General features: G+C 61.7%; 104 protein-coding genes, 1 tRNA gene and 1 pseudogene (2 of these 106 cut by a window edge). 47 read left to right on the top strand and 59 right to left on the bottom strand.

Annotated features, from left to right (window positions below):
- Both ACILSE_RS05890 and ACILSE_RS05885 read left to right on the top strand, forming a co-directional pair.
- Positions 1-1,519, top strand: the 3' portion of a protein-coding gene (locus ACILSE_RS05890; RefSeq protein ID WP_395716437.1) for an excinuclease ABC subunit UvrB. It extends 695 nt beyond the left edge of the window; 1,519 of the gene's 2,214 nt are visible here — the last part of the coding sequence; its start codon lies off the left edge, out of view; its stop codon occupies positions 1,517-1,519.
- Between the two features lie 17 nt (positions 1,520-1,536).
- Positions 1,537-2,541, top strand: a complete 1,005-nt coding sequence (locus tag ACILSE_RS05885) for a Gfo/Idh/MocA family protein (protein WP_395716436.1) — start codon at positions 1,537-1,539, stop codon at positions 2,539-2,541.
- Positions 2,542-2,566: 25 nt separating this feature from the next.
- Here ACILSE_RS05885 and ACILSE_RS05880 read toward each other — a convergent pair whose 3' ends face one another.
- The 12 genes from ACILSE_RS05880 to ACILSE_RS05825 all read right to left on the bottom strand — a co-directional run bounded on the left by ACILSE_RS05880 (position 2,567) and on the right by ACILSE_RS05825 (position 12,422).
- Positions 2,567-3,364 carry an ABC transporter permease gene (locus tag ACILSE_RS05880; protein WP_395716435.1) on the bottom strand — a complete coding sequence of 266 codons (798 nt, stop codon included), beginning with the start codon at positions 3,362-3,364 and terminating at the stop codon, positions 2,567-2,569.
- Positions 3,361-4,140 (bottom strand): ABC transporter ATP-binding protein, encoded by a 780-nt coding sequence (locus ACILSE_RS05875; protein WP_395716434.1) that lies wholly within the window; start codon positions 4,138-4,140, stop codon positions 3,361-3,363. Before ACILSE_RS05875 ends, ACILSE_RS05880 begins: the two co-directional genes overlap by 4 nt.
- A 4-nt stretch (positions 4,141-4,144) precedes the next feature.
- The gene (locus ACILSE_RS05870; protein WP_395716433.1) at positions 4,145-4,903 is read right to left on the bottom strand and encodes an inositol monophosphatase family protein; all 759 of its coding nucleotides are present in this window, start codon (positions 4,901-4,903) and stop codon (positions 4,145-4,147) included.
- Entirely contained in the window at positions 4,900-5,550 is a 651-nt protein-coding gene (locus ACILSE_RS05865) for a phosphopantothenoylcysteine decarboxylase (protein WP_395716432.1), read from the bottom strand. The genes ACILSE_RS05870 and ACILSE_RS05865 overlap by 4 nt, the downstream gene beginning before the upstream one ends.
- Positions 5,551-5,591: 41 nt before the next feature.
- The gene (locus ACILSE_RS05860; RefSeq protein ID WP_395716431.1) at positions 5,592-6,275 is read right to left on the bottom strand and encodes an SDR family oxidoreductase; all 684 of its coding nucleotides are present in this window, start codon (positions 6,273-6,275) and stop codon (positions 5,592-5,594) included.
- Positions 6,272-7,885: a peptide chain release factor 3 gene (locus tag ACILSE_RS05855; protein ID WP_395716430.1), complete on the bottom strand. Its 1,614-nt coding sequence runs from the start codon at positions 7,883-7,885 to the stop codon at positions 6,272-6,274. Before ACILSE_RS05855 ends, ACILSE_RS05860 begins: the two co-directional genes overlap by 4 nt.
- Before the next feature lie 69 nt (positions 7,886-7,954).
- On the bottom strand, positions 7,955-9,070 hold the full coding sequence (locus ACILSE_RS05850; RefSeq protein ID WP_395716429.1) for a glutathionylspermidine synthase family protein: 1,116 nt from the start codon (positions 9,068-9,070) through the stop codon (positions 7,955-7,957).
- A 6-nt stretch (positions 9,071-9,076) separates the two neighbouring features.
- Entirely contained in the window at positions 9,077-9,664 is a 588-nt protein-coding gene (locus tag ACILSE_RS05845; protein WP_395716428.1) for a hypothetical protein, read from the bottom strand.
- An 11-nt stretch (positions 9,665-9,675) separates the two neighbouring features.
- The gene (locus ACILSE_RS05840) at positions 9,676-9,918 is read right to left on the bottom strand and encodes a DUF350 domain-containing protein (RefSeq protein WP_395716427.1); all 243 of its coding nucleotides are present in this window, start codon (positions 9,916-9,918) and stop codon (positions 9,676-9,678) included.
- A gap of 100 nt (positions 9,919-10,018) precedes the next feature.
- Positions 10,019-10,852, bottom strand: a complete 834-nt coding sequence (gene truA, locus ACILSE_RS05835) for a tRNA pseudouridine(38-40) synthase TruA (RefSeq protein ID WP_395716426.1) — start codon at positions 10,850-10,852, stop codon at positions 10,019-10,021.
- Positions 10,827-11,318 carry a Holliday junction resolvase RuvX gene (ruvX, locus tag ACILSE_RS05830; protein WP_395716425.1) on the bottom strand — a complete coding sequence of 164 codons (492 nt, stop codon included), beginning with the start codon at positions 11,316-11,318 and terminating at the stop codon, positions 10,827-10,829. The genes truA and ruvX overlap by 26 nt, the downstream gene beginning before the upstream one ends.
- An 18-nt stretch (positions 11,319-11,336) precedes the next feature.
- Positions 11,337-12,422, bottom strand: a complete 1,086-nt coding sequence (locus ACILSE_RS05825; RefSeq protein ID WP_395716424.1) for a mannose-1-phosphate guanylyltransferase — start codon at positions 12,420-12,422, stop codon at positions 11,337-11,339.
- Positions 12,423-12,502: 80 nt separating this feature from the next.
- On the opposite strand from ACILSE_RS05825, the gene ACILSE_RS05820 reads away from it, so the two are divergent.
- Positions 12,503-12,832, top strand: a complete 330-nt coding sequence (locus tag ACILSE_RS05820; protein WP_395716423.1) for a hypothetical protein — start codon at positions 12,503-12,505, stop codon at positions 12,830-12,832.
- On the opposite strand, the gene ACILSE_RS05815 is transcribed toward ACILSE_RS05820, so the two are convergent.
- Together ACILSE_RS05815 and ACILSE_RS05810 are read right to left on the bottom strand one after the other, a co-directional pair.
- Entirely contained in the window at positions 12,787-13,074 is a 288-nt protein-coding gene (locus ACILSE_RS05815; RefSeq protein ID WP_395716422.1) for a GIY-YIG nuclease family protein, read from the bottom strand. The genes ACILSE_RS05820 and ACILSE_RS05815 overlap by 46 nt on opposite strands.
- A 157-nt stretch (positions 13,075-13,231) precedes the next feature.
- Positions 13,232-13,321: transfer RNA gene (locus ACILSE_RS05810), tRNA-Ser, on the bottom strand.
- Positions 13,322-13,439: 118 nt separating this feature from the next.
- On the opposite strand from ACILSE_RS05810, the gene ACILSE_RS05805 reads away from it, so the two are divergent.
- Positions 13,440-13,670 (top strand): hypothetical protein, encoded by a 231-nt coding sequence (locus ACILSE_RS05805; protein ID WP_395716421.1) that lies wholly within the window; start codon positions 13,440-13,442, stop codon positions 13,668-13,670.
- Here ACILSE_RS05805 and ACILSE_RS05800 read toward each other — a convergent pair.
- Both ACILSE_RS05800 and ACILSE_RS05795 read right to left on the bottom strand, forming a co-directional pair.
- Positions 13,645-14,268: a DNA-3-methyladenine glycosylase gene (locus tag ACILSE_RS05800; RefSeq protein ID WP_395716420.1), complete on the bottom strand. Its 624-nt coding sequence runs from the start codon at positions 14,266-14,268 to the stop codon at positions 13,645-13,647. The two genes, ACILSE_RS05805 and ACILSE_RS05800, sit on opposite strands and share 26 nt — an antisense overlap.
- Before the next feature lie 3 nt (positions 14,269-14,271).
- Positions 14,272-15,027: a Nif3-like dinuclear metal center hexameric protein gene (locus tag ACILSE_RS05795; protein WP_395716419.1), complete on the bottom strand. Its 756-nt coding sequence runs from the start codon at positions 15,025-15,027 to the stop codon at positions 14,272-14,274.
- A gap of 39 nt (positions 15,028-15,066) precedes the next feature.
- On the opposite strand from ACILSE_RS05795, the gene ACILSE_RS05790 reads away from it, so the two are divergent.
- Both ACILSE_RS05790 and gluQRS read left to right on the top strand, forming a co-directional pair.
- The gene (locus ACILSE_RS05790) at positions 15,067-15,825 is read left to right on the top strand and encodes a hypothetical protein (RefSeq protein WP_395716418.1); all 759 of its coding nucleotides are present in this window, start codon (positions 15,067-15,069) and stop codon (positions 15,823-15,825) included.
- 11 nt (positions 15,826-15,836) lie between these two features.
- Positions 15,837-16,667 carry a tRNA glutamyl-Q(34) synthetase GluQRS gene (gene gluQRS / locus ACILSE_RS05785; RefSeq protein ID WP_395716417.1) on the top strand — a complete coding sequence of 277 codons (831 nt, stop codon included), beginning with the start codon at positions 15,837-15,839 and terminating at the stop codon, positions 16,665-16,667.
- On the opposite strand, the gene ACILSE_RS05780 is transcribed toward gluQRS, so the two are convergent.
- Positions 16,668-17,390, bottom strand: a complete 723-nt coding sequence (locus ACILSE_RS05780; RefSeq protein ID WP_395716416.1) for a hypothetical protein — start codon at positions 17,388-17,390, stop codon at positions 16,668-16,670.
- Positions 17,391-17,532: 142 nt separating this feature from the next.
- Here ACILSE_RS05780 and hemL point away from each other — a divergent pair, with 142 nt between their 5' ends.
- Positions 17,533-18,819, top strand: a complete 1,287-nt coding sequence (gene hemL, locus ACILSE_RS05775) for a glutamate-1-semialdehyde 2,1-aminomutase (protein ID WP_395716415.1) — start codon at positions 17,533-17,535, stop codon at positions 18,817-18,819.
- 11 nt (positions 18,820-18,830) lie between these two features.
- Positions 18,831-19,178, top strand: a complete 348-nt coding sequence (locus tag ACILSE_RS05770) for a cupin domain-containing protein (RefSeq protein ID WP_395716414.1) — start codon at positions 18,831-18,833, stop codon at positions 19,176-19,178.
- Between the two features lie 12 nt (positions 19,179-19,190).
- On the opposite strand, the gene ychF is transcribed toward ACILSE_RS05770, so the two are convergent.
- Complete coding sequence (gene ychF, locus ACILSE_RS05765; protein ID WP_395716413.1) at positions 19,191-20,306, bottom strand: redox-regulated ATPase YchF; 1,116 nt, start codon at positions 20,304-20,306, stop codon at positions 19,191-19,193.
- A gap of 97 nt (positions 20,307-20,403) precedes the next feature.
- Between ychF and tgt the strand changes: the two genes are divergently transcribed.
- From tgt to secD, 3 genes are all read left to right on the top strand, one after another.
- Positions 20,404-21,543 carry a tRNA guanosine(34) transglycosylase Tgt gene (gene tgt / locus ACILSE_RS05760; protein WP_395716412.1) on the top strand — a complete coding sequence of 380 codons (1,140 nt, stop codon included), beginning with the start codon at positions 20,404-20,406 and terminating at the stop codon, positions 21,541-21,543.
- On the top strand, positions 21,540-21,887 hold the full coding sequence (gene yajC, locus ACILSE_RS05755) for a preprotein translocase subunit YajC (RefSeq protein WP_395716411.1): 348 nt from the start codon (positions 21,540-21,542) through the stop codon (positions 21,885-21,887). Before tgt ends, yajC begins: the two co-directional genes overlap by 4 nt.
- A gap of 129 nt (positions 21,888-22,016) precedes the next feature.
- Positions 22,017-24,440: a protein translocase subunit SecD gene (gene secD / locus ACILSE_RS05750; RefSeq protein WP_395716410.1), complete on the top strand. Its 2,424-nt coding sequence runs from the start codon at positions 22,017-22,019 to the stop codon at positions 24,438-24,440.
- A 186-nt stretch (positions 24,441-24,626) separates the two neighbouring features.
- Here secD and ACILSE_RS05745 read toward each other — a convergent pair whose 3' ends face one another.
- Positions 24,627-25,559: a L,D-transpeptidase family protein gene (locus ACILSE_RS05745; RefSeq protein WP_395716409.1), complete on the bottom strand. Its 933-nt coding sequence runs from the start codon at positions 25,557-25,559 to the stop codon at positions 24,627-24,629.
- A gap of 59 nt (positions 25,560-25,618) precedes the next feature.
- Positions 25,619-26,272: an HAD family hydrolase gene (locus ACILSE_RS05740; protein ID WP_395716408.1), complete on the bottom strand. Its 654-nt coding sequence runs from the start codon at positions 26,270-26,272 to the stop codon at positions 25,619-25,621.
- A gap of 68 nt (positions 26,273-26,340) precedes the next feature.
- Between ACILSE_RS05740 and ACILSE_RS05735 the strand changes: the two genes are divergently transcribed.
- A complete protein-coding gene (locus ACILSE_RS05735) occupies positions 26,341-27,138 on the top strand; it encodes a histidinol-phosphatase HisJ family protein (RefSeq protein WP_395716407.1) in 798 nt (265 codons plus the stop codon).
- A 6-nt stretch (positions 27,139-27,144) separates the two neighbouring features.
- Here ACILSE_RS05735 and ACILSE_RS05730 read toward each other — a convergent pair whose 3' ends face one another.
- Positions 27,145-27,816, bottom strand: a complete 672-nt coding sequence (locus tag ACILSE_RS05730; RefSeq protein WP_395716406.1) for a response regulator transcription factor — start codon at positions 27,814-27,816, stop codon at positions 27,145-27,147.
- A gap of 64 nt (positions 27,817-27,880) precedes the next feature.
- On the opposite strand from ACILSE_RS05730, the gene ACILSE_RS05725 reads away from it, so the two are divergent.
- The 3 genes from ACILSE_RS05725 to ACILSE_RS05715 all read left to right on the top strand — a co-directional run bounded on the left by ACILSE_RS05725 (position 27,881) and on the right by ACILSE_RS05715 (position 32,256).
- Positions 27,881-28,876 (top strand): serine hydrolase, encoded by a 996-nt coding sequence (locus ACILSE_RS05725; RefSeq protein ID WP_395716405.1) that lies wholly within the window; start codon positions 27,881-27,883, stop codon positions 28,874-28,876.
- Positions 28,877-28,967: 91 nt separating this feature from the next.
- The gene (locus tag ACILSE_RS05720; RefSeq protein WP_395716404.1) at positions 28,968-30,575 is read left to right on the top strand and encodes a serine/threonine-protein kinase; all 1,608 of its coding nucleotides are present in this window, start codon (positions 28,968-28,970) and stop codon (positions 30,573-30,575) included.
- A 25-nt stretch (positions 30,576-30,600) separates the two neighbouring features.
- Positions 30,601-32,256 carry a glycosyltransferase gene (locus tag ACILSE_RS05715; RefSeq protein WP_395716403.1) on the top strand — a complete coding sequence of 552 codons (1,656 nt, stop codon included), beginning with the start codon at positions 30,601-30,603 and terminating at the stop codon, positions 32,254-32,256.
- Positions 32,257-32,313: 57 nt separating this feature from the next.
- Here the strand turns inward: ACILSE_RS05715 and ACILSE_RS05710 are convergent, their stop codons facing one another.
- Positions 32,314-33,912 (bottom strand): sodium:solute symporter, encoded by a 1,599-nt coding sequence (locus tag ACILSE_RS05710; RefSeq protein WP_395716402.1) that lies wholly within the window; start codon positions 33,910-33,912, stop codon positions 32,314-32,316.
- Positions 33,913-34,011: 99 nt separating this feature from the next.
- Positions 34,012-34,536 (bottom strand): hypothetical protein, encoded by a 525-nt coding sequence (locus ACILSE_RS05705; RefSeq protein ID WP_395716401.1) that lies wholly within the window; start codon positions 34,534-34,536, stop codon positions 34,012-34,014.
- A gap of 90 nt (positions 34,537-34,626) precedes the next feature.
- Here ACILSE_RS05705 and ACILSE_RS05700 point away from each other — a divergent pair, with 90 nt between their 5' ends.
- Together ACILSE_RS05700 and ACILSE_RS05695 are read left to right on the top strand one after the other, a co-directional pair.
- Entirely contained in the window at positions 34,627-35,442 is an 816-nt protein-coding gene (locus ACILSE_RS05700) for a tetratricopeptide repeat protein (protein ID WP_395716400.1), read from the top strand.
- A gap of 88 nt (positions 35,443-35,530) precedes the next feature.
- Complete coding sequence (locus ACILSE_RS05695) at positions 35,531-36,109, top strand: class I SAM-dependent methyltransferase (protein WP_395716399.1); 579 nt, start codon at positions 35,531-35,533, stop codon at positions 36,107-36,109.
- Positions 36,110-36,115: 6 nt separating this feature from the next.
- On the opposite strand, the gene ACILSE_RS05690 is transcribed toward ACILSE_RS05695, so the two are convergent.
- Positions 36,116-37,546: a sulfatase gene (locus ACILSE_RS05690; protein ID WP_395716398.1), complete on the bottom strand. Its 1,431-nt coding sequence runs from the start codon at positions 37,544-37,546 to the stop codon at positions 36,116-36,118.
- 82 nt (positions 37,547-37,628) lie between these two features.
- On the opposite strand from ACILSE_RS05690, the gene ACILSE_RS05685 reads away from it, so the two are divergent.
- Entirely contained in the window at positions 37,629-38,447 is an 819-nt protein-coding gene (locus ACILSE_RS05685; protein ID WP_395716397.1) for a hypothetical protein, read from the top strand.
- Between the two features lies 1 nt (position 38,448).
- Here the strand turns inward: ACILSE_RS05685 and ACILSE_RS05680 are convergent, their stop codons facing one another.
- The 4 genes and pseudogenes from ACILSE_RS05680 to lysS all read right to left on the bottom strand — a co-directional run bounded on the left by ACILSE_RS05680 (position 38,449) and on the right by lysS (position 41,678).
- Positions 38,449-39,705, bottom strand: coding sequence for a serpin family protein (locus tag ACILSE_RS05680; protein WP_395716396.1), 1,257 nt, complete (start codon positions 39,703-39,705; stop codon positions 38,449-38,451).
- A 6-nt stretch (positions 39,706-39,711) separates the two neighbouring features.
- Positions 39,712-39,927 (bottom strand): annotated as a pseudogene (locus tag ACILSE_RS05675) (type II toxin-antitoxin system RelE/ParE family toxin); the annotation flags it as partial.
- Positions 39,928-39,974: 47 nt separating this feature from the next.
- Complete coding sequence (locus ACILSE_RS05670; RefSeq protein ID WP_395716395.1) at positions 39,975-40,169, bottom strand: hypothetical protein; 195 nt, start codon at positions 40,167-40,169, stop codon at positions 39,975-39,977.
- Between the two features lie 39 nt (positions 40,170-40,208).
- The gene (lysS, locus tag ACILSE_RS05665) at positions 40,209-41,678 is read right to left on the bottom strand and encodes a lysine--tRNA ligase (RefSeq protein ID WP_395716394.1); all 1,470 of its coding nucleotides are present in this window, start codon (positions 41,676-41,678) and stop codon (positions 40,209-40,211) included.
- A gap of 106 nt (positions 41,679-41,784) precedes the next feature.
- On the opposite strand from lysS, the gene ACILSE_RS05660 reads away from it, so the two are divergent.
- Together ACILSE_RS05660 and ACILSE_RS05655 are read left to right on the top strand one after the other, a co-directional pair.
- Positions 41,785-42,630: a hypothetical protein gene (locus ACILSE_RS05660; RefSeq protein WP_395716393.1), complete on the top strand. Its 846-nt coding sequence runs from the start codon at positions 41,785-41,787 to the stop codon at positions 42,628-42,630.
- The gene (locus ACILSE_RS05655) at positions 42,627-43,301 is read left to right on the top strand and encodes a metallophosphoesterase (protein WP_395716392.1); all 675 of its coding nucleotides are present in this window, start codon (positions 42,627-42,629) and stop codon (positions 43,299-43,301) included. The genes ACILSE_RS05660 and ACILSE_RS05655 overlap by 4 nt, the downstream gene beginning before the upstream one ends.
- A gap of 3 nt (positions 43,302-43,304) precedes the next feature.
- Here the strand turns inward: ACILSE_RS05655 and ACILSE_RS05650 are convergent, their stop codons facing one another.
- Both ACILSE_RS05650 and ACILSE_RS05645 read right to left on the bottom strand, forming a co-directional pair.
- A complete protein-coding gene (locus ACILSE_RS05650) occupies positions 43,305-44,207 on the bottom strand; it encodes a PIG-L deacetylase family protein (RefSeq protein WP_395716391.1) in 903 nt (300 codons plus the stop codon).
- A gap of 40 nt (positions 44,208-44,247) precedes the next feature.
- Positions 44,248-45,738, bottom strand: coding sequence for an MFS transporter (locus ACILSE_RS05645; protein WP_395716390.1), 1,491 nt, complete (start codon positions 45,736-45,738; stop codon positions 44,248-44,250).
- A gap of 110 nt (positions 45,739-45,848) precedes the next feature.
- Between ACILSE_RS05645 and ACILSE_RS05640 the strand changes: the two genes are divergently transcribed.
- Positions 45,849-46,874 (top strand): methyltransferase, encoded by a 1,026-nt coding sequence (locus ACILSE_RS05640; RefSeq protein WP_395716389.1) that lies wholly within the window; start codon positions 45,849-45,851, stop codon positions 46,872-46,874.
- A gap of 52 nt (positions 46,875-46,926) precedes the next feature.
- A complete protein-coding gene (locus ACILSE_RS05635) occupies positions 46,927-47,436 on the top strand; it encodes a hypothetical protein (RefSeq protein WP_395716388.1) in 510 nt (169 codons plus the stop codon).
- Between the two features lie 71 nt (positions 47,437-47,507).
- On the opposite strand, the gene ACILSE_RS05630 is transcribed toward ACILSE_RS05635, so the two are convergent.
- Genes ACILSE_RS05630 through ACILSE_RS05615 form a run of 4 tightly spaced genes read right to left on the bottom strand, consistent with a single transcriptional unit; the run spans position 47,508 to position 51,385 of the window.
- On the bottom strand, positions 47,508-48,341 hold the full coding sequence (locus tag ACILSE_RS05630; protein ID WP_395716387.1) for a class I fructose-bisphosphate aldolase: 834 nt from the start codon (positions 48,339-48,341) through the stop codon (positions 47,508-47,510).
- Positions 48,342-48,381: 40 nt separating this feature from the next.
- Positions 48,382-49,476 carry an iron-containing alcohol dehydrogenase gene (locus ACILSE_RS05625; RefSeq protein WP_395716386.1) on the bottom strand — a complete coding sequence of 365 codons (1,095 nt, stop codon included), beginning with the start codon at positions 49,474-49,476 and terminating at the stop codon, positions 48,382-48,384.
- Positions 49,473-50,696: a class I SAM-dependent RNA methyltransferase gene (locus ACILSE_RS05620; protein WP_395716385.1), complete on the bottom strand. Its 1,224-nt coding sequence runs from the start codon at positions 50,694-50,696 to the stop codon at positions 49,473-49,475. Before ACILSE_RS05620 ends, ACILSE_RS05625 begins: the two co-directional genes overlap by 4 nt.
- Positions 50,693-51,385 (bottom strand): outer membrane lipoprotein-sorting protein, encoded by a 693-nt coding sequence (locus ACILSE_RS05615; RefSeq protein ID WP_395716384.1) that lies wholly within the window; start codon positions 51,383-51,385, stop codon positions 50,693-50,695. Before ACILSE_RS05615 ends, ACILSE_RS05620 begins: the two co-directional genes overlap by 4 nt.
- A gap of 194 nt (positions 51,386-51,579) precedes the next feature.
- Here ACILSE_RS05615 and ACILSE_RS05610 point away from each other — a divergent pair, with 194 nt between their 5' ends.
- From ACILSE_RS05610 to ACILSE_RS05600, 3 genes are read left to right on the top strand one after another with little or no spacing between them, the layout of a single operon-like run.
- Positions 51,580-52,881, top strand: coding sequence for a glycosyltransferase family 39 protein (locus tag ACILSE_RS05610; protein ID WP_395716383.1), 1,302 nt, complete (start codon positions 51,580-51,582; stop codon positions 52,879-52,881).
- A 36-nt stretch (positions 52,882-52,917) separates the two neighbouring features.
- Positions 52,918-53,628 (top strand): glycosyltransferase family 2 protein, encoded by a 711-nt coding sequence (locus ACILSE_RS05605; RefSeq protein WP_395716382.1) that lies wholly within the window; start codon positions 52,918-52,920, stop codon positions 53,626-53,628.
- 60 nt (positions 53,629-53,688) lie between these two features.
- Positions 53,689-54,657 (top strand): hypothetical protein, encoded by a 969-nt coding sequence (locus tag ACILSE_RS05600; protein WP_395716381.1) that lies wholly within the window; start codon positions 53,689-53,691, stop codon positions 54,655-54,657.
- 136 nt (positions 54,658-54,793) lie between these two features.
- Here ACILSE_RS05600 and ACILSE_RS05595 read toward each other — a convergent pair whose 3' ends face one another.
- Both ACILSE_RS05595 and ACILSE_RS05590 read right to left on the bottom strand, forming a co-directional pair.
- Entirely contained in the window at positions 54,794-57,304 is a 2,511-nt protein-coding gene (locus ACILSE_RS05595) for a DUF1592 domain-containing protein (protein WP_395716380.1), read from the bottom strand.
- Positions 57,305-57,400: 96 nt separating this feature from the next.
- Positions 57,401-58,666, bottom strand: a complete 1,266-nt coding sequence (locus ACILSE_RS05590; protein WP_395716379.1) for a DUF1552 domain-containing protein — start codon at positions 58,664-58,666, stop codon at positions 57,401-57,403.
- A gap of 166 nt (positions 58,667-58,832) precedes the next feature.
- Between ACILSE_RS05590 and ACILSE_RS05585 the strand changes: the two genes are divergently transcribed.
- From ACILSE_RS05585 to ACILSE_RS05555, 7 genes are all read left to right on the top strand, one after another.
- Complete coding sequence (locus tag ACILSE_RS05585) at positions 58,833-60,449, top strand: formate--tetrahydrofolate ligase (protein WP_395716378.1); 1,617 nt, start codon at positions 58,833-58,835, stop codon at positions 60,447-60,449.
- A gap of 45 nt (positions 60,450-60,494) precedes the next feature.
- Positions 60,495-62,543 carry an ABC transporter substrate-binding protein gene (locus ACILSE_RS05580; protein ID WP_395716377.1) on the top strand — a complete coding sequence of 683 codons (2,049 nt, stop codon included), beginning with the start codon at positions 60,495-60,497 and terminating at the stop codon, positions 62,541-62,543.
- The gene (locus tag ACILSE_RS05575; protein WP_395716376.1) at positions 62,543-63,862 is read left to right on the top strand and encodes a hypothetical protein; all 1,320 of its coding nucleotides are present in this window, start codon (positions 62,543-62,545) and stop codon (positions 63,860-63,862) included. Before ACILSE_RS05580 ends, ACILSE_RS05575 begins: the two co-directional genes overlap by 1 nt.
- Positions 63,863-63,867: 5 nt before the next feature.
- Positions 63,868-64,737 carry an ABC transporter ATP-binding protein gene (locus tag ACILSE_RS05570; protein ID WP_395716375.1) on the top strand — a complete coding sequence of 290 codons (870 nt, stop codon included), beginning with the start codon at positions 63,868-63,870 and terminating at the stop codon, positions 64,735-64,737.
- 49 nt (positions 64,738-64,786) lie between these two features.
- A complete protein-coding gene (locus ACILSE_RS05565; RefSeq protein ID WP_395716374.1) occupies positions 64,787-65,257 on the top strand; it encodes a hypothetical protein in 471 nt (156 codons plus the stop codon).
- A gap of 227 nt (positions 65,258-65,484) precedes the next feature.
- Positions 65,485-66,567, top strand: a complete 1,083-nt coding sequence (locus ACILSE_RS05560; RefSeq protein WP_395716373.1) for a sugar phosphate isomerase/epimerase family protein — start codon at positions 65,485-65,487, stop codon at positions 66,565-66,567.
- 44 nt (positions 66,568-66,611) lie between these two features.
- Positions 66,612-68,765, top strand: a complete 2,154-nt coding sequence (locus ACILSE_RS05555) for a RecQ family ATP-dependent DNA helicase (protein ID WP_395716372.1) — start codon at positions 66,612-66,614, stop codon at positions 68,763-68,765.
- 98 nt (positions 68,766-68,863) lie between these two features.
- Here the strand turns inward: ACILSE_RS05555 and ACILSE_RS05550 are convergent, their stop codons facing one another.
- From ACILSE_RS05550 to ACILSE_RS05540, 3 genes are all read right to left on the bottom strand, one after another.
- Positions 68,864-69,301, bottom strand: a complete 438-nt coding sequence (locus ACILSE_RS05550) for a hypothetical protein (RefSeq protein ID WP_395716371.1) — start codon at positions 69,299-69,301, stop codon at positions 68,864-68,866.
- Positions 69,302-69,383: 82 nt separating this feature from the next.
- Positions 69,384-71,066, bottom strand: coding sequence for a tetratricopeptide repeat protein (locus ACILSE_RS05545; RefSeq protein ID WP_395716370.1), 1,683 nt, complete (start codon positions 71,064-71,066; stop codon positions 69,384-69,386).
- 41 nt (positions 71,067-71,107) lie between these two features.
- Positions 71,108-73,783 (bottom strand): hypothetical protein, encoded by a 2,676-nt coding sequence (locus ACILSE_RS05540; RefSeq protein WP_395716369.1) that lies wholly within the window; start codon positions 73,781-73,783, stop codon positions 71,108-71,110.
- A gap of 158 nt (positions 73,784-73,941) precedes the next feature.
- Here ACILSE_RS05540 and ACILSE_RS05535 point away from each other — a divergent pair, with 158 nt between their 5' ends.
- Positions 73,942-74,301 carry a cupin domain-containing protein gene (locus tag ACILSE_RS05535; protein ID WP_395716368.1) on the top strand — a complete coding sequence of 120 codons (360 nt, stop codon included), beginning with the start codon at positions 73,942-73,944 and terminating at the stop codon, positions 74,299-74,301.
- A gap of 100 nt (positions 74,302-74,401) precedes the next feature.
- On the opposite strand, the gene ACILSE_RS05530 is transcribed toward ACILSE_RS05535, so the two are convergent.
- The 4 genes from ACILSE_RS05530 to ACILSE_RS05515 are packed head-to-tail and all read right to left on the bottom strand — an operon-like array spanning position 74,402 to position 79,066.
- Positions 74,402-77,482, bottom strand: coding sequence for a PSD1 and planctomycete cytochrome C domain-containing protein (locus ACILSE_RS05530; RefSeq protein ID WP_395716367.1), 3,081 nt, complete (start codon positions 77,480-77,482; stop codon positions 74,402-74,404).
- Between the two features lie 44 nt (positions 77,483-77,526).
- Positions 77,527-78,480, bottom strand: a complete 954-nt coding sequence (locus tag ACILSE_RS05525) for a phosphatidate cytidylyltransferase (protein WP_395716366.1) — start codon at positions 78,478-78,480, stop codon at positions 77,527-77,529.
- Between the two features lie 16 nt (positions 78,481-78,496).
- Entirely contained in the window at positions 78,497-78,826 is a 330-nt protein-coding gene (locus ACILSE_RS05520) for a DUF5615 family PIN-like protein (RefSeq protein WP_395716365.1), read from the bottom strand.
- 12 nt (positions 78,827-78,838) lie between these two features.
- Positions 78,839-79,066, bottom strand: coding sequence for a DUF433 domain-containing protein (locus ACILSE_RS05515; RefSeq protein ID WP_395716364.1), 228 nt, complete (start codon positions 79,064-79,066; stop codon positions 78,839-78,841).
- A 213-nt stretch (positions 79,067-79,279) separates the two neighbouring features.
- On the opposite strand from ACILSE_RS05515, the gene pgsA reads away from it, so the two are divergent.
- Together pgsA and ACILSE_RS05505 are read left to right on the top strand one after the other, a co-directional pair.
- A complete protein-coding gene (gene pgsA / locus ACILSE_RS05510) occupies positions 79,280-79,852 on the top strand; it encodes a CDP-diacylglycerol--glycerol-3-phosphate 3-phosphatidyltransferase (RefSeq protein WP_395716363.1) in 573 nt (190 codons plus the stop codon).
- Between the two features lie 17 nt (positions 79,853-79,869).
- The gene (locus ACILSE_RS05505) at positions 79,870-80,331 is read left to right on the top strand and encodes a RidA family protein (protein ID WP_395716362.1); all 462 of its coding nucleotides are present in this window, start codon (positions 79,870-79,872) and stop codon (positions 80,329-80,331) included.
- 59 nt (positions 80,332-80,390) lie between these two features.
- On the opposite strand, the gene ACILSE_RS05500 is transcribed toward ACILSE_RS05505, so the two are convergent.
- Positions 80,391-80,879 carry a YMGG-like glycine zipper-containing protein gene (locus tag ACILSE_RS05500; RefSeq protein ID WP_395716361.1) on the bottom strand — a complete coding sequence of 163 codons (489 nt, stop codon included), beginning with the start codon at positions 80,877-80,879 and terminating at the stop codon, positions 80,391-80,393.
- A gap of 144 nt (positions 80,880-81,023) precedes the next feature.
- On the bottom strand, positions 81,024-81,752 hold the full coding sequence (locus ACILSE_RS05495; RefSeq protein WP_395716360.1) for a DUF3313 family protein: 729 nt from the start codon (positions 81,750-81,752) through the stop codon (positions 81,024-81,026).
- Positions 81,753-81,972: 220 nt separating this feature from the next.
- Between ACILSE_RS05495 and rseP the strand changes: the two genes are divergently transcribed.
- On the top strand, positions 81,973-83,505 hold the full coding sequence (gene rseP / locus ACILSE_RS05490) for an RIP metalloprotease RseP (RefSeq protein ID WP_395716359.1): 1,533 nt from the start codon (positions 81,973-81,975) through the stop codon (positions 83,503-83,505).
- Between the two features lie 9 nt (positions 83,506-83,514).
- Complete coding sequence (locus ACILSE_RS05485) at positions 83,515-84,690, top strand: glycosyltransferase family 4 protein (RefSeq protein WP_395716358.1); 1,176 nt, start codon at positions 83,515-83,517, stop codon at positions 84,688-84,690.
- A 23-nt stretch (positions 84,691-84,713) separates the two neighbouring features.
- Here the strand turns inward: ACILSE_RS05485 and ACILSE_RS05480 are convergent, their stop codons facing one another.
- On the bottom strand, positions 84,714-85,829 hold the full coding sequence (locus tag ACILSE_RS05480) for a hypothetical protein (protein WP_395716357.1): 1,116 nt from the start codon (positions 85,827-85,829) through the stop codon (positions 84,714-84,716).
- Positions 85,826-87,139 (bottom strand): APC family permease, encoded by a 1,314-nt coding sequence (locus ACILSE_RS05475; RefSeq protein ID WP_395716356.1) that lies wholly within the window; start codon positions 87,137-87,139, stop codon positions 85,826-85,828. Before ACILSE_RS05475 ends, ACILSE_RS05480 begins: the two co-directional genes overlap by 4 nt.
- Positions 87,140-87,275: 136 nt before the next feature.
- Here ACILSE_RS05475 and ACILSE_RS05470 point away from each other — a divergent pair, with 136 nt between their 5' ends.
- The 6 genes from ACILSE_RS05470 (at position 87,276) to ACILSE_RS05445 (ending at position 95,603) form a co-directional block, all read left to right on the top strand.
- Entirely contained in the window at positions 87,276-87,617 is a 342-nt protein-coding gene (locus tag ACILSE_RS05470; RefSeq protein WP_395716355.1) for a PqqD family protein, read from the top strand.
- A gap of 26 nt (positions 87,618-87,643) precedes the next feature.
- On the top strand, positions 87,644-88,768 hold the full coding sequence (locus ACILSE_RS05465) for a biotin carboxylase (protein WP_395716354.1): 1,125 nt from the start codon (positions 87,644-87,646) through the stop codon (positions 88,766-88,768).
- Between the two features lie 36 nt (positions 88,769-88,804).
- A complete protein-coding gene (locus ACILSE_RS05460; protein ID WP_395716353.1) occupies positions 88,805-90,244 on the top strand; it encodes an alanine racemase in 1,440 nt (479 codons plus the stop codon).
- Positions 90,245-90,334: 90 nt separating this feature from the next.
- Entirely contained in the window at positions 90,335-92,608 is a 2,274-nt protein-coding gene (locus ACILSE_RS05455) for an urea transporter (protein ID WP_395716352.1), read from the top strand.
- Positions 92,608-94,020: a phenylacetate--CoA ligase family protein gene (locus tag ACILSE_RS05450; protein WP_395716351.1), complete on the top strand. Its 1,413-nt coding sequence runs from the start codon at positions 92,608-92,610 to the stop codon at positions 94,018-94,020. The genes ACILSE_RS05455 and ACILSE_RS05450 overlap by 1 nt, the downstream gene beginning before the upstream one ends.
- On the top strand, positions 94,017-95,603 hold the full coding sequence (locus ACILSE_RS05445) for an urea transporter (RefSeq protein WP_395716350.1): 1,587 nt from the start codon (positions 94,017-94,019) through the stop codon (positions 95,601-95,603). Before ACILSE_RS05450 ends, ACILSE_RS05445 begins: the two co-directional genes overlap by 4 nt.
- On the opposite strand, the gene ACILSE_RS05440 is transcribed toward ACILSE_RS05445, so the two are convergent.
- Positions 95,556-96,422 carry a hypothetical protein gene (locus ACILSE_RS05440; RefSeq protein WP_395716349.1) on the bottom strand — a complete coding sequence of 289 codons (867 nt, stop codon included), beginning with the start codon at positions 96,420-96,422 and terminating at the stop codon, positions 95,556-95,558. The genes ACILSE_RS05445 and ACILSE_RS05440 overlap by 48 nt on opposite strands.
- A gap of 52 nt (positions 96,423-96,474) precedes the next feature.
- Between ACILSE_RS05440 and ACILSE_RS05435 the strand changes: the two genes are divergently transcribed.
- Positions 96,475-97,773 carry a PQQ-binding-like beta-propeller repeat protein gene (locus tag ACILSE_RS05435; RefSeq protein WP_395716348.1) on the top strand — a complete coding sequence of 433 codons (1,299 nt, stop codon included), beginning with the start codon at positions 96,475-96,477 and terminating at the stop codon, positions 97,771-97,773.
- Here ACILSE_RS05435 and ACILSE_RS05430 read toward each other — a convergent pair whose 3' ends face one another.
- The 3 genes from ACILSE_RS05430 to ACILSE_RS05420 all read right to left on the bottom strand — a co-directional run bounded on the left by ACILSE_RS05430 (position 97,774) and on the right by ACILSE_RS05420 (position 100,196).
- Positions 97,774-98,892, bottom strand: coding sequence for an SGNH/GDSL hydrolase family protein (locus ACILSE_RS05430; RefSeq protein ID WP_395716347.1), 1,119 nt, complete (start codon positions 98,890-98,892; stop codon positions 97,774-97,776).
- A 141-nt stretch (positions 98,893-99,033) separates the two neighbouring features.
- Positions 99,034-99,279: a hypothetical protein gene (locus ACILSE_RS05425; protein WP_395716346.1), complete on the bottom strand. Its 246-nt coding sequence runs from the start codon at positions 99,277-99,279 to the stop codon at positions 99,034-99,036.
- Between the two features lie 374 nt (positions 99,280-99,653).
- Entirely contained in the window at positions 99,654-100,196 is a 543-nt protein-coding gene (locus ACILSE_RS05420; RefSeq protein WP_395716345.1) for a single-stranded DNA-binding protein, read from the bottom strand.
- A 68-nt stretch (positions 100,197-100,264) separates the two neighbouring features.
- On the opposite strand from ACILSE_RS05420, the gene ACILSE_RS05415 reads away from it, so the two are divergent.
- Complete coding sequence (locus ACILSE_RS05415) at positions 100,265-101,200, top strand: site-specific tyrosine recombinase XerD (protein WP_395716344.1); 936 nt, start codon at positions 100,265-100,267, stop codon at positions 101,198-101,200.
- Here ACILSE_RS05415 and asd read toward each other — a convergent pair.
- Positions 101,185-102,087 (bottom strand): archaetidylserine decarboxylase, encoded by a 903-nt coding sequence (asd, locus tag ACILSE_RS05410; RefSeq protein ID WP_395716343.1) that lies wholly within the window; start codon positions 102,085-102,087, stop codon positions 101,185-101,187. The genes ACILSE_RS05415 and asd overlap by 16 nt on opposite strands.
- Positions 102,088-102,185: 98 nt before the next feature.
- Here asd and ACILSE_RS05405 point away from each other — a divergent pair, with 98 nt between their 5' ends.
- Positions 102,186-103,889 (top strand): hypothetical protein, encoded by a 1,704-nt coding sequence (locus ACILSE_RS05405; RefSeq protein ID WP_395716342.1) that lies wholly within the window; start codon positions 102,186-102,188, stop codon positions 103,887-103,889.
- Here ACILSE_RS05405 and folP read toward each other — a convergent pair.
- The 7 genes from folP to ACILSE_RS05370 form a co-directional block, all read right to left on the bottom strand.
- Positions 103,843-104,676, bottom strand: coding sequence for a dihydropteroate synthase (folP, locus tag ACILSE_RS05400; RefSeq protein ID WP_395716341.1), 834 nt, complete (start codon positions 104,674-104,676; stop codon positions 103,843-103,845). The genes ACILSE_RS05405 and folP overlap by 47 nt on opposite strands.
- Before the next feature lie 74 nt (positions 104,677-104,750).
- Positions 104,751-104,993, bottom strand: a complete 243-nt coding sequence (locus tag ACILSE_RS05395) for a DNA-binding protein (RefSeq protein ID WP_395716340.1) — start codon at positions 104,991-104,993, stop codon at positions 104,751-104,753.
- Between the two features lie 84 nt (positions 104,994-105,077).
- A complete protein-coding gene (locus tag ACILSE_RS05390; protein WP_395716339.1) occupies positions 105,078-106,919 on the bottom strand; it encodes a prenyltransferase/squalene oxidase repeat-containing protein in 1,842 nt (613 codons plus the stop codon).
- An 11-nt stretch (positions 106,920-106,930) separates the two neighbouring features.
- A complete protein-coding gene (locus tag ACILSE_RS05385) occupies positions 106,931-107,431 on the bottom strand; it encodes a hypothetical protein (protein WP_395716338.1) in 501 nt (166 codons plus the stop codon).
- Positions 107,432-107,495: 64 nt separating this feature from the next.
- On the bottom strand, positions 107,496-107,855 hold the full coding sequence (locus ACILSE_RS05380; protein WP_395716337.1) for a DUF4870 domain-containing protein: 360 nt from the start codon (positions 107,853-107,855) through the stop codon (positions 107,496-107,498).
- Positions 107,856-107,962: 107 nt separating this feature from the next.
- Positions 107,963-109,516, bottom strand: a complete 1,554-nt coding sequence (locus ACILSE_RS05375) for a Gfo/Idh/MocA family protein (RefSeq protein WP_395716336.1) — start codon at positions 109,514-109,516, stop codon at positions 107,963-107,965.
- Between the two features lie 141 nt (positions 109,517-109,657).
- On the bottom strand, positions 109,658-110,518 hold the full coding sequence (locus ACILSE_RS05370; protein WP_395716335.1) for a hypothetical protein: 861 nt from the start codon (positions 110,516-110,518) through the stop codon (positions 109,658-109,660).
- Between the two features lie 152 nt (positions 110,519-110,670).
- On the opposite strand from ACILSE_RS05370, the gene ACILSE_RS05365 reads away from it, so the two are divergent.
- A protein-coding gene (locus ACILSE_RS05365) for an MFS transporter (RefSeq protein WP_395716334.1) crosses the window boundary here: on the top strand, positions 110,671-111,629 show its 5' portion. 340 nt of this gene lie beyond the right edge of the window; the window shows 959 of its 1,299 coding nt (coding positions 1-959); it begins with the start codon at positions 110,671-110,673; its stop codon lies beyond the right edge, outside the window.

Genomic DNA, 111,629 nt, shown 5'->3' with positions numbered 1-111,629 from the left:
CGGCACGGTGACGCTGAAACTGCCCAGCTACACGATTTTTCCCGCGAAGCAGTTCGTCACGCCCGGCGACAAGCTGCGCAAGGCCATCGTCAAAATTCGCGAGGAGATGGAGGAGCGTGTGGCGTGGTTTGAGAAGGAAGGAAAGTTGCTCGAAGCCCAGCGCATCAAAATGCGCACGCAGTATGACATCGAGATGATGCAAGAGATGGGCTTCTGCCAGGGCATCGAGAACTACAGCCGTCATCTCACGGGTCGCGAACCGGGCGCCACGCCAGGCACGCTGCTCGATTTCTTCCCGGAGCCGCCGATTGTCTTCGTCGATGAAAGCCACGCCACCATCCCGCAGATCGGCGGCATGTATGAAGGCGACAAATCACGCAAAACCGTGCTTGTGGAGCATGGATTCCGTCTTCCCAGCGCCCTCGACAACCGACCGCTGCGCTTTGAGGAGTTCATGGGCAAGGTGGGGCAGCTTGTGTATGTCAGCGCCACGCCCGCCCGCTTTGAGATGGAAAACAGCGTCGTGGGCAACACGAACTACATTCCCCATCAGCGCGACCGCATCGGCTTGGAGGAGACGGTTCCCGCCGCGCTTCCTGGCAAAGCCGTGCGCGTCAGCGGCAACACACAATCTGTCGAAAGCTTCGATGTAACGACCAAAGGACGGCCGCTCGTCGTCGAGCAGATCATCCGCCCGACAGGTCTGCTCGACCCGATCATCACGATCAAGCCGCTGAAGGGCCAAATCGACGAAACGATCGAACTTTGCCGCCAGCGCATCGAGAAAGGCGAGCGCGTCTTGGTCACGACACTCACCAAACGCACGGCGGAGGATCTCACCGACTACCTGCGCAATCTCGAACTCAAGGTGCGCTACCTGCACAGCGACATCGACGCCATCGAACGCGTCGAAATCCTCCGCAGCCTCCGCGCGGGTGACTGTGACGTGCTGGTGGGCATCAACCTGCTCCGCGAAGGCCTAGATCTACCGGAGGTGAGCCTCGTCTGCATCCTGGATGCCGACAAGGAAGGCTTCCTGCGCAGCGAGACCTCGCTTATCCAGACCGCAGGCCGTGCCGCACGTCACGTTGCAGGTGAAGTCGTGCTCTTTGCGGATATTCAGACGCAAAGCATCCAGGCGCTGACGAACATCAGCAGCTACCGCCGTCGTGTGCAGATGGAGCACAACGAGAAGCACGGCATCACGCCGCAAACCGTGCGCCGCGCCGTGCAGGAGAGCCTGCACATCCTCGGCAAGGCGAAGGAACTCGAAGAGAACGTGGTGAAGGAAGGTGGAGGCGACTACGTCATCACCGAAACGATCCGCGAACTCGAGCAAGAAATGGCCGAGGCCGCCATGAAGCTCGAATACGAACGCGCCGCCCTGCTGCGCGACCAGATTCGCGAATTGAAAAAGCGGGCCGGCCTCAACACCGACGACAGCGGCACCATCCCGCCACGTCAGGAGGTGAAATACGGCAAACCGAAGCGAACAGGTGGCAAGAAGCGGAGGTCTTGAGACGCTAACATAGTCTCATGAAACGACGCTCCTTCCTCCTTGCCTGTGGTTCGACGGTATTTGGCGCCAGCGCCTCGTCTCGTTTGCGGATCGGCCAGATCGGCACGGAGCATGCCCATGCGGGAGGGAAGATGGCGGCGATGCGGTCTTTGACTGAACTTTGGGAGGTGGTGGGAGTCACCGGGCCGAAGGGCTATGATGGTGTGAAGTTGATGAGTGTGGACGAATTGCTCGCGGTGCCGAATTTGAAGGCGGTGGCGGTGGAAACGACGATCGAGGCTTCGTGCGAGATGGCGCGGCGTTGCATCGAAGCAGGCAAGCATGTGCATCTCGACAAACCGGGCGCGCTGAACCACGCGGAGTTCAAATCCATGCGCCTGGAGGCCGAGAAACGCGGTCTCACGGCGCAGATGGGCTACATGCTGCGTTACAACCCGGCGTTTGAACTGCTCTTCAAGGCCGTGCGTGAGGGATGGCTGGGCGAGATCACAGAAATCGACGCCGCAATGGGCAAACTGGCCGACCCGGGCACGCGGAAGAAGATTGGCGAACTCGAAGGAGGAGGTTTGTTCGAACTCGGCTGCCACATCATCGACGCGACGATGACCATCCTCGGCAAACCGGTCGCAGTGACGCCCTTTTCGACGCCTGTGGGTTCAGACGGCGTGAAGGACAATCAGATGGCCGTGTTGCAGTATCCGCAGGCCACCGCCGTGATCCGCTGCAACCACGCCGATCCGTTCGGCGGCCAGCGTCGTCGTTTCAATGTGACGGGAACCGAAGGAACCTTCGAAATCGTGCCGCTTGAGAGCGGAAAGGTGAATTTGTCGATCACGAAGGCACGCGGTGCTTACAAGAAGGGAGCGCAGTCATTCCAGCTCGAGGTGCCGAAGGATCGCTATGCCGCCGAGTTTGTCGATCTGGCGGAGATCGTCAATGGCGGGAAGAAACTGGCCTGGGATGCCGCGCATGACATCGCCGTGCATGAGACGGTGCTGCGTGCGTCCGGCGTTTGGAAGTGAGCGGGCACTCCTGCACGCATCACTCTCACTGCGTCGCGAATTTCGTCAGCAGGCCGCGTTTGCGGGTGAGGTTGAGCACGCGGCCGAACAACAGGCCCGCAAGCGTGAGATAAACGAGGTTGAGGCCGAAGGAGAGACCGAGGAGGCTCCAGCTTGTCGTTCCTGTGGCCATGACCTGCCGCATTCCTTCAAAGATCGGTGTGGCGGGGAAGAACCAGGCGAAGGGCTGCGACCATGCGGGCATGTTCTGGACGGGATAAAAGACCGCCACGAACGGCTGAATGAAGAAAGGCACCGCCCAAGCCAGCGATTCCGCCGCCTGGCCCCAGCGCAGAATGAGCGCGGTGGAGATCATGCCGAGCGACCAACCGAAAATCATCAAGTTCACGAAGAAAGGCAGCAGCCACCACTGAAGCTGGAAGACATTGAAATTGTAGCCCAGCCACGAAACGAGGCTCATCACGAGACAGGTGACCAGGATGCGCAAGAAACCGACCGCGTAGGTGGCGGAGAGGTATTCCACCGTGCGCACGGGAGCGACGAACACGTTCAACAGGTTGCGTGTCCACACATCTTCAAGAAACGAGATCGCGACGCCTTGCTGAGCACGGAAAAGCACGTCCCAGAGGATCATGGCACCGAGGAAGAAGAGAACGAACGACGCAAACTTCTCGTCACTGTTCTTCTGGATGAAGACGGTGACGTTGCCCCAGATCACAAGATCGACGAGCGGCCAGAATACGAGTTCCACTAGGCGCATGGGAGTGCGCTGGTAGAGGAAGAGGTAGCGCATCACAAGTGCGCTGATGACGTTGAAGTTCATGATGCTTTCTCTTTCTCCGGTTCGTCCACGATCTCACCATCACGAGCGATCTTGATGAACACATCCTCCAGCGTGCTGCCGCTTGATCGGGCGACGATGTCAGAAGGCGTGCCTTCGCAGACGATCTTGCCTTTGTGGAGGAAGATGACGCGGTTGCAGACCTCCTCAATGTCCCGCATGTTGTGGGAGGTGTAGAGGATGCCGATGTTGCGGTCACGCTGCACTTTGCGCACGACCTTGCGTACTTTGTCGGCGATGTCGGGATCGAGCGAAGCGGTGGGCTCGTCGAGCATCAGCAGCTCAGGGTCATTGAGAAAAGCCTTCACGAGGTTCACTCGTGTTGATTCACCTGCGGAGAGCTGGCCGGTGACACGCTTTTGCAGATGAGAAATCTCCAGCAGGTCCATCAGCTCGGCGATTTTCTTCTTCGGATCAGGCACACCGTAGATCTTGGCGAAGACGAGCAGGTTTTGGCCCACCAGAAGGTTGCCTGGCAATGCGGTGTAGGCGGAGGAAAAGTTCGAGCGGCGCAGGATCTCGATGCGGTGCTCATGCAAGGACATGCCGAAGGCCGTCAGCTCACCGGAGGTCGGCAACGTGAGGCCAAGGAGGCAGTTCATCGCCGTGGTTTTGCCCGCTCCGTTTGCACCGAGCAGGCCCAGCACCTCACCGCGATGCAGCTTGAAGCTGAAACGGTCGAGCGCCTTCACGCCATCGAACTCGCGGGTGAGTTCACGAGCTTCCAAGATGACTTCGCGAGTATCGGCGGCGGACATGGGATCAGAGATAGTCTTGGATCGGCAGCTTGCCGTTCCAGGCGCAGATGAACATCGTGCCGGGCTTCGTAGTGCTCGGACGCAGCATGGTCTGGCCGCCGCCTTCCTCGATCATGAGCTGTCCTGCGGCAATGTCCCACAGGCTGATTTGCTCCTCCACGTAAGCGTCGAGACGTCCGCAGGCGATGTAGGCCATGGCGAGCGCAGCGCTGCCGAGCATGCGCGTCTTGCGCACCTCGTAGGCGATGCGCTTGTAGCGCTCAAAGCCAAGATCGAGTGCTTCTTTGCTCTTCGAGAAGCCGACCGTGACGACAGCCTCAGGCATCGTGGCACGATCACTCACGGTAACCGTCTTGCCATTCAGCTTCGGCTTCTCGCCGCGCATGACGGTCCAGGTTTCGTTCTGGTTGGGATCAAAGATGACGCCGATGAGCAGGTCCTTCGAATCGCGCTTACGGGCGGCTATGGAGACGCAGTAATGTGGGATGCCGAAGAAGAAATTCACCGTGCCATCGATGGGATCCACGATCCACTCGATGTCGCCGTTGCCGCCTGTTTCGCCGCCTTCCTCGCCCAGGATGGCATGATCGGGAAAACGGGCCAGAATCATGTCGGTGATGAGCTTCTGACTGCGCACATCAAGCTCCAGCTTGATGTCGTGGCGCTGCATTTCGTTCACCGTGAGCTCGGAGCCGAAGTTTTCTTTGATCATCTTGCCCGCGGCGTGCGCGGCTTCGGTGGCGGTGGCGAGGAGTTCGTTCACGGGGAGACTTGGGGGGCTGATAGCTGGGTGATTTGCGCGATCAATACGCGTGCGAGAGCGGCCTTGGACTGCTTGGGGAGAGCGATCGTCCGGCCGCCGGGGAGGCAGAGGGTGACTTCGTTTTCCGCGCTGTCAAACCCGATGCCCGCCTGCGACACATCGTTCGCCACGATCATGTCACAGCCTTTGCGCTGTAGCTTGTCCTGCGCATGCGTGATGAGGTTCTCCGTCTCGGCCGCAAAGCCGACGAGGAAGCCCGAAAAGCCGAGTTTTGCACGAGCTGAGCCGAGGATGTCCTCGGTGCGTTCGAGCTCGAGCGTGAGCCGTTCGGCAGACTTCTTCATTTTCTGTCCTGCGATGTCCAAGGGGCGGTAATCTGCCACCGCAGCGCTGAAAATGGCCACTTCGCAGCTGTTAAGGTGAGTTTGCACCGCCTCGAACATATCCCGCGCCGTTTCCACCTGCACGAGGCGAACGCCCGCAGGTGGAGAAATCGCCACGGGACCTGAAATAAGGATGACCTCATGTCCCGCCTCGTGCGCGGCGGCCGCCAGCGCATAGCCCATGCGTCCCGAGGAGCGGTTTGAGATAAACCGCACCGGATCGATCGGCTCACGCGTGGGGCCAGCGGTGATGAGAAGGCGCATCGCGAAGAGTCCAGAGCCAGAAACGAATGGTCAAGCGACAGTCAGCCGCCAGGAACGGTCAGCGGCTTGCCGTTGTCCTTGCGCCCCAGCTTCATGAAGAACGGCACGGCGCGTCGGGCCCAATCGTCCGCATCCGGAAAACCGCCTGCGCCACCGCCGAAGGTGCTGCGCAGCATGTCGGTGTCGATGATGCCGGGATTCATCGGAATGACGGCCACCTTGCCGCCCGTGTCCTGTGCCGTGGCCATGCTGAGTCCTTCGATGGCGTATTTCGTCGCGCAATACGGCGCCACATCGGCCGCCGTGCAACGTCCCCAGCCGGAGGAGAAGTTCACGATCACACCACCGCCGCGTTTCAGCATCGCAGGCAGCAGATGGCGCATCATCGCGGCCGGGCCCTTGATATTGATGTCCACGATGCGGCTGAACTCCTCCGCGCTCGTCTCCCACAGCGGCGCGTTCGGATTGATGATCGCCGCATTGTTCAAAACGAGGTCCGGCGGGCCGAAATGATCGAGAATCGCCGCACAGAAGGCCGCGACTTCGTTTTCGCGCGAGACATCGCACGCGCTGAAAAAGTGGGGTTTCGCGAATTCACGGCCCAATTCGGCGATTTGGTCCTCATTTCGCCCACAACCCGCGATTTGCCATCCCGCTTCGACAAACAACGGAATCATGGCGCGTCCCAGCCCGCGCGTGCAGCCGGTGATGACAACGTTTTTCATGGTTTTGGCTCTTCAACGACCTCATCCCATGGAATCTCCGACAGCTCGGCGTTCGGGTTGCGGCGCTCAAAGTAGTTGATGGCCCATTGATCGCTGAAGAAGACGACCCAGCGATTTTCGGTGTCTTGTGCTGTCGTGACACCGCCGGGGATGTCGAAATCCTCAATGCTGCCGCCGTCCTTCGTGCGCACCCAGCGCAACACGGTGTAAGGGGCGTTCTCGAGGCGGCTTTGCGCGTTGTATTCGCTTTCGAGGCGGTATTGCACGACTTCGAACTGCAAGGGGCCGACCGCACCGAGCAATGGAACGCGTTGCCCGGCATGCGGCTGGATGAATTGCTGCACAACACCTTCACTGAGCAACTGCTCAAGGCCTTCGCGGAAGCGTTTGTAGTGCGCGGTGCTCGGGTTGTGCAGGTAGGCGAAGACTTCGGGCGCGAAGCGCGGGATTTCGTCGAATTTGAGCTTTGGATCGGTCGAGAGCGTGTCGCCGATGCCGAAGCCGTAGTTGCCGACGATGCCGACGACGTCGCCAGCGTAGGACTCGTTCACCGTCTCGCGATCCTGCGCGAAAAGCTTCTGCGAATTGGCGAGGCGCACCGTTTTGCCAGTGCGCGTGTGCACGGCCTGCATGTCGCGCTCGAACTTGCCGCTGACGATGCGGATGAAGCTCATGCGGTCGCGATGACGCGGGTCCATGTTGGCCTGGATCTTGAAAACAAAGCCCGAGAAGGCCTCCTGAGTCGGTTCGATGATGCGGCCGTCATCGGCCTTGCGCGCCTTCGGCGGTGGCGCGAGCTCCAGGAAGCCGTCGAGCAGCAACTGCACGCCGAAGTTGTTGCTGGCGCTGCCGAAAAAGACGGGCGTGAGCTCACCGCGATCAATCGCACCGCGATCATAGGCATGACCGGCACCGTCGAGCATCTCGATCTCCATTTTCGCCTGCTCGAGCGCATCGGAGGCCACGTGCTGGCCGATGAAGTCATCATCGAGGCCGCCCACCTTCTCCGGCGCGCGATACGCGCCGTGCGCGGTGCGCTCGAAGAGATGCACGTCCTTTTTGATGCGGTCATAAACGCCGCGGAATTGCTGGCCGAGGCCGAGCGGCCAGTTGATGGCGCACGCGCCGATGCCGAGCACGGTTTCGAGCTCGTCGAGCAGCGTGAGAGGCTCGCGCGCGGGGCGGTCGAGCTTGTTCATGAAGGTGAAGATGGGCACGCCGCGGCGGCGGCAGACTTCGAAGAGCTTGCGCGTCTGCGCCTCGATGCCTTTACCGGCGTCGATCACCATGATCGCGGCATCGACGGCGGTGAGGACGCGGTAGGTGTCCTCGGAGAAGTCCTTGTGACCTGGCGTGTCGAGCAGGTTCACGATGCAGTCCTTGTACTCAAACTGCAGCACGGTGGAGCTCACGGAAATGCCACGCTGCTTTTCGAGCTCCATCCAGTCGGACGTTGTCGCGCGCTGGTTTTTGCGTGCCGTGACACTGCCCGCGAGCGCGACTGCTCCGCCGTAGAGCAGGAGCTTTTCGGTGAGCGTCGTTTTACCGGCGTCCGGGTGCGAGATGATCGCGAAAGAGCGACGGCGGGCGATTTGGGCTTCGTTGGGCATGAGGGGCGATGTTCATGCCTCATGGGGATGAGGGTTTCAAATGACGAAACCAGAATTCCGAATGTTGAATCAGAAGCGATGCGGCACGAAGCGGCTGCCGTTGGAGGTGATGCGTGAGGTGTCCTCGCGGATGCCGATGCCGGCAGGCACGCCGCCGATGATCCAGGAGCCGATGACGGGGTGATGGCCGCTGAAGCTGATCTCGGGATGGAGGGCTTGATAGACTTTGGGTTGTGATGCCCAAGGGCCGTCGCTTTGCTCCAGCAGGCTGTTGTTACGCACGAGGCGCACATTGGTGCCTTCGCGGCCAAAGTAGGGCTTTTCGACGTGGCTGGGCATGCCGTCTGGCTTGAAAGAGGCGCGCAGCAGGTTGGGATGGCCGTCGAACATTTCCCACAGCAGGACGAGGAAGGCTTTGTTGCTCCACAGCATCTTCCAAACGGGCTCGATGAAACGCTGGCAGCGGTTTGGCAGATGGCAGGCGAAATCCTCCATCCACATCCATTCCCAAGGGTAGAGCTTGAAGAGCCAGTCGATGGCTTTGTCCTCGTGATCGACAAAACGATGCCAGCCGGGATGCCAGCCGAGATCCTCGACTGCGAAATCGACGGTGGTTTTGCCCGCCTGCCTGCAAGTGTCGATCAGGTAGAGCAGCGTGCGCCAGTCCTCTTCCGAATCACGTTGGGCGCAGAAGTGGATCTGATCGCCTTTCCATGCCGGCCAGGAGGCGAGGAGCTGCTCATGAATGGAGTTGAACTGGTCGTCGTGAGGACGTGTCTGCTGCAGCCATTGCCATTGGATGACCGAGGCTTCGAGCAGGCCGGTGGGCGTGTCGGCGTTGTATTCGAGCAGCTTCGGGTCGCCGTTGCCATCCCACATGAGATCAAAGCGCCCGTAAAGGGAGAGGTCATCGCGTTCCCAGGAGGCGATGATCTCACGCCACGCTGGTTCGGAGATGGCGAGGCGCTCGCGCCAGTTGTCACGGATCGCACGTTCCGCTGCCTCGATGCAGAGCCGCTGGAGTTCACGCGTGGCCTTTTCCAGTCGCTCAATCTCCACGGCGGTGAAGCGGTAGTAGGCGGACTCGTCCCAGTAGAGCTGCCCGTCGATGGTGTGATAGGTGAGGCCGAGCGCCTCGACCTGCGTCTGCCAGTCGGCGCGAGGTTTTTCGGTGATGCGTTGCACGGGGGATTAAGAACCGGAGAAAAAACCGGATGACCGGCCGGTGCTGCCAAAGCCGCCACGGCTGGTGATGGAGGAGATCGTTTTCGTCGCCTGGCTGTGCTGCACGCCGTTGTGGACGGGTGCGCCAGACGGTTGCAGACCGTAGTCGCCAGCGGGCGGCTTGAAATCGGCGGGCTGGGTTGTGGTGCCGGCTGTGGCACCGCCGATGGGGGTGGCAAGGCCGAAACCATGCACTCCGCCGCGATAGTAAGGCGAGGACGAGTGGTAAGCCTGCGTGCTGTGATAGCGGGACCATCTTCCGCAGCGGTAGTAGCCCCAGCGCGAGTCGAAGTGGTCGTAAGGGTAGGGGAACCATCCGGCACAGGGCGCGTGGTAGTAGCCGAGATGCGCATCATAGGCGTTGTGCGGCGGGATTTCACGCGAGACATCCGAGCCGGGGCGGAAGGCCGGCAACGAGGCGCGCATGGCCGGGCTGAGCGCCTCGGGAGGCAGGATGGTGGTGCTGTGGACTCCTGGTGGCGGTTCTCTGCGGCATCCCGTGAAGCCCAGGCTCGCCCCGGCCAGGGTCAGCATGACGACTCTGCTGCGTTTCATGAGCCGGTGGGTTAATTGCTCATGGCGGCCGCCAGGATGAGTGACACGCCGATGATGACGCTGCCCGCCAGGATGGCCGCTGCGACATTCTTGTTTTCAAAAATCTCCGCGTGGAGATTCCCTGGCGTCATTTTGTCGAACAACTTGTAGCCGATGATGGCCATGACAATGCCAGCCAGCCCGAAGACGGCAAACATGAAGAGACCATGGGAAACGGAGTATTCGGCAAGGATGGGATGAGGCAGGAGTGACATGTTTAATGAGTTGGTTGAGCAATGACTGGAAGCGGGAGGCTAGGAGAATGCCCAGGCCGGTGAAAAGACAAATTACACGTCCGCGCTGATTTTATCGGTATCACGCGGCCATGTAGTTCACGCGCACGAGATACAAACCGCACGCTGGCGCGGTTTGATTGTTCTGTTTGCCGCTGGGATCGGTGAGAAGGCTCTCGAACCACTCCTTCGGCTCACGTTTGCGGGCGACGTGGATCAGGCTGCCGACGATGAGGCGCACCATTTTGTAGAGGAAGCCGTCGCCTTCGAATTCGAGCTCCAAAACATCGCCGACCTCACGCAAATCGGCGCGATGGATGGTGCGCGTGGTTTTCTCCGGCAGCGTGCGGCGTTCGGTTTCGGGCATGTCGCCACGATTGGCGCTGAGGCGGATGAAATTGTGCGTTCCAGTGAGTTTTTCGCAGCACCAGCGGAGCGCGTCCATGTCTAGCGGGCCATAGACATGCCAGGCGCGATCCGCCTCGAAGGGCGAGAGCATGCGCGGCCGCCAGATGCGGTAGCGATAGACTTTGCATGCGGCATCGAAGCGTGCATGGAACCGTGGATCGGCTTCTTCGGCGTGCAAAACGCGAATGGTGAGCGGCAGGCAGGCGTTGAGCGCGTTCACCCACGCATCGCCGTTCATGCGCACGGTTTCGGGCACGTCGCAATGCGCGACTTGGGCGAGCGCATGCACTCCAGCGTCGGTGCGGCCGCTGCCTTGCACCTGCGTGACTATAGCAGTGGCTTTTCTGATGGCGGCATTGATTTCATCCTGCACACCGCCACCACCCTCCTGGCTCTGCCAGCCCTTCCACGGCGTGCCGCAGTAGGCGATGGTGAGGCGAAGCCGCTTGAAGCCGGGCGCGGGCGCGTGGCGCAGGCCAGCCTTACTTTCGACGTCGCTTCGGCTCATCGGTCCAGTTGAGTTCGTAGGCTTCATCAGGCAGCAGGAAGCCCTCCGGGCCGCGCTGCTGGTTCAAATACTGCTGCAGAATGACAACGGCGGCGATTTGATCGACGACTTCGTTGCGCTCGCGTTTGCCGGTGATGCCCGCACGTGAGAGAGCGGCCTCGGCCTCGACGGAGGAGAGTCTCTCATCGACGAATTCGACGGGGACGGCATGCCGCAGTTCCTTTCCGAGGCTGGCGGCAAATTTTTCGACACGTTCCGCAGCCCCGCCTTTCTCACCGCTCATGTGGTAAGGCATGCCGATGACGATTTTGCCGATATGCTTTTCCTTCACGATGCGGGAGATCGCACGTTCCGGCTCATGATTCGCGTCGATCGTTTTCAGAGGACTGGCGACGATCTCCATCTCGTCGCTGATGGCGAGCCCGATGCGCACGGTGCCGTGGTCGATGGCGAGGATGCGTGGCATCTTTGTGGAGGGAAATACTCAGCGCAGCTCCTGAGGAAGGCCATCGACAAGCTTCTTGATCGTTTCCGCGCGGGCGCGGTCGGTCACGAGCAGTCCGTCCTTGGCGGCGACGACGATGAGGTCCTGCACGCCGATGAGCGCGATGTGCTGGCCGGTTTGCGAGAAGATGATGTTGTTCGCGGCGTCCTGCTGTGAGAAGGCGCAGTTGAACTGGTTGCCGTCGCTGTCGTGGTTCAAGTAGCGGCCCACGCTGGTCCAGTTGCCCACGTCGTCCCAATCGAAGGTGGATTCGATGTTGAGAACACGTGACGCCTTTTCCATGAGCGCGTAGTCGATCGAAAGCTTCGGCAGCTTGCCGAACTGGCGCGTGACGGTAGCGTTGAAATCCTTCGAACTGCGCAGCTCGGAGACAAAGTCGGCCAGCGCAGGACAATGGCGGCTGAGCTCGCTGAAGATGGCCGGGATCGTCCAGATGAACATGCCTGCATTCCAAAGGAAATTGCCCTGGCTGATGAAATGCTCGGCGAGGTCGGGATTCGGCTTCTCACGGAAGCGGGCGACCTCCCACGCGGAAAGATCGTCCATGCCGCTGATGCCGGCCTTCCTGCCACGCTCGACATAGCCGTAGCTGGGGCAGGCCCAGGTGGGTTTGATACCCACGGTGACGAGGTTGCCGCTGATTTCGGCCGCGATGGCGGCGTTTTTCAGCACGCGCTGAAACTCAGCCTTGTTCTGAATCAAATGATCGGCAGGCAGCACGATCATCGTCGCCATCGGATCACGGGCGACGACCCAGCCGACGGCGAGGGCGATGGCGGGTGCGGTGTCGCGTTTTTCGGGCTCGGCGACGATGTTTTCGGCGGGCAGATCCTTCGCGATCGCGCGGACGCTGGCCTCCTGCTGCTTGTTGGTGAGAATGAGGATGTTTTCCCTTGGTACAAAACCATCCAGACGTTCGATGGTGAGCTCCAGCAGCGTCTTGTCACCAAAGAGCTTGAGTAGCTGCTTCGGCTGCGCGTCACGGCTGATGGGCCAGAAGCGCTGGCCGCTGCCGCCAGCGAGAATGAGAGCGTAGCGTTTGGGGTTTGCGGCGTTTTGGGTCATGACTGCTCCTTTTTAGCTGGAAAGCGGGAAACGGGCAAATTCCTCTTTGGTGAATCACGCTCCGCGGCTATGGTCCTCTCATGCAACAAAACCATTCCGCTCCTGGTTATGACGCTTACGCCTCGCTCATCGCCCCCGCTGCCGCCGGCTGCGCGCTGGGCATTCTCTTCGGCCGCGGCATGCGCCGTGGCTCGTCGAATGTGATCGCTCTCGCGATGCTGGCCGCCAGCGCCGTCGTGGCCGCGCCGGTCATCACCGATCTGGTGCAGCGCACCGCTTACCGTCCGGGCAGCGAGCGCGGCAGCCGCCGCCGTCTGGAAGGCATCCGCAGCCACGGCATGCCCGATGCGGAGTCGAGTGAATTTTACTCGATGGACACGCCGGAGACATTTCCGGCGGTGACTCGTTGAGGACGCAGCCGTTTTCGTGCAAAAGCGATGCCCGAAGCTGTTTTGAGGTATCTTTCGAAGGCAAGAGCCTGCTCGCGATCAGAGAAAGCCAGATAGGTTTCAAGAATCCATGGCACAAACTTCTTGGTATGAGCGGACTTTCCCGCGTTGTGTTCTGCAAGACGCTGCCGAAGGTCTTCCGTAAAGCCTGTATAGATCTCCTTTGGTGCGAATTGGCTGCGAAGAAGGTAAACGTAGAACATGGTTTCCAATTCTGGATGGGGCACGATCCCAAGAGCAAGTTTTCATTCGAAGATTGCTGAGTCGGCGTGCCGTTCGTAGCCGGGGAGAAAACGGTAGCCCGTCCTTCGCTCTTCGAGCTACGGAGGGCATTCTTCACCTCCTAAAGTCGGCGAAGAATGGCGGAGAGGGAGGGATTCGAACCCTCGGTGGAGTTACCCCCACGTCTGATTTCGAGTCAGGTGCCTTCAACCACTCAGCCACCTCTCCTTGGAATCGCGAGCGCGGCGAGACTAACGCCCGGCGCGTGGAATGCAAGGCGCGGCTTACAATGAGTTTGCGGATTTCCAGTTGAGTTCAGGTCGGGCTGGCGATCTTTGCCGCCGTCATGAAAACCATCTGCCAAATCCTCTCCGTGCTCATCGGGCTCTTTGCCGCGCTCTGCATGGTTCCCAGCCTCATTCCTCTTCTGGGGGCGCTGAACTGGCTCGTCCTTGTGTTCTGTGTGGCAGGCATCGTCTTCGGCGTCTTCCCGGAGAAAAAAATCGGCCTCACGATCAATGTCGCCGTGGGCGTCGTGGCCCTGGTGCGCCTCATTTTGGGAGGCGGCGTGGCGTAACGGCCGGCGGCTTCACCTTGCCGTGCCTCACGCTGAGATGCGGGCTGTGACGTGAAAGGAAACGCCAGGGGAAATCCACCGCCTGGCTGATGCCGACACGGATGTCGGTGACAACGTCGTGCTTCTCATCCTGCGACCACTTCAAGCCGCAGCCTGCTGGTTTGCCGCTTCCACACAGAATCGTACCGTGGTCATTTCCGGTAAATCCGAGCGCCATGGCCAGCTTCCCTGGTCCTGAGCACAGTTCGTGAAGCTTTCCGCGCTGGCGTCGACGCTGCATGGCCTCAATGCCGCGCCTCGGCTCCAAGGCACGAATGAGGATCAGTCCATCACGTGAGCCGCCTTTGACGAGCAGGTTGAAGAGCCAGTACATGCCGTAATTGAAATAGACGTAGGCAGTTCCGGGCGGCTTGGAGCGCACAAACTCCCGTGCGCTTGGACGTGAGGCGGTGTGGCAGGCGGGATCGTCCTCGACCGCGTAGGCCTCGGTTTCGATGATGATGCCAGAACAGCCGTTCCAAACCAGTTCGACGCCGACGAGGTCGCGTGCCACGTCGAGAACGTCACGCTCGAAGAAATCACGCTTCAACCAGCTCATGGCTCATAATCCGGTCGGATGATCGACAAACTCCCACGGAATGCCAAACTTCGCCTCGATGTGAGCCGAGAGCGCTTTCACGCCGAAGGTCTCGGTGGCGTAGTGGCCGCCGTAGATGAGATTGATGCCGAGCTCCTCGGCCAGCGTATAGCTCCAGTGCGGACCTTCGCCCGTGATGAAGGTGTCGATGCCGTTTTTCGCCGCCGTGGCCACCTCGCTGCCCGCGCCGCCGGTCATTATGCCGATTTTGCGGCAGATGGACGGTCCTGCGGCGCAGACATGCACGCGAGAACCGGTGGCAGCCTGGAGTCGCTTTACCAGCTCGTCACGATCGATTTCAGTCTCGATGCGGGCACCATTGTCGGTGCCTTTGGTCTTCATGAAGGTGCCGCAGGGCTCCAACCCGAGCGCACGAGCTACACCGGCGTCGTTTCCGAGCGTGGGATGAAAATCGAGCGGCAGATGACAACTGTAAACGGCCAGTCCAGCCTCGATGGCGAGCTTCATCTTTTGAAATACCGGGCCGGTCCACGGCTGCGCGGTGTTCCAGAACATGCCGTGATGCACGATGAGCAAATCGGCACGTGCTGCGACCGCCTTGTGCATCACTGGCAACGTGGCATCCACGGCGGCGACGATGCGCGTGACCGTCCCGGCTGCGTTTTCGAGCTGCAGACCGTTGTAGGCGTTCGCGTAATCGGGGATTTCCGCGATGCGCAGTTCGGTGTCGAGGTGGCTGACGAGGTCGGCGAGATTCATGCTGGACGTTGAAGGAGTCGGTTTGATAGCATGCGCACCATGTGCTGCTTCACAGGAAAAGTCGAGGAGGTCAAAAACACACGCATCTTTGCGCGGCTGGGCGAGCATGGGAACCAGGTGATCATCTATCAGATGTCGCTCAAAGCGGACGCTGATCTCGCGATGGTTCTGCCCATTCCGGTCAAAGAAGGCACCGGCGAGGATGCGGTGAAGTTTTTCGACTTCTCGAAGTATGAGAACGTGTTCTCAGATCTGTGGGATTTGTTCCCGATTCCGCCGAGCCGTGGCGGTGATCCGTTCGGTGCCGCGCCTGCGGCAGAGGGTTATTCGCTGAAAGTCGTCTCCGTCGGTGCCTACGACGCGAGCTTTGTGCCGACCATCGCCGACTTCAAACGGCTGGATGCGCGATTCCGCCTGCCAGAGGGTGTTTGGGCAAAGCTGCCGGGCTACGCGGACTTTGGTTTTGCAGTCTTCAAATTGAAGCCAGGCAACGCACAGGTGCATCCCATGGCCTTTTCGTTCCCGAGCGCCTTGAGCGGCACCGTGTTCTTTCCCACGCTGCATATACACGATGGCGAGGTGCATCCGAAGGAGCATTTCGACCACACACTCTACCTGCAAGCACCTGCGGCCAATCTTTCTCGCGGCGGCTGGCAGGAATCGCCAGGCCTGGCCGTGACGAAGGTCAAATGCGGGCTCACCCACGGCATGATCCGTCCTGATTTGCATGTCTATCAGCAGGTCATGCGCGGGAAATTCGACAACGGCGATGTCGTGGCGAAGGTGCGCGCCGCCTGAACCCGCCGCCCATGCCTGAAGTCACCCGTTTCGCCCCCAGTCCCACCGGATGGCTGCATCTGGGGCATGCTTACGCGGCGCTGTTTGCCCACGAAAAAGCTGCTGGAGGCCGGTTTTTGATCCGACTCGAGGACATCGACGGCACCCGGGCACGACCGGAATATGAAGAAGCGATCTTCGAGGACCTAGCTTGGCTGGGTTTGAGCTGGGAAACTCCCGTGCGTCGTCAAAGCGATCACTTCGATGACTATCGCGCTGCTTTGGCGAAGCTGGAGGCACAGGACGTGTTGTATCCGTGCTTCTGCACACGGCGCGAGATTCAGGACGAGATCGTCCGCGCTGGCAATGCGCCGCAAGGGCCGGACGGGCCGCTTTATCCGGGAACCTGCCGGAATCGCAGTGCAGACGAGCGTGCGGAACGCATCGGCAAAGGCGAGGCGTATGCGCTACGCTTGGATGTGGCCAAGGCGTCGTCTTTGATCAGCGGCGAACTCGTATGGCAGGATCGCGGTCGCGGCCGTTTCAAGGCGCGGCCCGATGTGTTTGGCGATGTCGTGCTGGCGCGCAAGGATACGCCGGCGAGCTATCATCTCGCCGTAGTGGTCGATGACGCGCTCCAGGGCATCACGCTGGTCACGCGGGGCGAGGATTTGCTGGAGGCGACGCATCTGCACCGCCTGTTGCAGGCGCTTCTGGGCCTTCCGGTGCCCGAATGGCATCATCACCGCCTGATCACGGACGAAACCGGCAAGCGCCTCGCGAAACGCGATGATGCGCGCTCACTGCGCAGCTTGCGTGCGGGAGGATGGACGCCGGAACGCGTGAAAGCGGCTCTGCTTTGATCAAAACACAAACGGCGGCGGGATGATCTGCACGCCACCACCGCCGAGTGGGTTTCCCTTGGTCTCCTCGATCTCGGACACAACACCGTCCTTGAAACTGACACTGAGCGTGCCGACCTCGACCTTCACATAGACCACGGTTTGCACGAGATTGCCAAATGCATCGCGTCCGGTGGTGGTCTGCGGAACGCTGTCATAGATGCTGAACTCGAGTTTCTCCTCCTTGCCCTGCGCATTGACCTTCGCGCTGCTGCGGGAGGGCTTGCCAAGGGATGCCTTCACCTCCTGGCTGGTCATGCCGAGCGCGACCTGATGGTTCTGAATGAGTTCCTCCACCTTCTTGGTGCGCTCGTGGAGCTTTTTGAGGTTGGTGGCCAGGTTCGGGTCGGGCGAAATGACATCGGTCTGTCGAACCCAGCCTGCGACATCCCCGTGGCGGGCACGCCCACGAACACGGTAGGCCGTGTCCGACATGGCGATCAGCGTGACCAATGTTCCGGGGGCGAAGGAACCCAGGGCGCCCTGGAGCTTGCTGCTGGGATAAACTGGCGCCTCCAACTGCACTTTGACGACGACAGGCTTCGGCGTCATGCCTTCCACAGAAAAGGTGCCCGGATCCAGAGTCTGGAGGGAGGATTTGTTCCGAGGTGAAGGTGTGACCACCTGCGCTTGGGCCGCTTGAGTCACAAACAGGGTGAGGAAGATCAAACGGATCGCTTTCATGGGGTGCGCTTGGAGTTCGGAGTTGAGAATACCCGACTCCGACGCCTTCGGGCAACCTTTTGTTCGACGGCCAGGGCCTTTCGCGTATCCCTGCGCTTCTGACATTCGTCATAAGCTCATTCTGATTTCGTCATTCTGACCCATGCCTAACGGACCTCTCTCCACCAAGCTCTTCGATCTCGCCAAGCAATACATCCCCGGCGGCGTGAACTCGCCCGTGCGTGCCTTCCGCAACGTGGGCGGCGATCCGTTTTTCGTGAAGCGGGCCAAAGGCTGCCGCATCTACGATGTCGATGACCGCTGCATGATCGACTACGTCGGCACCTGGGGCCCGGCGATCCTTGGCCATGCGCCGATTCCCGTCATCGAGGCGATCCATCGCGCGGCGAAGGAAGGTGTCAGCTTTGGCATCCCGAACCTCTACGAGGTGGAGATGGCCAAAACGATCTGCGAGTGGGTGCCGAGCATTCAAAAAGTGCGCATGGTGAGCAGCGGCACCGAGGCGACGATGAGCGCGATCCGTCTCGCCCGCGGCTTCACGAAGCGTGACCGCCTCGTGAAGTTTGACGGCTGCTACCACGGCCACAGCGACAGCTTGCTCGTGGCCGCAGGCAGCGGAGCGCTCACCCATGGCAATCCGGATAGCGCGGGCGTGCCGAAGGATTTCGCGGCTTTGACGAGCGTTTTGCCCTTCAATGACGAAGCGGCGCTGGAGGAGCTTTTTGCACAAAAAGGCCACGAAATCGCCTGCGTGATCGTGGAGCCCTATCCGGCGAATGCGGGCCTGATTTTGCCCAAACCGGGCTTTTTGGCCAAACTGCGCGAAATCACCGCCAAACACGGCGCGCTGCTTATTTTCGACGAGGTGATGACAGGTTTCCGACTCGCCAAAGGCGGCGTGCAGGAGCTGGAGAAGATCACGCCGGACCTGACCTGCCTTGGCAAGGTCATCGGCGGTGGTTTGCCCGTGGGAGCCTTCGGCGGACGTGCGGATGTGATGGATTACCTCGCGCCGATTGGCCCGGTGTATCAAGCGGGCACGCTCAGCGGCAATCCGGTGGCGCTTGCCGCGGGTTTGGCGCAGCTTCGCGAGATCGAAAGGCTCGGCGGCTACTCGCTGCTCGAAAATCTCGGCCAGACAATGGAGGACGCCGTGCTCGACGTGCTCAAGAAGAAGGGCCTCGGCTACCAGTGGTATCGCAAAGGCAGCATGTTCTGCCTCTTCTTCACCGAGAAGCCCGTCCACAGCCTGCAAGACGCCAAAACGAGCGACCTCGCGGCCTTCCGCAAATTCTTCCACCACTGCCTCGACAACGGCGTGTACTTCGCGCCGAGCCAGTTCGAGACCGGCTTCATCAGCATGGCCCACAGCAAAGTGGACCTCGACCAGACCGCCGAAGTCGCCGCCGCGGCGCTGGCGGCGCTTTGATGCTTATGACCATGAACGAGCCTAAATTCGCTGTCGCCCAACTGGATGAGATCACGCCGACGCCTTGTCCGTGCGGGCAGGCTCGCCGGGCCTTCAAGGAGCCCTGGAACACGCTGGCGACGGTGCATCTGACGGACATTCACGCGGACTCAAAGGCGCACTGGCATGAGAAGATGACGGAGATCTACATCGTTCTGGAGGGCGAGGGCCATCTGGAGGCGGACGGGCAGATCATTCCGCTGAAACCGATGACGACGGTGATGATCCGGCCGGGCTGCGTGCATCGCGCGGTCGGCAAACTGAAGATCATCAACGTGCCGATGCCGCCGTTTGATCCGGCGGATGAGTTTGAGGTGTGAGGCTTCCTGGCCTCACACATTAAACCGCCATTCGACGACGTCGCCGTCGCGCATGACGTATTCCTTGCCTTCGATGCGCAGCTTGCCTTTTTCGCGGCACTTCGCGTGGGACCCGAGTTCGACGAGGTCGTTGAAGTGCACGATTTCACCCGCGATGAAGCCGCGCTCGAAATCGCCGTGGATCACGCCGGCGGCCTGCGGGGCCTTCATGCCCTTCGTGATGGTCCAGGCGCGCGTTTCCTTCTCACCGGTGGTCAAATAGGTCTGCAGGCCGAGCAAATCATACGCGCCTTTGATGAGGCGCGACACGCCGCTGTCCGTCACGCCGATGTCGGCGAGGTACGCTTTCGCGTCTTCATCGCTGAGGTCGATCAATTCGCTCTCGATGGCGGCGCTGACGACAACGGCGGTGGCTTCGTGCGCGTGTTTGACGTATTCGCGCACTTTGCCGACGAAGGGATGATTGTCCGGATCTTTGGACGCGGAGGCGAGATCACTTTCGGCCACGTTGCAGGCGAAGATGCAGGGCTTCGAGGTCAGCAGGAAGAAGGTCTTGAGCAGTTTGCGCTCGTCATCGCTGAGTTCGAGCGTGACGGCGGGTTTTCCGGCGTCGAAGTGCGGGATGAGCTTCTCACAGAGAGAAAGCTCGGCTTTGGCCTCTTTTTCGCCCCGTTTGGCATTTTTTTCGGCCTTGTCCTTGCGACGCTGCACGGCGTCCATGTCGGCGAGAATGAGTTCGGTGTTGATGACTTCAATGTCGGCCACGGGATCAATGCTGCCGCTCACGTGCGTGATGTCGCCATTTTCAAAGCAGCGCACGACGTGGACGATGGCGTCCACCTCGCGGATGTGACTCAAAAACTTGTTTCCGAGGCCCTCGCCCTGGCTGGCACCCTTCACGAGACCGGCAATATCGACGAACTCGATCGCAGCCGGGACGAGCTTCTGCGAGCCGGAGAGCTTCGAAAGCACCGCGAGGCGTTCGTCAGGCACGGTGACGACGCCGGTGTTTGGCTCGATGGTGCAGAAAGGATAGTTCGCCGCCTCCGCCTTGCGGGTGCGGGTGACGGCATTAAAAAGGGTGGATTTGCCAACGTTCGGAAGGCCAACGATACCGGCTCTGAGCATAAGGGCGGCGAGAGTAGGGCGGATTGAGAAATGAGCAAGGCGGCGTTGCGTCCTGAGGGCACATCGGCGAGACTCCCTGCCCTTTTTCCGGCCCCGCATGCCTTTTGAACTTCTCGCCACTGATTCCTCGTCTCTCGCCCGTCGCGGGCGGCTGACGACGCCGCATGGCGTGGTGGAGACGCCGGTTTTCATGCCGGTGGGCACGCAGGGCACGGTGAAGGCCGTGCATCCGCAGGAGCTGAAGGCGCTGGGCGCGCAGATCATCCTCGGGAACACCTACCACCTCTTTGTGAGGCCCGGGATGGAGATCATGAAGGAAGCAGACGGCCTGCATGCCTTCTCGAACTGGGACCGGCCCATTTTGACGGACAGCGGCGGCTTCCAGGTCTTCTCGCTGGCGAAACTGCGCAAAATCAAAGAGGAAGGCGTTCACTTTCAGAACCACCTCGACGGCACGCCGATGTTCATCGGGCCGGAAACAAGCATGGAGATCCAGGCGACGCTCGGATCGGACATCGCGATGCTTTTCGACGAATGCACGCCGTATCCCTGTGAGGCCAAAGAAGCCTCCAAAAGCCTCGATTTGACCCTCCGGTGGGCAAAACGCTGCCGCGAGTGGATCGACCAAAACCGTCCGCAGACCGGCGGCGGGTCGCAGCAGCACTTCGGCATCGTGCAGGGCAGTGTGTATGAGGATTTGCGGAAAAAATCCGCCCGCGAACTCGTCGCGATGGGTTTTGACGGTTACGCCATCGGTGGTCTGAGCGTCGGCGAGCCCGAGGAGGACATGATGCGCATCGCCGAGTGGGTGACGCCGCTGCTTCCCGCCAATCAAGCTCGCTACGCCATGGGCCTCGGCACGCCGCCGCAGGTCATCGAGCTCATCGCCCGCGGGATCGACATGTTCGACTGCGTTTTGCCCACGCGACTGGCCCGCAACGGCACTGCCTTCACCCACGACGGGATGATGAACCTGCGGAATGCCTGCTACGCCCGCGATTTCCGCCCCATCGCCGAGGACACGCATCCGCTCGTCCAGGGCTTCTCACGGGCCTACATCCGGCATTTGGTGATGGCTCAGGAGATCATGGGTTTGCGGTTGATTTCTCTTCATAACCTGCATTTCTACGCGTCCCTCACGTCCAGGGCACGTCAAGCGATCGAACAGGGTTGTTTCGCCGAGTTCAGGGCGGAGGTAGTCGCCCGCTACAAAAACACTCCCTCCCCCGAATCATGAACACTTCTTCCTTTGAAAATACCCTCATCCTGGCCCAGGCCGCCGGACAGCAGGGTGGCATCCTCGGCAGCCCGATGATGCTCCCGATCCTCATGATCGTGGTGATGTACTTCATCATCTTCCGCCCGCAGCAGAAGCGCATGAAGGAGCATCAGGCCCTCATCGCCGCCGTGAAGGTGGGCGACCATGTCATCATGGAGAGCGGCGTGCACGGCATCATCACCAGCGTGAAGGACCGCACCGTCATGGTGAAGATCGCCGACAATGTGAAGGTCGAGTTCGAGCGCTCCAAGATCGCCGCCGTGACGAAGAAGTCGGACGTGGTCGAGGCGACACCCGCCTGACGGCGGAATGCCGAAACCCGAATGCCGAACATTCTTTCCTGATTCACACCACGCCCTCCGGTTCCGGCCACTCGTCATTCTGAATTCATCATTCTTCATTTTTAGTCCCAACCTCCAGCCAACCCGTTCATGAACCCCCTCGCCACCTTCCTCGTCGGTGCCACCATCCTGCTGATGCTGCTCGTCTATGTCGGCACCGCCGTCCACAAGACCAAGCGGATCACCGGCACGCTGCTCATCGCGCTGACTGCCTTCGCCTCCCTTTACACCGTGAACGCGCTGGGGATCAAATTTGGCATCGACCTCAAGGGCGGCAGCGAGTTCATCGTGAAGCTGGAGCCTGGCAAGAATGACGACGGCACGCCGCGTGCTGTGACAAGCTCTGACGTGCAGCAGGCCATCGGCATCCTGGAAAAGCGCCTCAGCCCGGACGGCTCGAAAGACCTCACGCTCCAGCCCGAGGGCACTGACCGCATCGTCATTCAGATGCCCGGCATCTCCCAGGAGGAGATCAAGGACGTGCGCGACAAGATCCAGCAGGTGGCGCACCTCGAATTCCGCCGCGTGCATCCCGATGGCAGAACGAAACTCGAGCAGATCAAGGCCCGCGGCGGCATCAAGGAGCCGGGTTGGGCAGAAATGCAGTACCGCGTGCCTGAGACCGCGAAGGACGGCACCGTGCTGGCCACCTCCGAGCTCGTGCGTGACATGCCGGACCTCGAGGGCGATGTCGTCGCAAAGGCCTACCGCATCGTTGATGCCGAGGGCAACAAGGTCGTGCTCGAACTCAACAGCGAGGGCGCGAAGCGCTTCGACGAGCTGGCCGCAGTGCACTACCAGAACCAGATGGCGATCATCGTGGACGGCTTCATCCATTCCGCGCCGGCGCTGCGCGCCAAAAACTACGGCGGCCGCGCGGAGATCTCCGGCGGCAGCAAGGGCTTCAGCCCGCAGGAGGCCGACACGCTGGCCACGCTGCTGAACAATCCGCTGCGCAACCCGATGATCATCCTCTCGGAAAGCTCCGTGTCCTCCGCCTACGGCCAGTCCTCGATCGACCAGGGGAAGTGGGTCGGCATCGCCGCGCTGGTCATCACCACGCTGTTCATGTTCTTCATCTACCGCCTCGCCGGTTTCGTGGCGATCATCGGTCTCGTCATCAACATGGCGATCCTGTTCGGCGCGATGTCGCTCTTCGGCTTCACACTGACCATGCCCGGCATCGCCGGCCTTGTGCTGACCATCGGCATGGCCGTGGACGCGAACGTGCTCATCTACGAGCGTCTGCGTGAGGAAATGGAGGCGGGCAAGTCCCTCGCGGCCGCGCTGGAGGCCGCGTATGAGAAGGCGTTCTCCGCCATCGCCGACTCGAACATCACCACGCTCATCTCGGCGGTCATCCTCTTCGCGATCTCCGGCGGCCTGGTCAAAGGATTCGCCGTCACGCTCATGATCGGCCTTCTGTCCTCCATGATCGGCGCGCTTATCGTCACCCGCGTGATCTTCATCTGGATCGTGGACAAGAACATCCTCACCCGAATCCACACCACCCGCATCATTCCGGACAAGGTTTTCGACATCCTGTCCTCCGCGCCGAAGTTCATCATCGCCTCACTGGTAGTGACCGCGATCTCCTTCGCCACCCTCTTCGTGAAGGGCCGGGAAGGCAGCCTCGGCATCGACTTCCGCGGCGGCGGTCGGGTGGACGTGGTGCTCAAGCCCGGCAAAAACATCACCGAGGAGGAGTTCGGCGCCGCTTTCAAAGGGCTCAAGCAGACGGACGGCAAGGACCTCGGCAGCTACTACATCCAGCCCAAGAAAGACCCCACCACCGGCGCGCTGAACCTGAGCATCCGCTGCGAGGAAAAGAGCAGCGCGGTGATCGAGGCCGCCATCACCGGCAAATGGAAGGACGACACCATCGCCGGCACCAGCATCGCCACAGTTGGCTCCGTGATCGGTGACGAGGCGATGAACACCTCGCTCATCGCCATGGCAGTCGCCCTCCTCGCCATCTTCATCTACCTGATGATGCGCTATGAGTTTGCCTTCGCCCTCGGTGCGATCATTGCGCTCTTCCATGACGTGCTCATGGTGCCCGGTCTGTGCGTTCTTTTCGGCCAGGAGCTCAGCATCATCCACGTCGGCGCGCTGCTCACCATCGCCGGTTACTCGATCAACGACACCATCGTCGTCTTCGACCGCATTCGTGAGACGATTCAGCGTGGTGGCGGCGGCAGCATGCGCGAAATGATGAACGAGGCCATCTGCAAGACGCTCTCCCGCACGCTCCTCACCGGCCCCACGGCGCTCGCTCCGATGATTGTGCTGCTTTTCCTCGGGAATCCGGCCATGCTCGAGTTCGCCATGCCGATCACCATCGGTGTGCTGCTTGGAACTTACTCCTCCATCTTCATCGCCAGCCCGCTCGTGCTCTGGTATGCGAAGAAGACCGGCACCAGCCTCAAGCGCCAGGTGCTCGACGCCCAGATCGAGCAGATGAAGGCCCAGCAGGCCATCGCCGCCGCGACTGCTGCGGGCGGGAAGGCGTAAAAAGCGTCCTGTCTATTTCAAGGCACGCGGTCGAAAGACCGCGTGCCTTTTTGTTGCTGGCTGCTGCCAGTCTGGCAGACCACACAGGCCCCTTCCCTCTCCAGTGATTTGCACCACCTTATCAAATCAAAAAGGCGGGCATTGCTGCCCGCCTCGTTGTTGATTTGATGAATCAAATGAAACCTGTTACTGCGCCGCGCCCGGCGCAGGAGCCGGATTCGCCGGCACGGCCGGTTTGACTTCTTCGGTAGGTGCGGATGAAGGTGTGCCGGGAGGAGAACCCAAAGGCGGCGGCGTTGGAGCCGGCGTGGTGCCATTGGTGGGGGCCGGGGCGGTGCCGGCCGGTTTTCCAGTGCCATTCCCGTTTCCACCAGTCGGACCGTTCGGATCGTCAGGTGCCAGCGCGGTGGCGGCTGCGGCCGCCGCAGCGGCATCCTCGGCCTTTTTCTTCGCAGCGGCATACTTGGCGGCATTCGCCTTCGCCTTTTCCGCTGACTGCTTGAGGTAACTCTGATAGTCGGGACCGTTCCCCGTGATCGTCACCGGTGTGCCGATGGACGTGTGCGCGAAGAGGATGGGAGCCATCTTGGAGGGCAGACGGATGCAGCCGTGCGAGGCGCGGCGGCCGGGTTTTGGAATCGGGCCGATGTGCATGCCCACGCCGTCGCCGGTCAGGCGCATGAAGTAAGTCATCTTCGCCGCCTCGAAACGTCCGCCGGGCGGCAGGAGGTCACGGCCCTGCTTGAAGTCCGAGTTCACCAGCTTGCCGTTCGCGTCGTAGCCTTTGCCGTAGAGGTTGGAGACCTTGTCCTTCACCTTTTCGAGGATTTTGAAGCTGCCTGTGGGCGTGGGGAAGCTCGGGATGCCGCTGGCCACATAGGTCCAGCCGACGAGTTCGTCGCCGCTGTAGAGCATGGCGCGCTGCACATCCACGTTGATGGCGATGCTGGTGATCGGCTTGTTGCCGCCGGTCCACTCACCGGGATACTTCCACTGCTCTTTCACCGGCTCTGGCGGCGGGGGCGGGGGCTTCTTTTTGAAAAGCTGGCAGGAAGCCAGGAAAACCGTGCCCAGCACAAGACCGGCACGCAGAAGGACAAGGGAAGTATGGGGTTTCACAGCGGGCCGATTCTAAGTGGCCTGTGTAAATCGCTCAAGCTGCGCGTGGCAGATTATTTTCAGCAAAGATCGAACAATTCGCCCGGCGCGGAAATGAGCGCGTCCGCGCCGTTCTCGCGCAACTCCTCCTCGCTGCGGAATCCCCAGCGAACGCCCACGGCGCGCATGCCGCCGGCTTTTGCGAAGGCCATGTCGATGCCTGAGTCACCGACATACGCCATCTCGTCCGTTTTAAGGCCGAGGAAGGCCGCCATCTCGCGCGCGCCATCCGGCGCCGGCTTGCGCGGGACTTCATTCCGCTGGCCGAGGATGTGGTCGAAGCAGCCTGTGCCGAAAAAGTGCTCCGTCATCGGCACCGTGAAGCGGTGTGCTTTGTTCGAGATCACGCCGAGCTTCATGCCGCGTGCCTTCAGCTCTGCCAGCATCTCCACGATGCCTGCATAAGGCCGCGTTTGCGCGTTCCACAGCGTGTCGTAATGCGCGCGATACTCCTCCACGCAAATCTTGATCAATGCGTCGCTCCGCACGGCTTCCGGCAGCGCGCGCTCGACGAGTTTCTCCATGCCATCGCCCACCATCTGCTTGAAAAGCTCCTGCTCGCAGCGCGGATAACCCCGCGCGTCCAGCATGCGATTGATCGACTCCGCGATGTCCGCGAGCGAGTCGATCAAAGTGCCGTCGAGGTCGAAAATGAAGGCTTTGAGGGAGGCCATGCAGCCTCCATGCCGCGAATTGCCGCCCGATCAACTTGCCAGAAGCCGCATTGCGGTGAAAAAGCCCCATGCTCACCGACTACCACACGCACACGCCGCTCTGTCTGCACGCCGAGGGCAATCCGGTCGATTATGCGCGGCATGCGCGGCAGATCGGCCTCGCGGAGATCGGCCTGTCGGACCACAACCCGATGCCTGAGCAGTACGACAACTGGCGCATGCCGCTCTCCGACCTGCCGCGCTACTTTGAACTCGTGCAGGAGGCGCGCGAGGCGCTGCCGGACTTCCCCATCCGTCTCGCACTCGAATGCGACCACATCGACGGCTATCAAAAGTGGATCGACGAAACCGCCGGCATGGCGGACTGGGATTACCTCATCGGCAGCGTGCATTACATCCACGACGGCATCGCGGTGGATGATCCGAAGCACGTCTCGCGCTGGAAGACCGCCGCCGATATCGAGCACATGTGGGGCATGTATTGGAAGCTCTACGAGCAGATGATCCGCACGCGGCAGTTTGACTTTCACGCGCATCCCGACCTCGCCAAACGCTTTGGTTTGCGACCTGCGGGCGATCTGCGGCACTATTACGAGCCCGTGATCCAGGCGCTCGTGGACACCAACGGTATCCTCGAAGTCAGCACCGCCGGGCTGCGCAAGGATGTGCGCGAAATCTACCCCGCCCGCGAGATGCTGGAGATGGCCTTCAGCGCGAAGGTGCCCATCGTCATCAATTCCGACGCCCATGTGCCCACCGATGTCGGCGTGGACTTTGACAAGGCGCTCGACCTCGTCCGCGGCGTCGGCTACACGACCACCGTGCGGTTTGAAAAACGTCAGCGCAAAGTCGTGCCGCTGCCTTGAGCGCCGTCATGCACCGCCCAGGGCATAACCCACGCCGCGTACGGTGCGGATGAGCTTCTTTTCGCGATCCTTGTCGATTTTTGAGCGCAGGCGCTGGATGTACACCTCCACCAGATTGGTTTCGGGGTCCATGTTGTAGCCCCACACATGCTCATAAATCTGCATGCGGCCGAAAACGCGGCCCGGGCTGCGCATCAGATGCTCCAGGAGCTCGAACTCGCGCGTGCTGAGCTCGATGTCCTCGCCACTGCGGCTCACTTTGCGCTCCAGCAGGTTCATGCACAGATCGTCCACGCGCAGCAGGTGGCTCGTATCGCCCGATTTGCGCCGCACCACGGTGTGCAGGCGCGCGGCCAGCTCCTCGACAAAGAACGGCTTCGTCATGTAGTCATCCGCGCCCAGATTCAACCCTTCGATCTTTTCCGGCAGCGTGCTGCGCGCGGTGAGCAGGATGACCGGCACGCTGTTGCGTTTCTCACGCAGGCCGCGCAGGATGCTCAGCCCGTCGCGACCGGGCACCATGATGTCGAGCACGAGGGCGTCGTAAGGCACCGTGGTGGCCATTTCCCAGGCCTCATCGCCGTCGCTGACCGCGTCCACCTGGATGCCCTGCTCTTCGAGTCCTTTTTTGGCAAAGGAGAGCAGTTTGGCCTGGTCTTCGACAAGAAGGATGCGCATGCGGCGGATGATGGGGTGCAAAGGAGGATTGTCCACCGGCAGGTGGCGGGCTATCATCATCACGATGATGCGCATCCTGGCCTTCTTCATCTTCCTCACGAGCTCACCAGCGGTGGAGCCGCTGCCGGCGGAGCGGATCCAGGCCGCGGCCGCCTTTTCCGCCGCGCATGGCGGTCATGCGCTGCTGATCAAGCAGAACGGCAAAACACTGCACGAGTCCTACACGAACGGCCACACGAAGCGCGAGCCGCATCGCATCTACAGCGGCACGAAGGCCTTCTGGTGCCTCACGGCCTTCGCGGCGGAAAAAGACGGCGTTTTGCGGCTCGACGAGCCTGTGAGCGAGACGATCACCGAGTGGCAAGGCGACAAGCAACGGCGCAACATCACCATCCGGCAGCTCCTCGACTTCAGCAGCGGTCTGGAACCGCTCTTCGGCCTGCATGAGAATGAATACAAAGACCGCACCGTGTCGGCGCTGAAAGCCTCGCTCGTAGGCACGACGGGAAAATCGTTCATCTACGGCCCGGCGTCATTGCAGGTGTATCACGAACTGCTCGGCCGGAAGCTGCGCGAGAAAAAAACAACGCCCACACGCTACCTGGAGCGCAAGGTGCTCGGCCCGCTCGATCTTGGCTCACAGCGCTACCTTCCTGATCAAAAAGGCACGCCCTTGCTTGCCGCAGGCTTCATGCAGACCGCCCGCCAGTGGTGCGAACTCGGCTCCTGGCTCCTCAAGCACGAGGAAATGGTTTCACAGGTCAAAACCAGCGCCACGAACCGCGCCTACGGCTTCGGCTTTTGGAACAACCACGCCGCAGAAGCCGCCTCCGCCCGAGAAGTCGATGTGGAGGACATGCTCGACAAAAAATGGCACGAGCAGTCCTGGCGCAACGCCTGCCTCTGCCGCTCCGCGCCCGCGGATCTCATCGCCTGCGTCGGTTCCTACGGCCAGCGGCTCTACATCGTGCCATCGATGAAGCTCGTCATCGTCCGTCTGGCTTACGACAAGAAGCCGGATGATGCCCACATGCTTCGGCTGCTATTTGAGCGACGCTGAGTCAGGGGCAAAACGCATTCTAGTGATTATCTTGCAATGGCAGCCCGGGATGTCTTGCCAAGTGCGCCGCCACAATCTTAAATCGGTTTTTATGCAGCCAGGCCGAGAACAGAGCAGTGATGCCATACAGTTCGAGCCCTTCACGCCACCGACGATGGAGGAGCTGGACGCGCTCATCCCGGGCTACAAGTTCGTCGAATTCATCGACCGTGGCGGCATGGGCGCGGTGTACAAGGCCGTGCAGAAGAGCCTGAACCGCACCGTGGCGGTGAAACTGCTGCCGCAGGTGAACAGGGACAAGGAGAGCTTCGCCGAGCGCTTCAAGCGGGAGGCGCACGCACTGGCGCATTTGAATCATCCGCACATCATCGCCGTGCATGACTTCGGCGAGACGGCCGACGGCCAGATGTATTACGCCATGGAGTTCGTCTCCGGCATGGACCTGCAGCATTTGCTCCGCCGGAATCCTCCGGAGCCGAAGCAGATCCTCCGCATCATCACCCAGGTGTGCGAGGCGCTGCAGTACGCGCATGAGCGCGGCATCGTGCATCGTGACATCAAGCCGGCGAACATTCTCATCGACGAGCGCGGGAACGTGAAAGTGGCGGACTTCGGCCTGGCGAAGGTCGTCGGCCCGCATTCGGTGGATTACACGGCCACGGGCACTACCCTGGGCACACCGGACTACATCGCGCCCGAAGCGCTCGACATGGGCGGGAAGATCGACCACCGCGCGGATATTTATTCGCTCGGCGTCATGATTTACGAGCTTTTCACGGGCCATGTGCCGAAGGGTGTGTGGGAGCCTCCGTCCATCCGCTCCGGTGCGGACAAGAGCATCGACGCCGTCGTCAGCAAGGCGATGCAGAACAACCCCGAGAAGCGCTACCAGCACGTCAGCGACATGACCCAGGTGCTGGAGAAGCTGCTCAAAAACAGCGAGAACTGGAAGAACTTCCGCCGTCCGCAGAAAAGCGATGTCATCCACGCGCCCGGAAACGCGGTCCGCATTCCTACCGACGCCGACACCATCCGCATCCAGCCTCGGCGGTCCCGAAAGAGGCAAATGGTCTGGGCCGCAGGCGTTTTGTTGCTGTTGGGAGGCGCGGGCGCGGCATGGCAGACAGGATGGCTGCGCGCGCCCGCATCTCATGATGAGAACGGTGCGGCCGGGACGCCGCCCGCCCTCGCAACGGTGCCAGAACGTCCTGTGGACGCGCAAGAACGGCTGGCGCGCTGGGTCTTCGAACACGAGGGCTTTCTGAACGTGCTCACGCCTGACCATGAGTCGCGTGACATGGGTGGCGCGGCTGATATTTGGGACGCTGATCATCTGCCTGCGGGGTCGTACACCATCTGGCGTGTTTGCTTTGCCGTGAGCGGGCAGCCCATCTCAAACGAAAAAGACCTGGAGGAGCTGGTTTCACTGGCCGCAGCCGCCGGCACCGTCGCCAATCTGAATCTGCGCGGTTTGCGGGACATGCCCGCGGCGGCGCTTGGGGGTTTGTCGAAACTACAATCGCTCAGCAATCTCGACCTCACCGCCAGCCCGCTTGTGACTCATGAGGCTGTCGCGCATCTCGCAGCCTGCAAACAGTTGAAACTTCTGCGTGTCGGCGGCTCCGACATGCAGGTGGATCACGCGGTCATCGCCGAACTTCAGGCGCTGCTGCCCGACTGCCTCATCCGGCACGACTGATTTTTCAACACACTCCCAACATCCCATGAAAAAGCGGTCCAAAAAGAGCAAAGCAGCCAGCCGTCCGTCCAAATCCGCCCAATCCCGCGTCAAGCCAAGGAAGGCCCGCTCCAAAAAAGGAAAAACCACCCGCGTGTCCGTGCAGAAGAAGCCGCGAGCGAAAAAAACGGCGGCGCGCAAGCTCTCCACCCCGCAGAAAAAGCCATCAAAGAAGGCTGTGGCCGGAAAAAAGACCGTTCTGAAAAAAGCAGCGATCAAAAGAAGGCCCGCCGCGAAAAAAGCGGCGGCCAAGCGCAGACCCGCGTCAAAAAAGACGCCGCCGCCGCTCAAAAAGATGCTCTCGGTGCAGAGAGCCGCCTCGGCGACAATTTCCGCCCAAAAAGCGTCTGCTCCAGAGCGCAGTCTAGCCCTGAGTGCGCTGTCGGTGATGGCCAGCGGCATACCGACGAACAGCGCCGTGCAGCCTGCCGTCGAAGCCATGACGGGATTTTCCGCAACGTGTCCCAAGACGCGCAAACCGCGCCTGCTGTGGATCGGCGACGCGCTGGTGCCCACCGGCTTCGCCACCGTCACGCATGCGGTTTTGAATCACCTGCGTCATGACTGGGACGTCGTGGTGTCTGGTGTCAATTACGACGGGGCGGCGCATCAACTGCCCTATCAGGTCATCCCTGCCTGGCAGGGCGCGGACATGTGGGGGCTGAACCGCTTCCAGCATCTCTGCGCCGAGTTCGATCCCGCCGCCGTCATCATCAACAACGACTGGTGGAACGTGGCCCAGTTCGCCAGAATCGCGCCGAAGGGCCTGCCGCTTATCGGTTACATGCCGGTGGACGGCGGAAATCTTGATCCCGCGGCCATGCACGCGCTCAAAAAGCTGCACGCCGCCGTGTGGTACACTAACTACGGCCATCGGGAGGCGGTTAAGGCCGGCTTCAAAGGCCGGCGTCACGTCATACCGCATGGCATCGACACGAGCATGTTCCAGCCTGTGCGGCGTGACGAGGCGCGGCGGCTGCTCGACCTGAACGTGCCGCGCAAAGCCTTCATCGTCGGCAATCTCAACCGCAACCAGCCAAGAAAGCGACTCGATCTCTCGATCCAGATTTTCGCCGACTGGATCAGGCGGCATCGTGTCCCGAACGCCTTCCTTCTGCTGCATTGCGCGCAAAAGGACACCGGCTGGGATCTGCGACGTGTCGCCGCATTCCACGGCATCTCCGACCGTCTGCTGCTCACCGGCGGCGAGAACATTCGTGACCTGCAGAGCCCGCGCCACCTCCATCTCATCTACAGCAGCCTCGATGTGCAGATCTCAACCACGCTGGGCGAGGGCTGGGGCCTTACCACGATGGAAGGCATGGCCTGCGGCATCCCGCAGATCGTGCCGGACTCTTCCGCGCTGGCCGAATGGGCCGCTCCTGCGCTGAAAATCCCCTGCTCGCGCCTGCTCATGAACCCGGAGATCAACACCACGGGCGCTCTCGTCGATCACGAGCCGTTTGTGGCGGCACTGCAGAGGCTTTACACGGACAAAGGTCTTCGAAAGGAACTCTCCGAACAGGGAATCGCGCATGTGCGGTGCATCGACTACGACTGGCGGAACATCGCGGAGCAGTTCCACGCGATCCTCGCGCCAGCGGCGGCCCGTAGATCCAAGAAAATGAATTTGCAGGCATGAATCATTCGTGGAGAAGCCAAAACGCGCGGACGACAATCGGCCCGCGCGTTTTTATGCTCACATCCCGGCGTGACCTGCCTCAACGGTGCGCGCTGAGGCCTGCCGCGACTCCGGAGTCTTGAACAGCACCGCCACACCCAGGGTCACGAAGGTGCCCAGGGTGATGCGCCACGGGAAAGAGAGCACGAAAGGCGTCTCGATGCCCAGCGCGTTCTGGATGCCAAGCACGTTGCTCAGAAAAACCACGGCGGCGATGCCACATAGCATGGCGATGATGTTTCCGGTATCACAACCGCGTGACTTTGTGAGCACGGCGAGCAAGAACACTCCGAGCAGCGAGCCGAAGGTGAAACCAAGGATGCCGAGCACCAGCGGCAGGATCTCCACCTTCGGATTATGCGCCATGAACCAAGCCGTCCACACGCCGACAATGATGATCATCACCGCGAAGAAAACCGTGCTCCAGCGCAGGACTGCGATGCGTCGGGATTCCGGCGCATCCGCAGGCAAACGCGGCAGGATGAAATCCCGCGACAGGCTCGTGGCCAGCGCATTGAGCGCCGTGCTGAGAGATCCCATCGCCGTGGCCAGGATGCCGGCCGTCACCAGGCCGCGCATGCCTGCGGGCATCTCGTTCATGATGAAAAAGGGGAACACCTCGCGGCTCTCCGCAGGCAGGTTTGCGGCGGGATGCGCGCTGTAGTAGGCTTTCAACAGCACGCCGATCAGGATGAAGGCGGAGACGATTGGCAGATCGACGATGCCGGAGAGAATCGTCGCAAAGGCGCTCTGGCGGCGGTTTTTGGCCGTGAGCATGCGCTGCACCGTGTCCTGGTCGATACCATGCGTGCTCATCGTCACAAACGTGCTGCCGATGACCGCGGCCCAGATGGTGTATTCATTGGTGAGCACGTTCTTGACCCAGGCCCAGGCGCCGGGTGACTCAGCGGGCTTGGCAAAGTCAAAGAAGACCGGCTCCTTGATCACGTCCGACACCGCAGCCCAGCCGCCGGGGATTTTCATCAGCAGATAAGGGATCGTGAAGCCGAGGGATGCCACGAGCACACCCACTTGGATGAAGTCCGTCCAGATCACCGCCCGGATGCCGCCCACGGATGTGTACAACGCGGTCATGAGTGTCACGACCACCACCGCGCCCGCATAGAGCCAGAACTTTGTGTTCGCGTCCACCGTCCCGCCCCGCCACATCGCCACGGCGAGCACGAGGATAATGGCCGAGACATAAAGCCGCGTTCCCATCGCCAGCACACGGGTGAACATGAAGGTGATGGACGCAAACTTCCGCGTCACGGGCCCGAAACGTGTCTCCAGAAACTCATACAGGGAGATCACTCCGTGCTTGTAGAAAACCGGGATGAACAGAAAGCTCACGATGATGCGCGCCATCACCGTGCCGATCGCAAACTGCGCGTAGCTCCAGTTCTGACGACTGTAGCCGGACTCCGGCGCTCCGAGGAAAGTCGCCGCGCTGATCTCCGCCGCGAGGATCGAGGCCAGCACTGCCCACCAGGCGATCTGCCGGTCCCCGAGCGTGAAACCCTCCACACTGCCGCTCTTGCTGCGCTGCGAAAGGCCGATGCCGATGATCAGGGCGAAGTAACCTGTGATGACGAGCGCGTCGAGAAGGTAAGGCATGGCGTTGTGGCGGAAAGTCTCGCCGCAGATCACCATGCCCGTCAAGCCTTCACCCTGAATTAGGCATCTTCAGAGCATTCCCCGCTCACAGCCTTTCGCTCAACGGCTGACGACTTTCGTCTGAAGCTTCGGCGTCGTGCGCACGATGATGCGATCTTCCACCTTGCTGCCATGAGGGGATGCGTAGGTGACCACTTCATAGACCTTGCCGATGTCCTTGTTGGTCAGCGGGCGGTTGATCAGACGTTTGGTGGCCACACTGGTGTCTCCGATCGTAGTGACCGTGACATCACTGCCGGAGGAGGGACGGGCGGCGTTTGCGCGCGCGACTTGCACCGGCGCGGCACATTGCGTCAGCATAAGAGAGGCGGCGATTCCGAAAACGAGGGAGAAAAGATGGGGTTTCATGGTCGGTTGTGACTTGAGTGGATGATTCAAGCGGCACTTTTGGATGACTTTATTGGAAGCGGCGTTCAATGTTTCGGCATCATGGATGCGGCCGCGAGCAAGCTGAACTTCTTCGCAAGAATCGGTAATCAGGCGTGTCCTGATGCCAGCCCTGCCTCCTCCGAAATGCGGGCGGGACGTTGATTTAAGCTTGCCGCGCAGTTTGGGAATCAGCATGATTCGGATGTCATACGTCAAAGGCACTTATGCATTCTGGTAATCTTTTTCTGTTCTGCGCTGCTGGCCCAGGACCAGCGTGACCAGCAGTTGCTGGCGCTGCACCAGCATTATCAAAGCGCCACGGCCCTCTCCGCGCAGGGCAGGCTGCCGGAGGCCGAGATGGAGCTGCGAAAGGTGGTGTCCAGTTGCAGCCAGGTCTTCGGCAAGTCACATCCCGACACCCTCATCAGCCGAAGTGATCTCGCCGCCACGCTCGCGGGGGAGGGCAAATATGCCGAGGCTGAGAAGGAAAACCGCGCCGTGCTGGCCATACGCAAAGAGGTGCTCGGGCCGGAGCACCCCGACACATTGCTAAGCAGAAACAACCTCGCCGCCGCCTTGCAGGAACTGGGCAAGCATGCCGAGGCTGTGCGCGAATACCGCGCCGTGCTGACGGTGCGTCAACGTGTGCTGGGCGCGGAGCATTTGGAAACACTCGATAGCCGCAACAACCTCGCCACCGCGCTCAACGACCAAGGACACCAAGCCGAGGCGGAAAAAGAGCACCGTGCCGTGCTCGCCCTGCGCGAACGCCTGCTTGGCGCGGAGCATCCCAAGACGCTGGCAAGCCGCAATAATCTGGCCGCCGTGCTTCAAGAGCAGGAACGTCATCCTGAGGCGGAAAAGGAGCACCGCACTGTGCTGGCTCTGCGTGAGCGCGTGCTCGGCGCGAAGCATCCGGATGTTTTTCTCAGCTGCTTCAACCTGGCTCTTTGCCTTGAGGCGCAGTCCAAGCCCAAGGAAGCGCTGGCCTGCATGCGCCGTGCGCACGACGGCTTTGCAAAAATTCTCGGGGCCGCTCATCCGCACACGCAGTTTGCTGCGGAGGCCGGGCGGCGCATCGAGTCGGAGCTATCCCGCTGACAGCCACAGCCGCGTGACGGTTTGGTGGCATTTGCTTGCTGGAAAAGCCCTCGCGCATGCGTTCGGACTCGCTAGCATCGGACCCCGAATGTCAGCCGCCACCTTCATCAAGGAACTCCGCCACAACTGGAAAACCATCGGTGCGGTGGCGCCTTCCAGTCCCGCGCTGGCGGAGCGCATGATGGAGGCCGCGGGTGTCTGGCAGGCGCGCCGCATCCTCGAGCTCGGGCCCGGCACCGGGGCGTTCACCACGGCCATCGCCGACGCCATGCCGCACGAATCGCATTACCTGGGCATCGAGCTGAACGACGCCTTCGTGCAGCAGCTCCGCCCGCGTTACCCGAAATTGCGCTTTGAATGCGCGGACGCGCAACAATTCGATTTCTCCCAGGTCCTTGCTGCTGGCGAAAAATTCGACGCCGTCATCAGCGGCCTGCCGTGGACGGCCTTCCCGCGCGGATTGCAGGAGGCCATCCTTGGCAATGTGCTCCCGCATCTCGCTCCCGGAGGCTGCTTTGCCACCTTTGCCTACTGGGGTTTCCACAAGCTGCCCGGCGGCCGCCAGTTCCGCGCCCTTCTGCATGAGTTGACGCACGGCGTCGAAACCACCCGCGTCGTGTGGAGAAATCTGCCACCAGCCTTCGTTTACATCGCCCGCAAGGGCTGACGCGCGTCACTCCACCGACTTCTTCTTTTTACCCTTGCCCTTCTTTTTCGGCTCCGGGCTTGTTTGAGGCGTGTTCTTCGCCGGCATCGGTGCTTTGATTGCCGCGCGCCACGCCATCATCTTTGCGTGCAGTTCCCTGGCCTTCTCCGGGTTTGCCGCCGCAAGGTTTTTTGCTTCGCCGATATCATCCTTGAGGTTGTACAGCTCCAGACGGCCATCCTCGAAGAATTCCATCAACTTCCAGTCGCCGGCCTCGATCAAGCCCACCGGCGTTGTACGCCAGGTGCCCTCACCCGCGCCGAGGTAGCCCGGAAAATGCTGGTAAATCGCCTCACGCTTCAAATTCGCGGCGGGATCGCGGAACAACGGCACCAAGCTCTCGCCGTCGAGCGTCTGGCCCTCGGGAAGCGCCGCCTTGCCGATCTCCGCGAAGGTCGGAAACAGATCCACATGGATGGTCGGCACGTCGCTGCTCGATCCCGGCTTCGTGACACCCGGCCAACGCACAATGAACGGAACGCGTGTCCCGCCTTCGTACAAGCTGCCCTTGCCGCTGCGCAGCGGGGCGTTGTCCGTGGTGTCTCCGCTCTTCTTGATGCCTTCCCGCGTGTAACCACCCACGCCACCATTGTCGCTGCTGAAAACCAGGACGGTGTCGTCCGCCAGTTTGAGCTCGTCCAGCGTCGCCATCACACGGCCCACGCTCTCGTCCACACTCGCGATCATCGCCGCATAAACTGGATCATGGTGCCCGCCGACGGGCGCCTTGTCCTTGAACTTCGCTATCAGCTCCGGCTTCGCCTGATACGGCGAATGCACGCCGAAGTGCGGCAGGTAGAGAAAGAACGGCCCGTCCTTGTGCCGCTGGATGAAATCAACCGCCTTGTTCGTCAGGAAGTCGGCCAGATACTCGTCCTTCGGGTACTCCACCTTCGGCTGCGTCGCGAAATCGAAGTGTTTGCCCATCGAAACAATCGCCTCGTCGAAGCCGCGCTTGCCCGGGTGAAAATCGCCGCTCTGACCGAGATGCCATTTGCCAAACATCCCCGTCGCATAACCGGCCTGCTTCATCGTCTGCGCGATCGTGATCTTCTCCAGCGGCAGATTCTCCGCGTTGTCCACCGGACGCAGCGGCCGCGACTCCCACTCGAAGCGTCCGATGCCTCCCACCGTGTAGATGCCCGTTCTCGGCGCATACTGGCCGGTCATGAGCGCCGCGCGCGTCGGCTGGCAGTTCTGGCAGTGATGATGCCGCGTCAACTTCATCCCTTGAGACGCCAGCTTGTCGATGTTCGGCGTCTCATAATACTTCGAGCCAAAACAGGCCACGTCCGTGTAACCGAGGTCATCCGCGAGGATGAAGATGACATTGGGCGGCCTGTCGGCGGCTTGCAGGGAAAAAGAGACGAGCAGGAGGAGGCAAAGCAGGTGCTTCATGCGCCCTCAACGCGTCCTCACGCCACCGCATTGCACTCATTTCAGCATCGACATCTCCCTTGGCAGCCGCTTTCATCGGCGCATGTCCCGTTTCCTCCTGCTTTTCAGTCTTCTCACCTCGCTCGTCAGCGCTGCCGACACCATCAAGCCCGGTGTTCGCTCGCCCATCACCTTTCAGCGTTCGCCGGAGGTCTCCGACAATGCGCAGATCAAGATGCGCATGCACGCCGCCGAGACCCCGCCGCCCTACAGCGTCGGCATGGAGAAGTTCGACATCATCGTGCCGAAGAAATACAAGAAGGGAGATCCCCACGGTCTTTTCATCTGGGTCAGCCCAAGCAACGCCCCCTCCATCTCGCCCGAATGGGAAGCCGTGCTCGCCGAGAAGAAGCTCATCTTCGTCGGCGCGCACAATTCCGGCAACAACCGCGAGGTCTTCGCCCGCATGCGCATGGCCGTCGATGCCAATGACAATTTGCGTGACCTCTACGACATCGACCCCGACCGCGTCTATGTCTCCGGCTTCTCCGGCGGCGGTCGTGTCGCCAGCATGCTCGGTGTTTGTTATGCCGATATGTTCACCGGCACCATCGCCTTCATGGGCACCAATTTTTACACCGACATCGTCACGCTCGACAAAACCGAGGTCTTCGAGGCACGCTACATCCCGCACGACGAGGTCGCCGCTCTCGCCAAGACCGACTGCCGCTACGTCCTCGTCACCGGCGAGAAAGATTTCAACCTCAAGAACACCCAGGCCGTCTTTGAAAACGGTTTCAAAAAAGAAGGCTTCAAGTCTGTCGAATTCATGAACATCCCCGGCCAGGCCCACCAGCCGCCGAAGGGCGAGTGGCTGAAAAAAGCCATCGAGTTCCTGGACGCGGGCAAGACAAAGAAATAGATCATCGCGGATCGCTCACCCGGCCAAGAAACAGGCATGCTCCACTTTGAGCATGCTGGATGGCAAAGAGGAATGGCCGGTCGGCTTTGAGTTCGACGGGCTTTGCACGCTCAACAGGCATCGCCGTTGTGGCGACCATTGCCACCGCCGTCGCAGCGGCGGCTTCGGTCCCTTTTTCGTCGAGTTCGATGAAGGTCTTGTGGAAGACCTCGGAGATCGCGAGGTAGTCATCCGGCTTCTTCGGAGCCATCGCGTCGAAATCCGCGCTGCCCTGCGGTTTGTCGAAGGCGGTCGTCATGCCCATCTTTTGCAGCACCTCGCCCAGCGGCACGGTCGGTGGTGTGATCTTAAACTTTGGCAGGTGCAGGATCACCTCGCGATGCTCGGCTTTGGCGCAGGCCAGCAGCGTTTCTGGTGTCAGCTTCTTCTCCACGTCTGACACGCCGCTGATGTCATCCGGCACGATCAGCAGGAAATGCAGATCATGGCCCGCATACGGCAGCGTCACCGACTGAAAGCCTGCCCCGTTCAAATACCGCAGGTGCTCTTGTTGTCGCATCGTCGGCACTTGGACGGTCGATTTGGCTCCGTTGACATGAAAGGGCTTCGGACCCGTGGCTGCCACGCCAAACTCCTCCGCCCACGCCGCCTTGAAATAGAGCGCGTTCACCAAAACCAGCCGCGTGTCGCTGCTGAGGCCGTTTTCGGGGATCAAATCGCGAATCCGCTTCTGCGTCTGCTTTTCCACCCAGCCATTGATCTCGCGCGTGGCTCCGGTGTGGTCCTTCATGAAGTTCATGAGCTCCATCGGCGCCCCAAAGTGGCTCTTCACGCCGGACAGGAAGCTTGCGCGGAACTCATAGCCCTTCTGGCCGAAAAGCCGGTTCGCCACATGCAGCTTCAGCGCCTCGGAGGGGCCGCCATACTTCTTCGACTGCGCCACCTGCTTCGCAGACTTCTCCTGCGCTTCCACCAGCGCGGCATTCAGCGCTGCGAATGACTCTCCCAGCGCCGCCTTGTCCTTTGGCAGATGCAGCACCCGCGCCATCTCCTCCTGCGTCGCGCCGCTAGCCCCAAGGTAAGTCATCCCCAGCGCTGACTCGATCGAGTAGGGCGAAAGACACACATTGCCCTCCTTCGGCATCTGCCGGTGCAGATCGAGTCCGAGGGCGTTCATCGCCTGTGCGGCCGTTTCAGGCGAGGCTGCGGATGCGGAGGTGGAAAGCGAAAACAGCAGGGCAATAGAGAGGTGTTTCATCTTGATTCAGCGGTAAACTTCGCGGCGATGTCCCATCGCGATCAGGTAGACCTCATTACGAGCCGCATCGAACTCATAAATGATCCGGTAATCACCCACCCGCAGCTTGAATTCCTCCCTGCCTTGCAGGCGGACGTGCGGATACTTTCCCAGGCGACTGCCCAGTTCACGGATCTTGGCTTCCACCCTCAGCCGGATGGCTGAGGGCAGCGATAGATAAACCTGGTCAAATTCACGTGAATAGACCTCGGTCGCCTATTTCATGAAAATCAGCCCTGTGCAGGTTGAAACACACGCACATGCCGGTTTCCGACATCCTGTTTGCCGCGCTCGATGGCTGCCACAAACTCGGGATTCAGCTCCTCCTGGTCATCCAGATAATCCGCCAGCCAGTCTTGCAACTCTAGCGCGGAATCGCGTGGCAGGCGCATGATTTCTTGTTCGATGACTTCGAGAGCGGGCATGAAGAGATGGTAACTTGTTCCGGAATTCGCGCAAGGGGCCTATTCCCTCCGCTTCAACTGCGGGAAGAGGATCACGTCACGGATGCTTTCGGCACCGGTGAGCATCATGATGAGGCGGTCGATGCCGATGCCGATGCCGCCGGCGGGAGGCATGCCGTGCTCGAGGGCGAGGATGAACTCCTCGTCGATCTTCTGCGTTTCTTCGCCGGCCTGATGCTCCAGGCGCTCGCGCTGGACGATGGGGTTGTTCAGCTCGGAGTAGCCGGGGCTGATCTCCTGGCCGTTGATGACGAGTTCATAGACATCGACGATGGAATCATCGTCAGCGTTTTGCTTGGCCAAAGGCACGAGTTCCTTCGGGCAATGGGTGACGTAGAGCGGATCGAACTGCTTCGCCTCGATGAGTCGCTCGAAGACATGCTGCGTGACCTCGTAATCCTCGAAGTTCGCGCCGATCTCGACACCGAGCTCCTGCGCACGCGCTTTGCGCTCCGCAGGTGTGTAGTCATACCACTTCGGGTCGATGCTCTTGAGCAGATCGGTGTAGCGGGCACGCTTCCACGGGCGGGCGAGGTTGATGGTCTTGGTGACATTGCCCTCGTCGTCCTTGTGCTCGATCTTGAGGCCGCCGCAGAAGTTTTCGGCGAGGTGGCAGATCATGCCTTCGACGAGGTCGGCCATCTTTTCGAAGTCGGCGTAGGCCCAGTAGGCCTCCAGCATGGTGAACTCCGGATTGTGACGGCGGCTCAGGCCTTCGTTGCGGAAGTTGCGGTTCAATTCGAAGATTTGGGTGAAACCGGCCACGAGCAGGCGCTTCAAATACAGCTCCGGCGCGATGCGCAGGAACATCGGCTGATTCAGCGCATGGAAAAAGGTCTCGAAGGGCTTCGCGGCAGCACCGCCGGGCACGTCCTGCATCATCGGCGTCTCGACTTCGAGGAAACCGCGCTCCTGCATGTAGTTGCGGATGGCGGCGACCATTTGAATGCGTTTGCGGAAGACATCCTGGCTCTTCTCATTCGAGATGAGGTCGAGGTAGCGCTGGCGGTATTTGATCTCCTTGTCGGTGACGCCATGCCACTTGTCCGGCAGCGGACGCAGCGCCTTGGACAGCGGCGTGAGCTTTTTGACGTGGATGGACTTCTCGCCGCGCTTGGTGATGAAGGTGAAGCCTTCGATGCCAACGAAGTCGCCGATGTCCACGAGGTGGTTGAACTGCTTGTAGGCCTCGTCGCCAACATCGCCCTTGCTCAGGTAGCACTGCATGCGGCCGGAGATGTCGCCGAGGTCGAAGAAGGTGGCCTTCCCCATCTCGCGACGGCTCAAAATGCGGCCCGCGACGCTCACCGTGAGGTTTTCCTCGAAATTCGCCTTCAATGCGCCGGGCTGGTGCGTGGTGTCAAAACGGCCGCCAAACGCGTCCACGCCCGCCTTGGTCAATTCGTCGAGCTTGTCGCGGCGAATTTGAAGCAGTTCGGATTCAGAGGGGGCGTTGGCTTGCGGTTCCATGGCGTGGGCGTTGATTGGGGGCCGTGTCTTTAGCCGCTTCCACACGCTTTGCCACCGCAAACCTGTGGTTTGCCAGACTCGGGGACGGGTGCCAGAATTCGCGTCCATGAGTCCGCGCCTGCTTGTTGCTTCTTCGATCTTTGCCTCAGCCTGTCTTCTCCATGCACAGGAGAAGACCTGGCCGGAGGTGGAGAAGTTTGCGAAGGCCATCACCAGCATCACCTGGCACCTGCGCGGCACGAACACGCTCAAGCACCTGCGTTTTGATGGCGAGAACTTCCATTCGACGACGCCCACGGGTGAATCACGCAGCCAGTTCAAGGAGCATGCCTTCGTCGATGCGGGTGTGTTCCAGCTTGTCTTTAGCGAGCAGCGCTCGGCTTGGTATTTCGTGAGCGACGATCTCAAACTCATCACGCCGACCAACGTCAGCGGCGAGATTGAGTTCAAGGCCGAGAACGCCGCGGCGGCAAAGCCGGTGGTCAACTTTCCGCAGGACATTCAAAACGTCGTCTGGATCGGCGGCCCGGATCAGACACCGATCAAACTGCGCTGGAACGGGGCGGAATTCGAAGTCGGCGTGAAAACCAAGTCCTGGGAGGTGCAAAAGGTGAAGCCTGTCATCGCCAACCGGCGCGTGTTTGAGTTCATGCACGAAGGTGATCCGATCTGGATCGTCTTTTCGCAAGACGGCACGGAGGCCTGGTGGCTGAACATCGCGGATGTCTTCGGCGGCCATGCGCAGGGAAGCTCCGCCATGGCCTCCCAGGATGCCCGAGCGACCGGGCTCTCACCCCAGCAGAACGATCTGGCGAATCATGCTGAGGACTTGCTCAGATCCGGCGAGCCGATCCGCGCAGCGACGCTGGCGCGTGAACTGGAGCGCAAAAACGCCGCCAAGCAGGATGCGCTCGGAAAACTGCGCGAACGATTCAAGCTGCTCAAGCCATGAAAGCCCCTGTCGTTGCCGTGATCGACAACGATGTGCTGCTCGACAGCCGCCGGGCGCTGGTGCATGCCACGCAGCGCTGGATGGCCGTGGCGGACATCCATTTCGGCTACGAGGTGCACCGCGCACGCCAAGGGGCGCTGCTGCCGGATTTTGGCATGCCGCAGATCGAAGAGACGCTGCTCGCGCTGCTGGCGGATCACCTGCCACGCCGCCTCATTCTTGTGGGCGACATCATGGACGGCTCGGGGTCGGCCGTCGAGACGCTGAAACTGCTCGAAAACCTCCAGCCGCATGTGCCGGAGATCATCTGCATCCTCGGCAATCACGACCGGCCCGCGCTGCGCAAAGGCTGGCCGTTTGTCGAAACGCATCGGGAGCCCCGCTTTCTCTTTTCGCATGGTCATCACTTCAAGGCGGTCGAAAATCAGGCCGGTGATGCCGATGCCATCCACATCACCGGTCACGAACATCCCGCGATCTCACTCAACGACGGTGCCGGGCTGCGTTTGAAGCTGCCAGCCCTCGTGCGCGAAAAAATCAGCGAATCACGCGAGCGCTGGCTGCTGCCCGCTTTTTCTCCGTGGGCCGCTGGAGGTGCCTACAAGAGCACCGCCATCATCCAGCAGTGGATTTGTGCTCCAGGTCGCGTGTGGAGCCATCAAGAAGCCTGAAGCTCACTTCGCGTCGTAAAACGGGAAGAGCTTCTTGATCTCCTCCAGCGACGGACGGCGGCCATACTCGCAGATCTCGAAGGTCTCAGCGTATTTGACCGCCTTGCCGCGTTCCTCGCCGTAGAGCTTGATCAGCAGCTCACGATACTTGTCCGCCTCGCTGCCCTGGCGCGCGCCCCAGCGGCGTTTCAGCCACGCACGGCGTCCCGCTTCATCACTCGCGGGCGGCACGCTCTTCACGTGCTCTTCGGAGCCGTTCGCGCCGCCTTCATAGTGCTGTGAGGTCAACTCATGGATGCCATCGAGTTTCTGATCGAAGGAATCATCCACACTCACCGCGATGTCTGGTGTGAAGGGATACGGCTTCTGAAAGCCATCGCTCGAATACAGGAACACCGGATTCTTCTTCAGCGGCGGCACGTCCGGCACGATGAACGGCACCGCCACCATAAAGGCCGCGTCCTGGATCAACACGCCGACATAACGATGGTCCGGATGGTAATCCCACGGCCGCGGTGCGATGACGATGTCCGCCTTCCACTCGCGGATCACGCGCGTGAGCAGCTTCCGATACTCCAGCGACGGAACAAGCTCGCCATCATGGATGTCGAGCACCTGCGAGGTCACGCCGAGCTTCTTCGCGCACGCTGCCACTTCCGCGGCGCGACGCAGCGCCAGCGGTCCGCCCGCCTCCTTCCAGTGGCCGATGTCGCCGTTCGTGACCGAAACCAGCTTCACATGATGCCCCTGCCGCGCCCACTTCACCGCCGAGCCACCCGCCTTATACTCCGCGTCATCCGGATGCGCGCCGAAGACAATGATGCGCAGCTTCCCATCGCCCGCGTCCGCGGCGTGGAGCGTGAAACTGAGGAGATAAGCAGCAAGTATGAGCAGAGAACGGATCATGGCGGCATGAGTACGCCTCCCTGATACGAAGTCTCTCGCATCACTCCTCGCCCTTCGGTTCCGGCAGGAAGAAGCCGACGAGCAGCGCGATCACAGCCATCGCGGTGGCGATGTAGCCGGCGGCCATGGCCACATGCAGCGGGCGCACGTTTTGGATGCCGCCTGCGAGCAACGGCGCGAGCCAGCTCGTGTTCACGGTGGCCATGCAGGTGCCGATCATGCGCCCGCCGACGTTCGTGGCAAAGCTGCCGCCAGTGCCGCGCAGATGCAGCGGGAAGATTTTCGGCAGATACTCTCCGAAATAGCTGAACTGCGCCACGGTGACGAGTCCGCAGAGGAAGTAGCCCCAGAGGAAAGCCTCGCCGCCTTTTTCAAAGAGCATGAAGTAAGTCACCGGCAGAATGATCAGCGCCGGAACCTGGAAGACTTTCAGCAAGGCCACGCGGCTGATGCCGACGATGAGCAGCACGGCAAGCAAGACGCGGCCCATGAGTCCGCCCATCTCCTGACGAAACTGCACCTTGCTGCTCATCTCATCGACGACCTTCTTGTGCGGTGCCTGCTGGATTGCGTTCTCCTTGATCTTGCCGACGAGTTCCTTGCGTCCAGGATCACCTGCGGGCAGCGCATTGAGCTGCGTGTTGAGCGCCTTCGCCTCGGCAATCATCGGGGCCATGGCCTTCGCCTGCGGCGCAAGTTCCGGCAGTCCGGGCGTCACCCGAGCGACGGTGACTTGAAGCGCGCCAAAGGCGATGCCGTAAGCGCAAGCGGAGAGGATGGTGGTGACGAGCGTGACCTTGCGCAGCTCCGGGGAGAACAAACCGCCGAAGCTCGGACGTTTGAGCGCGCCCGAGGCCTTCTTCTCCTTCCACACCTGGGATTCCGGCACGAACGGCAGCAGCAGCGCGATCGGAATCGCAGGCAGGATGCCGGTCATGAGCAAGTAGCGCCAGGAACCCACCGCGCCATCAAGTCCGGCAGGCAACGAGAAGGATGGCAGGCCGCCTGCCTTGAGCTTGTTGTTGATCCAGATGCTCATCACAGTCACGCACACACCACCAACGGAGGCGAAGGCTTGCGTGATGCCGAGCCATTTTTCCTTCTGCTTCTTGTCTTGGAACACTTCTGCCAGCCACGTCACCGCGGCGACGAACTCGACGCACACGCCGATGAACGTGGCGCTGCGGAAGAAAATGAAGGCCGGCAGCGTGGTCGCATACGCGGCGCAGAACGGAGCGGCCGAATACAGGAAGATGCTCGCCGCCATGATCGTCTTGCGACCGAACTTGTCGATCAACCAGCCACCCAGAAGGCCGAAGACACCGCCGCACACCGCGGCGATGGTCAGCAGGTTACCCACCCAGCTCGTGACGATCGGATTGCTCGGCGGCAGCTTTAAAAGCTCCGCGATCGCCGGCGCGGCCACCAGCGGCGTCATGAGCAGCTCATAGGTGTCGAACAGAAAGCCGATGCTGGCGATAACGATGATGAGCCAGTGCTTGGTCGTGAGCGTGGGGACGGGAGAGGACATGGTGCGCGATGCTGTCAGGAGTTGGGAGGCAAGTCAACGCAAGGCGCGTGGGGAGTCTTTTTTCATTTCTTCGTTTCTTTCGCCGCTCACCTGCGAATCATCACGCCTGCATGCCCCACGACCTCACCTCCACGCCAAAGACTGACCCGCTGAAAATCTACCGCTACCGCGACAGCCTCTACGCGGTCGATTTGATCACGGCGGCGCTCAGCCTCGACTTCTTCACCTGGCTGGCGGACAATCCGTCATCGCTTGATGGTATCTGCGATCACTTTGGCTTTAAGGAACGTCCGGTGGACGTGATGCTGACCTTGTTCGCCGCGAACGGCTGGGTTCAAAACAACGGCGGCGTGTTTCATGCGACGGAAACGGCAAAGGAGCATCTCACTGCTGGCTCGGTGTGGGATCTGCGACCGTATTATGCCTCGTTGCACGATCGTCCCATCGCTCGGGACTATCTGGAGGTACTCAAGACCGACAAACCTGCCGGTTGGAGCGGTGACAAGGCCGCCTTCGACTGGCACAAGGCGATGGAACAGGAGGACTTTGCCCGCAAATTCACCGCGGCGATGGATTGCCGCGGTCTCTACCTCTCCCAGGCGCTCGCGAAGAAGCTCGACCTCAGCGGGCGCTTCTGCCTGCTCGACATTGGCGCGGGTTCCGGCATCTACGCGTGCTCGATTGCCGCACATCACAAGCACTTGAAGACCATCACGTTTGATCAGGCGCCCCTGGACCGCATCGCGGCCAAATTGATCGACGAACGCGGCTGTGCGGATCGTGTGAGCGTGGCGACGGGCAACATGTTCGACGGTTTGCCAACGGGATGCGACGTGCATCTTTATTCCAACGTGCTGCACGACTGGGGCGTGGCCGAGGTGAAGAAGCTGCTCTCTGTTTCACATGCGGCGCAGAGTCCGGGCGACCTCCTGATCATTCACGACGCGTTCATCAACGCCACGAAGAACGGACCTCTGCATGTGGCTGAGTACTCGTGCCTGCTGATGCACTCCACGCAGGGGAAATGCTACAGCACGGGCGAGTATGCGACGCTGCTTGATGAGGCGGGATATGCGCCGGGCGATTATCATGACACCGCTGTGGCACGCGGATTCATGACTGCGATCCGTCGTTAAAATTTAGATTGTGCAAAGAAACCGCCATGTCGTATCGTCTCAGAAATTGCTTATGAAGAAAATCACCCTTCTCTCCTTGTTCGCTCTGGCCGCGTTTGCGCGTGCCGAGACCACCGTCACGATGACCGGCGTTCACAATTGCTGCAAAAGCTGCACGAACGGCATCGTCAAAGCCGGCACAAGCGTCGGCAAAGACATCACCGTCACCGCTGAAGGCAAGACCGTGACGATCACCACCAAGAAGAAGACCGACGCGAAGAAGGCTGTCGAGGCCATCATCGCCGCCGGCTACTTCGGCAAGGTGGAAGGAGAAGAGGCCGAGTCCAAATCCACAGCCGCCGCCAAGCCTGAGGCCAAGATCACCAAGGCCACCGTGTCCGGTGTTCACCTCTGCTGCCAGAAGTGCGCGAATGCCGCGATCGCCGCCGTGAAGAACGTGCCGGGCATCACGAAGCACGACATTGTTTCCAAAGCCGAGTCATTCACCGTGGAAGGTGAGTTCACCAAGGCCGAACTGGCCGCCGCGCTCAATGCCGAAGGGCTGGGCGGTGCCATCAACTAACTTACCGCAACCAACAACGAGCGGGGCCGGGGCTTGCGAAAGCGACCCCGGCTTTCTTTTGCCCGCGTGGCTCACTTCACCATCGCCAGCGCGGCATCGACACTCACGCCGTCATGCACCATGGCCATTAAGGCGCGCGTGATGCCCTTGGGATTCGGATGCTGAATGACGTTGCGGCCATAAACGATGCCTGAAGCGCCCTGCGCGAGCAGCCCCTGCGTGCGCTCGAGGATTTCGCGGTCGCTCACGCGTCCGCCACCCCGCACGAGCACCGGGATGCCGGAAGCGGCTTCGATGACTTTGTGATAGCGACTCACGTCGTCCGTCGGATCTGCCTTGATGATGTCCGCACCGAGTTCGACGGCCTGACGAACGAGGTAGGTGATGGCGGTTTCATCGCCATTCACCATGTAGCCACCGGCTTTCTCGTTCGGCTGGAATACCAGCGGCTCCACCATCATCGGCATGCCGTAGTAATCGGCCTGCGGCTTGAGTTTGAGGATGTTTTCCACGCATTCCGCATGCACTTCAGGTGCGCCGGGGATTTGGAAGAGGTTCACGCACACGCAGGCCGCGTCGTAGCGGACGGCTTGCAGCATGCAGTCCTCGATCATGAGGCTGAAGCGGCGATTTTCGGGCAATGTCTTGCCATAGATGTTCGCCACGTCGGTGCGCAGCACGAGGCTGGGCTTTTCGCGGCCGGGAATCTCCTGCAAATGCCGCGCCATGCCGAGCGTGAGTTGGATCGCGTCCGGCGCGGCATCGACGAGCACCTGGATGACCTTCCGCATGTCCTCGATGCCTTGCAGGAAGCCGGCTTGATTGAAGAAGCCGTGATCGACGGCCACATCGAAGCAGCGGTTGGACTTGGCGTTGAAGAGGCGTTTGAGGCGGAAGGATTTCATGGTCGGGGTTTGTTAAAGCGATTCGATGTGCGGTCAACTTTCACAGCGCCGCACGAAGAATGGCGAGCAGTTCATCATGCGTGAGGGAAACGGGATTCGCCTTCATGCTGCTCGCGGCGGCGGCTTTGCGGGCGATTTCGTCGAGACCGGAGTTTTGAATGCCCCACGCGCTGAGTTTCGGGATCTGAAGACGTGCGGTGAGCGCATGAAGCCATGAAACGGCGTCACTGCCGAGCATGGTGTCGATTTGATCGAACTTGGCGCGGTTTTGAACGCGTTTCGAGTTCGCTTCCCAAACGGGAGCAAGCAATGCGGCGCAAACGGCGCCGTGCGGTGCGTGAAACATGCCGCCAATCGGCGCGGCGAAGCCATGAACGGCACCGAGGCCCGCGTTGGCGAGCGCAATGCCGCTGTTGAGGGCGCAAAGAGCCATGTCCTCACGTGCATCGAGGTTGTGGCCGTTTTGAAAGGCACGTTCGAGGGAGCGAATCGCCCGCTGGATGCCATCAAGGCACAGCGCGTCGGTCATCGGCTGCGCACGCGAGCAAACGAAGGCTTCGAGACATTGCGTGAGCGCGTCCATGCCACTGGCGGCGGTGACGTTCGGTGGAAGATCGCTGGCGAGTTCGGGATCAATCAACGCGATGCGCGGCAGCATCGAGAGATGGCGCAGGCTGGCTTTGACGCGATGCTCCTCGCTGGCGATAACGGCGTTGCGCGTGGCTTCGGCTCCGGTGCCCGCGGTGGTGGGAACGGCGATGAAGGGCAACGGCGCGGCTTCGAGCGGCTTGCCTTCGCCAATGACCTCGATGTAGCGCATCAAATCACCCGGCTGCGTGCTCATCGCGGCGATGGCCTTGCCAGCATCGACGACACTGCCGCCGCCGATGGAGACGATAACATCGGCGTTGAGCTGTTTCGCCATTTCAACGCCGATTTGGATGTCTTGTACCGTCGGCTCTCCGCAAATCGATTTGAAGCCAACATAAGGCAGCCGGGTTTCCCATTGTTGCGGGCGGCTGCCGGTGATGAGAAGTGCTCGCTGGCCGAAGTCGGCGGCGAGAGCAGGCAATTCGCGCACCGTGCCGCGTCCGAAGATGATGCGCTGGGCGGTGGCGAATTCGAAACGGTTCATCGGCTGAGCGTCATGACGCACTCGAGGTGCTTCGTCTGCGGGAAGAGATCGAATGGCTGCACGGTGCCGAGCTTGTAGCCGGCCTCCGTGAAGAGCTGCAGGTCGCGCATCTGCGTGGCGGGATTGCAGGAGACATAGACAACCCCTTTCGGGCCAAAGGCGAAGAGCTGCTGCAAAAACTCAGCGCTGCAGCCGGCACGTGGCGGATCGATGAGCACCACGGTGTCGGCTCCGGGATGCGGAACGTCTTTGAATACTTCACGGGCGTCCGCTGCAATGAAGCGGCAGTTCGTAAGACCGTTGAGTTCGGCGTTGTGCGCGGCCTTTTTGACGGCGCTTTCAGAAATCTCGACGCCAATAACCTGCTCGAAGTCGCGAGCACCGCAGACGGCAAACAACCCGCTGCCGCAGTAGGCATCGACGAGGTATTTCGCCCCCATGGCCTTCGCCTCATCGAGGGCATGACGCACGAAGCGCGGCAGGATGAAGGGATTGTTCTGGAAGAAGTCGCCCGCTTGGAACTCGAAGCGAATGCCGTCCACGTCCTCGTGCGCGATGTCGTGCGTGTTCGTGAGCACGCCGTTTTTTGCCGCACGGAGCAGCAGGGTGCCGCCGCGTTTGAAACTCGCGGCGCTGGCGCGGATGTTTTCGCGCACAGCAGGCAGCGCTTGATTGATCGCGTCCATGGCGATGTGGCAATAGGGCACATCGACAAGCGCCGCACGAGCCCCCATGCGGAGGAAGCCAATGTCCTCGATGCCATTCGCGCGTGGCTTCTGGAAGTGGGGCGTGATTTTCGAGCGATAACCAAACTCGACGGGCGATGGGATGACCTCGTTCACCGGATGCTCGATGCGCGCCATGTGCTTCAGCAGCTCGGCGACCTGGCGTCGCTTCCAGTGAAGCTGCTCGGCATACGCCATGTGCTGGTACTGGCAGCCGCCGCAGGTGCCGAAGACCGGGCACACGGGCTGAACGCGCTGCGGCGAAGGTTCGAGCACCTCGACGAGGTCGGCTTCGCTGAAGTTCTTGTGATTGCGGTAGATGCGGCAGCGCACGAGCTCGCCGGGCAGCACGAAGGGCACGAACACGACCCAGCCGCCGGCCCGGGCCACGCCCATGCCCTCGTTCGTGAGATTGTCGATCCTCACATCAAGCTGCTGATGGTACGCGAAGGGATGCGGGACGAATTTTTTTGGCGGCTCCATGCGTCCCGTCATTTCTTCTCAGGATTGTCCAGGGTCATGTAGGTCCGTGCCTTCACGTCGCCGTTGAAGGGATTGAGCGTCTCGATTTTCAACTCCTTGAGGGTGGTGGCGTTGTCCACCTTCTGCACCTTGGTGACCTGGTAGCGTTTGACGACCTTGCTGTTGCGGTCATAGGCCTCCATCTTCGCGGCTCCGCCGCTGCCCTGGTGCACCCAGATGTCCACGACGTAGTACGGGCCGTCTTTGCCTGGATTGGTGACACGCACGATCCAGCACTTCTGCGCACTGACGCGGCCCTCGCCCATGAGCTGCGGACGCGGCCAGTAAAGGAAGCGAAGAGACAAATCCTCATAATTGAAGGCCATGCCGCGCAGGCTGCTGCCATACTGGCTGCCCTGCACCTGGGATGAGCCACCTGCGCGCACTTGGTAAAGTGTGGCGGGCTCGGTGTTCAGATCGAGGTGGACGATTTCCTTTGGTTCGTTGGTGAAGAGGAAACGCATGACGCGGTTCTCCATCGTCAGTGTCAGGGGCTCGGCGCGGCCTGTGGCGTCATCGCGGAGCTGGCCGTTCATCTTGTGGTTCTGCAAAGCATAGCTGAGACGCACAATGCGGAGGATTTCCTCGGCGGTTTTCGGCTGGGCGTCCTCGGCGCGACAGACGGCGGCAAGCATCAGCGGTATGAGCAAAAGGCGTTTCATGGTCGGAGAGTGGGGAGACACCGCTTTGACAGGCACGCGGCGGTCACTATTCAATGCGCTCAACCACCATGCAGCGCCAGCGCTTTCTCTTTGCCGCCCTAGGCCTGCTCACGCTCTGGCGCTAGGCGCTGCTCCCGACGCTGGAACTCTCCCCGGACGAGGCGCTGGCCGTTTTCCGTGTGAAACACGGCGGGATGACCGGTTTTCACGAAATCGGGCCGTTGGTGCCGCTTTTCGCGAAGCTAGGCATGCTAATCGGAGGCGCGAATGAGCTCGGCGTGCGCTTTTTCGCGCCCTTGCTTGTGCTCGCGGCCTCGCTGGCCGTATGGCGGCTGATGCGCGGGATGTTTGACGCGCATATCGCAGGCTGGGCGGTGGTGATCGTCAATGTGCTGCCGTCATTCAACATTGCCGCTGTCACGCTGACCGCCTCCACGGTCGTTTTTGCGCTCGTTCCGCTTTGCGCCTTGTGCTTGCGCATCGCGCTGGCCCATGCGCGGCCGCTGCACTGGGCGTGGTGGGCGGCGGGCGTCTGCGTTTTTGGCATGGTCATGGCCCGGCCTCCTGCATTGGATGTGATGGCTGCCGTGGTGATGGTTTTCGCGCTTCCGGATCGGTTGCGGCATCACCTGCGCTCCTCGGGTTTTCTCGTGATCGCGTGTTTTTGGAGCGTAGGAGTGCTGGGTTGGCTTTGGAGCGGACCAGACATCGATTGGCCGGAGTGGCGGCTCGTTCCGAACCTGCTGCGCTGGATTGTGCTCGCCTCGCCGTTGCTGCTCACATTGTTCGTGCTGGCGGCACGCATGGCGTTTGACCGTGCCGCGCTCATGTCGCAGCGCAGCCTGCCGCTGGCCATGCTGCTGCCACTGGCCGCGCTGGATTTCTTTTTCGGGCCGAATCATCGCTGGCCGGACATGGGCGGCGCGGCGTGGATGATCTTCGCGGCGATGCTCCTCGCGCATCGCGGCACGGTGCTCGGCGGCCTGGCCATCGAGAATCGTGCGAGCCTGCGGACCATCGCGCTGGTGCTCGCTGCGCTGCAGAGCGCCTTCCTGCTGCAAAGCGATTTCCCCCGCACGCTGGGCCTGCGCCGGCCTTTTTCACGGCAGACAGGCGAAGCCTCAGACTACGCTCATTTTTTCACCGCCGATCCCTCCAGGACCATGCGTGGCTGGCGTGAGAGCGCAAAACTCGTCTCCACCACGCTGAAAGAGGCCAATCGTGAAGGCACATGGTTCCTGCTCGCCACCGACTGGCGGCTCGCCGTCGGGCTGGATCACTATCTGGGCCAAAACGAGCCGGTGAAATCGCTGGACGACGATTTGCGCGGTTTCGTCGGTCGCGGCGCGATCTTCGTCACCGACGATCCCACCGCCATCGCGCCACCGCAGGCGGTGACAGCGCGATTTGCGCGCACCGAGATCCTTTCCATCGCCCGCGTGATGCACGCGGGCAACGAGGTGCGATGGCTGAAAATCTTCACTTGCCACCCTTAACGTCTGCCCGACTTTTGCCCCCTTTTTCCCGCGCCCATGCCATCTTCTCCTGCTCTTTCCGTAGTCGTGCCCCTCTACAACGAGGAGGACAACGTCGTGGAGATGCAGCAGCAGATCGACGCCGCGCTCGCGGGACGTGATTACGAGCTCGTGCTCGTCGATGACGGCTCGAAGGACCAGACGCTCTCCCGTATCCAGCCAGGACCACGTGTGCGTGTGATCGTGTTCGAGAAAAACAGCGGCCAGAGCGCCGCCATGCACGCCGGCATTCATGGCGCAAAGGGCGATGTCATTGTCACGCTCGACGGCGACCTGCAAAACGATCCCGCCGACATTCCCGCTCTCGTCGCGAAGCTCGACGAAGGCTTCGACCTCGTCTGCGGCTACCGCGCGAAGCGCAAGGACACCGCCTTCAAGCGCCTGCAGAGCCGCATCGCGAACTTCGTCCGCTCACGCTTCGTCGGCGATCATGTGCGCGACACCGGCTGCACCTTGAAGGCCATGCGCCGCGACTGCCGCGAGGCGCTGCTGCTCTTCAACGGCATGCACCGCTTCATCCCCGCGCTCATCCGCAACATGGGCTGGCGTGTCACCGAGGTGCCGGTGAATCACCGCCCGCGCATCCACGGCGTGAGCAAGTATGGCTTCGGCAACCGCGCCCTGCGTGCCACGATGGACATGTTCGGCGTCCGCTGGCTCAACAGCCGTCGCACGCGCTACAGCATTCGTGAGGAACGGCACGGTTGATGCGTTTCTCTTGTTGACGAACGCCGCGTCAATCCGGCATGCTGGAAAAATCTTAGACGGATGAACCTGCGCGAACAACTGCGACAAACGCTTCCCGAAATCCTTCCGGATGATCCGGCGGAGGCCATCAAGGGCACCGAGCTCATTCGTCTCGTGCGCCTGCGTCTTGGGGAAGGCTACAGCGACGCCACGCTGCGTTATCATTTTTCCATCCTCAGCTACGACCCCACCTCGCCCATCGCAAAGGTCGATCAGGGCCAGGGCTACTACCGCAGGCAGAAAAAAACCGCCGGCCCGAACGGCGTCACCCGCACCAGCCTCTTCGATGAGGAAAACGAGAGCGACCAGTGCTGGTCGCGGTTCCTGCGCATGGTCGCCATTTATGAGCGCCTCAGTCTTCAGCGCTCGCGTTATCCCTTCCTCCTGAACCGCAACAGCAGCGGCGCCCCCAGCATGGAGGGCGAATGGGACATCCCCGACCTCGTCGTCGCCGACTGGGATCTCGACGCCGCCAGTGATGATGCGCCGCGTTTCGACGAGGCGATGCTCAATCTCCGCCGCCATCTCGGCGGGCCCGAGGTCAGCCTCACCGGCGTGCAGTTGAAGCTCAATGTCTCGCTCGAAAACTTCAGCGCCGACTTCTTCCAAGCCCTCAGCGCCACCCGCTGGACGCTGCAGAGCGAGATCGTCATCGCCGAAGGCCTTAATGACGAGGCGCTCGTCGATGCGCTGCGAAGCCTCGGCCATCAGTTCGGCGTCGGCATCAGCAGTCTCGGCATCCAGCTCACCCAGCTCGATGAACTCCCCTCCGCCAAGGAACTCCGCGCCATGACCGCCGCCGAGTTCGAGGCCGTGCACAATCTCCTGCGCATCCAGAAAATCACCCTGCCCACGCCTCGCCACGGCATCGACTGGCCCGCGCTCAACGCCCTGCGCAAAAAGCACGACTCCGTCGCCGACCTCGTCCGCTGGCTCTCCGACTGCCTCGCCAAAAGGCAGCCGGAATGGGTCGGTGGAGCGGTGAGGTGAGAAGAGTCAGGGTTTTAAAGCCGCACAGATCCCAAACCAGGCTTTTGCATGGATCCACGCTTCCTCGGTTGTCAGCGTCCGGTTTGGCATGCCGGGCGGCTGCCCCAATGCCGCGAAGTTCGCGTTATCCACTCGCTCACCGCGACCGGAAAATCTCGCTCATCAGGCACTCGACCATCAACGTCTTCAACCCGAGGCCTTGCTTCTTCACTTTGTCGTGGAGTTGATCGAGGGGGATGTCGTCGTTGAGCTCCATGGTGCGGCCGGTGGTGTAGGTGAGGAGCTGGCGGATGAGGTGGCGGGTGAAGAGATCGCTGCGGGTGTCGCGGATGACCTTCTTGAAGCCGGTGAAGTCGGCGTAGGTCTCGCCGGAGGGGAATTCGCCGGTGGTGTCGATGTCGGCGGGTTTGGCTTTCTTGCTGGCGGCAGGGTATTTTTTGCGCCAGCGGCCGACGGGGTCGTAGGCTTCGAGGCTGAAGCCGAGCGGGTCGATTTTGCGATGGCATTCGGCGCAGGCGGCGTCGGAGCGATGTTTGGCAAGGCGGTCGCGGATGGTGGTGGCGCCGCTGACATCGGGATCGATCGCGGGCACGACATCCGGTGGCGGTGGCGGCGGGACGCCGAGGAAATTCTCCGTGACCCACACGCCGCGGGTGACGGGCGAGGTTTCGACGCCATTCGCACTCACGGTGAGCACCGCGGCCATGCCGAGGAGGCCGCCGCGATGGTTGTTGCCCTTGAGGGTGACTTTTTGGAAGCCATCGGCGAGGCGCAGTTTGTCCTTCTCCGGCAGTTCGTAGAGTTTGGCGAGTTTCTTGTCCACGAAGGTGTGCTCGCAGTCGATGAACTGCGCGGCGCTGCCGTTGTTCTTGAGCAGATCGCGGAAAAACAGCCGCGCCTCGGCCTTCATCGAGCTGGGGAGGTCCTCGGCGTAGTAGGAGCGGAAATTTTCACGCGGCGGCGGCTGCGAGCCGAGGTCGCGGAGATTCAGCCAACTGTCGAGGAAGCCGTTCACGAAGCCGTTGATGCGTTCATCGGCGATCATGCGCTCGATTTGCTTTTTCAATTCGGCGTCCTGCGTGAGCCCGCCGGACTTCGCGGCGGCGAGCAGTGCGTCATCCGGCGGTGCGGCCCAAAGCGCATACGAGAGACGCGAGGCGAGGTCGTAGGGCTTGAGGCGCTTTTCGGATTCGTCGGTGATCTCGCTGAGATACAGAAAGCTCGGCGAGCATAGGATGAGTTTCAGCGCATCGAGCGCGGCCTGGCGCGGCGAGGCTTTTTCTGCGAGGCGTTTGTCATACATGGCCTTGATCGGCTGGCGGTCGGCCTCGGCGAGGGGGCGACGGTAGGCGCGTTCGGCGAAGGCATTCAACTGATCGAGCGCCTTGGCCTCCTGGAAGCCGTTTTTGCCAAAAACGGCCACTCCTTCGACGCTGCCATGATCTTCCGGCACCGGGCCGTGGATCACGATCTCGCTGATGCGGATGTGCGGGAGCTTGCCTTCCTTCAAAATGTGCGCACGGCCGACGCCTGAGCTGCCGACATCGCTCTTGAACTCGTCTTTGTAGCGTTTGTTAATCGTGACGACGGCGGCGCGGGATTCATACGGGCCGTTTGGGAAGATGAAGCGCGGTGTTTGCCCGGCTTCGAGCCACACGCGGAATTTGAGCCGCGTGGGCGTATTGTCCGGCACGACGGCGGTGGCGAGCACGGGCTCGATGGGCTGCGGATAGTGAATGTGACCCGCGGTGACATCGCCGGGCACGACGCCGAGAATGAAGGGCTCGGAGAAGTCGATGCCGAAGATGGCGGGATCGTAATGCGTGTCGCGATGCATCGCAGCGGCCTCAACTTCGAGGTCGTAGAGGCCGGCGACGGGCACGCCTTGCTTGAAGTCCTCGATGTGGCCGTAGCCGCCCTGGCGCGTGTCGCTGTTCGGCTGCTCGTAAATGTTGAGGTAGCGGTAGTTGAAGGCGCTTTTGTGTGAGCCCTGCAGTTCCTCGTATTGCACGAAGTGGCTGTTGAACTTCCAATCCTTCGGCGGCGTGGCTGGTTTGCCGAGACGTGCCTCGACGAGGCGGTTCGCGGACTGGAAATACTGATCGACGAGGAAGCCGGAGGTCACGAGCGATTTGCCGATCGTGTCCATGTGCTCGGTGGTCTTCTCCTTCGGAAACTGCGCCGTGAGGCCGAGCGTGTCCACGCGACGGCCAAACAGCACCGCGAGCGTGTTTTCATACTCGCGGCTGGAAAGGCGGCGCATCACCGTGCGGCTGCCGGTGCTCTGAAATTTGCCATGCGCCGCCACGGTGCCCTCGCGCAAAGCACGAATCATGGCGATGCGCTCCTCGTCGTTCGGCTGGTCGGCCTTCTTTGGCGGCATTTCCTTCAAAGTGAGCTGATCGATGATGTCGCGAGCATCAATGAGCTCGTTCACCGACTTCAGCGGCAGCACGAACTTGTCGAACGCACGATCTCCCTTCTGCACATCCGCGTCATGGCACTCCAGGCAGTATTTGCCGAGAAACTGCTTCACGAGCTTCGGCGTGTCGTCCGCGGCGTGGGACAAAGTGGTCACAATCGCGAAGCAAAGTAGCCCTCTCGCTCCGCGAGAGGAGCGTGGGGCGTTGAAAGGAGATTTCGTCATCGAAAAGAGAAAACGTGAAGAGTTGGCGGGAACGCTGAGCTCATCTTGCGGAGCAAGATGGCTACTTTGCTGGCGCATGATCGAAGCCACTCGGCATCAAGCAAACCGCCCCGTGCTGCTGCCAAACGAATCGGTTTCGACGCCCATCTTCTGAGCGATATCGACGAAGAGATTGCACAGTGGCACCTTGTTGATGCCTTCGCGGGGCACTTCGCGGAATTCGCCGTGCTTGTAGCCGCCGCCGGCGAGGAGGATGGGCAGGTCGGAGTTTTTATGCGAGTTGCCATCGCCCATGCCGCTGCCGAAAAGCACGGTCGTCGAGTCCAGCAGCGTGCGCTCGCCGTCGTTCATCTTCGCGAGGCGGGCCACAAACTTGCCGAAGTGCTCGATTTGATAGGTCTCCAGCTTGATGAGGTCGGCGATGGCCTCGGCGTCGTTGCCGTGGTGGGAGAGACCGTGCCAGTCCTTCTTGATGCCGAGGTGCTGTGGCATGAAATCGCCGCCGATCTCCAGCGTGGCGATGCGCGTGCTGTCACTCTGCAAAGCGAGCGCGATCATCTCATAGAGCAGCGGCAGGTCCTCGACCGCGTTGCGATTGGCGGGCTTTTCAAACGGTGCCTTCGGCTTCGGCTGATGCGTCCATTTTTGGCGCAGTTCGAGGCGCTTCTCCACATCGCGCACGGAGGTCAGATACTCGTCGAGCTTGTCCTTGTCCTCCTTGTTCACCTGCTTCGAGAGGCGGTTCGCCTCCTCCAGCACGGAATCGAGGATGGAGGCCTGCACCTGATTTTCCTGGGCGCGACGCGCCTGACGCTCCTTCGAGTCGGTGACGAACAGTTTTTCAAACAACTCCGCCGGATTCGTCACCGGCGGCACACGCACGCCCGACTTCGTCCACGAGATCTGGCAACCACCATGAATGCCGCCTTCCGAACCGACCGTGAGCGCCGGAAAACGCGTCTCAAAGCCCACCGCATCCGCGAGGAACTGGTCGATGGTCACATTGCCCTCGGGGCGATTTTGCGCCTCGGAGTGCAGCACGCCGGAAAGGAACGAATGCACCGCGAAATGCCCGCCCTTCACGCCGTGGTCGAGCCCGCGGAAGACCGTCATGTGATCGCGAATGCCCTCCAGCGGCTGCAACAGCGTCGTTTTCTCGTAATTCCGGCCCTGCGTGGTGGGGAAAAGGCTCTTCGTCTGGTAGCCGAGCAGGTTGCCAATCGCCACAAAGCGCCGCGCACCCATGCCCGCGCCTTTCGCGGCCTGGACGGAGCCGCCCACGGACTTCGCCATGAGCGAGGACATCCCCGGCAGTGCGAGCGTGGTGCCGAGGGAACTGAGAAGGAAATGACGACGATTCATGCAGGGTGTTTTTGGGGGCAAAAAGGTAACGATCCGGAAGACTGGATTGTTGCAGCAGAGAGCAGGCCACCGCCGTCTGAGGATCGCCTCTATTCAGAAGTTATCACCCGGGGAAAAAGTCTTTGCTTCATTCGATGCCTTGCCATCGTGCGCGCTTTCACCGCCCATGCATCCGGACATCTCCCCCGTCGCCGACGCGCTCGGCATCTCTCCCGATCATCTGATTCTTCACGGAAGGCACATGGCCAAGGTCAATTTGGCAGCGCTTCACTCGAAGCCGAGCCGTGGAAAGCTGATCCTCGTCTCCGCGATCACGCCGACGCCGGCTGGCGAGGGCAAAACGACGGTTTCGATCGGTCTGGCGCAGGGTTTGAAGAAGATCGGGCAAAATGTCGCCCTCGCGCTGCGACAGCCTTCGATGGGGCCCGTGTTCGGGCGCAAAGGAGGCGCGACCGGCGGCGGAAAAAGCAGCGTGCGGCCCGCGCATGCGATCAATCTGCATTTCACCGGCGATTTCCACGCCATCACCTGCGCGCACAACCTGCTCTCCGCCGTTATCGACAACCACCTCTTCCTTGGCGATGCGCGCCTGCCCGCCGAACGCGTGCTGTGGAAACGTGTGATGGACATGAACGACCGTGCACTGCGCAGCGTGCGCACCAGCGTCGGCAAGCCGACCGAGCGGCAGACCGGATTCGACATCACCGCGGCGTCCGAGATCATGGCGATCATGTGCCTGGCCGAATCGCTGCCAGACCTGCGCAAACGTCTCGAACGCATCGTTGTCGGCTTCACGCCGGAGGGAGAGCCGGTCTTCGCGAAGGAGTTCCGCGTCACCGGCGCGATGCTGGCGCTGCTGCGCGAGGCCTTGATGCCGAATCTTGTGCAAAGCGTCGAAGGCGTGCCGGCTTTCCTTCATGGCGGCCCGTTTGCGAACATCGCGCACGGCTGCAATTCGGTGCTCGCCACGCGCATGGCCCTCGCGCATGCCGATCTCGCGGTCACGGAGGCCGGATTCGCCTTCGATCTCGGCGGGGAGAAGTTCATGCACATCAAGTGCCGTCAAAGCGGCCTCGCCCCCGAGGCGATTGTGATCGTCGCGACCATTCGCGCCCTGAAAATGCACGGCGGCGTGGCGCTCGACGCGTTGACGCAGCCGGATGGGGATGCCTTGAAACGCGGATTGGAGAACCTCGCCGCGCATCTCGACAGCGCGGCGAAGTTTGAGCGGCCGGTCATCGTCGCGCTCAATCGTTTCCACACGGATGACGACGCGGAGATCGCCCTCGTGCATGAATTCTGCGCCGGGCGCGGAGTTCACAGCGCCACGGCCGATGTTTTCGCGCAAGGCGGCGACGGAGCCATCCAGCTCGCGGAAAGAGTGCTCGCCGCCTTGCCGCAGGAGTCCACACCGCTGCCGTTTCTCTATCAAACCGAAGACAGCGTCGAGGCGAAGCTCCACGCCATCGCCACGAAGATCTATGGCGCGGACGGCGTGCAGCTCACCGACGAGGCAAAGGAAAAGCTCGCGCTCTTTGCCCGCAGCGGCTTCGACAAGTTGCCTATCTGCATGGCGAAGACCCAGGACAGCCTCTCCGACGACGCGAAAAAGCGCGGACGGCCACGCGGCTTCACCATCACCGTGCGTGACTTTGAAATCGCCAACGGCGCCGGCTTCCTCGTCGCGCTCACCGGCACGATGATGCGCATGCCCGCGCTGCCGAAGGTGCCTGCCGCCGAGCGCATCCAGGTCACCGATGACGGCATCATGAGCGGGATCTAGCGATGTCTTGCCCGCGTGACGGGCACGCTTTAGCATCGGCAGCGCATGATCCTGGCCCGCACGTTTATTTTCGGCTTCCCGCTGCTCGTCGGGGCGCTGGCGTGGTGGTCAGCGGAGGTTGCCACCCGCAGCCGTGCGCGCCAAACGGGCGGCATCGTGGTCATGCTGCCGCAAAACGCGCCCGTGCTGAACCCTTTCCTGCCCGCGACGGAGGTGGAGCGCGAGATCACCGACCTCGTTTACGAGCCGCTGCTGCGCATCGGAACGGACGGCGCGTTGCAGCCGGCTCTGGCCGAATTATGGCGCTGGACGCAGGATGTGACCTGCTGGTTCGCGGACGAGGCGACGGCGAAACAGGCGCAGGAGCGTTTGCAGTCGCAGATCGGCGTAAAAAACCTCTGGGCGAATTGGAAGCTTAGTTCCGCCCGCGTGCAGGGAAACGCGCTGCTGCTCAATTTCAGCGAAACAGCCACCGCAGGCGTGCAAAACGCGCTGGAGGTCATCGCGGACCTGCATCCGCAGCCCGCCGCGTTCTGGCGTGTCGAGTGCCATGCGCCTTTGCGCGCCGCGTGGGAACATTTCATGGCATCCTCTCCCCAGGCGAGGCAGATCCAGCGCGTGTGGTTCGACGGCGCAAACGCATGTGAGATCGTCGTGGTCGGCCCGGCGCAGGATGTGCTCGATGACATGCGCGGCGCGCTCAACACCGCGACGAAGGAGACCTGCGCGCTCCATTTGCTGGGCGAACTCGGCGCTCTGGTGGAGCCGGTGCTCGACCTCGACATCCGCCCTGGCCAGAACTGGCACGATGGCACACCTGTCACCGCCGAGGATGCGCGCTCCACGCTCGAATTCCTGCGTGGCAATGACTGGCCGCTGCCAAACCGCGAGGCGCTGAGGCACATCCAGTCGCTTGAATCGCGAAAAAACGGCGCGCAACTGCATGTGACCTTCCGCAGACGCTACGGTCCGGCGCTGGGCATGTTCGCCGATCTGCCGGTGCTGCCCGCAGGGTGGTTGCGTGTCCACCCAGATGCGAAGGAGGCCGATTTCATCCGCGAATCGCCGCCAGGAGCCGGAAGTTACCGCATCACGGCGCGGGACGCGCATTCGCTCATTCTCGTGCCCGCGCGGCGTGAGGCCGGGACACCGCGCTTCCTGTTTAACTTCTCCGCGTCGCCGTTGATGACGCAGATCGGCGTGCGCACGCGCACGGTCGATCTCGTGTGGCCCGCCGCGGCCGCGGACCGCGCGCATTTCACGCAATTGCAATTCACCACGCCACGGCAACGACTCGTCGTGCTCTGGAACACGCGGCATGACGTTTTGAAAAACGTACGCTTTCGCGAGGCGCTGGCGCTGGCGACGGACATCGACGATCTCGTGCGCAGGGTGCCCGGCCGTCTCGGTCACGCGGATGCGAGCTTGTTCGCGCCCGGCCTGTGGTTCAGCACAAGAGCGGAGAAGGTGCCGTTCGCGCTGGAAAAGGCGCGCCAGATTCTCACGGATGAAGGCTGGCCGCGTGATGTGAGCGGTGTGGCGCGGCGCGGTGACCGCGCCTTCGAGTTCACGCTGCTCGTGCCCTCCACGGATGTGATGCACATGCGCACGGCGGAACGTCTGGCAGCGCAGTGGTTTGAAGCGGGTGCCAAAATCAAGATCGAGCATGTCCAAGACGCACGCCTGCTCGCGCAACGGCTGCAGGAGCATCGTTTCGACGCGGTGCTGCTGGACCAGCGCTTCGAGGTGTCTTGGGATCAACTGCCGTGGTGGCACTCCTCGCAGGCGAATCCCGGCGGAACGAATTTCTGCGGCATCGCCGATCCGCAGATCGACCTCCAGCTTGAGGCGCTGGGGGGCGAATTCGATCCCGCGCGCGTGCCGGAGCGTGTGCGCGGGCTGGAGTCGCGCCTGCTGCCGCTGCACCCGCTGCTCACGCTCTTCACCACGCACGACGAGGCCGCCGCCGCGCCTTCGCTGCAGGACATGAGTCCGGCTGCCGGATCATCCTGGACCCTGCGCAAGCTGGCGCTTGCGACGCGGCGGACTCCCACCGCGCCTGTGGTCGATCTCAAACTGCGCACGGCCGACTGATGATCTCGCAGCCTTTCTCACCCCCGCCCCGCTGGTTGCCGCTGCGTCTGCTGCTCGGCGGCTTGATCGCGGGCCTGGCGATGCGGGGTCTGCTCCATCACGAGTGGAGCCTGGTGATGCCCGCACGCCTTGATGAGCTCATGGTGCGTTGTGGTCACAGTTTGGTCGTTCTTATCGTCGCGTTGTCACTGGCGCTGAGCCTTGGACTGGCAGCAGGGATGCTGGCACGGCAAACTGGCCCGCTGATGGAAAAAATCATCGCGCTGCCGGGGCGCATGCTCGCCTGCCTGCCTGTCGCGGCGCTGACGTGGGTTTTTGTCGGCATCTGGACCGGGCAGAACGGCCGGCCGGTCGAAACACTGCTCCCTGCGCTGCTGCCGGAGGTTGAGACGCCGTGGCAGATCGCGCTGGCGCGCGTGCTGTGGGAGTTTCTGGCCCCGGCGCTGCTGCTGGCCGTGCCGCTGACAGGCGAAGTCGTGCATTGCGTGATCAACGACGCGCGCGCCACGATGAACCTCGATTTTTCCCTGCGCGCGCGCGGTGTGGCGGCAGTCGCACGGCTCTGGCGGCATCATCTGAGCCAGTTGCTGCCGCTGCTCAGCGTGCGCATGCAATCGTTGTGCCTCGCCGCGCCCGTTTACCTCATCGTGATCGAAGATGTGCTGCATTTCATGGGCTGGGGCGGCTGGATGGCTCATGCTCTGCGCACAGGGGATGTGGACGGTATCGCGGAAGGTTTTTACAGCGGAGGAATGATGATGGCGCTGCTCTGCGTGCTCGCACGGCTGGCGGGAGGAAGCTGGAAGACCATGCGGAGGGGGCTTTGGGCGTTGTCATGGCAGCCGTGGCCGCTTTGGGCGCTGGGACTGATGCTGCTGCCCTCGCTGGCGGCGATGAACTGGATCGTTTTGTGGGCCGCCGTGCTCGTCGCCAGCAGCGCGGGCTGGCATCGTGCCTGGAACGAGATCGAAGCCACCATCCCTGTTGATGCGGCTCGTGTGCTCGGCGCACCGGAAGGCATGATCTGGCTCAAGCACATCGCTCCATTGCAGCTCCGCATGCTGGCGGCGTGGTTTTGCAGCATGCTCGCGCAGACGTTGCTATGGATCGCGCTGGCCTGCACGCTGCAGCCCGATTTCTCTGACAAACTCGTCGGACCGCTGGCCGCGTGGTGCCGCCCGCTGGCAATCGCCACGATGCAGGAAGCCGCCGCAACATTAACCGACCCGACCGCGATTGTGCGCGCCGGAGGCGGCATTGCGCTTGCCGCCTTGTGTTTGATCCAAGTCAGCCGCATCGTTCAACCAAGACCCACCTGAGCCTCATGTCCGACGCCAACACTTCCTCAAACGACGCCCCGCTGCTGCGCGTCCGTGATTTGCAGATCGAATTCGGTCGTCATGACGCCGCGCCGGTGAAAGCAGTCAAAAGCATCAGCCTGGAGCTGAAGCGCGGGGAGTCCATCGCGCTCGTCGGAGAAAGCGGCAGCGGCAAGAGCGCCACCGCGCTTTCCTTTGCCCGTCTGCTGCCGGAGCCGCCAGCCGGCATCTCCGCGAAGGAGATGAGCATCAACGGCCGCGAAATTTTGAAGATGAGCGAGCGCGAGCTGCGCGGCATCCGTGGCAAGGAGATCGCCTACATCTTCCAGGAGCCGACCACCTCGCTCAATCCGGTGCTGACCATCCGCACGCAGATCGCCGAGGCGCTCTCGCTGCACCGCCCCGATGTCGCGAAGGCGGACCGTGACGACGAGATTGTGAAGTGGCTCGACAAGGTGGGCATCGTCGATTCGCGCAAGCGCCTGCACGCCTACCCGCACGAGCTCAGCGGCGGCATGCAGCAGCGCGTGATGATCGCCATGGCGCTCTGCACGCAGCCGAAGCTCCTCATCGCCGACGAGCCCACCACCGCGCTCGACGTCACCATTCAGAAGCAAATCATGGACCTGCTGGCGCAGCTCCGCCGAGAGCTGGATATGAGCATCATCCTCATCACACACAATCTCGGCATCATCCGCAGCGTGGCCGACCGCGTGGCCGTCATGTTCCGCGGCGAGATCGTCGAGACCGGCCCCGTCGATGAGATCCTCCGCAATCCACAGCACGCCTACACGAAGGCGCTGCTCGCCTGTGTCCCGCGCATGGGAGCGAAACAAGCGCGGCTGACGGCCATCGACTACGCGGCGCTCGGCTGATGAGAATGAAGCATTGCAGGCCGGGGAGCTGGCGTGCTAGCCTTCGACCATGAAAACGATCCTTCTCGTTCTCGCGACGGCTCTGCCGCTCGGCGCGCAGGTGGTCAATCCCGCCACCGGGAAGAAATTCGAGACGCGCACCATCAACGGCAGCGGCGGAAACAACGGCGTCAGCATCAACGGCTCCACCGCGCCGCCCGCGACGCCAAAGGCGAGACTGGTTTCCTACTTTTCCCTCAGCGATACACGGCAGTGGAAAAGCAGCGACGGACGCTCCCTGCTCGGCAGCATCATCGCATTTGAAGAGTCGGTCATCGAGATTGACGCCGCCAATCCCGCCGCTGCGAAAGAGGCCGCGCAAAAAGCACCGCCTGCGAAGCTGCCTGAAAAACCCACGCTCATCCGTGATGGCAAGGTGCGCCTGCTCGTGAACAACAAGCCGTATGAGGTCGCACTCGACCAGCTCAGCGAGGAGGACCGCAAATTTGTCGCGGATTTGAACGCCAAGCTGCCAAAATAGAATATTGATGACTCACATAAGCTCCTTTTTCACCCTTGCCGCCGTGCTACTGCTCGCAGGTTGTTGTTCACAGCAGGTGCCTTCAGCCACGAACCCCGAAGGACGGCCGTCCTTGAAGGATTATGACAACGCGCCGGCGGCAGGACCGCTGTTCATGCCGTTCCGCTGATTTCCGGCCATGAACGGGCGGAAATGATCCCCTTCCCGCCCGCGTTCTCTGATGTCGAATGACCCGACGCGCCGTTTTGCTATCGACCGCCGCTTTTGCCGCCGCATTGCCGGCTGCGGCGGCATTGCGCGGGAAGCGGATGGGCATCGTCATCCATTCGTATGGCAGGCGCTGGCATGGGAAGTACTCGAACATCCAATTTCCGCCCTTCGAGCATGCTCTCGACGTGCTCGACCATGTGCGTGATCTCGGCGTGGGTGGCCTGCAGATCACGGTGGCAGGCTGGACGGCCGAATTTGCGGAACAGGTGCGCGCCACCTGCGAATCCTACCGCATCCAGCTCGAAGGCAGCATCACCTTGCCAAAGAATGATAACGACGTGCCGCGCTTCGACAACGAGCTGCGCGTCGCGAAGCTGGCGGGCGCGACGATTCTCCGCTCAGCCGCCGGCGGACGCCGCTACGAGCTGTTCTCCAGCCTGGAGGAGTTCAAGCACTTCAAAGACGCGGCGTTCAAGTCCATGCAGCTCGCCGAACCTGTCGCACGAAGGCAGCGCGTGAGGATCGGCGTCGAAAATCACAAGGATTTCCACGCGGCAGAGCTGGCGGAGATGCTGGGGCGGATCAGCAGCCCGCACATCGGCGCTTGTGTGGACACGGGCAACAGCATCGCGCTGCTCGAAGACCCGATGCAGGTCGTTGAAACACTCGCGCCCTTCGCCGTGACCACGCACATCAAGGACATGGCCGTGCAGGAGACGCCGGATGGCTTCCTGCTCTCTGAAGTGCCCCTCGGAGAAGGCATCCTCGACCTGCCGCGCATGTTCGCGGCGTTTGAGAGGCACAATCCGCAGATCGCCTACCATCTGGAGATGATCACACGTGATCCGCTCGACATCCCCTGCCTCAAGCCCGGCTACTGGGCCACATTCACCGACAAACCCGGCACCGAGCTCGCGCGCACGCTCGCTCTGGTGCGTGAGCGCAGGGCGGCGAAGCTGCCGAAGACCACCGGGCTTGGCCTGGAGCAGGCGCTTGAGTTCGAGGAGGCCAACATCGTGAAATGCCTGCTAGCTGCCGGTGACAGGCTCGGCTTTGACCAGCCCGCTCCGGTGAAGCCGAAGGGGCGGGATGAAAGGTGAGCGGGGGTTGAGGATTCGCGGGCCGCGTCCATGATGCGCGTCCCTTGCCTGACGCAACCTCCATCGCCGAGAACACCCCCATCCACGACGCCAAACTGGCGTTGCAGAAGTATTTTGGTTTCCGTGAGTTCCTCGACGGCCAGGAGCCGGTGATCGCGAACATCGTCGGCGGGCGCGACACGATGGTCATCATGCCAACCGGCGGCGGAAAATCGCTCTGCTACCAGCTTCCGGCGATGGTGATGGACGGCGTGACCGTCGTGGTGAGCCCGCTCATCGCGCTCATGAAGGACCAGGTCGATGCGCTGGAGCGGCGCGGCATTCCCGCCACGCTCATCAACAGCTCGATCTCGCTCTCCGAGCAGCAGGAGCGCATCACGGCGCTGCGGAATGGCGGCTACAAGCTCGTCTATGTCGCGCCGGAGCGTTTCCGCAGCCGCTCGTTCACGAACGCGCTGCGGCAGGTGCAGATCGCCTTGTTTGCAGTCGATGAGGCGCACTGCCTTTCGCAGTGGGGGCATGATTTTCGTCCCGATTACATGCGTCTCGGCGAGGCGCTGGAGCATCTGGATCGTCCGCAAGTCGTCGCGTTGACCGCCACGGCCACGCCGGAGGTGCGCGGTGACATTCTGCGCACGCTGCAACTGCGGGACCCGTTTGTCGCCATCCGCGGCTTCGAGCGGCCAAACCTCAGCCTGAACATCACGCAGACGAAAAACAACAGCGAGAAGTACGAGCGGCTGAAAAGGATCATCACGCAGTTCAAAACGGGCATCGTCTATTGCTCCACGCGCAAACGTGTCGAGGAAGTCGGCGAGGAGCTGCGCTCGTGGAAGCTCAAGGTCATCGAATACCACGGCGGGCTCGACGACAAGGAGCGCGAGTCGCGCCAGACGAAGTTCATCACGAAGAAGGCCGATGTCGCCGTGGCCACGAACGCCTTCGGCATGGGCATCGACCGCTCGGACGTGCGTTTCGTCGTTCATTTCGACGTGCCGGGCAGCGTGGAGGCCTACTATCAGGAAGCGGGCCGCGCTGGACGTGATGGCGAGCCCTCGCAGTGCGATCTGTTCTTCAATTTTGCCGACACGAAGACGCAGGAGTTCTTCATCGAGGGCAACAACCCGGGCGTGGACATCATTCGGGCCGTTTATCAGACGCTGCTGAACGCGGCGGACTCGAATCACGAGGTGCAGGCGTCGATCGACGAGATCACCGAGCGTTCCGGAGCCAAAAACAGCATGGCCGTCGGCTCGGCGCTCAGTCATCTGTTCCGCAACGGCTACATCGAGCGTTTTGACATTCCCGGGAAGCGCATCCGCGGCACACGGCTGCTGCGGCCGGATGTTTTGACGCGGAATCTCGAGTTCGACGTCGAGGCGCTGCGTGAGAAGGACCGCCGCGACCGCTCGAAGCTCAAGGCAATGATCGAGCTGTGCTACGACGACAAGGCCTGCCGCCAGGAGCAGATCTTGCGCTACTTCGGCGAGACGGAGAGCACGCCCTGCGGCACCTGCGACGTGTGCAAAGCGGAAGGCGTGCAGCCGCCGCGTGAAGGCACGGCGGAAGAGATCACCATGCTGCGCCAGGCGCTCAGCGGCATCGCCCGCATGTCCACGAAGCGCGCGGATGGCGTGTGGGAAGGCCGTTATGGCAAAGGGCGCATCATCCAGATGCTCGTGGGCAGCAAGTCGAAGGAGATCGTCGATGCCGGGCTCGATCAACTGAGCACCTACGGCCTGCTCAAGCACGCGGGCACGCATGTTTTGCACCCGCTGTTCGTCGAGATGGAAAAGAACGGCCTCATCGAGACCAGCGCCGGGGAGTATCCCATCGTCTCACTGACCTCACGCGGCATCCAGGCGATGAAGGACGCGCAAAACATCCGCCTGCGCTGGCCTTCGATGCACGCGCCCTCGTCGAAGCCGAAAGGCAAGACGGCGATGAACGAGGAGCTTGCCGCGAAGGAGTTGGGCTTCGACGACGCGCTGTTCGATAAGCTCAAGCGACACCGCGCCGCCGTGGCCGAGGCCGAGGGCGTGCCGCCCTACATTGTGTTTGGCAACCAGACGCTGGAGTTCATGACGCGCCTGAAGCCGAAGACGATTGAAGCGGGCCTGAAAATTCGCGGCGTTGGCGAAAAGAAGGCCCGGGAGTATCTGCCGGACTTCATCGCGATCATCAAGAAGCACGGGTGATTGTTCGTGTGGCGTGATCTTGCTGGGGGCGAAGGATGCAATGACGAAACCAGAATGGCGAATGACGAACCATTCCAGCCTCCTGGAATGGCCAACGTTCAGTAATAATGCGCGGGCCGTCTCACGATCCGCGCCTTGCGGACGATGTCGGCGGGATGCTCGGGCGTGCCGCGATTCATGAAGTTGTCGAGGCTCTGCGTCGCGTCGAGGAGGCTGCGCACTTGGCCGCCGATGGTCGGGGCGGGGTTGAGGTAGTCGTCGATCCCGGCCACGGCCTTGTACACGACGGACATTTCGACCACGAACACATCGTCGAGCCGGTAAAACTCGCTGCCGGTGAGCAGGCCGGAGCCGGGCTGGCCGGTGGGGCGCGCTTGAGAAGCCGGACGCAGCGTCTTGTAGAGGCGGTCACGCGAGACAGGAAAGTCGAGACGGCTTAGCCGACGCTCATAAACCTGGCGGCGGGCGTTTTCATCCCGCGGGAGCATGTCGCAGGCGGTGAGCGTGAGGAGGAGCAGGGCGATCCAGCGGTTCATGGCCGGAGCATAGACCATCGAGACGGCGATTGGCGCGAATGATTTTCAGAACAAAAAACGCGCCTCTTCCATCGCGGGACGATCACTTTGCCTCCACCGCCGTGCTGAAGCTGTTGGCCTGGCCTGAGGTGGCCGGAGACAGGAATGCTTTTTGCAAAGCGCTGCCCTCAGGCAGTTTGGCGAGAGCCTCGGCGAGCACAGCCTCGGCGGTGGCATCCGGATTTTGACGGGTCAGTTCCGCGAGGGCGATCACGTCGCTGACGGCGGGTGATTTGGAGCCTTGGACGATGAGTTGTTGAGCGCGGTGAGCGGCGGGAAGGTCATCGAGCTGGATGGCGAGCGCGGCGATCTGACGCAGCGTCGGTTCGTCGAGATGTTCGCCGGGGATTTGCTGGAGAGCTCTCAAAGCCTGCGGGAACTGCGCATTTTGGAGCTGAAGCCCGGCAAGCTGACGTAGAGCGGGCACGTCGCCGGGGAAACGTTTGAGGAAACCATCCCAGAGCATCGGCGCGGAGGTGTCGCCGCGCAGAAGGATGTCGATTTCGGTGAGCAGACGCCAGCCGGCGCGGTTGTTGGGCGAGTTTTTCAGATGCGCGGCGAGAAGATCACGCGCCGGTGCGGGAGCGTTACCGTCAGCGAGGGCCTTGGCGAGCTCGATCACGGAAAACTGGCGCTGCAAGGCAGTGAGGAGCTGTGCGAGCTCCCTGCCGCGGCCGATTTGAGTGGCGAGGGCGTACAGACGTGCAAGCACGCGGGTTTCACCAGCGGCGGCGAGGCGGAAGAAGCCGTCACAGGCGATGCTGGTGTGATTCTGGCTGTCGGCGATGGCGGCGGACTCGTTGAGCCAGCGCAGGTAGTCTTTGGAGACGGATTTGCATGCGGCGATTTCCTCGATGGCGAGCTTGTGGTCCGGAAAGGTGCGCAGATGACGCTCGATCCAGGGCAGCAGCTCGGCGGACTCGTCCGCAGCGCGGGTGGCGAGCAGGGCGCGCTGCAAAAGTCGCGGCGGTAGCGGCGCGTCGAGCTTCAGGGAACGCAGCTCATCGAGCACAATGCGGCTGGCCTCGGCGTGACGCGCGCCTTCAAGCAGAAGCGTCGTCTGCAAATCGAGCGCGTCGTCACGATGCGCGGGATCGAGGCGCGTGCCGGAGGGGTCGAGCCAGGCGTTGATGACACGCAAGGCGGCGGCAGGGCGATGGGCGCCGCGCGCCGCCTCGGCCAGATTCAGCACATTCCGCCAGGTGGCGGCGGATGACTCGCAGATGCGCTGGTGGATTTCGAGAGAGAGGACATGCTCGTGATTTTCCGCGGCGCGGCCGGCGAGGAGCTCCAACGCGGCAAGCTTGTGCGGCTCCTCCAGACGATCACCGGCGGCGGAGACGAGCAGCCGCATGTCGTCAACGGGCGGAGCATCAGCGCGGCCAAGCTCGGCGAAAACAAGCGCGGTGTTCAGCGGGCAGGGCGCATGCACCGGGCCTTGCACGATGGTGAGCTGGCGCAGGCGCTGCTCCGGGACGGCTTTCAACCATTCGTGAAGAGAGCGAACCTCGGCTTCCGGCAGCATGGCGAGCTGGAAGATGGCCGGGCGTTGCAGATGCTTCGGCGTGCTGGCGAGGCGTGAGACGAGCTCCACACGCGTGGCTTCGAGCAACTGCTCGCTTTGCGAAACGGGAGCGTCCGTGGCATGCAGGCGCCAGCCCCAGGCGATGGCGAGGCCGGTGTAGGCCAGAATGAGCAGCAGAACTTTGCGAGAGGTGCGGGACATGACCAGATAATGACGAAATCAGAATGAGGAATGACGAATGATCAGCGCATCGCGGCCTGGGCGGCGGAAGGAAGCGACTGGAGAGTGACGGTGGCGCGGCAGACGATGTCGAGATGCACGAGGCCGTTCGCATCAGCCGTGACGGTGTAGGGGCGGCCGTTTTCGAGGTAGGCGCACTGTCCGCGCGGCTCGAATCCGCCGAAGACCATCTCGACCGGGCGCAGATCACGCACATGGAAAGTAGCGCGGCGTGAGGACAGCTCCATGAACTCGACCGGCGCGCTGCTTTCCGCGAGGTGGACATGCTGCGCGGGCTTGTCCTTCGTCAAAACGAGCTCGGCGCGGACTCCGCCCATGGTGTGAACGTAAAGCTGGCCGTCACACACCTTGAATCCGGCGACGCCCAGGCAGCGCGACATGTCCGGAACGCCGGTGGCGGCCGGAAGGCGCAAGGTGCGGCATTCGCCGCGGTTGAGGATGATCCAGTGGCTGTCGGAGACTCGCAGGATGCGGGTGTGGCGGGCATCCTCCACACTCGCGGCATAACCGGCCGCCGTCATGGCATGCAGCGGCTCGCCAGCGCAGGCATCGAAGGTTTTTTCGAGCGCGGAGACGCCCTGCTCGGTGCGGACGTCGTCAAAGCGGCAGCGCACGGCCAGAGGCTCTAGGCGGACCGATGCGGAGGCATGGGCGGCGGTCGGTGACGCGCTCGTTGGAGCCGCAGCAAGCTGGTTGATGCCGAGAGACTCGCAGAAGCGCAGCGCCTCGCTGCTGGGCTTGGCATTGGCAGGCCAAAGCATGAGGTTCACTTCTTTGCCAACGGGGAGCAGACGGCGGTGGATGTAGCTCATCGAGCCTGCGATCTCCCGCGGCATGTCATGGCGTGTGGTGCTGGCGCGCTCGTTGAGCTTGGAGGAGATGTCGATGCCGGCCGTCCACACCTTGGGACGGGAGAGAGAGCTCGATGCAGCCTGGACCTGCGGCATTTCGAAGATGCTGCGGGCGGTGTGCTCGAGACGCGGCACATCTCCGGCCTGCTGTCCGGGGAGCCAGCCGCGCATTTCGCCCTCGCAAACGGAGACCGTGACGGGCAGCAGGTAGCGGTCGAGGATGCGGTCACGCATGACCTCGGCGCACAGCGGGAAGCCGGGAAGCGTGGAGGGCGTGGAGAAGCCAGTGCTGTCGATGTGGGCGTAAAAAACGCGGCGGCCGTCGCGGGTGGTCGTGTCAGGCACGGGAGCGGAGTCGTTGTGCAGCCAGGCGGAGAGGAATGCGGGGAGGTCGGCCTGCGGTCCGCTGGTGGCGAAGGCGGCGTCGAGGCAGGCCGCGCCCCAGGAGGCGAGGAAGGTCTGATCAAAGTGGTGCTCGCCACCGAGCGCGTCCTCGCCGCGCAGGGAGAGGACGATTTGAGCGTCGGCAGGCGCGGTGAGGTCGAGGAAGCCCAGAGCGCGGCCTTGGACGTGGCTGCCACGGCCGATCAGCCGCGAATCCATGCTGGCGACATTTGTTTTCACGAGACGGGGCGCGGGTTTCGCGCTGCCGCCAAGGCCAAGGTACTGGAGCGCCTGCTGGCGGGCGGCCTCGTCGGTAAATGGCATGCTGGTGAGCAGCAGCGGGATTTTTTTCGTGCGCAGCGAAGGCAGCCAGGCGGCGAGCTCCTGCTGCTGCGCGCTGCTGAGAATGAGGCCGGGGTCGAGCACGACGGCGCTGAAATCATCTTGCGGCGTAAGGAAGTCGGAGCCGCGGGCGGTGTGGAAGCGCAGCTCATAGCCGAGCCATTCGAGCGTTTTCGCCAGGAAGCGCGCGGTGGCCGTGGTCTCCGGAGCGGGTGCGGCCTGGCCGGTGTGTTTTTCATCCCAGCCATGCAGCACGAGCACGCGGCGGGAGATTTCCTGCAACGGGCCGAGATTCACGCCGCCCAGTGCGGGCGTGGTGATGAAGGGCAGCGCGCCATGAGCGGCGAGACGCTGCGCGGCCTCCTTCGCGGCGGCTTGATCACCTTCGGCGGCAAAATCGACGGCAAAGACACGCATGCCCTGCATCTGCACCGTGCGCATGCGGCGGTTGATGCGCTGCACCTCGGCGACGGGTGTCCATTCGATGCCGCCAGCACGACCTTCACGCGTGTAAACACCGAGGGCGAGGAAACCATCCGCCACACGAGCCGCCTCGATGCCGAGGCCGCTGTGAAAATCGAGCAGCACAGCCTTGTCGGGATAGCGCTGGCGCAGCGTGGCGGCGAGGGTGAGCAACGAGCCGTTCGAGGAAGTGGCCGTTTCAGCGCCAAGGCTGAGCACGAAGCCGTCGAAACCCTTTTTCGCCGCCGGATCGGCCAGCGCCTCGACCGCCCACGGGATCCAATGCGGATCGGTGGTTTCGATCACACGCGCGCGCTTGTCGTTGACGGCCGGGCGGGACGCTACTTTGCGGCTGGCGGCGAGCATGGCCTCGCGCGAGCCGGTCGTCACCTGCGAGACATCGAGTCTGGCGAGGTAGCGGCTGCCCAAGGCGTGCCCGGGTTCCATGTCCACCTCCGCGTGAGGATGGAGCACACACAGGTCGAAGGCCGCAAGGGAGCGAGCGTCCGGTCGCAGGGAAAGATCCACAAACAGCGTGCGCGCCGGGCCCAGGTCCGCCGCATTCACCCATCCCGTGATGGCCAGGAAAGCGGCCGCGTAGCAGGCAAGGAGTCGGCGGAGAAGAAGTCGGGTGATCATGCGGCGCGTCGGGCTTCAGTTTTGCGAACAGTGTCACCGTAGAGTTTCAAAAGCGGGAAGCAACGCGCCGAGCGCTGGTTTACAAACAACTTACCCCCGGCTCACAGGAACGAAAAAACTCTCGCCTAGATCGCCTCAGGGCAGATCATCTGCGCATCATGAGCCGCTCTCCTGTCCGCACGTTTGCCGAAGGCATCCTCATCGACCAGCCATGGGGAAAACTCAGATGGCTGGCCTCACGCGAGCTGGGGAACTCGACAACGATGACGTTTGGCCGGGTCATCATCCCTGCGGGTCAAACCAACCCGCGTCATCGCCATCCGAACTGCGATGAAATCCTGCATCTGCTCTCCGGCCGACTCGAACACAGCCTGGGCGATGAAACATTCCTCCTCAATCCCGGTGACACGATCTCCATCCCGGCCGGTCAATGGCACAATGCGCGTGCGCTGGGTGACGTGGATGCGGAGATGGTGATCTGCTTTTCGTCAGCGGACCGGGAGACGGAGTTTGAGTGACGAAATCAGAATGAGGAATGACGAATCAATGACTGAAGCCCGAATGACTTGAGGCATTGGTGTTTCATTCGGAATTCGTCATTCTGGTTTCGTCATTTTTTTAGCCTTTCGTCACCACCTCGTCGAGATTCATCACCAAGTTCGCCACCATCGTCCAGGCGGCAAGTTCGGCGGGGTTGAGTTTCTCTTCGGGCTTCGATTCGCCGTAGCTGATGGCCTTTTTGGCCTCCTCGGGCTTCGCGGTGTAGGCGGCGAGGTGCTTGTCGAAGGACTGGCGGATAATCTCAGCCTCCTGGGCACTGGGGAAACGGCCAACCGAGGTGCGGAACAGCACGGTGATGCGCGCGTCGGTGCCAGTGGTGGTTTGCATCACACGCTGGGCGAAATTCCGCGCGGCCTCGAAGAACTGCACGTCGTTCATGAGCGTGAGGGCCTGGAGCGGCGTGTTGCTGCGCTCGCGGCGCAGGCAGTAGCTCTCGCGGTTCGGCGCGTCGAAGGAGGTCATGTTCGGCGGTGGCGCGGTGCGCTTCCAGAAGGTGTACAAACTGCGGCGGTAGAGCGACTCGCCATGGTCCTGGATGTAGTTGCGCGTGTTGCTGCCGCCGAAACCGACGGGTTCCCAGATGTTCTCGGGCTGATACGGCTTCACGCCTTTGCCGCCGATCTTTGGGCTGAGCAAACCGGACACGAACAAGGCCTGGTCGCGAACGACTTCGGCATCGAGACGGAAACGCGGCCCGTGCGAGAGCAGGCGGTTCTCCGGATCCTTCTGCAAACCGAGGGCCGAGAACTGCGAACTCTGCCGGTAGGTGTGCGAGGTCACGATGAGCTTCACGAAGCCCTTCATGTCCCAGCCGCTCTCGCGGAATGTCACTGCGAGCCAGTCGAGCAGCTCGGGATGGCTGGGCGGCTCGCCCTGGGAGCCGAAGTCGTTGCTCGTTTTCACGAGTCCGGTGCCGAAGAACTGCTGCCAGAAGCGGTTCACCTGCACTCGGGCCGTGAGCGGATGCTGCGGACTGACGAGCCACTTGGCGAGGTCGAGGCGGGTGTAAGCGTCCTGCTTCGGAAGAGGCGGGAAAATGGCCGGCGTGCCGCGTGCGACCTTGTCCTTTGGCTTGTCATACTGGCCGCGATCCATGACGAAGGCCTCACGCGGCTGCGGCAGGTCGGCCATCACGAAGGTGGCGGGGATCACGTCTTCGATCGTCTTCTTTTTCGCCTCGAGGGCCAGTTTCTCGGCCCGCACGCCGTCCACGATCTCACGCGCGCCCTGATACTCATTTTCAAACCACCACTCCTTGAGGCGGGCCACGTCCTTTTCCGGCCACTCAGGCGCTTTTTTGCCGCGTACTAGGGTTTGCAGGTCGTTCGGCAGGCCTTCGATGCGCTTGCCCTGGCTTTTCTCGATCCACATCTTCCATGACCATTGCGGATCCTTCGCAGGATCGACGCGCGAACTCATCGCGAGGTGATCCCAATGAACGGTGCCGCCAAACTGCGTGAAGGCATAGCCCGTGACTTTGGCGCCCGGTTTCAGGCCGAGACGGTCGGCGGCGACTTCGAGCTTCACCCATTTTCCGGCCTCCGGCAGCGCGCCCATCTGCACTTTCTCCGGCGTGCGCACCTGACCGAAGGGGATCGCGCCCTCCTCGCCCCACACGGCGCGATGATTCCATCCCGCGGTGTGAAACTGCAGCATGATGGCCTTCGGCGGGTTCTTTTCGTCGATGAAGCACTGCACGCTGATTTTGCCGTTCGGCGGGATCTCGTATTTGCCACCGGCGGAGAAGAAATCCTGCGACACACCCGTGGCCGTGCGCGTGAGCGCCGCGTTGCCGCTGAAAACCGGCCCCTTATCCTTCGTCACAAACTGCGTTGGATGTCCACCGCTCGATTCGACCTTTGCATTCGAGGGAAAGGCGTCCTCGAACCACACCACCTCGCTCGTCTGCACTGGCGGCGGCGGATTGAGCGTCGCGGGATCGGTGTAGTTCAGCTTTGCGATGGACTCGCGGATCTTTGTCTGCGTCGCGGCGATGTTTTGCGTGAGCTCCGCGAGCTGTTTTTTCTGTTCATCGGTGCTAAGCCGCAAAACCGGCGGTGTGAGCAGGATGTTGCCGTCCATCGCCGGGTCGGCGGCGCTGTTGAAGAAGGCATACATCGAATAAAACTCCTTCTGCGAGATGGGATCGAACTTATGGTCATGGCACACCGCGCAACCCGCCGTGAGACCCATCCACACCGCCACCGTCGTGTCCGCGCGGTCCACGGCATAGCGGAAGATAAACTCCTCATTGATGGAGCCGCCCTCGCTCGTGGTCACGTTGCAGCGGTTGAAGCCGGACGCGACCTGCTGGTCCACCGTGGCATTTGGCAAAAGATCCCCCGCAAGCTGCCAGATGGTGAACTGGTCATACGGCAGGTTTTGATTGAAGGCGCGCACCACCCAGTCGCGGTAGGGCCACATGCTGCGCTCGTTGTCGAGGTGCAGGCCGTGCGTGTCCGCGTAGCGCGCCGCGTCGAGCCAGTAGCGGCCCATGTGCTCGCCATAGCGCTCGGATTTGAGCAGGCGTGCGACGACTTTCTCATATGCGTCCGGGCTCGTGTCCGCGAGGAAAGCGTCGATCTCCGCCAAAGTCGGCGGCAGGCCGGTCAGATCGAGAGTGACACGACGGATCAGCGTCTCCTTCGATGCCTCTGGCGAAGGTGAGAGCCCGTTCTCGGCAACTCTTGCCTGGATGAAGGCGTCGATGGGGTTTCTGACCGTGCCTTTGACGGCTGGTGGTGCTGATTTGACCGGCGCTTCAAAGCTCCAGTGTTTCTTGTATTCGGCACCTTCCTTGATCCAGCGCTTCAAAGTCTCCACCTGGGCGGGGGTGATGTGTTTGTTCGACTCCGGCGGCGGCATCACCTCATCCTCGTCCTTGGAGAGGATGCGCTGGATGATGGTGCTCACCTCGGGATCGCCCGGCTTGATGGGGAACGCTCCTTCGATGGCCGTGAACGCGCCTTCCGGCACATCGAGCCGTAGATCCGCCTTTCGTTTCTTTGCGTCGAAGCCGTGGCAGGCGAAGCAGTTGTCACTGAGGATCGGCCGGATGTCGCGATTGAAGTCCAGCTTCCCCTCCGCAGAGGCGGTGGCAGTCAAAAGGGCGGAAACGAGGAAAGCGCGGAAAAACATGGCGCAAGAGTACGTCCCCACGCCCCGACGGCTTTCGTTCGGGTTCAGGCCTGGAGTGCGTAACGCACCACATGGAAAAACACCGGCGCGGCGAAGCTCAGCGAGTCCAGCCGGTCCATGAAGCCACCATGGCCGGCGATGGCGCCGCCCCAGTCCTTCACGCCGCGGTCGCGCTTGATCGCGGACATCACCAGACCGCCCGCGAAGCCCATGAGCACGACGATGGCAGCCATGCCTGCGGCTTGCAGCGGTGAGAACGGTGTGGCCCACCACAGCGCCGCGCCGAGCGCCACGGTCGTCAATCCGCCGCCGATGAAGCCCTCCCATGTCTTGCCAGGGCTGACGGTGGGCGCGATCTTACGTCTGCCGCAGGTTTTGCCCCAGACGTATTGCATCACGTCGCTCATCTCGACGACGGCGACGAACCAGAACAGCAGCTTCGCGTTCTGGCCCGCGAAATTCGGGATGTTGAGCAGCAGCAGGATCGCGGGCGCGTAGCTGATGCAATAAACGCAGACCATGAGCCCCCACTGGATTTTGGCCGTGCGTTCGAGAAAGCGCTCGCAGTCACCCGCCATCGCTGTGCGCATTGGCACGAAGAGGAAGGCGTAAACGGGGATCAAAATGACGAACACGCCATACCACCGCGTCGCCAGAAAATAGTAATGCAGCGGTGTGATGATGAAGAACACCCAGAACAGCGTGCGGTGGTCGCCGGGCTTCGTTGGCGTGAGCGTGATGAACTCCCGCAGCGCCATGAACGAGCTGATGCCGAACATCACCGCCGTGCCGACCGGGCCAATCATGAGCGCCGTGGCGAACACGGCCACCATCATCCACCAGGCCCGCGTACGAGCGTTCAGATTCGCCATCGTGGCCTTCGCGGCATCAGAGGACGCCCTTTTCTCCAAAACAAACCCGAAGACCGACGCGATGACGAGCAGGCCGAGTGTGCCGCCGAGGAGGTAAAGGAGCGCGGGGTCTTGTTGGAAGGTCATGATGATCAGAAGGATGTTACCGGACTTCGATGATTGACTCGCCGCGCACCACCTCCGCCTCGATTTGAGTCAGGAGAGGTTTGATCCAGGCCAGCAGAGCGCGGCGGCTGGTGTTGCCGACCCGGAGCCAGACGATGACCGGCGCGCGCCTGCCCACCAAGGCACGGCGCGGAAAATCCTCGTCTTTGGTGAAGATGATCGCGTTGTTGGTGAGCGCCCACTGCCAGATTTCGTTGTCATCTGAGCGGCGCAGGCCGAGATCCTCCACATGGCATGCCGTATGACCTTGCTCCGTCAGCATGCGGGCCAGCGCCGGAGGCAGTTGGGCATCGACGACGCAGTTCACGGCACTGAGGCGTCAGGCGGTGGCGAGGATGGGATGATCCGACTCGGCGGCGGCGAAGTCGAGGCAGGCCTGGATGTCCTCCGGCTCCAGATAGGGATAATCTTCGAGGATTTCGCTTTCAGGCACACGCGCCGCGAGCAGGTCCAGCACATCCTTCACCCGAATGCGCATGCCACGGATGCACGGTCTCCCGCCACATTGCGCCGGGTTGATGGTGATGCGGTCTTGATACGCGCTCATGATCGGAGGCTAGCATGACAGAAGGCTCTTGTCCGGTTCTTCTCACGAATTTTAGTGATGCAAGGCGCAACGGATTGGAATTAAAAACGCTTACTGCGCACGTCCCTTTGCGCGCATAGCCGGTGTCACCCCCATGCTGAGTGCATTCGTTGCAGGACGATCATTGACAGCAGGGGGATTCCGTCGCTAGACAGAGGGCACGTTTTCCGCCGCATGAACCTGCCGAACCAGCTCACTGTCGCCCGTCTTGTGCTGACGGCGGTGTTTGTCGTGTGTTTTTACCTGCCGGTGCCGCATCACATTTCGATCGCGGCGCTGGTCTTCGGGGTGGCGTCGATCACGGATTACTTCGACGGGCGGATCGCGCGGGCGCGGGGCATTGTGACGAATTTTGGGAAGCTCTTCGACCCGCTGGCGGACAAGATCCTCATCGCCGCGGCTTTCATCGTGCTGGTGGAGCGCGGTGATCTGCCGGCCTGGGTGGCAGTGGTGGTGCTGGCGCGGGAGTTTTTCGTGACCGGCATCCGGCTCATCGCGGCGGGACAGGGAGCCATCCTGGTGGCGGAAAAGCTGGGGAAACACAAGATGCTCTGGCAGATCATCACGGTGAGCTGGTTCCTCGTGAAGCAGGCCTCGGACGAGGCGCTGTTTGCCTTTGCGAAGCCGTTTTATGCCACGACGCCGACCTGGGTGCCTGACATCATCGTTTATTTTACCACGCTGCTCACACTGGTCTCCGGATTCAGCTACTTCTGGAAGAACCACCAGCTTTTCAACGACGCCTGAACTATCCCCCACAAGCCATGAACGCCGAACAACAACTCGCCGCCCTCGGACTGACCCTGCCGCCGCCACCGCCACGCGGAGGTGTTTACAAGCCGGTCGTGATCGTTGGGAATGTGGCTTACGTCTCCGGCCATGGGCCTTATTTGGGCGATGGAAACTACCTCACGGGCCGTGTCGGTGCAGATCTCGATCTGGAGGCGGGCAAGGCGGCCGCGAATCAGACAGGACTCGCGTTGCTGGCGACCTTGAAGAACGAGCTCGGTAGTCTGGACCGCGTGAAGCGCGTGGTGAAGCTGCTCGGCATGGTGAACAGCACGCCGGATTTCCCGGATCATCCGAAGGTCATCAACGGCTGCTCCGAATTGTTCGGACAGGTGTGGGGCGAGGAAAACGGCATCGGCGCACGAAGCGCGGTGGGCATGGGATCGCTGCCGGGCAACATCGCCGTGGAGATTGAGGGCATCTTCGAGCTTCAATGAGCACAAAAAACCCGCGCCATTCACGGCGCGGGTTTGCGGGATCATCTTTTCGGTGTGGTTCAGAACCAGCGCGTGCCAAACCCAAGGCCATTCGTGCCCCAGCCGCTGTAAGGATGGCTGCGGCCATAGTAGCCACCCCACGGATGAGAGTTGAAGCCCGAGAAAAACGGACTGTAGCGGTAGGGCGGGCAGTTGTAGCTGCCGACCGAGTAAAAGGGACGGTTGGAATAGTAAGGCCTCGAGTAGAACGAGCGGCCGTAAACCGGCCCGCCGCGCACCGTGTAAAAACGGTCACGGCTAGCGCCGAGAGTGTTGCCAGCTAGGCCGCCAAGCACGCCACCGATGAGCGCGCCTTCGAGCGGGCGGCGGCTTTGATTGCCGATGATGGCACCGAGGCCTGCCCCGGCCATCGCACCATAGACGGTGCCGGAACGCTGGTTCGGACCGTATCCGTAGCCGTAACCATAATAGGGGTATTCACAGGATGTCAGCAGCATGGCAGCGCCGACGAACAGGACCATGACATGACGGAAAGAATGGGTTTTCATGACAGTGTGGATATGCGCGGGTTAGTAGCGCACAAATCCTCCGACCTTGGCAATGAAGAATCATTCAGCCGGGAGGTAAATAATTCCGCTCGCGTCGAGTGGCTGTGATTTTTATGAGCGGCAGCTCTGCCGTCCGGTATTTGCTCAAAAAGCGATGATCTGAAACGGCAGGCTGTCCTTCACCTTCACATCGTCGGGCGTGCTCATGAGCTTCTCAAACTGACGCGCCCATTCGCGGATCGCATACTTGGCCTGGCCGGAGGGAAAGAGCTCCTGCGGGAAGAAGAAAAAGAGGGTTCGTGCTTCTTCTTTGTCAGCAAACTCAAAAAAAGATTTCTTGGTTCGCGGCTCTTGAAGGATGCCTTCGATCGCGATCTGGCCGCGCGCAGGCTTGGCCAGCAGATCGCCCACCATGGGGAGGGTCACCAGGTCCACGGCCTCGCGGGCGAGCAGCCCTGTCACTGTGTTGGGCTCCCACTCAAAGATGGAGAGCTTGAGCGTCATGGCGTCCTTGGAGGGTGCTTCCACCACGGTGAAGCGCTGTTGTTTGGATTTTTTGAATGCCTGGATGAATTTGTCACGGGCGTAGCCGGCCAGGGCGGTCATTTTTTTGTTCCGACGTTCCTCGCTGAATTCCAGCTTCGTCAGCTTTTGCTTCATCGGCCGGAGGTGGTCCGTGATCACAGGGGCGATGTAGATTTGCTTCACCTGAGCCGCCGCTGCCTGCACACGCTTGTCTGGATTCCACCAGTTGCCGAGAAAGGGCGAGCGCTTGCGGTCCTCTTTCAGTTCCGCCGCATGAGGCAGGAACTGAGTAGGCTTCACCTCGACCGCCGCCACAACGCTTTTGGCGCTCCGGCAGGAGGTGATCATGAGTGTCAGAAGAAAAAGAACAGCAGGAAAACGCATGAACCGATTTGAATACGTCTGAGAGCGGTGGATGGCAAATATTTCAAGATTCCAGCTTTTGCTCTTCCCGGCATAAACTTCCCCGCATCATTTGCGCCAATCATGGCGGGGTGTTAGCTTTTCCGTCTTGTCTCGTGGCGCTCCGGCAATTCCGCCGGTGTTCCACGGCTTTTCGCTACCTCCAATGTCCTGGCTTTCCTCTCTCGGCACCTTCGGTGAGATCCTCCGCTTCATCATCCTCGTTCTGGAGGTGATCGTGGTTTTCAACCTCATGATCGTCGTCCACGAATGGGGCCATTTCCTCGCTGCAAGATGGCGCGGGCTGAAGATCGACAAGTTTTACATCTGGTTCGGCAAGCCCCTGTGGAAAAAGACCATCAACGGCGTCGAATACGGCCTCGGCAGCATCCCGGCGGGCGGTTTCGTGGCCCTGCCTCAGATGGCACCCATGGGCGGCCTTGAAGGCGAGACGAATCACGAGTCGCTGCCGCCCATCACCCCGCTGGACAAGGCCATCGTCGCCTTTGCCGGGCCGCTTTTCAGCTTCCTGCTCGCCTGCGTCTTCGCCATCACCGTCTGGCAGGTCGGCAAGCCGCAGAGCGAAGGACACACCACCACCATCGTCGGCCTCGTCGCTAAAAAAGGTCCGGCGGATGTGGCCGGCATCCTGCCAGGAGACAAAATCCTCCGCGTGGACGGTCAGCCGGTGAAACGCTTCGAAGGACTCGTGGACAGCGTGCGCTGGAACGTCGTCGCCAGCGAAGGTGACACGATCCCCTTCGAGGTCGAGCGTCCCGGCCAGCCCGGCGTGTTGAAATTTGACGTCGATCCCAAAGCCTGGCCCAAATCGGACGAAAAACCCGTGCCTGTGTCCTGGTGGCGCTCCATCTTCAAGCGCCCCGACCTCCGCATGGTTGGTCTGGAGGGGCAGATGACGCCCATGGTGGCCCGCGTCTTCAAGAATACACCGGCTGACGAGGCAGGCATCAAAACCAACGATTTTGTGCTCAAGGCCGACGACACCCCGCTGCGCAGCATCGGCGACCTCGCCGACTACATCGAAAAAAATCCGCAGAAGGAGATCACGTTGCACATCCTGCGGGACGAAAAGCCTCTCCAGCTCAAGCTCCTGCCTCGTTTCCCCGACAAGACGAACCGCATCACACCCAGACTCATGATCGGCATCGAGTGGGACAACGACGGACGCCTCATCGAAAGCTATCCGTCACCTTGGGAACAGATCAGCGACGCCGTCCGGCACATGGGCAATCTCGTCACGAAGCTCCTTTCGCCGAAGTCCGACCTCAGCCCCGCGCACATGAGCGGCCCCGTCGGCGTCGGACGCCTTTACTACAAGCTCTTCCAGCATCCAGACGGCTGGCAGCTCGTGCTGTGGTTCAGCGTCGTGTTCAACATCAACCTCGCCATCCTCAACATGATGCCCTTCCCCGTGCTCGATGGCGGTCACATCACCATGGCCATCGCCGAGGCCATCCGGCGCAAACCGCCGCAGGGCCGCCTCCTCGAATACGTGCAGACCGCCTGCGCCCTCATGCTCTTTGGTTTCATCATCTTCGTCACCCTCAAGGATACCGGCGACTTCTTCGGGGGCGGCAAGCCCGACCCTGAAATGCGAAAGATCACCACCGACGGACTGCCGATCAAAGACGTCTGGCTTTCCAAGGAGGAACGCGCCAAGGCCGCCAGCGGCTCCTGATTCCCCGCCATGCGCGTCCTCATCCTTGTCGAAAACCTGCCCGTTCCCTTCGACAGACGCGTCTGGCAGGAGGCCTGCGCGCTGCGTGACGCCGGACACGAAGTCACCGTCATCTGCCCGCAGATGCGCGGCTACACACAGGCGGAGGAAAAGCTCGAAGGCATCCAGATTTACCGCCACTGGATCAGCGGCGAGGCAAAATCCCTCACCGGCTTCATCTCCGAATACGCCTCTGCGTTGTGGGGCGAGTTCTGCTGCGCGCTCAAAGCCTGGAAACGCGGCGGCTTCGACGTCATCCACCTTTGCAACCCGCCGGACCTGCTCTTCCTCGTCGCGCTGCCCTTCAAGCTCTTCGCCGGCGTAAAGGTCATCTTCGACGTGCATGACCTCTGGCCGGAGATGTTCGAGGCGAAGTTCGGCAAACGCGGCCTCATGTATTGGGCGGTCCGCATCGCCGAACGCTGCACCCTGGCGCTCGCCGATGTCGTCATCGCCACCAACCAAAGCGTGCTCCGCGCCGTCAAACAGCGCGGTAAACTCCGCGATGAACGCGCTTTCGTCGTCCGCACGGCTCCAAACCGCATGAACACCGCCGTGGAGCCCGACGCTTCGCTCCGCGCCGGAAAAAAACATCTCGTCGGCTACATCGGCGTCATGGGAAATGCCGACGGCGTCGATTACCTCGTCCGTGCCGCCAATCACATCGTCAAAACGCGAAAGCGCGGCGACGTGCAGTTCCTCCTCATGGGTTCCGGCCCCGAGCACGCCGAACTCATCGCCTTGCGAGACGAACTTGGCCTCCAGGATCACATCAGCATGCCCGGCCGTGTCAGCGACGAGTTTTTATGCCGCGCCCTGCGCAGCATCGACGTCGGCGTCGCCTGCGATCCCATCAACGCCTACAACGACCACTGCACCATGAACAAGGTGCTCGAATACATGGCCTTCGCGAAGCCCATGGTCATGTTCGGCACCGTCGAAGGCCGCTACTCCGCCGGCGACAGCGCCGTTTACGTCATGGAAAACAGCGCCGAGCAGCTCGGAGACGCCATCCTCGCGCTGCTCGATGACGAGCCGCGCCGCATGCAGCTCGGCACCGCTGGTCATGCGCGCCTGACGCAGGAACTGAACTGGGAGCGCAGCGTGGAGCAGTTGTGCGCGGCTTATACAACAGCACAGGGTTAAACGCCTGTCCTCGCCTGCCGTTCCTATTGCGGCACCTTCGCTTCCTCCACCACCGGCAACGCCTTCCTCACCATCGTTTTGGAGACGCCGTAGATCAGCGTGCTCTGCTTGGGCCGCCATTGGTAGCCGATGCCGAAGGGGATCGCGGGGACTTCGTTGTTCTTGAAGTAATCCGCGAGGTCGGGTTGGAAGTGCTGCTTGAAAAGCGTGATCGGCCCCGGATACCAGCCGAAGGCCTTCACGTCCCAGGTTTCGCGCGGAAAATCCCGCCAGGGGATGCCGGAATCGTCCTGCGTCATGGTGTGGCAGTGCTGGATGAGGTAGTCCCGGATGACGCTGAACTCGCTCAGATGCATGAGATACGAAGCGGACTTCGTGAAGCCGTTCATCATGCCGAGTCCATCGCAAAAGCGCAGGAAGGACGCGTCCTGCTTCAGCGCCCAGCTCGCGATGTTCGCGGCGAAGTAGTAAAGGGTCTGCTGTTGGCCTTTAGCACCGAGGAAGGTAATGCGAGCACCCGGTGTCTTCGTTTCCTTGTCGGTGACGACCTTTCCCTCGGCGTCGAGCCACACGTTCTCGACATTTTGAATGTGGCAGCCGCAGCGGGCGAGGAAGACATACAGCACAGGTAGCGTGCCGGTGAGCTTCGTGGCCTTGAGGTCTGTCTTCATGTCGGCGGTGATGAAGAAGCTGAAACTCAGCGAGGCATTGAGCGTCGTGCGCAGATTGCGGAGAGACGCGCCGAGTTCGCCCTCGCTGAGCTTCGTCACATCCGGCGGCAGGCCCACGGGTTCGACGGCGGCCAGCACATAGGTCGAGGCGTTCGGGAAAAAGGTGTAGGCGTGCAGGAAATCGGGGCCGCTGAAGACATAAAGCAGCGGATCGGTGCTGCTCACAGCCTCCGGCAGGCCCAGCGGTGCCCATTCACGGATCGCGCGGAACTGGCGCTCCTCCGCGTCGGCCCACATGGCGTCGAGCTCCTTCGCGTGGCTGCGGAATTCGCCGCGCTCGGCCAGTTTGACCAAGGGAGAGCCTTCCTGCGGCAGTCCGGCGAGGAAGCGCGCCTGGTCGTTCGGTGTGGGATCGAGCGCAAAGGCGGGTGAGGCCAGGACAAGCAGGAGAACGGCAGTTTTTTTCATGCGGTGCGTTCAGTACGCGGTGAGATGAAGAAGATGATCAACCCGAGCGCGATCAAGCCGAGTCCGTAGAGCGAGGCGTCACGGGATTCCTTGTCGAGCATGAGAAATGCCATCATCCACGCGCTGATGGCGAGAAAGAGCAGTGGCGTGATGGGATAGCCCCAGCAGCGGTAGGGGCGTGGCAGGTCAGGCTGTTTCCACCGCAGCACAAAGAGCCCGACCACCGTGGCAAAGGAGGCGAGCTGGATGCTGAACTGCACTGCGGTGAGCACCGTTTTGAAACTGGCGGTGAGCAGCAGCGTGATGACGATGGAAAGCTGTACAAACAGGCCGGTGACCGGCACGCCATTTTGATCACACGCGGCGAGCGGTTTAAGGATGCTCATGTCCTCACCCATCGTGTGCAGCACCCGCGGCCCGAGCCAGGTCATCGCGCTGATGCTCGAGGCGAGCCCCAGGCAGATGAGGCCGGACATGATCTTGCCGCCGGTCGCGCCAAAGATGTGCTCCGCCGCCACATGCCCCACATCGAGCTTTCCGGCGAGTGCGCCCATCGGCGCGGCATGCAGGAACGAGGCGTTTAGCGCCAGATAAAGCACCGTCACCATCAGCGTGCCCAGCGCGATGGCCTTTGGCACGTTCTTCTGCGGCTCTCGTATGTCGCCGACGATGTAGGCGGCCGCATTCCAGCCGGCATACGAGTACATCACGTAAACCAGGCTCACGGCGAAGGGTTTGCTAGTGATCAGGCCCGTGTCAGACGCCAGCGGCGTGAAACGCACCGGCACGCCCTGCGTCATGATCCACGCGGATGCGATGAAGACACAGATGAGCGCTACTTTGAGCCACGTCGCCAGATTTTGGAAGCGCGCGGCCATTTTCACGCCGCCCACATGCACCAGCGTGATAAGCCACACCATCACCAACGACCAAGTCGTCGCCGGTGCGTGTGGAAAGATCGTGGAGAAATATTCGCCGAAAGCCATCGCCGCCAGCGCGATGGGCGCGGCGAAGCCGACCGTCACCGACAGCCAGCCGGAGAGAAATCCGACCGCCGGATGAAAAATGCGCGAAAGGAAATGATACTCGCCGCCGGAACGCGGCAATGCGGCCGCCAGTTCGCCGTAGCACATCGCGCCGCAGAACGCGCACACGCCGCCCACAAGCCAGAGCATCAAAATCGTGAATCCCGAGGGCAGATCGCCCACTTGGAAGCCCAGCGAGGTGAAGACACCGGTACCGATCATGTTTGCCACCACGACCGCCGTCGCGGTCACCAATGAAATCCCGCGCTTCGCTTCGGTGCTCATGGGCGCGACGGCTAAGCTCGGCGGGACGGGGCGTCAACAGGGCCGGAGACCAAAAATAAACGCGAATTCATCTTCACCCCCACGGTGCGGTTAACCGGTCAGGTTTCTATGCGGTGTGATTCAATCAACCACCGCCATGAACCTCGCTTCTCCTCCCTCCCTCCAGCGTCACCACAACGGTCAAGCAAATAGCGCTGCTCCTGTCGCCCAAACCGCCGCCGTTCCCGCTGAAGACACCTCCTTCACCTTCCTCACCACCACCTGGCAGGCGGATGGTTTCGGCTTCGATGCCACCAGCGGGGAATTCTTCACCGCCAGCCCCACCGCCCTGCTCGTGATGCAGTGCCTCGCGGCCAACCTGACCACCACACAGATCCTCGACCGCCTCACGAGCACCTTCGACGTGCCGCGCCGCACCGCCGAACGCGATCTCGAGTCCTTCCTCGCCGAGCTGACCACCCTCGGCCTCCGCGACTGAAACCTTGAAACCGCAAACTTGAAACCATGAACTCCCCAGTCATCGCCGTCACCGGCCTCCACCGCGGTGAAAATCCCCAGCCCGGCAGCGCCGTCATCCGCAGCCTGCGCCGCGTGTATCCGGAACTTCGCATCATCGGCCTCTGCTACGACACGCTCGAAAGCGGGCTCTACAGCGAGGAAGACGCGCCGGATGCCGCGTTCACGCTGCCGTATCCTTCCGCTGGCCTCGAAGCCTTTTGGGATCGCCTCGATGCCATCCGCGAGATCGAGCGCTTCGATGTGCTCATCCCCTGCCTCGACGCGGAAATGGCTCCGCTGGTCGAATCGCCCGAAAAACTGCGTGAGCGTGGCATTTCGGCCTGTTTGCCCTCGTGGAAGGCTTTTGAAGCCCGCGACAAATCGAAGCTGCCCGACCTCTGCGAGCGCACGCATTGCCGCACGCCGCAAACCATGGCCGTGAACGACGTGAGCAGCCTGCATCAGGCCGCGGCAGGGTTCGGCGGCAGTGTGTTTGTGAAAGGCCGCTACTACGAGGCGCAGCTCGCCAGCACGCCAGCGGCGCGTGAATCGGCCTACTGGCACATGCTGGAGACCTGGGGCGCTCCGGTGCTCGTTCAAGAGCGCATCGAGGGCGAGGAGTACAACGTCATCGGCATCGGCGATGGCCGCGGACACATCCTCGGCTCCTGCGCCATCCGCAAGATGCTGCGCACGTCGAATGGCAAAGGCTTCGGCGGCATGGTCGTGCGTGATCCGCAGCTCGACGCCGTCGCGCAATCGCTCATCGCCGAGCTTCGCTGGAACGGCCCGTTTGAACTCGAGTTCGTCAAGCCCGACGGCCCGAAGGCCGAGTACTGCCTCATCGAGATCAATCCGCGCTTCCCCGCCTGGTGCGACTTCCCCTCGACACTGAATTGCAACCTGCCCGCCGCCGCCGTCGAGCTCGCCCTCGGCTGGCAGCCCCGCGAGCCGCTGCGCCACGCCACGCCCGGCAAGTTCTTCATCCGCCATGCCATCGACATGACAGGTGATATTCGAGACTTGGCAGCTTTGACGACCACCGGGCAACTGATCCGGCAGACCGAAGTGCTCAGTGCGCAGTGCTCAGTTTCACCTCACGGCACTGCGATACTCAAAACCATCAACTGAGCACTGAGAACTGAGCACTTAACCCACCTTCCTCCCATGAACGCTCTCCTTCCTTACACCCCTCCCACCATCACCCGCCACCTCCATGGCGCGAACAGCGCGGTGAATCGCAATCGCAACGCGCACGGCCTCAATCACAAAACCTGCGAGCGCATTGATGGCGTCGCCGTCGCCGATCTCGCGACTCGTTTTGGCTCGCCGCTCTTCGTTTTCTCCGAACGCACGCTGCGTGAGAAAATCCGCTGCGCTCGCGAGGCCTTTGAGAGCCGTTATCCGAACACACGCTTCGCCTGGAGCTACAAAACGAACTACCTCAACGCCATCTGCCGCGTGTTTCACAGCGAGGGCAGCATCGCGGAGGTGGTGAGCGAGTTCGAGTATGAAAAAGCACGCCGCAACGGCATCGCCGGACGCGACATCATCTTCAACGGGCCGCACAAATCTCGCGAAGGCCTCGAACTCGCCGTCGCCGAAGGCGCGATGATCCAAGTCGATAACTGGGACGAGCTGCTGCTGCTCGACAGCATCGCCAAGGAGCAAAATCGCAGCATCGACCTCGCCATCCGTTGCTGGCTCGATGCGGGCATCCAGCCGGTGTGGAGCAAGTTTGGCTTCGGCGTCGAAAATGGCGAGGCCTGGCGTGCCATCCGCCGCATCGCCGAAAGCAAAGGCCGCCTGCGCCTGCAAGGCCTGCACACGCACATCGGCACCTACATTCTCGAACCGAACGCCTACAAGGTCGCCGCCGAAAAACTCGTCACGCTCATGGAGCGCTGCCGCGAGACGTATGGCTGGCAGTTGCGCTACCTGAACCTCGGCGGCGGCTTCCCCTCGCTCAGCACGCTGCATTACTCGTATCAGAGCGCCGAGCAGTTCGTGCCGCCCATCGAGAAGTATGCCGAGGCCATCACCGGCGTGCTGAACTCGCTGCCACGCGACCGCCGTCCGCGTCTCTACCTCGAAAGCGGCCGCGCTCTCGTCGATGAAGCCGGTTATCTCATCACCAGCGTCGTCGCCGTAAAGCAAACCTCCGCCAGCGGCCCCATCACGCTCGCTGGCAAGGCCAACAAAGGCACCGCCTACGTCCACGAGACACCCGGCACCGCCTATGTCGTCGATGCCGGCATCAACCTGCTCTACAGCGGCAATTGGTATCGCTTCAACGTGAAGCCCGCCAAAGCCCTCCGCGAGGCCGCGGCGCAGCCCGTGAAGCTCTACGGCTGCCTCTGCATGAACATCGATGTCATTCGCGAGCAGGTCTCCCTGCCCGCCATGACCACCGGCGATCATCTCGTCATGCATCCCGTTGGTGCCTACAACATCACGCAGAGCATGCAGTTCATCACCTACCGTCCCGCCGTCGTCATGATCGGCCTCGACGGCCGCGTCGATGTCATCCGCGAACGCGAGGACCTCGATTATGTGCAGAGGCTGGAACGCATTCCCGATCATCTGCTGGCTCCATCGCGGAACTAAATCCTCCTCCTCTTACTCGAACTCGTCCTCGATCCTTCCAAAGAGACCAAAAGAACCGAAGCGACCCAAGTGACCCTCTAAAAAACCACCATGAACCCACCATCATCCTCCCTCCCCATGATGGACATCCTCGAGGCCACGCCAGAAAGTGGCACAGGTTTTCAACCTGTGCGTTCCAGCGCTCTCGCGGCCCTCAAGGCCTCCGCCCAAAGACGGGTTAAAAACCTGTCCCACTTTCTCTCACCTCTGCTCGACACCTCCCGCGCCGCCGCTTCCATCTTCCTCTGCTCCAGTTGGAAAACCGGTGCGTTGCTCTGTGCCTCGCTGCTGCTCGTGCCGCGCTACTTTCTCTTCGCGATGAGCGCCACGCTGCTCGGCGGCATGATCGCAAAGCTCATGCATCTGCCCGCCGCGATGCGCAAAGACGGCACGCTGCTCTACAACGTGCTGCTCAGCGCCCTCGCTGTCGCGTGGATCACACGGAACACAACGCTGCCACCGGCGGCCATCTACGGCATGCTCGGCGTCGCCACGGTGTATTCGCTGCTGCTCTCCGCCGCGCTGTGGCACTGGTTTCCGCTGAAGGCCGGCTTGCCGCCGCTCAGCGTGGCCTTCGTCGTCGTCTTCGGCACGCTTCTCACCTTCTTCCCGCTTGCTGCAGCCGCATCAGCGGCCTTGCCATATGCGCTTCCAGCCGATCCCGCGCTGCCCTTCGCCGTGAATGCCTTCCTGCGCAGCCTGGGCACCATCTTGTTCATGCCGAATGTGTGGGCCGGTGTCGCTGTGCTCGTCGCTTTGCTCGTGTGGTCACGCGTGGCCATCGTCAATGCCATCGCAGGTTACGCGGGCGGCATTCTCGTCGTGAAAATGCTCGAAGCATGCGGCCTGCAATGGTTTGGATGGTTCGCGGGTCACAACTACCTGCTCGCCGGCATGGCGCTCGGTGCGGTTTACTTCGTGCCATCATGGAGCAGCCTCGCGCTGGCCTTCGGCGGCGGTGCGGTGGCCGCGTTGAATGTCGCCGCTGTGCAGCACTTCCTTCGCGGCTCCGGCTGGGAGTATCTGCCGCTGCCGTATCTGCTCACGATCTGGAGTTTACTCTGCGCCATGCGTCTGCGGGAAAAATCCGGTTCGCTGCTGCCCACCGTCGACACCTTTGAAAATCCCGAGGCAGCAGCCGCGTCCATCGCGCTCGCGAATGCACGCTTCCCGCATCGCCACGAGACGCATGTGCTGCTCCCGACCTCACGCGAGGTCACCGTCACGCAAGGTTTCGACGATAAGCTCAGCCATCGCGGCGATTGGAAGCACGCGCTCGACTTTGAAGTGCTGGATGCCGCAGGAAACGCCTGCCCGCCCGGCTGCGACGACGATCTCACCCGCTACTACACCCAGGGCCTCGAAGTCCGTGCTCCCGGCAGCGGTGAAGTCCTCCGCGTCATCGACAGCGTGCCCGACAACGCCCCCGGCGGCTGCAACTTCGCGCAGAACTGGGGCAACCACCTCATCCTCCGTCTCGATCACGGCGGCATCGTGAAGCTCGCCCACTTCACCAAGAACGGCATTCTCGTCAAAGCCGGCCAGCACGTCACCGCCGGCGATCTCCTCGGCTACTGCGGGAACACCGGCCGCTCGCCCGTGCCGCACATCCACCTGCACGCGCAGACCACCACCGACACCGGCGCGCCCACGACGCCCTTCTGCCTCACGAACCATTTCAGCCGCAGCGCCGACACGCTGCGCTGGCACTTTGCCAGCGTGCCGCAGGTCGGAGAGCGCATCGCACCGGCCGTGCTCTCTCACACGGTGCTTGGCACCTTGGCGCATTTCGCGCCCGGTCATGCGTCGTATAGGTCTCATGGGACCCATGAGTCCCATGTGAAGCTCCACACCACCCTCGATGAAGCAGGCCGCTACGTCTTCTCCGAAGGAAAAGGCCGCCTCACCGCCGTCCTCGGCCTTCACGCGCTTCAAATCACGCACAGCCGCCTCGATGGTGCTTCCGAGCTGCTGCGACTTCTTTCGTTCGCCATGCCCACCGTGCCCTTTGCGTATCAAAGCGGCATGATTTGGGAGGATTGTGTCGCTTCAAGCACGAAGCGGCGCGGTTGGGCATGGGCGGGCGCTTACCTGCGGCAGCGCATGCAGCGTGTCATCACGAAGCATGCGCTGCATCCCACGCATCATCGCCTTCAGCTTCTCACGACGCTCCCCGATGCCTCCGCAGATCTGCCCCGCGAGATCGAATTCACGCTCGAACCCATTCGTGGCCTCACCCAGCTCACTGCGAAGTATGCGGACCACGAAGTCACCTTCATTCAAACCAGCTTCATCAGCACGCAGCCAAACGGAGAACCACTCTGATGCTCGCGCCCGCCCAGATCCGCGCCCGAGGCGAAAAGCTTCATACTGCACTCGATGTCGTCATCGAGGAGCGCTCGTGGAGCACGCCGAAGCGTCGCGCGCATCAGTGGCGAACGCTCAAAAAGCTCGTGCAGCATGCCTTTGAGCACGTTCCGCTCTACCAGCGGCTCTTCGCGAAAAACTGCTTCAAGCCCGACATGCTCGAAGATTGGGACGATCTGCAAAAACTGCCTCTTTTGACCAAAGACGAGCTTCGCGGCCGTCCTGAGGCCGATTTGCATTCGTTGAGCGCGACAGCGTCCTGGAGTGCTCCAGCCCTCTGGAGCTTTTCGCAGGCCGAAGCCCCCTCGAAAGCGCCGGAGGCCCGGCGCACTCCAGGACGCTCACGCGACGATGTCCGCTGGCTCGCCTCCTCCGGCTCCACTGGCATTCCAGCGAAAATCGCCCGCTCTGAAACCTCACTCTGGCACTACATGGCCTGGAACACGGCCTTGTTCTTCGACTGGTGTGACGGTCAGCCGCTGACGAACAGCCTCTACCTCGTCGATTTCGCGCCGGACAGCATCGACTTCGCGGCGGCAGACCTGCTGCGCACCACCGTGCCTGATTCGCGACTGTTCTCGGTGCATGATCCGGTGTCGAAACTCACGGAGAAGGCGCTCAGCATCTCGCCGGAGTTCATTTCGTCGTATCCATCCACGCTGCGAGCCTTCGCGTTGGAGCTTGGAAGCCGCATCATCGCCCAAACGAAGCTCATTCATCTCACCAGCGAGATGCTCGATGCGCACACGCGGCATTTGCTGAGGCAGGTTTTTCCAAACGCGAAGCTCATCGAAACCTACACGAGCACCGAAGGCGGCCTCGTGGCGTTTCAATGCACGCACGATGCCCGCTGGCATATCGCGGAGACGAATGTGATCGCCGAAATCGTCGATGAAGAAGGCAAACCGACCGAGGGTCTCGGTAATCTCGTCATCACCGATCTCACCAACGATGCCACGCCCATCCTCCGCTATCGCGGTCTGGGCGATCTCGCCCGCTGGGAGACTTCGCCCTGCCCGTGTGGCTCGACCTTGAGAAGCATCCGCCAGCTTGAGGGCCGCAGCGCTGCGATGCTGCGCACTCGCAGCGGAGTTCTGCTCTCCCCCTTCGTCATCACCAATGCCATCGAGGAGGTAGGAGGTCTCGCCCACTATCAAGTCGTCCAAAAGCTCCCTGGATCCTTCGAAGTCCGAGTCGTGGCCACCCATGGTACGCCGCCGTTCCAGATCGAGCGCGACATCAAGTCCGTGCTTTCGGCCGCCGTGGCCAACGATGCCGACCTCATCGTAAATTTCGTTCCGAAGATTGCCGCGCCGCATGGATCGCATAAGGTGCCGCTAGTGATCTCTGAACTCCCTCTGGCCGCATGAAGGCGAACAATGACGAATGCCAAATGACGAATGACGAATGTTCCGGTCATTCGTCATTCGTCATTCGTCGTTCGTCATTTCTTATCGACCATACTCTGCGCGGTTTCGGCCAGATGCTCGTGGCAAACAACCGTGTCACTGGCGTCTGCGTGCTCATCGGCCTTTTTTGCCTCTCCATCGAGTCGGCACTGATGAGCCTGGGCGGCGCGCTGCTGATCTCCGCACTCGCACGCTGGCGTGCGCAGGGCGACGACACCGTGCTGAAAACCGGCCTGTTCAGCGTGAATGGCGCACTGCTAGGCGCGCTTTGGATTCTTTTCCCGCAGGTTCCGTTGTGGGCGCAGATCATCACCACCGCGCTCGGTTGTGCGGCCATGGCATTCTTCTTTGTGCCCACGGCACAGCGCATGCACGAAAGAAAGTCGCCCTACGTGCTCTTCAGCCTGCCTTACATCGCCGCAGCGTGGATCGCGCTCTTCGCGCTGATGTTTTTCGGCGTGCATGATGCCGAGCTCACCCGTGGCTGGCGTTCGCTCCTGACGAATCGCTTCGAGAAGGCGGAAAAACACTTCCTCAATACCGAGGTGAGCACCGACATGGCCGAGGCGTATCGCTGCGCCGGGCTGGGCTGGAGCTTGTATCGCCGAGGTGATCAGTCAGGCGCCCAGACCGCCTTTGCACGGGTGCTTTCGCTCAAAACGGGAGTCGCGGATGCCTACGATGGTCTCGGCTGGAGCCGCTTTCGCCAAGGGCGCTATGAAGATGCGCGTTTGGCCTTCCAGCGGGCGGTCGGACTCGATTCCTTCTTTGCGGACTCGTGGGACGGCCTCGGCTGGTGTGCGATGCAGGAGAACAAGATCGACGAGGCGCGTCGTCACTTCACTGCGGCAGCCTTGTGCGCACCGTTCTTCGCCGACGCATTCACCGGACTTGCGGGCACGTTGTCGGAAGGCCGCGCAAAGAACGCTGCGGCGGCGTGGGCCGGCTTTTTGAATCAGCACCTCGGCCTCACATCCCAATTCACGTCATCGCGCATGCTGCTGTGTTGGTTGTGGTTCTTCATCGGCATCCTCTGGCACTCCCGCACCAGCGCGCTGGTGGCGCTGGCGGCCATCATGACATGCATGGCTGGCTCCTTCTGGCTGCCGGTGTTCGGCGACACCGCGTTTGCGATGAACATCATCGTGCTCTTCCTCGCACTGGGCGGCCACTACCTACGTTTGAATGCGAAAACCTTCGCCTGGACGATGCTGGTGACGATTTTGCTCGCTTTGCTGAACACGCCGTTGAGCGAGGCGCTGCTGCGGCTCGGCCTGCTGCCGTTGTGCGTGCCGTTCAACATCGGCCTGCTCGGTAGCATCATGTTTTTCGGCTGGCTGCACCGCAAAGGACTCACTGACGAGCGCATCCCAGTCGATTGGGCGGCGGGAACGCCTGCCGAGATCCGTGTGTTTCTCGCCCAGAAAGATGTCGCGGACACCTGCTGGCAGAAGCTGCACAAAGCGCAGCCCGAACCACCGAAACCCCGGACGGGCTCACTTCAGCTTCCGACCAAAGTGGATCTCAAAGTACACGCCGAGTGAATCTGCCAGCGCCTGCGCGAAGCGGCGCTGATGCTCCGGCTTGTCGCGAACGTTGTTCCAGGGACATTCGACCTGTATGGCGCTCACCGTGCCACGCTCGCGTGATCCATGCGCGGTCACGCTGTAAGCGCCGCTGAAATAGCCGGCCAAAATGCCGGGGTTGGCCTTCGTGGGGCTAGGCAGGCAGCGGAGGCCGCGAAACTCGAGCAGCCCGCCCAAGCTCTGCGGGCCGCGCACCAGCTCCGCAAAGCTTTGCGGCGAACGCTTGTCCAGCTCGCGAATACTTGTGGCCGCGATCAATGCCTCGTTGGCATTCAGTTCGGCATCGCTGGCCTTGAGCTGCTCGCCTTTGATCAAATAACCGAGCTCCACTCGCTGGTCGAGATGACGATGCCCGTGAATGTCCAGCAGCAGGCCGAGGCCGTGCTTTTTCATCACGGCATCACACGCCTCATGCGCGCTGTCGTGAAAGCGGTGCCACGCCGCCTCGGCGGTGGGATCTCCCTGTGCCGCCTCCTTGATCTCGCGGTTCGGATCGAGTTTTGAGCGATGCAGCCGCGAGATGATGGCATGGGGCTTGCCGCCGTAGCGTGCTTGCAGCTCCTCGATGATCATCTCAGACAGCGGAATGGTGTTTGAGTCCGTGCCGGTGACACCGTAGCGCCGCGCCAGCACGTTGTCCGGCTTCAACGAGCCACCGTGCGGCACGGTGAGCACGATGGGCAGGGTGCCGGAGCGCACCTCGATGTATTTCTCGAGTTCAAACGTTTGCGCGTGAAGAACAGCGCTGAAAAGAAGCAAAAAAAACGGGAGGCGCATGCTGCTGGAAGTGAAAGAGAGTTCCTCGCTCCTCGCCACGTTTTTCTCGCCCATGATCTCCCGGTTTCTTCTCCCGCTGCTGCTTCTCACCTCAACCATCCGCGCCGGCAACTGGCCCGAATGGCGTGGCCCGTCCGCACAAGGCCACGCAAACGCCACCGGTCTGCCGGAAACGTGGAGCGAGACGAGCAACATCGCCTGGAAGACACCGCTGCCCGGTCGCGGCCATTCCACTCCCGTGATGTGGGGTGATCACATCTGGCTCACCACCGCTTTTGAGAAGGCTGCCACGGCTGACGAAGTCAAACAACGCCTTGCATCGAACACGGGCGACCAGCCGCTCGTGGTTCTTTCCTCCGTGAGCTTGCATGCCGTGTGTGTGGATCGAAACAGCGGCAAAATCCTCCACGACATCGAGCTGCTGAACGTCAAAGACCCGCAGTGGGCGCACCAGCTCAACAGCTACGCCTCGCCCACGCCCGTGCTTGAGGAAGGGCGGCTTTACGCGCACTTCGGCGCTTTTGGCACCGTGGCGCTCGACACGAAGACCTTGAAGGTGCTGTGGAAAAACCAGGAACTGCATGTCATGCACGAAAACGGTCCCGGCTCGACCGCTGTTCTGCATGGCGACCGCTTGATCGCCCATTTTGACGGCAGTGATCAGCAGTTCATCGCCGCCTTCGACAAAAATACCGGCAAAGTTGCCTGGAAGACGCCACGCAGCGGTGAAATGGACCCGCGCCCGCAGCAAAAGAAGGCCTATGGCACGCCGCTTGTGGTCATGATGAACGGACAGGCTGTCGTCGTCAGCTCCGCCGCCGACAACATCTATGGCTACGACGCGCAGAGCGGCAAGGAACTGTGGAAGATCCACTACGGCGAGCTTGGCTTCTCCATGTCCACCGTTCCCGTCGCCGATGATCAGCAGATTTATTTCAGCACCGCCTTTGGCAAATCGCAGGTCATCGCGCTCAAATACGCCGGATTAAAGACCCCGGAGATCGCGTGGCGGAACAACAAGAACGCTCCGAAGATGTGCTCGCCCGTTTTGCATGGCGGATTGCTGTTTTACGTCGATGACGGCGGCATCGTGAGCTGCGTGGACACCAAGACAGGCGAGGCCTTCTATCGCGAACGCCTTGGCGGCAAATTCAGCGCATCGCCGATCCTGGCGGATGGCAAACTCTACTTCTGCAGCCGCGAAGGTGTGGTCAGCATTGTTCCTGCGGCCAAGGAATTCAAAATCCTCGCCCAAAACACGCTGGACGGCCCGATCATGGCCAGCCCCATCGCAGATGGCGGTGCCTTGTTCATTCGCACGGACAAGGCGCTCTACAAAATCGGGAAATAATCACTTCAGCGCTGCCCGGAGCACTGGCTCAAACACATCCGCCTGGCGCATGAAGCCGAGGTCGGTGGCGTGGGAGGCGTCGTTCGCGCCTTCGGCGTCGGTGCCGTAGAGCGCGTCTCCGCTGATGTAGTGAAGGTTGGCGACTTTTTCCTTCTTGAGCTGCTCGTAGGCGGCTTTCAAAGCGGCGTGGTTGTCGTCGTGGAACTTCGCCTTGCCCGGAGTGATCCAGGAGTTCGTGAAGCGACGGTCCTCGACGAGGATGATCGGTGTGGTGGCGTGTTTGGAGCGCAGTTGCTTGACCAGTGGCACGCATTTGGCCGTCACGTCCGCTGGTTGCATGTTCGGCAGGCAGTCGATGACGATGGCTGCGGCATCGAGCTCATTGATGAGATCACCCACGGCGGCGTCCATGCGGCCGTTGCCGGAGAAACCGAGATTGATCACCGGACGGTCGAGACGACGGCCGAGAATCGCCGTGTGCACCATGCCGGGACGGGAGGCGTTCGCGCCATGCGTGATGGAGGTGCCGTAGAAGACGACCGGCTTCTCACGCGGAGCCAGTCCCTCAAACTTCGCGCCCGCAGGCACACCGATCTCCAGCTTTTCGATGCCGTTGTAGAGCGGCAGGTAGGCGGCGAATTCATGCTCTCCCGGAGCCAGATCGCTGATCAAGACGGCTTCCACATGTTGCGCCGTTGGTTTCGGGCAGGCCACCCACCGCCACTGGCCTTTCTCATCGCGCGCATACAGATCGAGTCCGCTCACCCCCGTCGCCGGCATCGCGGGCAGGGCCAGATTTGCCTTCGCAAGATCGTAGCGACAGTAGATCGCCTTCGCGTCGGTTTTGAAGCGCACCATCATGCCTGCGCTGTCGCGACTGAGGCCCCAAACGGCGGGCGTCACCGTTTTTTCCGCTTTCGACGGGAAACGATCAAACCAGCGCTTTCGCCCCTGGTCCGCCCATCCACGGCCTTCCACCCCCCACTTCGTGACATCACGCCATTGCGCATCGGCAGGGATCGCAGGCCCCTTGGGTTTGGCGGAAACTGTTTTGGATGGGACCGTTTGTGCCAGCAGGGAAAAGCTGAGCAGGAAATACAGTAGAAAAGCTGGTTTCATGGTTCACCATTCAGTCACAGAAGCAGACATGACGCAGCCTACAACGAGCGCGCATAAACCGCATTTCATTTTCGTTGAACTCAGCCCTAGTCTCGGACTTTGCCCAGCCCTGTCATTTCATGAACCCAGAGAGCGACGCGATCAGCGCACGGGAGTGCGGCTTTTCTTGTAAATCCAGTGCTCGACGCGACCGTTGCGAACGCATGCAATTGCTTCGGCCATGATCATGCCGTAGCCACGAGAATAAAAGTCCCTCGCAGGGGGCACCAGTTTGCCATACTCCACTGGCACCATCCAATACAGCCGGTTGTTGTAGGAACCGATATAGGCGGAACCGTAACGCGTGACATTGTGAGGATTGATGCTCGTCACCTCGCCGTTGTGCATGCTGTTGAGCAGCAGGGGATACCGGCCACGGAAATCCCTTGCCGGCCGCTGCCCGGCTGCGCTGTTGTATCCCCCCTGCGAGTGAGGGGAGTCTGCCTGCGCAAAGGCCGCTAATGACGCTAACGTGACGAGAACTAGGGGGAGGAGATGGGCTCTAAAGTTCATAGTTGGTGAAGTTGGACCTGTGCGTTGGCAGCGGTCAAGCTAGGTAACTTACCCCCGCCGAATGGGAATATGTGGGATGAAACGCCGTCAAGTCAACGAATCACTTATTGCATGCTGTCCATCAAGGCTGACCGCTCCCGATCTTACGGACAGGTAACACTCTGACGCCGCCAAAGCTAGCCAGACCACCCACAATATACTTTAGCGCATCAAAACGGAATGTCGTCATCCTCCATGCCTTCGGTGATCGGGCCTTCGCCGAAATCGTCGTTCTGCTGGGCCGGGGCGGGGCGCTGCTGCGGGCGTTGTTGAGCAGCGGGTCGCTGGGCTGGACGGGCTGCGGGGCGACTGTAACCGCCACCTCCACCGGAACCGCCTTCGTCATCACCGCCGCCACCTCCACCGGCGCGATCTCCGCCCGGGCTGCCAAGGAACTGCATCTGCTCGCCGACGACACGAAGACGCGTGCGTTTCTGGCCGGTCTGCTTGTCCTCCCACGAATCCATCTGCAAGCGACCCTCGATGAAGACAGGGCGGCCCTTGTGCAGGTATTTGCCGGCGAGCTCGGCCATCTTCGACCACAGAACGACATCCACAAAGGTGACCTCCTCGACCTTCTCGCCGCTGTCCGAGGTGTAAACGCGGTTCACAGCGAGACCAATGTCGCACACGGCGCTGCCTTTGGGCGTGTAGCGCACCTCCGGGTCACGGGTGAGGTTGCCGATGAGCATGACTTTGTTGTAGGAGGCCATAAAACGAGGTGAGGTGAGAAATACGCGATGTGTCAGAGCATCATTGCCGGGTGCGGCGCTTCCCGGCAATGACTTTTTGTCATCCCGGCCGCCCGTGGCATGCTGGAGGCGTGCTGGAACTCATCGACGGCTTCATTCTTCATCTGGCGACCGAGCGCGGTCTGTCCGTGAACTACCAGGTGCTGGTGCGCCGCTTTTTGGAGGCCTTCGCGTCGTGGTTCAAAATGAAGCACCAGTCCGAGAAGCCCGCCGACGTTACCACCGACCGCATCGCCGCATTTCTGGCGCAGCGGAAGAAGGATGGGATCGCCGCATCGTCGGCGCGGATCGAGTTGATTGCGATCAAGATTTTCTTCCGCTGGCTGACGGCGCGGAAACACATCGCCGCCGATCCTGCGGACGCGATCCTGCCCCCCCGGCAGGAGAAGCACCTGCCGGACTCCCTGAACGAACAAGACGTGCAGAAACTCGTCGAGTCGGTGAACGGGCACACGCCGCTGGACCGGCGCGACCGTGCGATTCTGGAGCTGTTTTACGCCAGCGGCGTGCGTTTGTCCGAGCTAGCCGACGCGAAACTGGAGAACCTCAGCCTGGAGGAGGGCTGGATCCGTGTGACGGGCAAGGGCTCGAAAACGCGTCTCTCACCCGTAGGCGGCGCGGCGCGCGATGCCATCGCCGCATGGCTGCAGCATGGCCGCGCGGCCTTGGTAAAGCCGAAGACACAGAGCCACATCTTCATCTCAAAGCTGGGCACGCGGCTCACAACGGCGCGCATCCAGCAGATCGTGAAGGAACGTGCGGCGATGTGCGGACTCGATCCAGCGCGCATCCATCCGCACCTGCTGCGACACAGCTTTGCCACGCATCTGCTGAACAACGGAGCTGATCTCCGCGTGATCCAGGAGATGCTTGGCCACGCGGACATCTCCACGACCCAGATTTACACACATGTCGATCAGGCGCGGCTGAAGGACGTGCACCGGCGGTTTCACCCGAGAGCGTGAGCGGTCACATCGCCCATGCGGGCATAGACTTCGCGGCCGATGCGGCTGTGCTCGATCAAATCGTCGGCGAAACGGATTTTGCCCGGCTCGAAGATCGTGATGAAGCAGGAGCCGCCGAAGCGGAAGTAGCCTTTCTCGTCGCCCTTCGTAATCGCGGCATCCGGCGTGAAGGTTTGCACGATGGAGCCGACGCAGGTGGCGCCGACCTCGAGGAGCAGCACATCGCCGAGCCGTGGCGTGCGCAGCGTGGTGATCTCGCGCTTGTTTTCCCACAGGATCGACGGGCGCTTGCTCAGCGCGATGGGGCTCACGGAGTAAAGCGGGCCGTTGATCTGTTTTGCGACGCTTGGGACGCCGTCGCACGGAAAATGGAAGCGATGATAGTCCACCGGGCACAGGCGCGAGATGAGCATGCTGCCGTGCTCGTAGCGTTTGGCCTCGTTCGCGTCACCCAGCAGCGTGGCGAGGTCGAAACGGACGCCTTTGATGAAAAAATCCTCGCACGCCGCGATGTCGGGCAGCACGAGATGGCGGCCGTCCGCAGGGAAAACGATCGTATTGTCATCAGCGGCGATGGGACGCGCCTGCGGCTTGAGTTTGCGATAAAAGAACTCGTTGAAGGTGAGGAAGGAGTCCGGCGCGTCGGCAAACTCGCCCTCGTCCACGCCATACGTCGCGAGGAAGGGCGCGATCTTCGCACGACTGGCGGGCGCGTCCATACGGCGGCCATACCAGGCGGAAAAAGCGGCGCGTTTCACCAGCGCGTGCAGCGGCAGGGCGCCGAGCGGGTTTTCATAAGTGAAGCGCAGGAAGCCCTCGCCATACACATGCTCGGTCTCGACGCGCTGCGTGAGGCGGTTGAAGAAAGTGATGGGTGCGGCGGGCATGGGAGTTGTTCACATAGCGCCGCGCCAAGAAAACGCCACACGAACAAAGCTGGCGACAAAGCCGTTTCCGGGCATAGTCGCTCCCCCTGACCGATCCCATGACCGAACCTGAAGCCAGCACCGAAATCCCACCGCAGACCGATCCCGGCTGGGTGGACCTTTCCGATTTGAAACTGATGCCCGCGTGGGTCGGTGACATCGGCAAGGAGGAAAAGATCAAGCAACGCTACGCCGACCGCGAGGACCGTCCGCAGCGTGGTGGTCGTGACGACCGCCGTGGCGGTGGCTTCGGTGATCGTGGTCGCAGCGGTGGTCCGCCACCGCGTCGTGACGGCCCTGGCGGGCCTCCGCCGCGCCGTGATGGTTTTGGCGGCGGCGCTCCGCGTCGCGATGGTCCTGGTGGTGGATTTCGTCCACGTGGTGAAGGCGGTCCGCGCCGCGATGGCGATGATCGTCGTGGTCCTCCGCGACGTTTTGGCGACCGTGATCGCGGCGGCCCACCACAGCGTGAGTGGGTGGAGATTCCGAAGGACGTTCAGATCACGATTTACCCGGATGACAAGGCGGTGGACGCGCTCGCCTCTCACGTGCGTCAAAGCGGCCACGCGTTCAGCATGTTCGACGCGTCGCGTCTCGTGCTCGCGGGCGGTGATCGTTTCGTCGTGCGTTATCGCTGTGCGGAAGAACGTCCGACGGGCCTTTTCAATGTGCCGGGGGACGGCAGCCTTTTTCTGACGCGTGATGAAGCCCTCGCTCATGTGCTGCGCGGCGCTGCGCTGGATGAGTTTTACCGCGCCGAGGACATCGAGCTCGAAGCGCCGAAGGGCGAGTTTCAATCCGTGGCCGTCTGCGGCATGAGCGGCGAAATCATCGCCCCCCCGAGCCACCACAGCTATCAAACCGGCCTCATCCGCCTGCATCGCGAGCGTTTTGCGAACATGCCGTTCGAGGACTTCAAGCGCCGCGTGAAGGTCGAGGCGAATCCTGAGCTCGTCGCGAAATGGAAGGAGCAGATGAGCAAAGGCCGCCGCTGGGTCTGCCTGAAGCTGGAGACGCCCGAGGGCGGCGAGCCGGTCTCCTTCAATTCCCGCGCCGACATGGAGGCGCATTTCCGCCGCACTTTTGGCAACGATGCCGTCATCGAAGTGCGCGAGGCGAACGTGCATGGCAACATCGACAAGCAGAAGCTATCCCCCGCGCTCTTCATCATGCTGCGCCAGGCCGTGGACGCGGCGCGGAAGCACCTGTTTGAGATTTCGCAGAAGCTCGGCGCCGGACTGGAGCGCCGCGGGCTGAAGCTCTTTAAGCGCCGTGCCGGGAAGCAGTTTGTCTGCCGCGTGAAGCCGCGTGCCGTCGAAAACGGCATGGTCTTCTCCGACCGTCTGGCTGACATCGTGAAGATTTTGAAGGACAACCACGGCATGACCATGCAGGCGCTTGTGGAGGCCATCATGCCCTCCCCGCCACCGATGGACGGCGCGGATCCCAACGCACCGAAGCAGCCCACCGAGGGGCAGCTTGGCGTCATCAAGGACATCCGCTGGCTCGCGAACGAAGGCTACGTCATCGAATACAGCGACGGCATGGTCTTCCTCGGTGTTCAAGGCGAGCCGCAACACCCGGCGGCGAAGAAAACGGACGCAGCCACAGCAAAAGCCGAAGAACCTGCCCCTGCCAACGAATCCGCCGCGGAGAACGTCGAAGCCGCTGCTGAAACGAGCGAGGAAACACCCTCGCAGCCCGAAGCCGAACTGGTCAGCGAAGCGCCCACAGCATCCAAACCGACTGAACAGCCGCTTTGACGTTGTGAACGCGGAAAATCTGCGCGCCGCGGGTCATGCCGGCGGCGATGCAGGCCACCGTGCCGGGATCGCGCTCCATCGCGGGGACGCCGAGCACGTCACCGATGACCGTTTTGCGTGACACGGGCAGCAGGACTGGCCGCCCGAAGCGGTGCAGCCGCTCCAGCTCACGGTAGATCGTCAGATTGTCATCCCGCTGCTTCGCGAAGTCGATGCCGGGGTCGAGGATGATGTTTTCACGCGGCAGACCGACGCTTTCGGCCATGACGAGGCGCTGCTCGAAGAATTGATCGAGCGTTGCCATGATGTCTTCATGCCGCACATGCGTGTGCGGCACCTTCGGCTGCCCGATGCTGTGCATGATGAGCAGACCGGCGTTGTGCTCGGCGCACAGCTTCGCGTTGAAGGCGTCCGGCAGGCCGCTGATGTCGTTGATGAGATCCCCGCCATGCGGCAGCACGGCGGCGATCACATCGGAGCGCCAGGTGTTGATGGAAAGCAGCGGTGAATTGAAGCGCGCCTTCAATTCCGGCCATCTGGCCAGAAACGGACGCAGGCGGTCGATCTCCTCGTCCACGCTGATCGCTTCGCGGTTGGTTCGCGCGCTTTCCGCGCCGATGTCGATGATGTCCGCGCCATCACGAAGCTGCTGCTCCGCCTGTGCGAGCGCCACGGCGGGATCGAGCGTGCCATCGCCGCAGAACGAGTCATCGTTGATGTTCACGATCCCCATCACCAGCGGACGGCGGGGAAATTCGATCGTATGCTGGCGTACGCGGAGGATCATGCGCGAGTCTTGAGCGGAATGCCCGGAACGCAACGAAGCAGCCCGGTTGCCCGAGGGCACGCTGCCAAAAGGTTTCACTCGTCCACACCGGCGGCGTCCAAGGTGCGCATCATGGCGTCCATGAACTCCTGGGCGGCGTCGATCGGGAGGATGATGGTGTCGCGGCGACCGCGGACGTCCTCGGTGATCTTGATGAACTTGCCGCGATCGTTCTCCTTGAGGTCAAGGAAGAAGATTTTGCGTTCGGTGACGATCTTTTCGGAATGCAGCGGCGGGTTGGGTGGACGCCGTTCATCTTCAAATTCTGTGTTCCTCATTCTGATGACCTCCGCTGCCTGAAAAGTCGCTGTACTGGTGTTTTTGGGATTTCGGGGCTGATTTTAGAAATCGCGCCTTCAATGTCAATGCTTCTGCTTTCCATCGGCAAGCATCTTCCGGGCCGCATTGAGGGCGCCGAGCGTCCAGATGACAGGATAGAGCTGCTCGTGATACCACAGGCGGGCGAAATAGAGGCCGATGGGGGCGGGCGGGAAGCGGGTGCCGTGGCTGGTGGCTTGAAGAAGCCACTGCGCGCCTTTTTCCACGCGGACGAGGGCGTCGTCCGCATTCTTGTCTGAACAGAGCGCCTCCACGGCGACGGCGGTTTCTTCGATGCTGGAAGGAGCGTTTTTGTCACCACCGAAGGAGCCGTCGGCTTTTTGGGCGGAACGGAGGTCATTGAGGCCGGATTCGATCAAATGGCGGGCCTGGGTGGCGAGAGAATCGTTTCCGGCGAGGTGGTTGATGACCTGGGCGGTGCCATAGACTGGATTCGATTCATCGGGCGTGTGTTCGTTGCCAAACCAGAGGGGAGTCCAGCCGTGTTCCGCGCTGTGCGAGGCTTCGAGGTAGCGCAGCGCATCTTGTGTGGCTTTGGCGACACGGGTTTGAAGCGTGGCGGCGAGTTCGTCATGCCACGTCCACCACGCGAGCAGGGCGTGCGCGGTGATTTCAGGCGTGCTGCGGTCAAAGGGGAGCGCGCCCCAGCCGCGGCAAAAGGTGGGGATGCCGCCGTCGCGGTTTTGCAGGTCGAGCAGCCAGGTGATGCCGCTGCAAATGGCCGAATCGCAGGGGTGGCCGCTTTTTTTGAGTGCGATCAGGGCGCTGGAGGTGTCGTCGGCATCGGGAACGCCGCCGGGCAGGTCGGTCCAGGCCCAGCCGCCGGGTGCGGCATTGGTGAACGGATGGATTTCGCGGTATTGCTGGGCGAGTAGCCAATCTTTGGGAGTGGCGACGATTCGTCGCCCTTCCATTCTGTTGTTTGGCGACGATTCATCGCCACTCCATGCACGCATGGCGAGCGTGGTGCCCCAGGTGGCGAGATTGGTGTCGATGGGCCAGCTTCCATCTTCTCGCATGGATTGGGTGAGGAAATCGACGGCGAGCGGAATGCAGGGATGATCGAGCTGACCCGCACCAGCGAGCGCCATGGTGACGAAGCTAGTGAGCGGCGTGGCTTCGAGATAACCGCCGCTGCCTGGCTGCAAGGTTTGCAGCATCGGACGAATGCGCGGCCACGTCAGCGCGCGAATCCAGCGCAGCGGATTCCACCAGGCGGGCGGGACGTGATGAAAACGCGCATGACCGATGGCGATCAAGGCGGGCAAGGCATAGCTGACAACTGGCAGTCCAATGGCACCGAACCAGGCACGTGGAAGCGCGGCGAGTTCAAAGGGCAACGCGATGACGTGACGCCAGCCGTCCTTCCCCAGCGTGCCGCAGAGCGTGCAGAGCATGAGGATGGGCACGGAAAAGGTCTTGTCCTTGCCGTATCGGCCGATGACGGCTTTGGCGATGGCTTGTGGTTCGAGCGAACCGACTTGAGCAGTGAGCCAGGCGTCGGCGTGTTGGATGTTGGGAGTGGCGACGATTCGTCGCCCATTCAGATGCTCTTTTGCCGACGATTCGTCGGCACTCCATAAATACAGCGCACTCCAGCAGAGCAGCGTGGTGGAGAGGTTGCTTTTGCTGATCGAGGTGTCGCCCCAGCCTCCGTCGGCGTTTTGGTGGTCGCAGAGCCATTGCGCGCCTTTTTGAACGAGCGTGGCGTGTTTTTCGCGATCGACGAGCATGAGCGCGACGATCGCGGTCGCGGTGGAGAGGGCGCTGCTGCTGAGATGGCCTTCCCAATGGCCGTCCGGCATGCGCAACGCCTCGAGATGAGCCTGCGTGCTGGCGATGGCGCGGTCGAGGGCGTCCATCATGGCAAAACGGATCAGGCTTCGAGTTTGAGCTCAGGGCGGGCCTCGATGGCCTTCGTGAGCGAGGCCCATCCGCCGGGGCGCTGCTCCTGGAACATGTGCAGGTAGAGCGCGACCTGTTTCGCCGGATACGCGGCGAGCAGCGCGGCGACGGCGGCCTCCGCTTTGTCGTCGTCGATGACTTCCGGGAGTTCGGTGACCTCGCCTTTGCCGTCGTGGGCGATCTGCGCGGCATCGAGGAAGGTGATGAGCATCTGCGCCTGGCCTTTGAGGAGCCAGATCTGGAAGATCTGCGCGGTGACGCCTTCGTTGGCCTTGGTGTTGAGCTGTTCGAGGAGCCACTCGGCCTGCTTGGCGCGGGATTTTTCCAGAACGAAGGCGGGGCGCAGCTTGCGGCCTTCGGCGAGCGATTCGATGACGGCCTTGTAGGCGGCACGCTGGTCGTTTTGCAGGTAGGTCATGATCTGCGCGCGCAGTTCGGGACCGATGGCTTGAAGAAGTTGGTTGGCTCGCATCTGGGGGTCGGGGAAACGGGGCGCTCCGCTAGCATCACGGCAGGAAAGCCGCAACCGTTTTGGCTCACAGCAGGCGAATCGTGAGCGGGAAGCGGTAAACGTTCCCTTCGGCGGCCTTCACGATGCCGATGATGGTGAGCACGATGGAGGCGACGCCGATGATCACGAGCAGCGGGATGCCGATGAAAATGAAGCAAAGCACGAAAGAGATGAGCGCGTAAACAAAGTAGGTGATCTGGAAGTTCAGCAATTCGCGGCCCTGCTGGTCGAGGTAGCGGCTGCTGTCCTTTTTGATGAGCCAGATCACCAGCGGGCCGAGGATGGGAAAGCCGACGAGGCACAGGACGTGCATGACGATGCCGAGGGTTTTCTCGTCCTGAGTGGCGGAGGCGGGAAGGGCGGGAGGTGGTGTGGGAGATTCCATGACGGGGCGAGGTGTATCAGAAAGCGGCGCGGATGGAAATACAAACGCGGAGCCGGTTTACCCGGCTCCGCGTTGTGTGCGGATGAGTTGGAGAACTCGTTTTAAGTTTAGATCGTCGGCAGCTTGAACTCCTCGACGTAGTTTTCTGTGGCGAGCTTGTTGGCCTCCTCGGCGAACTCACCGATGAACTTCTCGGCGACGGGATCAAACTCCAGCCAAGGGCCGGCGCTGATCTTGTCCACGTTGAGGTCGATCTTGTTGTCCTCCAGGTTCTTGACGAAGTGCTCGAAGGTTTCGAGGCCGGCCTTGTCGCCGTTGAGACGATCTTTGACCTCATTCACGCTGACCGCCTTGCCGAGGCGGTAGGAGATGTTCGCCAGGTGGGCGAGCGCGGCGGCGTGGAAACCATGCGAGACATGGAGGTTGGAATTGACGAGCTTCCCGGCGCGCACGGAGTTGATGAAGTTGAGCATGTGGTCCGCGCCGTCATTGAAGTTGTCGAACTTCATGATGGTGTTGCCCTCGTTGTCGTAGGCCTTGGCCTCGATGACGTAGCCGCCTTCGCAATGGATGACGTTGCCGACGCGGGCGGCGGCGGTCTTGCCGTTCACGCGGTAAACCGGCTCCAGTCTCCAGTCCATGTCCTTCAAGGGGAGGCCGCGGTTGTCGAAGATGAGCGGGGCGGGCTCATAGGCCCAGAAGGCCATCTGATTGTTAGCGGTCTCGCCGTCGTCCTTGTAACCCCAGCGCCCGCCAAAGCTCATGACGCGCTTGGGCAGCAGTTCCGGGTTGCCCAACGCCCAGCGACCGACGTCGGTCTGGTGCGGTCCTTGGTTGCCGATGTCGCCATTGCCAAAAGCCCACTGCCAGTGCCAGTCATAGTGGAATTGCGTGCGGTTCACAGGAACGACGCCGCGCGGACCCGCCCACAGCTTGTAGTCCACGTCCACCTCCTGCGGCGCACCCTTGGGATTGGTCTTCACGTTGCGCGGGTCATGGAAGGTGCCCTTGATCATGCCGTCCTTCGGTTCGACCGGAGCCTCCACCTTGCCAATGGAGTTGCGTGACTTGAAATTAATGCCGCGCGAGAGCGTGACCTTGCCGATGTGGCCTTCTTTGACCCAGTCCATGGCCTGCTGCCATCCGGGGCTGGAACGGCGCTGCATGCCGTGCTGAACGACGATGCCTTTCTTGGCGACTTTTTCGGCGGCGTTCAGGAGCTGGCGGCCTTCCCAGATGTTGTGGCAGACGGGCTTTTCCACATAGACGTGCTTGCCCGCGGCCATGGCCGTCATGGCGATGAGGGTGTGCGTGTGGTTCGGCGTGGCGATGGTGACGGCGTCCACCTCGGGATCGAGCACGAGCTTCCGATAATCGGTGTAGGCGGTGACGGTGTTGTTTTTCTTCGCCTGGTTGGCGACTCCCTTCGCGAGGACGTTGGCGTCCACATCACAGAGGGCGACGATGCGCACGCCGGGGATTTCCTCCAGGCTCTTGATGTGGCCCGCGCCGCGTCCGTTGAAGCCGATGACCGCCACACGAACGTCACCGTTGGCACCAATGGGCGCTGAAAAGGCTCTGGAGGCGACAAGACCGGCGGTGCCGGCGACAGTGCCGCGGATGAAGGTGCGGCGGGACGTTGGTTGTGGGTTCGTTTGCATGGTTGAGAGAGGATTGAGAGAGTGAAAAATGCCGCGCCCTGGCGGACGCGGCACGGAATATCAAGAGGGTAGCCAAAACGCGGGGCGGAAGGCAACCTTTCCTTTCACCAGCGACGCAGGGCGGATTTCAGGAGGAAAAAATCAAGGCTGCGGCTTCGGGGCGGGGAGCGGCGGCGCTTCCGGCTCGAAGTCGAGCACGTCCTGGTGCGTGCGCAGTGCCTTGCGGGCCTTGTCAAAGAACGAGGTCAGATCCTCGGCGTTCATTTGCTGCTTGTCGTCGATGTAGGCGTGCAGTTTCTGGATTTGCGCGTCGGCGTCGAGGTTCACCCCGGACATGACCTTCTGCGCGGAGGCATAAACGCTGGTGAATTTGCCCTGCGCCTGCTCGAAGGCCTCCTTCGCGCCCTCCTGGCGGAGATACTCCTTCTCCTGCTCGCGAAACTCCTTGCTGAAGATCCGCTTGAAGAAGCCGCCCTTCGGTTTTTCGAGATGTTTGTTCGCCTGGGACTCAAAATAGCTCACCAGCTCCTGGAACTCCTGCATGGGCTTCTGATACTGCTTTTTGAGATAGCCAAGGCCCGTGGTGATGATGGTCAGCTTTTCGACCTCGGCCTTCGAGAGCGCCTGCCCGGCCTTCACCTTGTCCTCCAGCAGGTCGATGTATTGCAGCGTGGTCTTGTTCCCCTCGAAAATGTTCTCAAATTCCTTCGCGGCGGTGGCCAGACGCTGGCGCTCGCCTTTGCGCAGGGCGTCGATCTTCTTCTCGTTCTCCTCGTTGAGCGCGGTGATCATCTTCTGATGCTGCGCGGCCTGGGAGTCGAGCGTGCGCTGGAACTCGGCCTCCTTCGCCTTCAGCGCCTCGGCGTGCTCGGTTTTGAGCTGCTCCATGCCGGAGCGCAGGACGGAGAGGTCGGAACGTGACTGGAAAAGGAACCAGCCCAGCACGCCGGAGGCGAGAAAGCTAAGCACGAGCAGTGCGGTGAGATTTTTGATGGCAGTCATGGTGGGGGATGTTCGTGAGACGGGACGGGTGCGCAACCGCATTCAATGCACCCGTTTTGCGCGTCCTCGCCCGGCCCCTTGCACGCCTTCCGTCTGTTCAGCAAGCCGGAATCCTGCTAGGGCTGGCGGAAATCGAGCGTCTTGTCTCCACGATGTCGTCCTCATCCCGCCCCACCGCCGTCCGCCACCAAATCCTCGCCACGGCGACCATGGTGGCCTTCCTGATGTATCTGGACCGCATCTGCCTGGCGAACATCCTCAGCTCGGACTCGTTTCAAAAGAGCATCCATCTCGACCAAGGCCAGATCGACGGCATCAAGGGTGCGTTTTTCTGGGCCTATGCGTTGTTTCAGGTGCCCGCAGGCTGGCTGAGCGACCGCTTCGGCGCGCGCATGCTCATCACGATTTACATCGCGGCGTGGTCGTTCTTCACTGCGGCGACGAGTTTTGCGATGGGGTTCTGGACCTTGTTTGCCGCGCGCATGCTGTGCGGTCTCGCGGAGGCGGGCTACTATCCTGCCAGCAGCGGACTGATGACACGCTGGGCGCACATCGAGTCCCGCGGCTTCGCCAGCAGCGTGATCTCGTGGGGCGGTCGTGTCGGGGGCGCGGCGGCCCCCGGATTGACGGCATTTGTGATTTTGCAGGCCGGTGACTGGCGCTGGGCCGGCTGGCTCTACGGCGTGGTCGGCATTTTGGTGGCGGCGTGCTACTGGGCGGTCTTTCGTGAGCATCCGCGGCTCCATCCGCGCTGCAATGACGCGGAAATCGCGCTCATGGCCGAGGGGCGCGGCGATTTTCAACCCATCAAGGATCCGCCAAGGCGTTTCCCGCTCCTCGCCGCCTGCCGGAGCAAAAATCTCTGGATGGCGAACGGCGTGCAGTTCTTCACCAACATCGGCTGGGCCTTCCTGATCCTGTCACTGCCCGATTACCTGAAGAAAGTGAAACACCTCGATGATGGCATGACCGGCCTCATCACCACCGGGGCGCTGACCATCGGCATCCTGGCGCTGCCAGTGGGAGGATTGATGACGGATTACATCTCGAAGCGCCACGGCAGGCGGCTCGGGCGCATGCTGCCGATGTCGCTGACCAAATTCGGCGCGGC

The sequence above is a fragment of the Prosthecobacter sp. genome (assembly GCF_044236155.1).
In the GTDB taxonomy this organism is placed as follows: Bacteria; Verrucomicrobiota; Verrucomicrobiia; order Verrucomicrobiales; family Verrucomicrobiaceae; genus Prosthecobacter.
The sequence above is the reverse complement of the archived record's forward strand: the minus strand, read 5'-3'. Positions and strand labels throughout refer to the sequence as shown.

What these genes read in the sequence shown, in the direction of transcription:
- ACILSE_RS05885 (WP_395716436.1), top strand. Translation starts at nt 1,537, where the DNA reads ATGAAACGACGCTCCTTCCTCCTTGCCTGTGGTTCGACGGTATTTGGC.
- ACILSE_RS05880 (WP_395716435.1), bottom strand. Translation starts at nt 3,364, where the DNA reads ATGAACTTCAACGTCATCAGCGCACTTGTGATGCGCTACCTCTTCCTC.
- ACILSE_RS05875 (WP_395716434.1), bottom strand. Translation starts at nt 4,140, where the DNA reads ATGTCCGCCGCCGATACTCGCGAAGTCATCTTGGAAGCTCGTGAACTC.
- ACILSE_RS05865 (WP_395716432.1), bottom strand. Translation starts at nt 5,550, where the DNA reads ATGCGCCTTCTCATCACCGCTGGCCCCACGCGTGAGCCGATCGATCCG.
- ACILSE_RS05860 (WP_395716431.1), bottom strand. Translation starts at nt 6,275, where the DNA reads ATGAAAAACGTTGTCATCACCGGCTGCACGCGCGGGCTGGGACGCGCC.
- ACILSE_RS05855 (WP_395716430.1), bottom strand. Translation starts at nt 7,885, where the DNA reads ATGCCCAACGAAGCCCAAATCGCCCGCCGTCGCTCTTTCGCGATCATC.
- ACILSE_RS05845 (WP_395716428.1), bottom strand. Translation starts at nt 9,664, where the DNA reads ATGAAACGCAGCAGAGTCGTCATGCTGACCCTGGCCGGGGCGAGCCTG.
- ACILSE_RS05840 (WP_395716427.1), bottom strand. Translation starts at nt 9,918, where the DNA reads ATGTCACTCCTGCCTCATCCCATCCTTGCCGAATACTCCGTTTCCCAT.
- truA (WP_395716426.1), bottom strand. Translation starts at nt 10,852, where the DNA reads ATGAGCCGAAGCGACGTCGAAAGTAAGGCTGGCCTGCGCCACGCGCCC.
- ruvX (WP_395716425.1), bottom strand. Translation starts at nt 11,318, where the DNA reads ATGCCACGCATCCTCGCCATCGACCACGGCACCGTGCGCATCGGGCTC.
- ACILSE_RS05825 (WP_395716424.1), bottom strand. Translation starts at nt 12,422, where the DNA reads ATGACCCAAAACGCCGCAAACCCCAAACGCTACGCTCTCATTCTCGCT.
- ACILSE_RS05820 (WP_395716423.1), top strand. Translation starts at nt 12,503, where the DNA reads ATGCAACAAAACCATTCCGCTCCTGGTTATGACGCTTACGCCTCGCTC.
- ACILSE_RS05815 (WP_395716422.1), bottom strand. Translation starts at nt 13,074, where the DNA reads ATGTTCTACGTTTACCTTCTTCGCAGCCAATTCGCACCAAAGGAGATC.
- ACILSE_RS05805 (WP_395716421.1), top strand. Translation starts at nt 13,440, where the DNA reads ATGAAAACCATCTGCCAAATCCTCTCCGTGCTCATCGGGCTCTTTGCC.
- ACILSE_RS05800 (WP_395716420.1), bottom strand. Translation starts at nt 14,268, where the DNA reads ATGAGCTGGTTGAAGCGTGATTTCTTCGAGCGTGACGTTCTCGACGTG.
- ACILSE_RS05795 (WP_395716419.1), bottom strand. Translation starts at nt 15,027, where the DNA reads ATGAATCTCGCCGACCTCGTCAGCCACCTCGACACCGAACTGCGCATC.
- ACILSE_RS05790 (WP_395716418.1), top strand. Translation starts at nt 15,067, where the DNA reads ATGTGCTGCTTCACAGGAAAAGTCGAGGAGGTCAAAAACACACGCATC.
- gluQRS (WP_395716417.1), top strand. Translation starts at nt 15,837, where the DNA reads ATGCCTGAAGTCACCCGTTTCGCCCCCAGTCCCACCGGATGGCTGCAT.
- ACILSE_RS05780 (WP_395716416.1), bottom strand. Translation starts at nt 17,390, where the DNA reads ATGAAAGCGATCCGTTTGATCTTCCTCACCCTGTTTGTGACTCAAGCG.
- hemL (WP_395716415.1), top strand. Translation starts at nt 17,533, where the DNA reads ATGCCTAACGGACCTCTCTCCACCAAGCTCTTCGATCTCGCCAAGCAA.
- ACILSE_RS05770 (WP_395716414.1), top strand. Translation starts at nt 18,831, where the DNA reads ATGAACGAGCCTAAATTCGCTGTCGCCCAACTGGATGAGATCACGCCG.
- ychF (WP_395716413.1), bottom strand. Translation starts at nt 20,306, where the DNA reads ATGCTCAGAGCCGGTATCGTTGGCCTTCCGAACGTTGGCAAATCCACC.
- tgt (WP_395716412.1), top strand. Translation starts at nt 20,404, where the DNA reads ATGCCTTTTGAACTTCTCGCCACTGATTCCTCGTCTCTCGCCCGTCGC.
- yajC (WP_395716411.1), top strand. Translation starts at nt 21,540, where the DNA reads ATGAACACTTCTTCCTTTGAAAATACCCTCATCCTGGCCCAGGCCGCC.
- secD (WP_395716410.1), top strand. Translation starts at nt 22,017, where the DNA reads ATGAACCCCCTCGCCACCTTCCTCGTCGGTGCCACCATCCTGCTGATG.
- ACILSE_RS05740 (WP_395716408.1), bottom strand. Translation starts at nt 26,272, where the DNA reads ATGGCCTCCCTCAAAGCCTTCATTTTCGACCTCGACGGCACTTTGATC.
- ACILSE_RS05735 (WP_395716407.1), top strand. Translation starts at nt 26,341, where the DNA reads ATGCTCACCGACTACCACACGCACACGCCGCTCTGTCTGCACGCCGAG.
- ACILSE_RS05730 (WP_395716406.1), bottom strand. Translation starts at nt 27,816, where the DNA reads ATGCGCATCCTTCTTGTCGAAGACCAGGCCAAACTGCTCTCCTTTGCC.
- ACILSE_RS05725 (WP_395716405.1), top strand. Translation starts at nt 27,881, where the DNA reads ATGATGCGCATCCTGGCCTTCTTCATCTTCCTCACGAGCTCACCAGCG.
- ACILSE_RS05720 (WP_395716404.1), top strand. Translation starts at nt 28,968, where the DNA reads ATGCAGCCAGGCCGAGAACAGAGCAGTGATGCCATACAGTTCGAGCCC.
- ACILSE_RS05715 (WP_395716403.1), top strand. Translation starts at nt 30,601, where the DNA reads ATGAAAAAGCGGTCCAAAAAGAGCAAAGCAGCCAGCCGTCCGTCCAAA.
- ACILSE_RS05710 (WP_395716402.1), bottom strand. Translation starts at nt 33,912, where the DNA reads ATGCCTTACCTTCTCGACGCGCTCGTCATCACAGGTTACTTCGCCCTG.
- ACILSE_RS05705 (WP_395716401.1), bottom strand. Translation starts at nt 34,536, where the DNA reads ATGCTGATTCCCAAACTGCGCGGCAAGCTTAAATCAACGTCCCGCCCG.
- ACILSE_RS05695 (WP_395716399.1), top strand. Translation starts at nt 35,531, where the DNA reads ATGTCAGCCGCCACCTTCATCAAGGAACTCCGCCACAACTGGAAAACC.
- ACILSE_RS05690 (WP_395716398.1), bottom strand. Translation starts at nt 37,546, where the DNA reads ATGAAGCACCTGCTTTGCCTCCTCCTGCTCGTCTCTTTTTCCCTGCAA.
- ACILSE_RS05685 (WP_395716397.1), top strand. Translation starts at nt 37,629, where the DNA reads ATGTCCCGTTTCCTCCTGCTTTTCAGTCTTCTCACCTCGCTCGTCAGC.
- ACILSE_RS05680 (WP_395716396.1), bottom strand. Translation starts at nt 39,705, where the DNA reads ATGAAACACCTCTCTATTGCCCTGCTGTTTTCGCTTTCCACCTCCGCA.
- ACILSE_RS05670 (WP_395716395.1), bottom strand. Translation starts at nt 40,169, where the DNA reads ATGCCCGCTCTCGAAGTCATCGAACAAGAAATCATGCGCCTGCCACGC.
- lysS (WP_395716394.1), bottom strand. Translation starts at nt 41,678, where the DNA reads ATGGAACCGCAAGCCAACGCCCCCTCTGAATCCGAACTGCTTCAAATT.
- ACILSE_RS05660 (WP_395716393.1), top strand. Translation starts at nt 41,785, where the DNA reads ATGAGTCCGCGCCTGCTTGTTGCTTCTTCGATCTTTGCCTCAGCCTGT.
- ACILSE_RS05655 (WP_395716392.1), top strand. Translation starts at nt 42,627, where the DNA reads ATGAAAGCCCCTGTCGTTGCCGTGATCGACAACGATGTGCTGCTCGAC.
- ACILSE_RS05650 (WP_395716391.1), bottom strand. Translation starts at nt 44,207, where the DNA reads ATGATCCGTTCTCTGCTCATACTTGCTGCTTATCTCCTCAGTTTCACG.
- ACILSE_RS05645 (WP_395716390.1), bottom strand. Translation starts at nt 45,738, where the DNA reads ATGTCCTCTCCCGTCCCCACGCTCACGACCAAGCACTGGCTCATCATC.
- ACILSE_RS05640 (WP_395716389.1), top strand. Translation starts at nt 45,849, where the DNA reads ATGCCCCACGACCTCACCTCCACGCCAAAGACTGACCCGCTGAAAATC.
- ACILSE_RS05635 (WP_395716388.1), top strand. Translation starts at nt 46,927, where the DNA reads ATGAAGAAAATCACCCTTCTCTCCTTGTTCGCTCTGGCCGCGTTTGCG.
- ACILSE_RS05630 (WP_395716387.1), bottom strand. Translation starts at nt 48,341, where the DNA reads ATGAAATCCTTCCGCCTCAAACGCCTCTTCAACGCCAAGTCCAACCGC.
- ACILSE_RS05625 (WP_395716386.1), bottom strand. Translation starts at nt 49,476, where the DNA reads ATGAACCGTTTCGAATTCGCCACCGCCCAGCGCATCATCTTCGGACGC.
- ACILSE_RS05620 (WP_395716385.1), bottom strand. Translation starts at nt 50,696, where the DNA reads ATGACGGGACGCATGGAGCCGCCAAAAAAATTCGTCCCGCATCCCTTC.
- ACILSE_RS05615 (WP_395716384.1), bottom strand. Translation starts at nt 51,385, where the DNA reads ATGAAACGCCTTTTGCTCATACCGCTGATGCTTGCCGCCGTCTGTCGC.
- ACILSE_RS05610 (WP_395716383.1), top strand. Translation starts at nt 51,580, where the DNA reads ATGACCGGTTTTCACGAAATCGGGCCGTTGGTGCCGCTTTTCGCGAAG.
- ACILSE_RS05605 (WP_395716382.1), top strand. Translation starts at nt 52,918, where the DNA reads ATGCCATCTTCTCCTGCTCTTTCCGTAGTCGTGCCCCTCTACAACGAG.
- ACILSE_RS05600 (WP_395716381.1), top strand. Translation starts at nt 53,689, where the DNA reads ATGAACCTGCGCGAACAACTGCGACAAACGCTTCCCGAAATCCTTCCG.
- ACILSE_RS05595 (WP_395716380.1), bottom strand. Translation starts at nt 57,304, where the DNA reads ATGACGAAATCTCCTTTCAACGCCCCACGCTCCTCTCGCGGAGCGAGA.
- ACILSE_RS05590 (WP_395716379.1), bottom strand. Translation starts at nt 58,666, where the DNA reads ATGAATCGTCGTCATTTCCTTCTCAGTTCCCTCGGCACCACGCTCGCA.
- ACILSE_RS05585 (WP_395716378.1), top strand. Translation starts at nt 58,833, where the DNA reads ATGCATCCGGACATCTCCCCCGTCGCCGACGCGCTCGGCATCTCTCCC.
- ACILSE_RS05580 (WP_395716377.1), top strand. Translation starts at nt 60,495, where the DNA reads ATGATCCTGGCCCGCACGTTTATTTTCGGCTTCCCGCTGCTCGTCGGG.
- ACILSE_RS05575 (WP_395716376.1), top strand. Translation starts at nt 62,543, where the DNA reads ATGATCTCGCAGCCTTTCTCACCCCCGCCCCGCTGGTTGCCGCTGCGT.
- ACILSE_RS05570 (WP_395716375.1), top strand. Translation starts at nt 63,868, where the DNA reads ATGTCCGACGCCAACACTTCCTCAAACGACGCCCCGCTGCTGCGCGTC.
- ACILSE_RS05565 (WP_395716374.1), top strand. Translation starts at nt 64,787, where the DNA reads ATGAAAACGATCCTTCTCGTTCTCGCGACGGCTCTGCCGCTCGGCGCG.
- ACILSE_RS05560 (WP_395716373.1), top strand. Translation starts at nt 65,485, where the DNA reads ATGACCCGACGCGCCGTTTTGCTATCGACCGCCGCTTTTGCCGCCGCA.
- ACILSE_RS05550 (WP_395716371.1), bottom strand. Translation starts at nt 69,301, where the DNA reads ATGAACCGCTGGATCGCCCTGCTCCTCCTCACGCTCACCGCCTGCGAC.
- ACILSE_RS05545 (WP_395716370.1), bottom strand. Translation starts at nt 71,066, where the DNA reads ATGTCCCGCACCTCTCGCAAAGTTCTGCTGCTCATTCTGGCCTACACC.
- ACILSE_RS05540 (WP_395716369.1), bottom strand. Translation starts at nt 73,783, where the DNA reads ATGATCACCCGACTTCTTCTCCGCCGACTCCTTGCCTGCTACGCGGCC.
- ACILSE_RS05535 (WP_395716368.1), top strand. Translation starts at nt 73,942, where the DNA reads ATGAGCCGCTCTCCTGTCCGCACGTTTGCCGAAGGCATCCTCATCGAC.
- ACILSE_RS05530 (WP_395716367.1), bottom strand. Translation starts at nt 77,482, where the DNA reads ATGTTTTTCCGCGCTTTCCTCGTTTCCGCCCTTTTGACTGCCACCGCC.
- ACILSE_RS05525 (WP_395716366.1), bottom strand. Translation starts at nt 78,480, where the DNA reads ATGACCTTCCAACAAGACCCCGCGCTCCTTTACCTCCTCGGCGGCACA.
- ACILSE_RS05515 (WP_395716364.1), bottom strand. Translation starts at nt 79,066, where the DNA reads ATGAGCGCGTATCAAGACCGCATCACCATCAACCCGGCGCAATGTGGC.
- pgsA (WP_395716363.1), top strand. Translation starts at nt 79,280, where the DNA reads ATGAACCTGCCGAACCAGCTCACTGTCGCCCGTCTTGTGCTGACGGCG.
- ACILSE_RS05505 (WP_395716362.1), top strand. Translation starts at nt 79,870, where the DNA reads ATGAACGCCGAACAACAACTCGCCGCCCTCGGACTGACCCTGCCGCCG.
- ACILSE_RS05500 (WP_395716361.1), bottom strand. Translation starts at nt 80,879, where the DNA reads ATGAAAACCCATTCTTTCCGTCATGTCATGGTCCTGTTCGTCGGCGCT.
- ACILSE_RS05495 (WP_395716360.1), bottom strand. Translation starts at nt 81,752, where the DNA reads ATGATCACCTCCTGCCGGAGCGCCAAAAGCGTTGTGGCGGCGGTCGAG.
- rseP (WP_395716359.1), top strand. Translation starts at nt 81,973, where the DNA reads ATGTCCTGGCTTTCCTCTCTCGGCACCTTCGGTGAGATCCTCCGCTTC.
- ACILSE_RS05485 (WP_395716358.1), top strand. Translation starts at nt 83,515, where the DNA reads ATGCGCGTCCTCATCCTTGTCGAAAACCTGCCCGTTCCCTTCGACAGA.
- ACILSE_RS05480 (WP_395716357.1), bottom strand. Translation starts at nt 85,829, where the DNA reads ATGAAAAAAACTGCCGTTCTCCTGCTTGTCCTGGCCTCACCCGCCTTT.
- ACILSE_RS05475 (WP_395716356.1), bottom strand. Translation starts at nt 87,139, where the DNA reads ATGAGCACCGAAGCGAAGCGCGGGATTTCATTGGTGACCGCGACGGCG.
- ACILSE_RS05470 (WP_395716355.1), top strand. Translation starts at nt 87,276, where the DNA reads ATGAACCTCGCTTCTCCTCCCTCCCTCCAGCGTCACCACAACGGTCAA.
- ACILSE_RS05465 (WP_395716354.1), top strand. Translation starts at nt 87,644, where the DNA reads ATGAACTCCCCAGTCATCGCCGTCACCGGCCTCCACCGCGGTGAAAAT.
- ACILSE_RS05460 (WP_395716353.1), top strand. Translation starts at nt 88,805, where the DNA reads ATGAACGCTCTCCTTCCTTACACCCCTCCCACCATCACCCGCCACCTC.
- ACILSE_RS05455 (WP_395716352.1), top strand. Translation starts at nt 90,335, where the DNA reads ATGAACCCACCATCATCCTCCCTCCCCATGATGGACATCCTCGAGGCC.
- ACILSE_RS05450 (WP_395716351.1), top strand. Translation starts at nt 92,608, where the DNA reads ATGCTCGCGCCCGCCCAGATCCGCGCCCGAGGCGAAAAGCTTCATACT.
- ACILSE_RS05445 (WP_395716350.1), top strand. Translation starts at nt 94,017, where the DNA reads ATGAAGGCGAACAATGACGAATGCCAAATGACGAATGACGAATGTTCC.
- ACILSE_RS05440 (WP_395716349.1), bottom strand. Translation starts at nt 96,422, where the DNA reads ATGCGCCTCCCGTTTTTTTTGCTTCTTTTCAGCGCTGTTCTTCACGCG.
- ACILSE_RS05435 (WP_395716348.1), top strand. Translation starts at nt 96,475, where the DNA reads ATGATCTCCCGGTTTCTTCTCCCGCTGCTGCTTCTCACCTCAACCATC.
- ACILSE_RS05430 (WP_395716347.1), bottom strand. Translation starts at nt 98,892, where the DNA reads ATGAAACCAGCTTTTCTACTGTATTTCCTGCTCAGCTTTTCCCTGCTG.
- ACILSE_RS05425 (WP_395716346.1), bottom strand. Translation starts at nt 99,279, where the DNA reads ATGCACAACGGCGAGGTGACGAGCATCAATCCTCACAATGTCACGCGT.
- ACILSE_RS05420 (WP_395716345.1), bottom strand. Translation starts at nt 100,196, where the DNA reads ATGGCCTCCTACAACAAAGTCATGCTCATCGGCAACCTCACCCGTGAC.
- ACILSE_RS05415 (WP_395716344.1), top strand. Translation starts at nt 100,265, where the DNA reads ATGACTTTTTGTCATCCCGGCCGCCCGTGGCATGCTGGAGGCGTGCTG.
- asd (WP_395716343.1), bottom strand. Translation starts at nt 102,087, where the DNA reads ATGCCCGCCGCACCCATCACTTTCTTCAACCGCCTCACGCAGCGCGTC.
- ACILSE_RS05405 (WP_395716342.1), top strand. Translation starts at nt 102,186, where the DNA reads ATGACCGAACCTGAAGCCAGCACCGAAATCCCACCGCAGACCGATCCC.
- folP (WP_395716341.1), bottom strand. Translation starts at nt 104,676, where the DNA reads ATGATCCTCCGCGTACGCCAGCATACGATCGAATTTCCCCGCCGTCCG.
- ACILSE_RS05395 (WP_395716340.1), bottom strand. Translation starts at nt 104,993, where the DNA reads ATGAGGAACACAGAATTTGAAGATGAACGGCGTCCACCCAACCCGCCG.
- ACILSE_RS05390 (WP_395716339.1), bottom strand. Translation starts at nt 106,919, where the DNA reads ATGATGGACGCCCTCGACCGCGCCATCGCCAGCACGCAGGCTCATCTC.
- ACILSE_RS05385 (WP_395716338.1), bottom strand. Translation starts at nt 107,431, where the DNA reads ATGCGAGCCAACCAACTTCTTCAAGCCATCGGTCCCGAACTGCGCGCG.
- ACILSE_RS05380 (WP_395716337.1), bottom strand. Translation starts at nt 107,855, where the DNA reads ATGGAATCTCCCACACCACCTCCCGCCCTTCCCGCCTCCGCCACTCAG.
- ACILSE_RS05375 (WP_395716336.1), bottom strand. Translation starts at nt 109,516, where the DNA reads ATGCAAACGAACCCACAACCAACGTCCCGCCGCACCTTCATCCGCGGC.
- ACILSE_RS05370 (WP_395716335.1), bottom strand. Translation starts at nt 110,518, where the DNA reads ATGACTGCCATCAAAAATCTCACCGCACTGCTCGTGCTTAGCTTTCTC.